General features: G+C 43.4%; 131 protein-coding genes and 3 pseudogenes (2 of these 134 running past the window's edge). 44 read left to right on the top strand and 90 right to left on the bottom strand.

All coding sequences use genetic code 11. The features are described from left to right. Together NX845_RS03290 and NX845_RS03285 are read left to right on the top strand one after the other, a co-directional pair. Positions 1 to 1334 carry the 3' portion of an ATP-binding protein gene (locus NX845_RS03290; protein ID WP_260256518.1) on the top strand. It extends 1012 nt beyond the left edge of the window, so the window shows 1334 of its 2346 coding nt (coding positions 1013-2346); its start codon lies beyond the left edge, outside the window; it ends in the stop codon at positions 1332 to 1334. A gap of 1 nt (position 1335) precedes the next feature. Beyond that, positions 1336 to 2223 carry a mechanosensitive ion channel family protein gene (locus NX845_RS03285; protein ID WP_065682422.1) on the top strand — a complete coding sequence of 296 codons (888 nt, stop codon included), beginning with the start codon at positions 1336 to 1338 and terminating at the stop codon, positions 2221 to 2223. 134 nt (positions 2224 to 2357) lie between these two features. Here NX845_RS03285 and NX845_RS03280 read toward each other — a convergent pair whose 3' ends face one another. The 3 genes from NX845_RS03280 to NX845_RS03270 form a co-directional block, all read right to left on the bottom strand. Then, the gene (locus NX845_RS03280) at positions 2358 to 3977 is read right to left on the bottom strand and encodes a methyl-accepting chemotaxis protein (RefSeq protein ID WP_065682421.1); all 1620 of its coding nucleotides are present in this window, start codon (positions 3975 to 3977) and stop codon (positions 2358 to 2360) included. A 286-nt stretch (positions 3978 to 4263) separates the two neighbouring features. Continuing rightward, positions 4264 to 6291, bottom strand: a complete 2028-nt coding sequence (locus NX845_RS03275) for a cache domain-containing protein (RefSeq protein WP_004733766.1) — start codon at positions 6289 to 6291, stop codon at positions 4264 to 4266. After that, on the bottom strand, positions 6281 to 7744 hold the full coding sequence (locus NX845_RS03270) for a sigma-54 dependent transcriptional regulator (RefSeq protein ID WP_065682420.1): 1464 nt from the start codon (positions 7742 to 7744) through the stop codon (positions 6281 to 6283). The genes NX845_RS03275 and NX845_RS03270 overlap by 11 nt, the downstream gene beginning before the upstream one ends. A gap of 303 nt (positions 7745 to 8047) precedes the next feature. Between NX845_RS03270 and NX845_RS03265 the strand changes: the two genes are divergently transcribed. From NX845_RS03265 to NX845_RS03240, 6 genes are all read left to right on the top strand, one after another. Further along, the gene (locus NX845_RS03265) at positions 8048 to 8854 is read left to right on the top strand and encodes a substrate-binding domain-containing protein (protein ID WP_017077255.1); all 807 of its coding nucleotides are present in this window, start codon (positions 8048 to 8050) and stop codon (positions 8852 to 8854) included. 230 nt (positions 8855 to 9084) lie between these two features. Then, positions 9085 to 9783, top strand: a complete 699-nt coding sequence (locus NX845_RS03260; RefSeq protein ID WP_017068184.1) for an ABC transporter permease — start codon at positions 9085 to 9087, stop codon at positions 9781 to 9783. A 10-nt stretch (positions 9784 to 9793) separates the two neighbouring features. Continuing rightward, entirely contained in the window at positions 9794 to 10513 is a 720-nt protein-coding gene (locus tag NX845_RS03255; protein ID WP_004733775.1) for an energy-coupling factor ABC transporter ATP-binding protein, read from the top strand. Beyond that, on the top strand, positions 10491 to 11075 hold the full coding sequence (gene mobA / locus NX845_RS03250; protein WP_004733776.1) for a molybdenum cofactor guanylyltransferase MobA: 585 nt from the start codon (positions 10491 to 10493) through the stop codon (positions 11073 to 11075). Before NX845_RS03255 ends, mobA begins: the two co-directional genes overlap by 23 nt. Continuing rightward, positions 11075 to 12892: a bifunctional molybdopterin-guanine dinucleotide biosynthesis adaptor protein MobB/molybdopterin molybdotransferase MoeA gene (locus tag NX845_RS03245; RefSeq protein WP_065682419.1), complete on the top strand. Its 1818-nt coding sequence runs from the start codon at positions 11075 to 11077 to the stop codon at positions 12890 to 12892. Before mobA ends, NX845_RS03245 begins: the two co-directional genes overlap by 1 nt. Before the next feature lie 282 nt (positions 12893 to 13174). Then, positions 13175 to 13441: a DUF2960 family protein gene (locus NX845_RS03240; protein ID WP_004733780.1), complete on the top strand. Its 267-nt coding sequence runs from the start codon at positions 13175 to 13177 to the stop codon at positions 13439 to 13441. Between the two features lie 194 nt (positions 13442 to 13635). Here the strand turns inward: NX845_RS03240 and nagK are convergent, their stop codons facing one another. Both nagK and NX845_RS03230 read right to left on the bottom strand, forming a co-directional pair. Next, positions 13636 to 14544: an N-acetylglucosamine kinase gene (gene nagK / locus NX845_RS03235; RefSeq protein ID WP_004733781.1), complete on the bottom strand. Its 909-nt coding sequence runs from the start codon at positions 14542 to 14544 to the stop codon at positions 13636 to 13638. Between the two features lie 163 nt (positions 14545 to 14707). After that, positions 14708 to 15454, bottom strand: coding sequence for a tRNA-uridine aminocarboxypropyltransferase (locus NX845_RS03230; RefSeq protein WP_017080483.1), 747 nt, complete (start codon positions 15452 to 15454; stop codon positions 14708 to 14710). 68 nt (positions 15455 to 15522) lie between these two features. Here NX845_RS03230 and NX845_RS03225 point away from each other — a divergent pair, with 68 nt between their 5' ends. Next, the gene (locus NX845_RS03225; RefSeq protein WP_065682418.1) at positions 15523 to 16326 is read left to right on the top strand and encodes a sterol desaturase family protein; all 804 of its coding nucleotides are present in this window, start codon (positions 15523 to 15525) and stop codon (positions 16324 to 16326) included. A gap of 358 nt (positions 16327 to 16684) precedes the next feature. On the opposite strand, the gene NX845_RS03220 is transcribed toward NX845_RS03225, so the two are convergent. Then, on the bottom strand, positions 16685 to 18730 hold the full coding sequence (locus NX845_RS03220; RefSeq protein ID WP_065682417.1) for a methyl-accepting chemotaxis protein: 2046 nt from the start codon (positions 18728 to 18730) through the stop codon (positions 16685 to 16687). Positions 18731 to 18834: 104 nt separating this feature from the next. Between NX845_RS03220 and NX845_RS03215 the strand changes: the two genes are divergently transcribed. Further along, complete coding sequence (locus tag NX845_RS03215) at positions 18835 to 19320, top strand: C40 family peptidase (protein WP_017083653.1); 486 nt, start codon at positions 18835 to 18837, stop codon at positions 19318 to 19320. 114 nt (positions 19321 to 19434) lie between these two features. On the opposite strand, the gene NX845_RS03210 is transcribed toward NX845_RS03215, so the two are convergent. After that, positions 19435 to 19779 (bottom strand): DUF3802 family protein, encoded by a 345-nt coding sequence (locus tag NX845_RS03210; protein ID WP_004733787.1) that lies wholly within the window; start codon positions 19777 to 19779, stop codon positions 19435 to 19437. A 635-nt stretch (positions 19780 to 20414) separates the two neighbouring features. On the opposite strand from NX845_RS03210, the gene NX845_RS03205 reads away from it, so the two are divergent. Beyond that, positions 20415 to 21281, top strand: coding sequence for a fructosamine kinase family protein (locus NX845_RS03205; RefSeq protein WP_004733788.1), 867 nt, complete (start codon positions 20415 to 20417; stop codon positions 21279 to 21281). Between the two features lie 114 nt (positions 21282 to 21395). Continuing rightward, on the top strand, positions 21396 to 21599 hold the full coding sequence (locus NX845_RS03200) for a CPXCG motif-containing cysteine-rich protein (protein ID WP_004733789.1): 204 nt from the start codon (positions 21396 to 21398) through the stop codon (positions 21597 to 21599). Positions 21600 to 21781: 182 nt separating this feature from the next. On the opposite strand, the gene NX845_RS03195 is transcribed toward NX845_RS03200, so the two are convergent. Then, a complete protein-coding gene (locus NX845_RS03195) occupies positions 21782 to 22393 on the bottom strand; it encodes a riboflavin synthase (RefSeq protein WP_065682416.1) in 612 nt (203 codons plus the stop codon). 161 nt (positions 22394 to 22554) lie between these two features. Between NX845_RS03195 and NX845_RS03190 the strand changes: the two genes are divergently transcribed. Next, positions 22555 to 23925 carry an MATE family efflux transporter gene (locus NX845_RS03190; protein ID WP_017077263.1) on the top strand — a complete coding sequence of 457 codons (1371 nt, stop codon included), beginning with the start codon at positions 22555 to 22557 and terminating at the stop codon, positions 23923 to 23925. A 118-nt stretch (positions 23926 to 24043) separates the two neighbouring features. Here the strand turns inward: NX845_RS03190 and NX845_RS03185 are convergent, their stop codons facing one another. Further along, entirely contained in the window at positions 24044 to 24886 is an 843-nt protein-coding gene (locus NX845_RS03185; protein WP_260256517.1) for a DNA ligase, read from the bottom strand. A gap of 311 nt (positions 24887 to 25197) precedes the next feature. Here NX845_RS03185 and NX845_RS03180 point away from each other — a divergent pair, with 311 nt between their 5' ends. The 21 genes from NX845_RS03180 (at position 25198) to NX845_RS03080 (ending at position 52129) form a co-directional block, all read left to right on the top strand. Next, on the top strand, positions 25198 to 25527 hold the full coding sequence (locus NX845_RS03180; protein ID WP_004733793.1) for an STAS domain-containing protein: 330 nt from the start codon (positions 25198 to 25200) through the stop codon (positions 25525 to 25527). Positions 25528 to 25589: 62 nt separating this feature from the next. Further along, positions 25590 to 26426, top strand: coding sequence for an OmpA family protein (locus NX845_RS03175; RefSeq protein WP_102456328.1), 837 nt, complete (start codon positions 25590 to 25592; stop codon positions 26424 to 26426). Continuing rightward, positions 26423 to 28522: an SLBB domain-containing protein gene (locus tag NX845_RS03170; RefSeq protein WP_017083651.1), complete on the top strand. Its 2100-nt coding sequence runs from the start codon at positions 26423 to 26425 to the stop codon at positions 28520 to 28522. Before NX845_RS03175 ends, NX845_RS03170 begins: the two co-directional genes overlap by 4 nt. Further along, complete coding sequence (locus tag NX845_RS03165; RefSeq protein ID WP_004733796.1) at positions 28522 to 29211, top strand: tyrosine-protein kinase family protein; 690 nt, start codon at positions 28522 to 28524, stop codon at positions 29209 to 29211. The genes NX845_RS03170 and NX845_RS03165 overlap by 1 nt, the downstream gene beginning before the upstream one ends. A gap of 594 nt (positions 29212 to 29805) precedes the next feature. After that, a complete protein-coding gene (locus NX845_RS03160) occupies positions 29806 to 30798 on the top strand; it encodes an ABC transporter substrate-binding protein (protein WP_004733797.1) in 993 nt (330 codons plus the stop codon). Positions 30799 to 31000: 202 nt separating this feature from the next. Further along, a complete protein-coding gene (locus NX845_RS03155) occupies positions 31001 to 31900 on the top strand; it encodes a proline/glycine betaine ABC transporter permease (protein ID WP_017077267.1) in 900 nt (299 codons plus the stop codon). Continuing rightward, a complete protein-coding gene (locus NX845_RS03150; protein WP_065682412.1) occupies positions 31893 to 33125 on the top strand; it encodes a glycine betaine/L-proline ABC transporter ATP-binding protein in 1233 nt (410 codons plus the stop codon). Before NX845_RS03155 ends, NX845_RS03150 begins: the two co-directional genes overlap by 8 nt. A 373-nt stretch (positions 33126 to 33498) precedes the next feature. After that, on the top strand, positions 33499 to 33903 hold the full coding sequence (locus tag NX845_RS03145) for an Hpt domain-containing protein (protein ID WP_065682411.1): 405 nt from the start codon (positions 33499 to 33501) through the stop codon (positions 33901 to 33903). 223 nt (positions 33904 to 34126) lie between these two features. Continuing rightward, positions 34127 to 35623, top strand: coding sequence for a sigma-54 dependent transcriptional regulator (locus NX845_RS03140; RefSeq protein WP_065682410.1), 1497 nt, complete (start codon positions 34127 to 34129; stop codon positions 35621 to 35623). Continuing rightward, a complete protein-coding gene (locus NX845_RS03135) occupies positions 35604 to 36728 on the top strand; it encodes a glycosyltransferase family 4 protein (RefSeq protein WP_065682409.1) in 1125 nt (374 codons plus the stop codon). The genes NX845_RS03140 and NX845_RS03135 overlap by 20 nt, the downstream gene beginning before the upstream one ends. Before the next feature lie 250 nt (positions 36729 to 36978). After that, on the top strand, positions 36979 to 38355 hold the full coding sequence (locus tag NX845_RS03130; protein WP_065682408.1) for an O-antigen ligase family protein: 1377 nt from the start codon (positions 36979 to 36981) through the stop codon (positions 38353 to 38355). Between the two features lie 92 nt (positions 38356 to 38447). Next, positions 38448 to 39233 carry a DapH/DapD/GlmU-related protein gene (locus tag NX845_RS03125; RefSeq protein ID WP_065682407.1) on the top strand — a complete coding sequence of 262 codons (786 nt, stop codon included), beginning with the start codon at positions 38448 to 38450 and terminating at the stop codon, positions 39231 to 39233. Then, positions 39226 to 40362: a glycosyltransferase gene (locus tag NX845_RS03120; RefSeq protein ID WP_065682406.1), complete on the top strand. Its 1137-nt coding sequence runs from the start codon at positions 39226 to 39228 to the stop codon at positions 40360 to 40362. Before NX845_RS03125 ends, NX845_RS03120 begins: the two co-directional genes overlap by 8 nt. Next, positions 40359 to 41783: a Wzz/FepE/Etk N-terminal domain-containing protein gene (locus tag NX845_RS03115; RefSeq protein ID WP_065682405.1), complete on the top strand. Its 1425-nt coding sequence runs from the start codon at positions 40359 to 40361 to the stop codon at positions 41781 to 41783. Before NX845_RS03120 ends, NX845_RS03115 begins: the two co-directional genes overlap by 4 nt. Before the next feature lie 423 nt (positions 41784 to 42206). Then, positions 42207 to 43307: a glycosyltransferase gene (locus tag NX845_RS03110; protein ID WP_065682404.1), complete on the top strand. Its 1101-nt coding sequence runs from the start codon at positions 42207 to 42209 to the stop codon at positions 43305 to 43307. Then, on the top strand, positions 43304 to 44491 hold the full coding sequence (locus NX845_RS03105) for a glycosyltransferase family 2 protein (RefSeq protein ID WP_065682403.1): 1188 nt from the start codon (positions 43304 to 43306) through the stop codon (positions 44489 to 44491). Before NX845_RS03110 ends, NX845_RS03105 begins: the two co-directional genes overlap by 4 nt. Positions 44492 to 44500: 9 nt before the next feature. Next, positions 44501 to 45160, top strand: a complete 660-nt coding sequence (locus tag NX845_RS03100) for a sugar transferase (protein WP_017091045.1) — start codon at positions 44501 to 44503, stop codon at positions 45158 to 45160. Between the two features lie 216 nt (positions 45161 to 45376). Beyond that, a complete protein-coding gene (locus NX845_RS03095) occupies positions 45377 to 46255 on the top strand; it encodes a LysR family transcriptional regulator (RefSeq protein WP_065682402.1) in 879 nt (292 codons plus the stop codon). A 99-nt stretch (positions 46256 to 46354) separates the two neighbouring features. Further along, the gene (locus NX845_RS03090; RefSeq protein WP_260256516.1) at positions 46355 to 47488 is read left to right on the top strand and encodes an efflux RND transporter periplasmic adaptor subunit; all 1134 of its coding nucleotides are present in this window, start codon (positions 46355 to 46357) and stop codon (positions 47486 to 47488) included. Positions 47489 to 47498: 10 nt separating this feature from the next. Continuing rightward, the gene (locus NX845_RS03085; protein ID WP_260256546.1) at positions 47499 to 50618 is read left to right on the top strand and encodes an efflux RND transporter permease subunit; all 3120 of its coding nucleotides are present in this window, start codon (positions 47499 to 47501) and stop codon (positions 50616 to 50618) included. A gap of 2 nt (positions 50619 to 50620) precedes the next feature. Continuing rightward, positions 50621 to 52129 carry an efflux transporter outer membrane subunit gene (locus NX845_RS03080; RefSeq protein ID WP_102463599.1) on the top strand — a complete coding sequence of 503 codons (1509 nt, stop codon included), beginning with the start codon at positions 50621 to 50623 and terminating at the stop codon, positions 52127 to 52129. A gap of 108 nt (positions 52130 to 52237) precedes the next feature. Here the strand turns inward: NX845_RS03080 and NX845_RS03075 are convergent, their stop codons facing one another. The 22 genes and pseudogenes from NX845_RS03075 to NX845_RS02970 all read right to left on the bottom strand — a co-directional run bounded on the left by NX845_RS03075 (position 52238) and on the right by NX845_RS02970 (position 64050). Further along, positions 52238 to 52690, bottom strand: a complete 453-nt coding sequence (locus NX845_RS03075) for a hypothetical protein (RefSeq protein ID WP_065675541.1) — start codon at positions 52688 to 52690, stop codon at positions 52238 to 52240. An 87-nt stretch (positions 52691 to 52777) separates the two neighbouring features. Further along, positions 52778 to 53074 (bottom strand): hypothetical protein, encoded by a 297-nt coding sequence (locus NX845_RS03070; RefSeq protein WP_311319383.1) that lies wholly within the window; start codon positions 53072 to 53074, stop codon positions 52778 to 52780. A 104-nt stretch (positions 53075 to 53178) separates the two neighbouring features. After that, positions 53179 to 53628 carry a DUF3291 domain-containing protein gene (locus NX845_RS03065; RefSeq protein ID WP_108180475.1) on the bottom strand — a complete coding sequence of 150 codons (450 nt, stop codon included), beginning with the start codon at positions 53626 to 53628 and terminating at the stop codon, positions 53179 to 53181. 92 nt (positions 53629 to 53720) lie between these two features. Beyond that, the gene (locus tag NX845_RS03060; RefSeq protein ID WP_108180476.1) at positions 53721 to 54179 is read right to left on the bottom strand and encodes a GNAT family N-acetyltransferase; all 459 of its coding nucleotides are present in this window, start codon (positions 54177 to 54179) and stop codon (positions 53721 to 53723) included. Positions 54180 to 54269: 90 nt separating this feature from the next. Then, positions 54270 to 54551, bottom strand: a complete 282-nt coding sequence (locus tag NX845_RS03055; RefSeq protein ID WP_108339090.1) for a hypothetical protein — start codon at positions 54549 to 54551, stop codon at positions 54270 to 54272. A gap of 59 nt (positions 54552 to 54610) precedes the next feature. Then, on the bottom strand, positions 54611 to 54943 hold the full coding sequence (locus tag NX845_RS03050; protein ID WP_102450164.1) for a hypothetical protein: 333 nt from the start codon (positions 54941 to 54943) through the stop codon (positions 54611 to 54613). A 174-nt stretch (positions 54944 to 55117) separates the two neighbouring features. Continuing rightward, positions 55118 to 55522: a DUF1801 domain-containing protein gene (locus tag NX845_RS03045; protein WP_260256514.1), complete on the bottom strand. Its 405-nt coding sequence runs from the start codon at positions 55520 to 55522 to the stop codon at positions 55118 to 55120. A 70-nt stretch (positions 55523 to 55592) separates the two neighbouring features. Beyond that, positions 55593 to 56072, bottom strand: coding sequence for an ATP-binding protein (locus NX845_RS03040; RefSeq protein WP_260256513.1), 480 nt, complete (start codon positions 56070 to 56072; stop codon positions 55593 to 55595). A gap of 113 nt (positions 56073 to 56185) precedes the next feature. Next, positions 56186 to 56731: a GNAT family N-acetyltransferase gene (locus NX845_RS03035; RefSeq protein ID WP_260256512.1), complete on the bottom strand. Its 546-nt coding sequence runs from the start codon at positions 56729 to 56731 to the stop codon at positions 56186 to 56188. Further along, on the bottom strand, positions 56728 to 56925 hold the full coding sequence (locus NX845_RS03030; protein ID WP_017077822.1) for a hypothetical protein: 198 nt from the start codon (positions 56923 to 56925) through the stop codon (positions 56728 to 56730). Before NX845_RS03030 ends, NX845_RS03035 begins: the two co-directional genes overlap by 4 nt. A 133-nt stretch (positions 56926 to 57058) precedes the next feature. Further along, positions 57059 to 57496: a GNAT family N-acetyltransferase gene (locus tag NX845_RS03025; RefSeq protein ID WP_405054866.1), complete on the bottom strand. Its 438-nt coding sequence runs from the start codon at positions 57494 to 57496 to the stop codon at positions 57059 to 57061. Between the two features lie 158 nt (positions 57497 to 57654). Continuing rightward, positions 57655 to 57756, bottom strand: a pseudogene (locus NX845_RS03020) (GFA family protein); the annotation flags it as partial. 132 nt (positions 57757 to 57888) lie between these two features. After that, the gene (locus NX845_RS03010) at positions 57889 to 58701 is read right to left on the bottom strand and encodes a class I SAM-dependent methyltransferase (protein WP_017083686.1); all 813 of its coding nucleotides are present in this window, start codon (positions 58699 to 58701) and stop codon (positions 57889 to 57891) included. A gap of 133 nt (positions 58702 to 58834) precedes the next feature. After that, positions 58835 to 59236, bottom strand: a complete 402-nt coding sequence (locus tag NX845_RS03005; protein ID WP_260256510.1) for a hypothetical protein — start codon at positions 59234 to 59236, stop codon at positions 58835 to 58837. Positions 59237 to 59385: 149 nt separating this feature from the next. Then, the gene (locus NX845_RS03000; RefSeq protein WP_102452682.1) at positions 59386 to 59724 is read right to left on the bottom strand and encodes a hypothetical protein; all 339 of its coding nucleotides are present in this window, start codon (positions 59722 to 59724) and stop codon (positions 59386 to 59388) included. Between the two features lie 152 nt (positions 59725 to 59876). Next, positions 59877 to 60224 (bottom strand): SH3 domain-containing protein, encoded by a 348-nt coding sequence (locus tag NX845_RS02995; protein WP_102441525.1) that lies wholly within the window; start codon positions 60222 to 60224, stop codon positions 59877 to 59879. Positions 60225 to 60340: 116 nt separating this feature from the next. After that, complete coding sequence (locus NX845_RS02990; RefSeq protein WP_171331232.1) at positions 60341 to 60985, bottom strand: HAD-IA family hydrolase; 645 nt, start codon at positions 60983 to 60985, stop codon at positions 60341 to 60343. Positions 60986 to 61063: 78 nt separating this feature from the next. Then, positions 61064 to 61435, bottom strand: coding sequence for an acyl carrier protein (locus NX845_RS02985; protein WP_260256509.1), 372 nt, complete (start codon positions 61433 to 61435; stop codon positions 61064 to 61066). A 192-nt stretch (positions 61436 to 61627) separates the two neighbouring features. Next, a complete protein-coding gene (locus NX845_RS02980; RefSeq protein WP_260256508.1) occupies positions 61628 to 61999 on the bottom strand; it encodes a hypothetical protein in 372 nt (123 codons plus the stop codon). A gap of 126 nt (positions 62000 to 62125) precedes the next feature. Further along, positions 62126 to 62550, bottom strand: a pseudogene (locus NX845_RS23400) (hypothetical protein). 389 nt (positions 62551 to 62939) lie between these two features. Beyond that, on the bottom strand, positions 62940 to 63548 hold the full coding sequence (locus NX845_RS02975; RefSeq protein ID WP_260256507.1) for a DUF922 domain-containing Zn-dependent protease: 609 nt from the start codon (positions 63546 to 63548) through the stop codon (positions 62940 to 62942). 118 nt (positions 63549 to 63666) lie between these two features. Further along, on the bottom strand, positions 63667 to 64050 hold the full coding sequence (locus NX845_RS02970; protein ID WP_102556700.1) for a nuclear transport factor 2 family protein: 384 nt from the start codon (positions 64048 to 64050) through the stop codon (positions 63667 to 63669). 252 nt (positions 64051 to 64302) lie between these two features. On the opposite strand from NX845_RS02970, the pseudogene NX845_RS02965 reads away from it, so the two are divergent. Next, a pseudogene (locus NX845_RS02965) lies at positions 64303 to 64458 on the top strand (IS110 family transposase); the annotation flags it as partial. Between the two features lie 22 nt (positions 64459 to 64480). Here NX845_RS02965 and NX845_RS02960 read toward each other — a convergent pair. The 6 genes from NX845_RS02960 to artP all read right to left on the bottom strand — a co-directional run bounded on the left by NX845_RS02960 (position 64481) and on the right by artP (position 69680). Next, on the bottom strand, positions 64481 to 64984 hold the full coding sequence (locus NX845_RS02960) for a DUF4236 domain-containing protein (RefSeq protein ID WP_076647053.1): 504 nt from the start codon (positions 64982 to 64984) through the stop codon (positions 64481 to 64483). Positions 64985 to 65152: 168 nt separating this feature from the next. Then, a complete protein-coding gene (locus NX845_RS02955; protein ID WP_260256506.1) occupies positions 65153 to 66409 on the bottom strand; it encodes a DUF4062 domain-containing protein in 1257 nt (418 codons plus the stop codon). Positions 66410 to 66742: 333 nt separating this feature from the next. Next, the gene (gene artM, locus NX845_RS02950; protein WP_061026092.1) at positions 66743 to 67411 is read right to left on the bottom strand and encodes an arginine ABC transporter permease ArtM; all 669 of its coding nucleotides are present in this window, start codon (positions 67409 to 67411) and stop codon (positions 66743 to 66745) included. Beyond that, complete coding sequence (gene artQ / locus NX845_RS02945) at positions 67408 to 68094, bottom strand: arginine ABC transporter permease ArtQ (protein WP_017083621.1); 687 nt, start codon at positions 68092 to 68094, stop codon at positions 67408 to 67410. The genes artM and artQ overlap by 4 nt, the downstream gene beginning before the upstream one ends. 3 nt (positions 68095 to 68097) lie before the next feature. Beyond that, complete coding sequence (locus NX845_RS02940; protein ID WP_004733839.1) at positions 68098 to 68829, bottom strand: lysine/arginine/ornithine ABC transporter substrate-binding protein; 732 nt, start codon at positions 68827 to 68829, stop codon at positions 68098 to 68100. A gap of 122 nt (positions 68830 to 68951) precedes the next feature. Continuing rightward, on the bottom strand, positions 68952 to 69680 hold the full coding sequence (gene artP, locus NX845_RS02935; RefSeq protein ID WP_004733840.1) for an arginine ABC transporter ATP-binding protein ArtP: 729 nt from the start codon (positions 69678 to 69680) through the stop codon (positions 68952 to 68954). Positions 69681 to 70249: 569 nt separating this feature from the next. On the opposite strand from artP, the gene NX845_RS02930 reads away from it, so the two are divergent. Next, on the top strand, positions 70250 to 72073 hold the full coding sequence (locus NX845_RS02930; RefSeq protein ID WP_065681834.1) for an ABC transporter ATP-binding protein/permease: 1824 nt from the start codon (positions 70250 to 70252) through the stop codon (positions 72071 to 72073). 260 nt (positions 72074 to 72333) lie between these two features. Beyond that, on the top strand, positions 72334 to 72798 hold the full coding sequence (locus tag NX845_RS02925) for a thioesterase family protein (protein ID WP_016786146.1): 465 nt from the start codon (positions 72334 to 72336) through the stop codon (positions 72796 to 72798). 153 nt (positions 72799 to 72951) lie between these two features. Here NX845_RS02925 and NX845_RS02920 read toward each other — a convergent pair whose 3' ends face one another. After that, positions 72952 to 75207, bottom strand: a complete 2256-nt coding sequence (locus tag NX845_RS02920; RefSeq protein WP_017083618.1) for a peptidase U32 family protein — start codon at positions 75205 to 75207, stop codon at positions 72952 to 72954. A 173-nt stretch (positions 75208 to 75380) separates the two neighbouring features. Here NX845_RS02920 and NX845_RS02915 point away from each other — a divergent pair, with 173 nt between their 5' ends. From NX845_RS02915 to gltS, 3 genes are all read left to right on the top strand, one after another. Next, positions 75381 to 75977 (top strand): glutathione S-transferase, encoded by a 597-nt coding sequence (locus NX845_RS02915; RefSeq protein WP_065681835.1) that lies wholly within the window; start codon positions 75381 to 75383, stop codon positions 75975 to 75977. Positions 75978 to 76226: 249 nt separating this feature from the next. Further along, positions 76227 to 77600 (top strand): patatin-like phospholipase family protein, encoded by a 1374-nt coding sequence (locus NX845_RS02910; protein ID WP_065681836.1) that lies wholly within the window; start codon positions 76227 to 76229, stop codon positions 77598 to 77600. A gap of 77 nt (positions 77601 to 77677) precedes the next feature. Then, a complete protein-coding gene (gltS, locus tag NX845_RS02905; RefSeq protein WP_017078222.1) occupies positions 77678 to 78901 on the top strand; it encodes a sodium/glutamate symporter in 1224 nt (407 codons plus the stop codon). A 173-nt stretch (positions 78902 to 79074) separates the two neighbouring features. Here gltS and NX845_RS02900 read toward each other — a convergent pair whose 3' ends face one another. The 3 genes from NX845_RS02900 to NX845_RS02890 all read right to left on the bottom strand — a co-directional run bounded on the left by NX845_RS02900 (position 79075) and on the right by NX845_RS02890 (position 80085). Then, positions 79075 to 79524 (bottom strand): GyrI-like domain-containing protein, encoded by a 450-nt coding sequence (locus NX845_RS02900; RefSeq protein ID WP_102450903.1) that lies wholly within the window; start codon positions 79522 to 79524, stop codon positions 79075 to 79077. A 67-nt stretch (positions 79525 to 79591) separates the two neighbouring features. Next, positions 79592 to 79825 (bottom strand): hypothetical protein, encoded by a 234-nt coding sequence (locus NX845_RS02895; protein WP_004733848.1) that lies wholly within the window; start codon positions 79823 to 79825, stop codon positions 79592 to 79594. Between the two features lie 8 nt (positions 79826 to 79833). Further along, positions 79834 to 80085, bottom strand: a complete 252-nt coding sequence (locus tag NX845_RS02890; protein ID WP_004733849.1) for a Rho-binding antiterminator — start codon at positions 80083 to 80085, stop codon at positions 79834 to 79836. Positions 80086 to 80365: 280 nt separating this feature from the next. On the opposite strand from NX845_RS02890, the gene NX845_RS02885 reads away from it, so the two are divergent. Then, positions 80366 to 80731, top strand: coding sequence for a cytochrome c (locus tag NX845_RS02885; protein ID WP_102450904.1), 366 nt, complete (start codon positions 80366 to 80368; stop codon positions 80729 to 80731). Positions 80732 to 80849: 118 nt separating this feature from the next. Further along, the gene (locus NX845_RS02880) at positions 80850 to 82028 is read left to right on the top strand and encodes a BamA/TamA family outer membrane protein (RefSeq protein WP_102488018.1); all 1179 of its coding nucleotides are present in this window, start codon (positions 80850 to 80852) and stop codon (positions 82026 to 82028) included. Positions 82029 to 82110: 82 nt separating this feature from the next. Here the strand turns inward: NX845_RS02880 and catB are convergent, their stop codons facing one another. The 4 genes from catB to NX845_RS02860 form a co-directional block, all read right to left on the bottom strand. Further along, entirely contained in the window at positions 82111 to 82737 is a 627-nt protein-coding gene (gene catB / locus NX845_RS02875; protein ID WP_017096128.1) for a type B chloramphenicol O-acetyltransferase, read from the bottom strand. A 93-nt stretch (positions 82738 to 82830) separates the two neighbouring features. After that, positions 82831 to 83562, bottom strand: coding sequence for a glucose 1-dehydrogenase (locus NX845_RS02870; RefSeq protein WP_017090681.1), 732 nt, complete (start codon positions 83560 to 83562; stop codon positions 82831 to 82833). 70 nt (positions 83563 to 83632) lie between these two features. After that, complete coding sequence (locus NX845_RS02865) at positions 83633 to 84016, bottom strand: nuclear transport factor 2 family protein (RefSeq protein ID WP_260256505.1); 384 nt, start codon at positions 84014 to 84016, stop codon at positions 83633 to 83635. Between the two features lie 97 nt (positions 84017 to 84113). After that, on the bottom strand, positions 84114 to 84830 hold the full coding sequence (locus NX845_RS02860) for an HAD family hydrolase (protein ID WP_017096130.1): 717 nt from the start codon (positions 84828 to 84830) through the stop codon (positions 84114 to 84116). A gap of 253 nt (positions 84831 to 85083) precedes the next feature. Between NX845_RS02860 and NX845_RS02855 the strand changes: the two genes are divergently transcribed. Next, positions 85084 to 85416: a PBPRA1643 family SWIM/SEC-C metal-binding motif protein gene (locus NX845_RS02855; protein WP_004733856.1), complete on the top strand. Its 333-nt coding sequence runs from the start codon at positions 85084 to 85086 to the stop codon at positions 85414 to 85416. Positions 85417 to 85521: 105 nt separating this feature from the next. Here NX845_RS02855 and NX845_RS02850 read toward each other — a convergent pair whose 3' ends face one another. The 35 genes from NX845_RS02850 to NX845_RS02680 all read right to left on the bottom strand — a co-directional run bounded on the left by NX845_RS02850 (position 85522) and on the right by NX845_RS02680 (position 106825). Then, positions 85522 to 85764, bottom strand: a complete 243-nt coding sequence (locus tag NX845_RS02850; protein ID WP_029222243.1) for a hypothetical protein — start codon at positions 85762 to 85764, stop codon at positions 85522 to 85524. A gap of 132 nt (positions 85765 to 85896) precedes the next feature. Then, positions 85897 to 86412, bottom strand: a complete 516-nt coding sequence (locus tag NX845_RS02845; protein ID WP_017096131.1) for an adenylate kinase — start codon at positions 86410 to 86412, stop codon at positions 85897 to 85899. 266 nt (positions 86413 to 86678) lie between these two features. After that, positions 86679 to 87137: a DUF302 domain-containing protein gene (locus NX845_RS02840; protein WP_260256504.1), complete on the bottom strand. Its 459-nt coding sequence runs from the start codon at positions 87135 to 87137 to the stop codon at positions 86679 to 86681. 151 nt (positions 87138 to 87288) lie between these two features. Beyond that, on the bottom strand, positions 87289 to 88293 hold the full coding sequence (locus NX845_RS02835) for a S66 peptidase family protein (protein ID WP_065681844.1): 1005 nt from the start codon (positions 88291 to 88293) through the stop codon (positions 87289 to 87291). Positions 88294 to 88432: 139 nt separating this feature from the next. Next, positions 88433 to 88690 (bottom strand): hypothetical protein, encoded by a 258-nt coding sequence (locus NX845_RS02830; RefSeq protein ID WP_065681845.1) that lies wholly within the window; start codon positions 88688 to 88690, stop codon positions 88433 to 88435. A 199-nt stretch (positions 88691 to 88889) separates the two neighbouring features. After that, the gene (locus tag NX845_RS02825) at positions 88890 to 89288 is read right to left on the bottom strand and encodes a hypothetical protein (protein WP_065681846.1); all 399 of its coding nucleotides are present in this window, start codon (positions 89286 to 89288) and stop codon (positions 88890 to 88892) included. 122 nt (positions 89289 to 89410) lie between these two features. Next, the gene (locus NX845_RS02820) at positions 89411 to 89992 is read right to left on the bottom strand and encodes an HD domain-containing protein (RefSeq protein WP_065681847.1); all 582 of its coding nucleotides are present in this window, start codon (positions 89990 to 89992) and stop codon (positions 89411 to 89413) included. Positions 89993 to 90059: 67 nt separating this feature from the next. Further along, on the bottom strand, positions 90060 to 90467 hold the full coding sequence (locus NX845_RS02815) for a GNAT family N-acetyltransferase (protein WP_065681848.1): 408 nt from the start codon (positions 90465 to 90467) through the stop codon (positions 90060 to 90062). 85 nt (positions 90468 to 90552) lie between these two features. Then, on the bottom strand, positions 90553 to 90975 hold the full coding sequence (locus NX845_RS02810; RefSeq protein ID WP_065681849.1) for a GNAT family N-acetyltransferase: 423 nt from the start codon (positions 90973 to 90975) through the stop codon (positions 90553 to 90555). 52 nt (positions 90976 to 91027) lie between these two features. Beyond that, entirely contained in the window at positions 91028 to 91444 is a 417-nt protein-coding gene (locus tag NX845_RS02805; protein ID WP_260256503.1) for a VOC family protein, read from the bottom strand. A gap of 119 nt (positions 91445 to 91563) precedes the next feature. Beyond that, positions 91564 to 91908, bottom strand: a complete 345-nt coding sequence (locus tag NX845_RS02800; protein WP_065681850.1) for a VOC family protein — start codon at positions 91906 to 91908, stop codon at positions 91564 to 91566. A gap of 88 nt (positions 91909 to 91996) precedes the next feature. After that, a complete protein-coding gene (locus tag NX845_RS02795; protein WP_065681851.1) occupies positions 91997 to 92467 on the bottom strand; it encodes a GNAT family N-acetyltransferase in 471 nt (156 codons plus the stop codon). Between the two features lie 36 nt (positions 92468 to 92503). Continuing rightward, a complete protein-coding gene (locus NX845_RS02790; protein WP_065675216.1) occupies positions 92504 to 92860 on the bottom strand; it encodes a hypothetical protein in 357 nt (118 codons plus the stop codon). Between the two features lie 89 nt (positions 92861 to 92949). Beyond that, positions 92950 to 93384, bottom strand: coding sequence for a GNAT family N-acetyltransferase (locus NX845_RS02785; RefSeq protein ID WP_065681852.1), 435 nt, complete (start codon positions 93382 to 93384; stop codon positions 92950 to 92952). A 34-nt stretch (positions 93385 to 93418) separates the two neighbouring features. Beyond that, complete coding sequence (locus tag NX845_RS02780; protein ID WP_065681853.1) at positions 93419 to 93838, bottom strand: GNAT family N-acetyltransferase; 420 nt, start codon at positions 93836 to 93838, stop codon at positions 93419 to 93421. A 126-nt stretch (positions 93839 to 93964) separates the two neighbouring features. Beyond that, positions 93965 to 94885 carry an alpha/beta hydrolase gene (locus NX845_RS02775; RefSeq protein ID WP_065681854.1) on the bottom strand — a complete coding sequence of 307 codons (921 nt, stop codon included), beginning with the start codon at positions 94883 to 94885 and terminating at the stop codon, positions 93965 to 93967. Between the two features lie 222 nt (positions 94886 to 95107). Then, positions 95108 to 95539, bottom strand: coding sequence for a DUF2000 domain-containing protein (locus tag NX845_RS02770; RefSeq protein ID WP_065681855.1), 432 nt, complete (start codon positions 95537 to 95539; stop codon positions 95108 to 95110). Between the two features lie 151 nt (positions 95540 to 95690). After that, complete coding sequence (locus tag NX845_RS02765) at positions 95691 to 96098, bottom strand: VOC family protein (protein WP_017083593.1); 408 nt, start codon at positions 96096 to 96098, stop codon at positions 95691 to 95693. A gap of 87 nt (positions 96099 to 96185) precedes the next feature. Next, positions 96186 to 96623, bottom strand: a complete 438-nt coding sequence (locus tag NX845_RS02760; protein ID WP_061024752.1) for an NUDIX pyrophosphatase — start codon at positions 96621 to 96623, stop codon at positions 96186 to 96188. Between the two features lie 25 nt (positions 96624 to 96648). Then, positions 96649 to 97065 carry an NUDIX hydrolase gene (locus NX845_RS02755; protein ID WP_065681856.1) on the bottom strand — a complete coding sequence of 139 codons (417 nt, stop codon included), beginning with the start codon at positions 97063 to 97065 and terminating at the stop codon, positions 96649 to 96651. A 98-nt stretch (positions 97066 to 97163) separates the two neighbouring features. Beyond that, the gene (locus NX845_RS02750) at positions 97164 to 97421 is read right to left on the bottom strand and encodes a hypothetical protein (protein ID WP_004733879.1); all 258 of its coding nucleotides are present in this window, start codon (positions 97419 to 97421) and stop codon (positions 97164 to 97166) included. 96 nt (positions 97422 to 97517) lie between these two features. Next, entirely contained in the window at positions 97518 to 97871 is a 354-nt protein-coding gene (locus tag NX845_RS02745; protein ID WP_004733881.1) for a tRNA-binding protein, read from the bottom strand. 139 nt (positions 97872 to 98010) lie between these two features. After that, positions 98011 to 98568: a nucleotidyltransferase family protein gene (locus NX845_RS02740; protein ID WP_065681857.1), complete on the bottom strand. Its 558-nt coding sequence runs from the start codon at positions 98566 to 98568 to the stop codon at positions 98011 to 98013. A 38-nt stretch (positions 98569 to 98606) separates the two neighbouring features. Continuing rightward, the gene (locus tag NX845_RS02735; RefSeq protein ID WP_065682006.1) at positions 98607 to 99452 is read right to left on the bottom strand and encodes an MBL fold metallo-hydrolase; all 846 of its coding nucleotides are present in this window, start codon (positions 99450 to 99452) and stop codon (positions 98607 to 98609) included. Between the two features lie 18 nt (positions 99453 to 99470). Beyond that, complete coding sequence (locus NX845_RS02730) at positions 99471 to 99959, bottom strand: GNAT family N-acetyltransferase (RefSeq protein WP_029406105.1); 489 nt, start codon at positions 99957 to 99959, stop codon at positions 99471 to 99473. Positions 99960 to 100039: 80 nt separating this feature from the next. After that, complete coding sequence (locus NX845_RS02725) at positions 100040 to 100657, bottom strand: RraA family protein (RefSeq protein WP_065681858.1); 618 nt, start codon at positions 100655 to 100657, stop codon at positions 100040 to 100042. A gap of 263 nt (positions 100658 to 100920) precedes the next feature. Beyond that, entirely contained in the window at positions 100921 to 101781 is an 861-nt protein-coding gene (locus NX845_RS02720; protein ID WP_065681859.1) for an NAD(P)-dependent oxidoreductase, read from the bottom strand. A gap of 118 nt (positions 101782 to 101899) precedes the next feature. After that, complete coding sequence (locus tag NX845_RS02715; RefSeq protein WP_065681860.1) at positions 101900 to 102646, bottom strand: hypothetical protein; 747 nt, start codon at positions 102644 to 102646, stop codon at positions 101900 to 101902. A gap of 323 nt (positions 102647 to 102969) precedes the next feature. After that, entirely contained in the window at positions 102970 to 103221 is a 252-nt protein-coding gene (locus NX845_RS02710) for a hypothetical protein (RefSeq protein ID WP_065681861.1), read from the bottom strand. A 236-nt stretch (positions 103222 to 103457) separates the two neighbouring features. After that, entirely contained in the window at positions 103458 to 103871 is a 414-nt protein-coding gene (locus NX845_RS02705) for a GFA family protein (protein WP_050645193.1), read from the bottom strand. A 436-nt stretch (positions 103872 to 104307) separates the two neighbouring features. Beyond that, positions 104308 to 104646: a hypothetical protein gene (locus NX845_RS02700; RefSeq protein WP_065681862.1), complete on the bottom strand. Its 339-nt coding sequence runs from the start codon at positions 104644 to 104646 to the stop codon at positions 104308 to 104310. Positions 104647 to 104807: 161 nt separating this feature from the next. Then, positions 104808 to 105416, bottom strand: coding sequence for a sugar O-acetyltransferase (locus NX845_RS02695; protein WP_048664954.1), 609 nt, complete (start codon positions 105414 to 105416; stop codon positions 104808 to 104810). 96 nt (positions 105417 to 105512) lie between these two features. Further along, positions 105513 to 105887, bottom strand: coding sequence for a VOC family protein (locus tag NX845_RS02690; RefSeq protein WP_017099885.1), 375 nt, complete (start codon positions 105885 to 105887; stop codon positions 105513 to 105515). A gap of 78 nt (positions 105888 to 105965) precedes the next feature. Then, positions 105966 to 106691 carry a pseudouridine synthase gene (locus tag NX845_RS02685; protein ID WP_260256502.1) on the bottom strand — a complete coding sequence of 242 codons (726 nt, stop codon included), beginning with the start codon at positions 106689 to 106691 and terminating at the stop codon, positions 105966 to 105968. Continuing rightward, positions 106664 to 106825, bottom strand: coding sequence for a hypothetical protein (locus NX845_RS02680; protein ID WP_260256501.1), 162 nt, complete (start codon positions 106823 to 106825; stop codon positions 106664 to 106666). Before NX845_RS02680 ends, NX845_RS02685 begins: the two co-directional genes overlap by 28 nt. Positions 106826 to 107023: 198 nt before the next feature. On the opposite strand from NX845_RS02680, the gene NX845_RS02675 reads away from it, so the two are divergent. Beyond that, positions 107024 to 107425, top strand: a complete 402-nt coding sequence (locus NX845_RS02675; protein WP_260256545.1) for a YkgJ family cysteine cluster protein — start codon at positions 107024 to 107026, stop codon at positions 107423 to 107425. Between the two features lie 53 nt (positions 107426 to 107478). Here the strand turns inward: NX845_RS02675 and NX845_RS02670 are convergent, their stop codons facing one another. The 10 genes from NX845_RS02670 to NX845_RS02625 form a co-directional block, all read right to left on the bottom strand. Continuing rightward, a complete protein-coding gene (locus NX845_RS02670; protein ID WP_102500521.1) occupies positions 107479 to 107880 on the bottom strand; it encodes an NUDIX domain-containing protein in 402 nt (133 codons plus the stop codon). A gap of 227 nt (positions 107881 to 108107) precedes the next feature. Then, on the bottom strand, positions 108108 to 108488 hold the full coding sequence (locus tag NX845_RS02665) for an STAS/SEC14 domain-containing protein (protein ID WP_017059209.1): 381 nt from the start codon (positions 108486 to 108488) through the stop codon (positions 108108 to 108110). 113 nt (positions 108489 to 108601) lie between these two features. Next, entirely contained in the window at positions 108602 to 109198 is a 597-nt protein-coding gene (locus NX845_RS02660; protein WP_260256500.1) for a class I SAM-dependent methyltransferase, read from the bottom strand. Then, positions 109191 to 109697 (bottom strand): HAD family hydrolase, encoded by a 507-nt coding sequence (locus tag NX845_RS02655; RefSeq protein ID WP_260256499.1) that lies wholly within the window; start codon positions 109695 to 109697, stop codon positions 109191 to 109193. The genes NX845_RS02660 and NX845_RS02655 overlap by 8 nt, the downstream gene beginning before the upstream one ends. Before the next feature lie 28 nt (positions 109698 to 109725). After that, positions 109726 to 110670 carry a D-2-hydroxyacid dehydrogenase family protein gene (locus NX845_RS02650; protein ID WP_260256498.1) on the bottom strand — a complete coding sequence of 315 codons (945 nt, stop codon included), beginning with the start codon at positions 110668 to 110670 and terminating at the stop codon, positions 109726 to 109728. Between the two features lie 93 nt (positions 110671 to 110763). Next, on the bottom strand, positions 110764 to 111231 hold the full coding sequence (locus tag NX845_RS02645) for an ASCH domain-containing protein (RefSeq protein WP_182796892.1): 468 nt from the start codon (positions 111229 to 111231) through the stop codon (positions 110764 to 110766). 262 nt (positions 111232 to 111493) lie between these two features. Then, positions 111494 to 112549 (bottom strand): glycerophosphodiester phosphodiesterase, encoded by a 1056-nt coding sequence (gene glpQ, locus NX845_RS02640; RefSeq protein ID WP_017096159.1) that lies wholly within the window; start codon positions 112547 to 112549, stop codon positions 111494 to 111496. 78 nt (positions 112550 to 112627) lie between these two features. Continuing rightward, the gene (gene glpT / locus NX845_RS02635) at positions 112628 to 114001 is read right to left on the bottom strand and encodes a glycerol-3-phosphate transporter (protein ID WP_017083570.1); all 1374 of its coding nucleotides are present in this window, start codon (positions 113999 to 114001) and stop codon (positions 112628 to 112630) included. A 505-nt stretch (positions 114002 to 114506) separates the two neighbouring features. Next, on the bottom strand, positions 114507 to 114761 hold the full coding sequence (locus tag NX845_RS02630) for a DUF3297 family protein (RefSeq protein ID WP_004733911.1): 255 nt from the start codon (positions 114759 to 114761) through the stop codon (positions 114507 to 114509). 274 nt (positions 114762 to 115035) lie between these two features. Continuing rightward, positions 115036 to 115343 carry the 3' end of a TonB-dependent siderophore receptor gene (locus NX845_RS02625; protein ID WP_102575902.1) on the bottom strand. The gene runs 1864 nt beyond the window's last position, so 308 of the gene's 2172 nt are visible here — the last part of the coding sequence; its start codon lies beyond the right edge, outside the window — the gene reads right to left on this strand; its stop codon occupies positions 115036 to 115038.

The following is a 115343-nucleotide window of genomic DNA, read 5'->3' as shown; positions in this document are numbered from 1 at the left end:
TATCGGTACTGAGATTATGGAGAGCGAAAGTCTTCGATACGCTGCAACACATATCTGATCGTCCGGTGTGGGTTAACTGGGCGGTAAACCGTAAGGAAACCTTCTTACTTAATATACTGGCGACGGCAATTGGAATCGTGTGGTTGAGTGTTTACAACTTCCAACATCGAATCATGGCATTGCTTTCTAGTTACACGTTGTTTAGTCAAGCATTAGCCTATCTCTTTCGAATCGAAGTGGCTAAGCAGTCTGATCTTGATAAAAACCAACAAAACTTGGTTCGAATCAAAGGAGACAAAACCTATGAGTACATTCTGCCGGGTAATATCGATAGCACCTTAATTGATTACGCAGGCGATGAGGTTAAGCAACTCTCTCGTTACTTGATGTCGGACAGCCCTGCTATTTGTATTGTTTCAGGTGAACGTGGTGTGGGCGCGACAACACTGCTCTATACCTTGCTGCATAAAGTCTCCAACGCAGAGCCTGTTTACGTAAGTTGCCCTTACGCGGGTTACCAAGAGCTCTTAGCGCATCTAGCCGTGAGCATCGGCTTGGAAGAAGAAGCGACTGAGATTCAGATCTTGGCGCACCTTCGTAAAAGCAAGACCACGTACTTGATTGCGATCGACAATGCACAGCGATTGGTTAAACCAATGGTTGGCGGCCTGTCTGATTTGATCCGTTTAACCAACCTACTGCGTCGCTCTAAAAAGAACCACCGTATCGTGATTTCGATTGCTAAGTCGAGCTGGCGATTTGTTGATAGAGCGCGTGGTGAGCGTCTGCTGTTTGACTTGGTGTGTTTCCTACCTCGTTGGACAGAGAAACAAGTCGGTGAGCTTCTAAATAGCCGTATCAATACGGAACTTGAAAAGCCGTTATCGTTTGATGGTTTAGTTGTCCCTAAACAGTGGGACCAAGATGACATGAGTGAAGAAGAACGCGCACGCCAAGGCTTCTATCGAATCTTGTGGCACTACTCTGATGGCAACCCTACCGTTGCGCTGCGATTCTTTAGGCTCTCTTTGAACCGAAATAAAGAGACAGATCAAGCCGTGGTGCGTTTGTTCCATGTTCCTGAAGCACAGGAACTCGAGAATATGCCAAAACCTATGCTGGCTGTACTTCGCTCTATCGTGCAATTGGAAATAGCTTCTCCGGAGGTGTTGTCTGAATGTACTCAACTGAGCATTGCAGAGATAACCGGGATTCTACGTTATTTTGAAAGCCGTGGTTATATTGGTTGGCATGAAGAAAAGGCTCGAATTTCTGAGCACTGGTTCCGCCACATTACAAACGTTCTCGACCGTCAACATCTACTGGTGAAGTAAAATGAAGAAGTTATTTATCCTACTATTTGTTGGCTTGGCAAGTGCTGTCAGTTTCCCGACCTTTGCGACGGAAGAGTTAGCTAACGTAGAAAACATCTCAAAGATTGCGAGTTTGGTGCGTTGGAGCGGTGTGTTCTTCTCCATGATCGTTATTGCCGCAATGTGGTTGTTACTTAAGTTCATCAATTCGTTGGTGTCCAGTTTTGGTAGTCAGTTCGTGCAATATCGAATGCTGCTACAGAAACTGCAGTCATTTACTCAGTTCTTTATTTACGTGAGCACCGGCCTTATTGTGTTCATGATGAGTTTTCGAATCAACGATCAAATACTGGCTTTGATTGGTGGTACCCTCGCCGTGTCGGTCGGCTTTGCGCTTAAAGACTTGGCTGCGTCATTCATTGCTGGTATCACGGTGATGATTGATAGACCTTTTCAAGTTGGTGACCGCGTCACGTTCGAAGGTAACTATGGCGACATCATTACCATTGGTTTGCGTTCTGTTCGAATGAGAACCCTGAACGACGACATTATCACGATCCCGAACAACAAGTTCTTAAACGAAGTAACGACCAGTGGTAACTATGGCGCGCTGGATATGCAGGTGGTGATTCCATTTTATGTCGGTATGAATGAAGACATCACCCTAGCCCGTGACTTGATTCAAGAAGCGGCGTCTTCAAGTCGTTACATCCACTTGCCGAAGCCTGTTACGGTTCTAGTCAAACAGACGATTACGGATAATTACTTGGCGATACAGTTAACTTGTAAGGCCTATGTGGTCGACACGGCGTATGAGAAGCTGTTTGAAACCGATATTACCTTGCGTGTGATGAAAGAGTTTAGAAAACACAATATCAACCCTCCGAAGATTTCAGTGACTGCACATTAACAAGATTGGCTTAACGCGCTTCTTTTTCTTAACGCTCTTCTTTTGTTGAGCAAGTTAACAATCCAGTCATCTACAAACAAAAACACCTCCGAACTTGTCTCAAGTGCGGAGGTGTTTTTTTATGAGGTTTTCGCTTAGACCTTAAAGTACTTTAACTGATCAGTAAGGTGTTCTGTAGTGTTGGCCATTTTCTGGCTATCCTCAGCTAACGACTGTGAAGCTTGCAATACTTCGTTAGCCGCCAGATGAATCCCAGTGACACTTTCACTCATTTCGGTTGCTACCGTGCTTTGTTGCTCCGAGGCGGCGGCGATCTGCGCGACCATGTCGTTAGCGTTGTGAAGCTCATTCACAATCACATCGAGTTGTTGGCGAGTTTCGTTAGACGCGACAACACTGTGATCGACTTTCTCATTGCTGCTTTGCATTGCTTTAAAGGTACGCTCGGCTTGCTGAGTCAGTTTTTCAATCGTCGATTGAACTTCATTGGTTGAGTTTTGAGTGCGGCTTGCGAGGTTACGTACTTCATCTGCGACTACCGCGAACCCTCTTCCTTGCTCACCTGCTCGGGCTGCTTCTATTGCCGCATTAAGCGCTAACAAGTTCGTTTGCTCAGATACATCACGTATCACGCTCACCACTTGGCTTATCTCTGTGACACCAGATTGTAAGTCTCTGACGAGATCATTCGCGGTCGAAATGTTTTCTGAAACCTGAGATATGGTTTTAGACGTTACTTGCATGTTCTGGTCGTTCTGGTTTGCGTGCTCGACAACCTTATTGGTGCTTGCGGCAGTATTTTCAGCATTAACAGCGACATCAGAAATGGTGGCACTCATTTCTGTCATTGCCGTCGATAGCAACTCAAGCTGTGCATGTTGTGAGTTAACACTGGTCGCAGCCTCTTCACTGGCTTGTGCAATGTGACTCGCCATGTTGCTGGATAAACCTGCTGATTCATTCGCTGTACGAAGCGTGCTTTGTAACTTGTTGAGCATGGTATCAATTTGATTACTCATATCGCCCAGTTCATCTTTACGTGTCATGTTCATGCGTACACGAAGATCCCCATCGGCAATCTTATGGGTGTTGTCGATAAGCTTGTTAAGTGGCACAAGGATATTGTTAGAAATCGCGTAGCCCATAGCAAACAACAGGCCTGATAATACAACCGCGACCAGTCCTTCTTTGAGCGCTAGTGCATAGAAAGCGTCTTGAATATCCGCAACTAAGATTCCCGAGCCAACAATCCAATTCCACTCAGGGAATAGCTGTACATATGAGATCTTGTCTTTGAGTTCACCTTGCGGGCTCATCCATTGATAATCAAGAAACCCTTTCTCCTCAGGGGTACGTGAAATGGTGACCATCTCACGCCAGTGGTGTTTACCTGCACCATCTTTAAAGTTACCTGCGTTCTTGCCATTGAGTTCAGGTTTTAATGGATGGATAACAACGTTGAGTTGTTGGTTTAAGATCCAGAAATAATTGGTGGTGTCGTAACGAAGCGTTTCAATTGCTTGCAGCGCTTGTTTCTTTGCTACTTCTTCACCGAGCACGTTACGTTGGCTGTAATAGTAACTCGCTAAGCTGACCGCGGTTTCGACTTGAGCACTGAGTTTATCTTGGCGCTCTTGCATTGAGCTTTCACGTTGTTGCATTAGGTTGAAAGATGACGCCATTACCAATAGAACAACCGATAAAATGACGATGGAGATAAGTTTTGATTTAATAGATAGATTACTTAATTTCATAGCTGACTGACTTTATTATATTTTTTGATTATGAATTTGGGGTCAATGTATCAAAAATCCGTACAGTTCAGATGATATGCATCAAGATCAAAAGATATACACTGTGTTACATATTCAAAAAGAGGTGCTCGTCAAACAGTCAGAGGTTGAGATTTAGTTGGCGATAGTTTAGTAGTGCAGGATTTTCGTGCTTGGGCTGAAACGTTCATGTAACAGCCCAAGCGCAGTAGAAATATTATCAGGTGATAATATGGTTGGATTCGATTCGAGCTTAAAGCTAAAAAAATTATAGGTTTGAGACCAATAACTGTGGTGTCGCTTTTTGCTGAAGGTAGATACTAAAGCGGCTTCCCTTGCCTACCTCAGATTCAACTCGGATCTCGCCACCCGTTTGGCTCAAGATACTTTGAGATACTGATAAGCCTAAGCCTGTACCGTCACGTTTGGTGGTGTAGAAAGGTGAAAAGATGCGTTTCAATTGTTCTTCTTTGATACCACACCCTTCATCTTGAACATGAACGATTGCACCATGAGACACGCCATTCTCCACCCAGTCTTCACTTGAGATAGTCAATGTGCCCTGTCCGTCCATGGCATGAATCGCGTTCATCTGTAGGTTAACCAAAATCTGCAAAAGTTGGTTTCGGTTAACTTCCACAGACGTTTTAGCATGCAGTTGTGATACGTAGACAATGCCTTTCTTTTTCGCGCCTGTTTTTACGAGCGTAATACTCTCATCCACTATTGGATTGATATGTTGCCACGTAATTTCGTCTTGTACGCCACCATGACGGCTATATTGAAGCAGGCTTCGCGTGATATTTCGGATTCGGTCAATCTGTTCCATGATCGCGTGGACTTCTTCGTCTACACGAGCGACTTCGTCACCGAGTTCAAACTTCATCAATTCGACATTGCCAAGAATCACCGCCGTCGGGTTATTAATCTCATGGGCAATACCCGCGGTTAATTCACCTAACGCGGCTAGTTTTTCATTGACCACCAGCTTGTCTCGAGCTTGGTTTAATAGTTTGATATGCAGTTCGAGTTCTTCGGTTTTCTCTTTCAAGCTAGCAGTACGAGAATGAACCTTACATTCGAGTTCTGAAGCGGCTTGTTGGATCTCTTGATTACGTTCGTGCAGCAAATCCAACATCTTATCGAATTGTTTAGCGAGCAAAGTCAGCTCGTGTTGATCGTTCAAACCAAGAGTGCCAATTCGCTTGTCTTGCCCCATCTGCACTAGCTTGACGACTTTATGGATGCGTTCAATAGGATTAAAAAGATCACGCGCACCACGGTGAACGATCAAACCAGAAGCCAGTAACAACAACACAATCGTAATGCTGATTTCACCAAGGTTAGTCAAGTATGTTTCCACTAATGGCCAAATCAGATAACCGGTATAAAGCATGCCGATGACGTTATCGAATTGGTCATGAATCGGTTGATACGCGGTGATGTACCAAGCGTCGTAAACATACGCTCTATCTAGCCACTCTTTGCCTTCATTCAATACTTTAGAATGAACCTCGTGAGAAACACGAGTACCAATTGCGCGCCCTGCACTTTCTTCGCTGCTCAACGGTACATTAGTGCTGACACGTAGGTCATCAAGGAACACAGTGACGGTACCAATGCGGCGATTAAAGCCCTCGCGTTGCGGATAAATGAGATTGCTGATCTGATCAACCAACTGTGTGCTGTTATTAAGGAGGATCCCGCCGTCAAGAAAACCAATCACGTGATCATTCTTGTCACGAATCGACACAACGGTGCGGCTAACTAACCCCCGAGTTTCAACATTTTGACTATTGAGCATTGGGACTTCGGCTTGCCTGGCAAGGTTTTGGTCTAAATCGTTGAGTTCGTTTTGGCTCAATACACTAAAGAACGATTCTTTGTGTGTCAGGTTGAGGTATTCAAGCTTTTTCTCCATGCTCTCGACGCTGCGCCAGCGTAGAAAATCGAGTTCATAGCGAGATTTGTTTTCAGAAACCCAACGTGTGAGCTCTTCTTTCGAAATATCGCTCGTGAGTTTGATTCGGAAGTTGTAAGACTCAGCAAATGCTTGAACGTTATAGGCCTGTTGGTTCTGAATTAGATGGATACTGTTGTCGGCAACATCCAAACGCTCATCGACATCAATCAGAGCCCCCTGCCACGTGTAATGTACTGACCAATACAGTGTTATAGCGACAAGCGCACATAAGGTAAGAATGATGGGAGCGGATGTTAGAAATAGCAGGCGATAACGCACCATGGTTTTGAACCGGAACGCCCACTTTGTCCACCAATGACGTCTAATCGGCATATTCAGAGCCTTCTGTGTTCCATTCTTTGTACTTACGCTCTAGTGTTTTACGCGCCACACCGAGATCTCTCGCTGCTGCAGATTTATTGCCATCATGAAAACTCACCAGTTGTTCTATGTGAGATTTCTCGACTTCTTTGAGTGTCCAAGTGTTCGGGTAACCCTCAGCTGCGTCTACATTATTCAAGTTTGGTATTTCCGCCCCATGTGACACCGTCACTGAAATGCTGGTTGGGGCTGGATCACCATTCACTTCTCGCCAATAGTGTGCTGGTGGCTTGTCTAAAAGAATGCATCTTTCGACTAAGTTCTTAAGTTCGCGGATATTGCCCGGCCATTCGTATTCATTCATTGCCAAGATATCTTCATGTGCCCAGTTTGGAACCGGCATACCCAGTTCACTAGATAAAAGACGAGTGAAGTATGGAACAAGCTCTATCAGATCAGACGGTCGTTCTCTCAATGGCACAACATCAATCTTAAGTACATTGAGTCGGTAGAACAGATCGCGACGGAAGTGGCCTTTATCGACCTCTTCTTGAAGGTTTCGGTTTGTTGCTGCGACGACACGTACATCGACAGCGATCTCTTTCTCACTGCCAACTGGACGAATAGTACGTTGCTCTAACACACGTAACAGCGCTGCTTGCATTGGCAGTGGCATTTCACCGATCTCATCAAGGAACAAGGTGCCACCACTTGCGACTCTGAATAGACCTTCACGGTTTTTCTTCGCGCCGGTAAATGCGCCAGAGGTATGCCCGAATAGCTCACTTTCCAGAAGTTCAGGTGCAATTGCACCACAGTTAATTGGCACAAATGGGCCACTACGCTTGCTGGCTTCATGTACACCACGAGCAACTAACTCTTTACCCGTACCTGACTCACCTTCTATAAGAACGGATGCTCTTGACGGTGCAAATTGACTGATCAGCAATTTAAGCTGTTTAGTTTTGTCTGAATTGCCGATCAATTCGGTCTTGATATGACGGCTAACATCACGCTTCAACGCATACTGCATTCTTTGGTCAAGGCGCTTGTCCATACAACGCAGAACCGCTTGTATCATTTGTTCGAGGTTGAATGGCTTAAGAATAAAATCTGAAGCACCAAGCTTAAGCGCAGATATCGTCATCTCTAAATCAGCATAACCTGTCATGAAAATCACATCGGCACGTTTGTCGTTGTCGTTAAACGCCTCTTCCCACTCAATACCAGACCGACCTGGCAGGTTGATATCAAGAACAATGAGATCAAAATGCTCGCTCGAACGCAGTATTTCAGCTTCTTCAACCGACCCTGCGCTCGACACCTTGCCAAAGAACTTACCCAGTGCTTTCTTTAAAATAGCCTGCATACCCATTTCATCATCCACAACCAAGACGGAAAACGCTTGATATTGAGTCAATGTGTTCGGGTTGAGGTTGGGTGCAGATGAACTAGGTAAAGACATAATGATTAGCCGGTGGGGAAAGTTGGGACAGAGTGTACCAATTAACCTTTTGTGCAACAGGGACAATGTGCGACATTTTGTCCTAGCTCATGTTTTGATTCATTTTAGAGGGCTAAATGACGCAGTTTTGTCCGAAATAACAGCAATTTAATGAGATCTGATGCATGATTTATTGGCATTAAGATTGCTTATAAGGTGTAGATTTCTAATTACAACAATTAGCGTCTTATGCACATGCCCTTTTTTGAGCCCTTTAAAACTGAAGGCATGTCATTCATTTATAACAGAATGGACATAATAATAATGAAAGCAATTCCCCTAACTATTGCAGCTCTATCTATCGTCAGTTACACGGCTAGCAGCGCGGAAGACACCACCCATATCAAATTGGCGACAACCACAAGTACCTACCACTCAGGTCTACTTGACTACTTATTACCTGAGTTCGAAAAAGATTCTGGTATCAAAGTTGATGTTTTAGCTGCGGGTACAGGTAAATCACTTCGCATGGGTGAGAATGGCGATGTAGACCTAGTGATGACTCACGCACCAAAGGCTGAAGCGAATTTCGTTGAACAAGGTTACGGGGTTCTACCTCGCAAGCTGATGTACAACGACTTTGTCATCGTTGGTCCTCAAAGCGATCCAGCGAAGATTGAATCTCAAAAAGCAGTGACTGATGTGTTCAAAGCAATCGCGAACAATAACGTGACCTTCGTTTCTCGTGGTGACGACTCTGGTACTCATAAGAAAGAGATGGGTATTTGGGCACAAACTAAAATGGAACCAAACTTCGGTGGTTATCGCAGTGTGGGTCAAGGCATGGGCCCTACTCTGAACATGGCGTCAGAGATGCAAGGCTACACCATGACAGACCGTGGTACTTGGTTGGCTTACCAAAACAAATTGGATCTTAAAATCCTTTTCCAAGGTGACAAGAACCTGTTTAACCCTTACCAAGTGATTCTTGTTAACCCAGAACGCTACCCGAGCATCAACTACCAAGCTGCGAAAGTATTCAGTGACTGGCTGGTTAACCCTAAAGGTCAGAAACTGATTAACGACTTTAAACTGCACGGCAAACAGCTGTTTGTTGCGAGCGCAGAATAGTTTGTTGCAAGCTTAGAATCGTTGATTGTAAGCAATGAGTCGTTGCTTGTAAGTAAAGCGTAGCGTTGAAGGTGTAGTCAAAACCAACAAGCACTACACTTAGCTAAACAGTTAACGAAACACTCTTAAAACAATAGCTGGCCAATTCAAGCTCAAATAGTTTGTGTCAGCTATGATTAACATCAGTCATTACCGATAAAGACCTATTATCGATTCACACGAGATACTTCATGACCCTATGGCAAACAACGATTGATGCAATGAACCTACTAGTGAGTTTTGACCACGAATTGTGGAAAATCGTCGCGGTATCCTTCAGCGTATCTTTGTCCGCCATCTCATTAGTGATTGTTCCTGCAATCCTTATGGCTTTTTTATTGGCTTATACCGAGTTCCCAGGGAAGTGGGCATTGTTATCGGTGATCAACACCCTGCAAGCTATCCCAACCGTGGTTATCGGTTTGTTGATGTACATGATGCTCTCTCGTTCTGGCCCACTCGGTGATTGGGAATTACTGTTCACCCAAAAGGCGATGATTCTAGGTCAGATGCTGATCTGTTTTCCAATCCTAGTCGCGATGATGCACGGCGCTCTCCAAGCCAGTGACCGCCGAGCGGTTGAAACGGCGCGCACGCTTGGCGTATCAACCACACGTGTGGCATGTACCTTAATTTGGGAAACGCGCTTCCCTCTTCTAGCTGCAACTATCGCTGCCTTCTCTCGTATCGTCACTGAGGTTGGCTGTTCAATGATGGTTGGTGGCAACATTATGGGGATGACAAGAAACATCCCAACAGCTATCGCTATGGAAAGCCACAAAGGCGCATTCGCTCAAGGCGTCGCCCTCGGTATGGTGTTATTAGCATTGGCATTAGCCCTTAACTTTTTCCTTTCCAGTGTGAGAGGAAAAGGCTATTTAAGAACTTAGGAACGCTGTCATGAGTATAAAAATAACAACGCAGCAAATCTCAATGCGCTACAAAGAGCGCGTTTTGTTCCATATCCCTGAATTGTCGATCGGCCCCAACGATGCCATTTATCTCAAAGGAGATAATGGTGTGGGTAAAACGACCCTACTTAAAATATTGTCTGGATTGATTCAGCCAAGCTCTGGCCGCATTCAGTCTCCGACACAAAGCTGGCAGCAGATCTTATTCCCTAGGCTCAAGTTCAAAGACATTATCTACCTGCATCAAACCCCCTATCTTTTTGATGGTTCGGTGTACCAAAATGTCGCTTATGGCATTCGCTTTAACAAAGAGAGCCAAAAAGATAAGCGAGCTCAAATAATTAATGCGCTGAGAATGGTAGGTTTAGAAACCTTGGCAGATGAACACATTTCTGTGTTGTCTGGTGGTGAGCGTCAACGCGTTGCAATGGCACGAGCCTGGATTCTTAAGCCGTCAATCTTGCTTATGGATGAACCAAGTGCCTCTTTAGACAAAGAATCTATTGAAAGATTGGTGATAATGGCCGAAGATCTTCTTCAAAGAGGCGCGAGTTTAGTCATCACTAGTCACCAAACTAACGCGTTAACCGACTTATGTAAGAAGCAATGGTGGATCAAAGACAATACTTTGACCGAATCGCCGCTTCTGCAAGTTATTCAGAAAGATAAAGCACAAGAGAATATTTATGCTGCTTCCAACGCAAACTAGTTGGGTTATTTTGGCTGGCGGACAGGCCAGCCGCATGGGCGGAAAAGATAAAGGACTTGTTGAGCTCAACGGTTCTCCGCTTATTCAATACGTTATAAACAAGCTGTCACAGCAAGATGTCAGCATCACCATCAATGCCAACCGTAACTTAGACAGTTACCAAGCATTTGCTCCGGTTGTTTCCGATTCCTTCCCTGACTATCCAGGTCCATTGGGCGGCATTCATGCTGGCCTTAAAAACGCGAGTACAGACTGGGTCGGCTTTGTCCCTTGCGACAGCCCACAAATCAGTGACGACCTTGTTGAGCGTTTTTGTTCTGCAGTTAAAGAAGACAGCGACATTCTTGTCGCGCATGATGGCGAATTTAAGCAACCTGTATTCACCCTATTCCACAAACGTGTTCTGCCAAAGCTAGAAGCGTTTTTGGAGCGTGGTGATCGTAAAATCATCTTGCTATACAAAGAATGTGTCACGGAATATGTCGATTTTAGCGATTCTCCTAACTGCTTTGTTAATCTGAACACGCCAGAAGAACTCACCCAATTCGGAACGCTTCAATAATGAAAGATTCAAAACAACGCCCTAACCTTCCTCTATTGGGCTTTGCTGCTTATAGCGGTACAGGCAAAACAACGGTACTTGAAGCGTTACTGCCTCTGCTGACTAATGCGGGTTTAAAAGTGGGTGTTCTTAAACATGCTCACCACGATTTTGATGTCGATAAGCCAGGTAAAGACAGTTACCGCTTACGTAAAGCGGGCGCGAATCAAATGTTGATCGCTTCTCGTAACCGTCACGTGATGATGACAGAAACGCCAGAAGCCGAAGCTGATTTTGATTACCTTCTGACACGTTTCGATACCAACACGCTGGACTTGATTCTGGTTGAAGGCTGCAAGAACATTGCTTTCCCTAAAATTGAATTGCACAGAGATGAAGTCGGTAAACCTTGGTTATACCCGAACGATGACAACATTATTGCCATTGCTGCAGACAGCCAAGTAGAATCTGAACTGCCACAAATGGCGATCAGTGACTTAGAAGCGATTCGTGATTTCATTATTGAATATGCTCAATCATTCGACCCTTCTTCGCAAACAAGCAAAGCAGCGTCGTGTTCGTCTTCAAAAGACAACACGCCCGCAGTGTGTTGTGATTCGTTCTCTCCTGCTGGTTTAACCGTTACTCAAGGCCAACAAAAGATTGTTGATAGCATTGACGCGCTTGATCTCACAGAGAGTGTTGAACTACTGCAGGGCTACGGTCGAGTGTTGGCTGAAGATGTGATCTCGCCAATCAATGTACCTCAAAACACCAACTCAGCAATGGACGGCTACGCAATTCGTAGTGAAGATTTAGAACTGGATAGTTACCAACTGGTTGCTGAAGTCATGGCTGGCCACAGCTACGACAAAACCGTTCAACAAGGTGAAGCCGTTAAGATCATGACGGGTGCACCAATGCCAGAAGGCGTTGATGTTGTTGTGATGCGCGAACAAGCCGCTCAAGAAGGCGACACAGTTAGCTTCCCAGGTGCGAAAATCTCGGTTGGACAAAATGTCCGTATGGCGGGTGAAGATTTAGAAATCGGCCAACCTGTCTTTACACGTGGCACACGCATCGAAGCGCCAGAAATGGGCATGATGGCGTCGTTAGGTTTTGGCAACTGCCCTGTTCTGCGTAAAGTGAAAGTGGGTGTGTTCTCTACGGGTGACGAAGTTCAAGCTCCGGGCAGCGAGCAAAAACCAAACTCTATCTACGACTCGAACCGTTTTACTATCATCGGCATGCTTCAAAAGCTCGGCTGTGACATCGTTGATTACGGCATCATTGAAGATGATGAACAGAAGATGATGGATATTCTGCATTCAGCGTCGCTTGAAACCGATATGGTTCTGACTTCTGGTGGCGTGTCTGTCGGTGATGCGGATTACATCAAGCTTGCGTTAGATAAGCTGGGTGAAATCAACTTCTGGCGTATCAATATGCGTCCGGGTCGCCCTCTTGCTTACGGCAAAATTGAAGACAAACCTTTCTTCGGCTTGCCTGGCAACCCAGTAGCCGTGATGGTGTCATTCATTAACTTTGTAGAACCCGCGATCCGCAAGCTACAAGGTCAAACGAACTGGACACCAGTTAAAGCGAACGCGGTAGCGACCGAACAGTTGCGTTCACGCCAAGGTCGTACCGAGTTCAGCCGTGGTGTGTTCTCAATGAACGAATCAGGCGTACTTGAAGTGAAAACAACCGGTAAGCAAGGTTCAGGTATTTTACGTTCAATGAGCGAAGCGAACTGCTTAATCGAAATCTCGCCAGCGGTTGATACGGTGAAAGTTGGCGAGACAGTGACGATCATTCCGCTACAAGGTCGCGTTTGATTCAAAGCTCAAACACCTAAATTGACTTGGCCGCTTTTTAATTGACTTAGAAGCTCTTTGCCAAAACATAGATGAAGCCCCTTCTATCGAGCTTTCGATGTTAAGGGGCTTTCTTTTCTGTTCGTTTTGTAAAAGACAACCTGTTCGTTCCTTAAAAGACGAAAAGCTTAAATAGCGATAAGCCTGAAGAACGATAATCTTAAGATTTTTTATCATAACCTTGAGCCACGTACTGTTTTTATGTAGAGTGCGCGCAAAGTAATAATTCTATTGGAGAGCATCATGGCTCGTACCATTCTGTACACTTACAAAGACGAAGACAAAGAGTTACTGTTTTCGAAACAAGAACACCGCACGATCCAAGAAGCTGTCGCTGCAGCTGAAGGTATCGACATCACTGAGTATCTAAAAACTGAGCAACAGCTTGAGTTTATTTCTGATACTAAAGCGGTTCGTAACTACCAAGACAACTATTTCCGTAAGCTAGGCTTTACTAAGCTTACGTTGAAGCAAAAAGACAACCTTGGTGTTGGTAAAAAGAAGAAGTAAGCCCTCTGGCTTCTTTTTCTCGATCTGTAGCTTCTAGCTTCTAGCTTTTCGTTTGCACTTGAGAGCTAAGAATTAAGAGCTAAAGAAACGAAAACACTGAACAATAAAAAATGCCGCAACCTCTTTAGAGATTGCGGCATTTTTATTTATGCTTTTAACTATCTAACCTTAATTAGCTTAACGGTAAGTGACGATTACTTAATGTTAAGGAATGCAGCACCACGAACGCCGCCTGAATCACCGTGCTTCGCTTTGATGATCTTTGGACATTTCGCTACAGACAATAGGTATTTAGGAACACGCTTTGGCATCTCTTCGTAGATAAGTTCGAAGTTTGAAAGTCCACCACCTAGTGCTACAACATGCGGGTCAAGTGCAGTAAATAGGTTTGCGAAACAGATAGCCAATAGTTCCATGAAACGGTCAACGTGCTCAGCTGCTTTTGCTTCGCCTTCGTTGTACGCTTGGATGATTTCAATCGCTTTCTTTTTCTCACCGAAGTAGTGCTCATAAATCAGTTCAAAGCCGCGACCAGATAGGTAGCTGTCTAAACAACCTTTCTTGCCACAACCACAGCCTAGTAACGGTGCGTTGTCGCCAAGGTGGAACCATGCATCAATAGGAAGACGCATATGGCCGAGCTCGCCAGCAACGTGGTTACGTCCTGAGAATACTTTGCCATCAAAAACCAAACCACCACCAAAACCAGTACCTAAAATTAGGCCCGCTACTGATGGTTCATCTTTCAATTCATCATCCCACGCTTCAGACAGCGCAAAACAGTTCGCATCGTTCTCGATTTTAACACTACGACCAATCAGCGCTTCTAAGTCTTTGCGTAATGGCTTACCTGTTGAAGCCGGTACGTTAACAACAAGCATAGTGCCGTCGTCCGCATCTTCCATACCAGGAAGACCAAGGCCAATTTTGCCTTCGCAAGAGAATTCGCTATCGTATTTTTTTACCAAACCGGCAATCGTATCAAGTAGCAGTTGATAATCTTCAGTAGGCGTTGGTACGCGTTCGGTTGCTACTCGCTCAAGTTTTTCATTGAACGCACCAAACTCAATTTTTGTGCCGCCAACATCAAAGCCGTAATACATGAAATCTCTCCAATTTTTCCCTAAATTCGGGCAAATAAAATTTTTAAATTAAACAACTAGGAAGCATTATCCATAACACTCCCCCTACAAACCGTGATAGATAACAAACTTATCTCGTGTTCGAATCTGTTTGAACAACAAGTCAGCACAAAGCGGTTAAAGGTTAGAGTGACGTCTCACTTTTAGTATGCTCTATGAAAGCATTCAGGCTTGGCTTGGTTGGATCCGATTTATAACGTGTCTTACTCAACATGTAGCTTTCGCGAAATGCTTCAAACCATAGCTGTAAAGTCTTAGCGCCCTGCTCTTCACCGGCTTGTTTCAAAACTAAGCTCGCTACTTCGGCCGTTGATAGATGTTGTTCGTTGTCTGACTTACGCATCATGTATTGAGAAACCGATTCCGGTTCAATCGACAACACCGGTAAATCTTGCAGATACTCTGAACGACGGAAGATACGTCGTGCTTCGCGCCAACTGCCATCAATGAAAATCAGCAACAGTGTTTTGTTTGGGTCGCGCATTTGTGGCAGATCTTGAACTACGCGCGTTTTGTCGTCGGTATAGTCTTCAGGGAATACGATCACAGGTTGGTATTTGTCATCTTTGAGGACATCCAACATCTCTTGATTTGGCTCAGTACGATGCCAAAGGTAGGCGTAACTGTCTTTAACCGTATCAACAATCAAACGGCCAGTGTTACTTGGCTTTAAGATTTCGTTGTCTGACAAGATCAACATAGTCGCGACGTTCGTATCAACGTTAGGTTGATGTTCACAGATACAGCTGTCTTGTTTGATTTTACAGAATTCACATCGCACGACTTTACACCCGCGCGCATTAAACGGTTTGGTAGCAATGGACAAACGATGTTGATATAAACGGTGAAAAGCGTGGATTCTCATGGACAATAACGATAACTCTAGAAAAGTGGCACGATTGTACTTACAGTGTCCTTAGAATGATAGAAGGAATTCCCATGCAAGACCCATCACTGCTTCGCCTTGTTTGTTTTATTGTCGTTTTTGGATTGTGTGCGCTTTGGGAATACCGTTTTCCGCGTAAAACACTGACTCAAAGCAAATGGTTTCGTTGGGGGAATAACTTTGCGTTGGTTGCTTTGAACAGCTTTCTATTAGCCACTCTAATTCCTATCGCAGCATTCCAAGCGGCGGTCATTGCACAAGAAAACCAATGGGGTCTGTTCAATACTCTGTCACTTCCTAAAGAACTCACCATTCTGATCTGCGTTTTACTGTTAGATTGCGCCATTTACCTGCAGCACTTGGTGTTTCACCGTGTTCCTTGGTTGTGGAAGCTACATCGAGTTCACCATGCGGACCTAGATATCGATGTCACAACCGGAACGCGCTTTCACCCTATTGAGATGATTCTTTCAATGCTCATCAAAGTGAGTTTGGTAATCGCACTTGGTGTTCCCGTAATTGCGGTCGTGATATTTGAAATTGTTCTTAATGCGAGTGCGATGTTTAACCACAGCAATGCGCGTCTACCGTTGTGGATTGATAAGCGGTTGAGAAAAGTGATTGTGACACCAGATATGCACCGCGTTCATCACTCGGTTATCGTGAAAGAAACCCACTCAAACTTCGGTTTCTTTTTATCTGTGTGGGACATCCGGTTTAAGACTTACCGCGCTCAACCAAAGCTTGGCCACGATAAGGTGCATATTGGTGTTCCCGAGATTCAAGATGGTAAAGAACAACGGTTATATCTGATGCTACGTCAGCCATTTGCTCGATTCCCGACGACGAAAAACTAGGTTCGAATTGGTTTGAGGCTCAAGCTTATTTTGAGACCAAAATCACCTTAAAGCCAAACTTATCTTAATAACAAAGTTATCTTAATCCGAAAACAAAATGCCCTTAGATTCTTGTGAGAACCTAAGGGCATTTCTGTATCGATAGTCGTAATAAGCGTAGTTAGTGGCTAAGTGCTTAACCTCTTGCGCACACTAACTTAACTCTCACGCACGTTTATTTCAGTACGTACGTTTATTTCAGTACGTACGTTTATTTCAGTACGTACGTTTATTTCAGTACGTACGTTTATTTCAGTACGTACGTTTATTTCAGTACGTACGTTTATTTCAGTACGTACGTTTATTTCAGTACGTACGTTTATTTGAGCACGTACTTGTGAAGCATAGCTTGTTGGTGTCCTGCTATCTGTCCGACTTGCTCTGAGCTTTCAATCATGGATTCAAGTTGCAGTTTAGTATTCTCCCCCTGCTCAGACACGCGAGTGATAGAATGCGTTACATCGACAGTCGCACGTGCTTGTTGTTCGGTTGCCACCATGATTTGCTCAACACGTCCTTTAATCTGGCTAACCGCGAATTCGATTTTCTCGAAGGCTTGTTTTACATCGCCACTGGTTTCCAGTGCATTCGCCATTTCGCTTCTCGATTCTGTTACAGAAGCACGTGAGCGATCAGCTGCCGCTACTAGCTCGTTCATCATATTACGAATATTAGTGGTTTGCTGGGAGGTACCACTCGCCAGTTTTCGTACTTCATCGGCAACCACTGCAAACCCGCGGCCTTGATCTCCTGCTCGCGCTGCTTCTATTGCGGCATTCAATGCGAGTAAATTGGTGTTTTCTGCAATACCACTGATCACGTCGACCATTTCACGAATCTGTTTAACGCGAATATCCAAGTCCGTCATCGATTCTTGATTCAGGCTAAGAGATTGCTCGAGTGCTTGTAATCGCTTCTGATTAAGGCCGACCACTTGGCTACCATTGACTGATTCGTCTTCTGCTATCTGCGCGTCGTCATTCGATGCGTTCGAGATACGAGCAATCTCACCAATGGATGCTTCAAGTTCTGTAATTGTGGTGATCATATTCTGTAGCGATTCGTTCTGCTCGTTCAAGCTTGAATTGGTTTGCTCGGCAGCGTCATGGCTTACTTCAGCGGTTTGATAGAGCGTTTCACAGTTGCGCGTTACCAAACGAACCGAATCCGCGGTGGAATCAACGACCGTATTGAGTTTCGAAGTAATAACCTGTAACTCTAGCGGCCCGAGTAGTTCACTTTGTTTAGAGAAGTCATGATCTGCAAGTGAACTCAACTGTTGAGTAATGTTTTTAAGCCCTTTATTCATCCAACGGCGTAACACGAACCATGAAATCACAATGATTACGGCAATCACTAGCCCGCTAATAAACAACACACGATCAATGTTGGTGATGGTTTGATTTACAACGAGTTCACTTTCATCAATCAGGTGGGAAGCGGTAGAAGACAACTGATTCAATGTGCTGATGACGGTATTCGCTAGGGTGATGACTTGCGTTAAGTTTTGCTCTTGCTGCTGAACCAGTTCGAGTTTCAAGAGGACTTGCTTAATTATCCCTTGCTCGGTGAAACCTTCTTTCACCATCTCATACGGAGCCGTCAAGCTTGCGAACTCTGCAATGTCTGGGTGCCAATCGGCAAAATCGCTGTAAGCTAAGTTAAGGCCTGCGATTCGGTTTCTCAATTGGCGATATTCGTCTTGTGCTTTATCAAGGTCAGATTGCATCATCAACATCAAGAAGGTATTGGCCATAGCGGATGCACTGGATGTAAATCGGTTTGCTGCATCGCTCGCTTCTGGGTTGTCTTCAACCAAGAATGAGCTGATTCGGTTCATTTCAGGTCCGATCGAGCCAACACCATAACGAAACTCGCCCATTTTACTGTCGATTAGGTTTTGCTTACTTTGAATCTCAATCTGTGCCAGCAATACCGTATTAGTCATGGTTTGCAGTTGCGCCATATCATCAATAAGGTTTTGTTGCTGCTCTAAAGAGATCGCATCAGGAAAAGATTGGGAGATAAAAAGGAGTTCCTCAAGCGTGGTATTACTCTCTGTTGCGAGTTGGTCAATTGAAACCCTTGTCGAATTCAGCGCATCTAAGTCGGTTGACTGGGTGCTATAGGTGAGAAGTTTCACTTGCTCTAATACGCTTTGCGTTAATTCGGCGTTGTGTAAAGCAAGGGGTAAAGCTTGTTCTGAAAGTGCGTCAAAATGTCCCCCGACCCGTTCAACTCCCCGAATACTAACCATTGATAAAAAACTAACGAGTAAAAGAATGGAAATAAATACAGCAGTGACGGTTTGAATGAGCGAGAATGTATAACGTGAGGGTTTTATTGATAAATTTGTGTCGGGCATGTGAAATCCAGTTTGACTACGAAAAGAGATATCCTTAAGTTAGTTCGTATACTAGAAGTCCTTGATGACGTTTTTATTTCAGTTTTTTGTCAGAAGAGTTACATATGAAATTCAGAAAAATGGCTGTAGTTACAATAACTTTAGCAACATTGGCTGCGTGTAGCTCGTCACCATCGCCTTCTCAGCTTAGTCAAACCGCACAGAAACCCTTATCAAAGTCAGAACAATTGACTACAAACGCTTATATGAGCGTGTATGAACAGTGGAAAGGTGTGCCATACCATTTCGGTGGGACATCATTTCGAGGCGTAGATTGCTCCGCTTTTGTTCAAATTGCCGTGCAAAATGCGACACAACAAGCCCTACCGAGAACCACAAAAGATCAGAGCAAAAAGGGAAAAGAAATAGCGTATGGACAAGCAACAAGCGGAGATTTGGTATTTTTCAAAACGTCGATGACGGTAAGACACGTAGGTGTGTATTTAGGGAATAATCAATTCCTACATGCTTCGACATCGAAAGGTGTCATTATATCGAGGTTGGATAACCCTTATTGGGCTTCTAAGTTTTGGCACTTTAGGCGTTTATAGCGGTTTAAAGTCTTAACCGCTAAACGAAGTCACTTTTAAAGCTACGACGTAAACGCCTATCATCGTGAACATAATCATCGTGAAAAAATGACTAACGAGGAAATGGACAAATAGTTAGTCGTATTTAGCAACAGCAGAATCAAATAGATTCTTCACTAGCGCGATGTATTCATCTAGAAATACAATTTGCTCGTTGGTCGCTTTCTTAGCCCATACACCTGCTAGTACTTCGCCTAAATCCGCTACCACAGCATCGGCTTCTTTCAAAAGTTGAAAACGAACACTCGAATGCAACTCTGGATTTTGCTCAAAAATAGCCATGATGTTCGTTGAAATCATGTCTGTGATGATGTCTTCAACACTCTCATTGCCTGTATCGCCATTACTATTTGTAAAGACGTCCAGATTAAACGATAAGTGCTCGATCAGAGCCAAATAGCCATCGGTTTCTACAACCACAATAAATCTCCGTTTTAAGCTCAAGAGCAGATTAATACGTACTTGCTTAATACTATGTAAATGAAGCGATTTGTCATCACTTTATTACCAAAAACCGTATTAAAATGATCCTAGTTAGTGTTTCAGCTTAAATATTAAACCAATAGCTGAATATATACGTGTCGCTAGATGTCTGTTGGTCAAGATACTTTGCAGACTCTACACGTCATCATTACTCAGCACGCCATCATTACTCGGCTATTAAAGAGTTAGTAAAGAGCTAGTAAGCTGAGATGGTCACGTGCCCTATCGTTAACCATAGTCGTTTCAACCTACTCTAATAGCACATTTAAGTTGATGCGTAGACAATAACAAGCTCCAACTACTTTTCCAGTTTGTTTCGACCAAAACCGTTTCGATTGTGAGGCCAGTTCCAAACAATTCTATAACTTTGCCTTGCCAATTTCTGTTTGTATTTCAAAGAGCTTGAATCAGTTCGAGTTCACAAATCAGCCAATTGATTCTACATAAGGTGAAGAACAGATAAGAACATTGACGAGTACGTCTATAAATTGCTCAAATTTATCCTAAACTATGGCTAACAAACAGTATTTCTAACCTTCAATTTTTTAACTTTCAGTCTTTGAGGATTTCCTATGTGGCAGGCCATTTCTCAACAACTTTCAGATACTCTTCTATTTAACTTTCAGATTACTGAACGTACCAAGGTTTCTGGTGGTGACATTAACGATTGCTATATGATCAGCGATGGTAATGAACGCTACTTCGTAAAAGTGAACCAGCGAGAATTTTTACCTAAGTTTGAAATCGAAGCTGAGAACTTACGCTTGTTAAGAGAAACCTCCACCGTTTATGTGCCTGAGTTGGTACTGATTGGTAAAACCAAAGAATGCTCATTCATTATTCTCAATTACTTGCCAACTAAGCCGCTTGATACGGGTAATAACAGCTTTGATTTCGGGGTGCAGCTTGCTCAGCTTCATAAATGGGGCGAGCAAAAAGAGTTTGGTTGTGACCAAGATAATTATATCGGTAGTACACTTCAGCCTAACCCTTGGCATAAGAAATGGGGGCGCTTTTTCTCTGAACAACGCATCGGCTTCCAACTGCAACTGCTAAAAGAGAAAGGCATTGAATTCGGCGATATTGATGACATCGTTGATGTGGTGAATATGCGTCTTGCTGGGCACAACCCTCGCCCTTCGTTGCTTCATGGTGATCTATGGAATGGCAACGTAGCGAATTCAGCCTTTGGGCCAATCTGTTACGACCCCGCTTGTTATTGGGGCGACCATGAATGTGACTTAGCGTTAACGGAATTGTTTGAAGGGTTTCCAAAAGAGTTTTATGAAGGTTATCAGAGCGTCAATCCACTCGACGTTGGCTATACTGATCGGAAAGACATTTACAACTTGTACCATCTTCTTAACCACTGCAATCAATTTGGCGGCGAGTATTTAGCACAAACTGAAGCATGTATTCAGAAGATACAAGCCGTTTAATACCAATCACAGCTAGCTAAGTCGTTCTATAAAGCTACTGGATAGATCTATACAAGCTACTGCGATCTTTAAAGCTAATACGATTGGAACAATATACAGTGAGGAGAATTAGCCATGCATAAATACACAGAGAAACATGTCTCGTGCCCCCACTGTGGGCATGCAATCAGCATAACGCTCGATGCTTCTAATGGGAGCCAAGATTTTTATGACGATTGTCCAGCGTGTTGCAATGCCATTCACCTCGATATGCAGGTAGATGAAGTCAGAGACAGAATTAATCTCTCGATTGATGCAGACGACGAACAAGTCTTCTAACTCCTACTCTTTTGTCGAGTTAGCACTACACCTCGATTTAGCGCTACATCTCGATTTTGAGGCTAGCCTAGAAAAACACAAATACACAAAAATAGAAAAAGAGCACCTAATGTGCTCTTTTTTAATATCTTCGACTTTTACTTAGTGTCGCTTTTGGGGCAAATGCTATTGATAAACCGTCACTACGATTTCTGGTTTGCTAATACGCGCTCAACAGTATCAACAATCGCCTGTGTTTGAGGGTCGAATTCAATATTTACTTGCTCGCCTACTTCACGGCCGCCAAACAGAGTACGATTCAGCGTTTCTGGGATCAGGTGAACAGAGAAACGGTTCTCTTCCACTTCACCGATTGTCAATGAACAACCATCAACGCCGATGTAGCCCTTGCTCAACACATACTTCATTGATTCTTGCGGCAGCTCAAACCAAAGCGTACGGTTATTTTCTGTCTTAATCACATCAACAAGGTTACCCATAAGAGTAATGTGGCCAGACATGCTATGCCCACCAATTTCGTCACCAAACTTTGCTGCACGCTCAACATTCACTTTGTCACCAACATTCAGTTGGCCCAAGTTCGTCAATCGCAATGTGGCTTGCATTAAATCAAAAGCAATCTGATTGCCCGAAATTTCCGTTACCGTTAAGCAACAACCGTTATGAGCTACTGAGGCACCAATCGCTAATCCCTCAACCATTTCATCTGTTAACTCAATGGTATGAGTCTGAAACAGCTCTTTTTTGTTTATTGCAACCAGTGTTGCCATGCCTTGAACGATACCTGTAAACATAAGATTCCTATTTAGCATTCTAATAACAGTTTTTCATAGCAGTTATTGTGACATTTCTTTATGATTCGTCCAGTGGAAGCTTAAGATCATTGCCTCTGATTCCTTCAGAATGTCCTTTCCTACACTATTATTCTAATTTTCCCTCTTATTTGGAGTTGTTTGTGCATCGTTACAAAGAAGAATCCTCGAATCTAATCAAACTTGCGACCCCAGTCTTGATTGCATCTGTTGCACAAACTGGAATGGGTTTTGTTGATACCGTAATGGCCGGTGGCGTAAGTGCTATCGATATGGCGGCGGTTTCGATTGCAGCAAGTATCTGGCTACCATCAATATTATTTGGTGTAGGTCTTTTGATGGCGTTGGTTCCTGTTGTTGCACAACTGAACGGTTCAGGCCGCCAAGTCAAAATTCCATTTGAGATTCAGCAAGGTGCATTTTTAGCGCTCGTCATCTCGTTACCTATTATTGGCGTGCTGTTCCAAACGCAGCTGATATTGGAATGGATGGACATTGAGCAACTCATGGCGGAAAAAACCATCGGCTATATGAATGCGGTGATGTTTGCTGTGCCTGCGTTTTTGCTGTTCCAAACATTGAGAAGTTTTACTGATGGCATGTCTTTAACTAAGCCTGCCATGGTGATTGGTTTTATCGGTTTGCTATTAAACATCCCGCTTAACTGGATGTTCGTATACGGAAAGCTTGGTGCCCCTGCTCTTGGTGGTGTTGGCTGTGGCGTTGCAACGGCTATCGTCTATTGGGTGATGTTTGCACTGCTGTTCGCTTACGTTTTAACATCAAAGCGTTTGGCTAAAATCAACATCTTCGGGACGTTCCACAAGCCGCAACTTAAAGCTCAAATTCGTTTGTTTAGACTTGGTTTTCCAGTTGCTGCCGCTATCTTCTTCGAGGTCACGCTGTTCGCTGTGGTTTCCTTATTGGTTGCCCCATTAGGTTCATTGGTTGTTGCCGCGCACCAAGTCGCGATTAATTTCTCTTCTCTCGTGTTTATGATTCCAATGAGTATCGGTGCCGCCGTGAGTATTCGTGTTGGCCATAAGCTTGGTGAAAACAACACTGAAGGTGCGAAGATCGCAACACACGTGGGTATCATCGTCGGTTTGGTAACCGCCTTTATGACAGCGGCATTAACAGTATTGTTTAGAGAGCAGGTTTCGTTACTTTACACAGAGAACACGGCGGTAGTTACCGTTGCGATGCAATTATTGTTGTTCGCTGCGGTTTATCAATGTACCGATGCAATCCAAGTTATTGCCGCAGGCGCTTTGCGTGGATACAAAGACATGCGTTCGATCTTCAACATTACCTTCGTAGCGTATTGGTTACTTGGTCTTCCTATCGGCTACATCTTAGGAATGAAAGATTGGATTGTTGAACCTATGGGCGCACATGGCTTCTGGATTGGTTTCATTGTCGGCCTAACATCAGCTGCCATTATGCTTGGTATGCGTTTGCATTGGATGCACAAACAAGACGATGATGTTCAGTTAGAATTTAGCTCTCGTTAGATTCGTACTCGCTAAACCGGTATCGCCGTTATTACATACAAAAAGAGCTCTGATTTTCAGGGCTCTTTTCGCTTACGGCTGTAAATGATTTAGGGGCGATTAGTTTATACTCAGGAGATTAGTACTTACTCTTTTCTCGAACAAAGCGCGCAAACTTGGGCTTTCCGTTTTGCGTAAAGCCGTTATACCGGAAGGTGATTTGACTGCCTATTTCAGGCGGTGCGAGTCTCATCTGGTCACTGAACCCGCTTCCAATATAAAATTCCACACCCTCTTCTGTGTGAACCAAAATCGAACCCATCATCCCTTTATACTTCCCTGTTCCGCCTTTGTAACCAATAACCGTGGCTTCCGCATCGTGATGCCTTTTAAGCTTTAAAAGGTCATTACTTCGACCGGCTTGATAGCGACTGGTGATCTTACGAAGCATCAAACCTTCACCATTACTCTCATCGACATTATCGAGTTGATGGAACAGAGCTTCTTCATTGTGAACCGGTACATGTTCGATGTAGCTGACATGAGGTTCTCCAATCATGCTTACCCAATGCAAGATGTTGTAATAGCGCTTTTGATAATCACCAGCAGCCCCTGGCATATCAAACAACATGAAATCTATTTGGCGCCACGCTACGTCACTAGGCGTATGATCGAGGACGGTAGATTGGACTAAGTGGAATTGACCTCTTCCTGCCCACAACTCCCCTTCGAGATGCACCTTAGGCAAGTTTTTTGTAAACCACTTCGGTGAGTAAATGCGATTTCCGTTTCGAGTATAAAGGTGTTGCCCGTCCCAAAGAGCCCGAATCCCATCAAGCTTTTCACTCTTCCAGTATTCAGAAACATCAATGCCTTGTTGGTATGTATTGGCCAGTACCAAATGGTCGGGAGGTAAATAGGATGAATGAGAAGAAAGCGAACACGCCCATAGAGTTGCTATCGCCAATTTAGTTAATCTCATCATCTGCTCCGTATTGATATCTGTAGTGGTCAACAAACGCCTTTAATCCTAAGCGTTCTGACACGTAGGTAGACAACCTTTGCTAGAAGATGCGATCCACACATCAACCTTATTTAACTTTCAATTTCATTCATATAATTAATGACTTGTGGATCTCAAATGTTCACCCATTTTTAGTTCTCATATTGAGAAACCGACTTTCTCAATATGAGATAGAGATTAGCGTTCGAGTTAAGTTATTGAAAAATATAAGCATAAAAGTTGGCACATTCAGTGCAATTGTCCATACATACTCAAAAGGAGATATCGCTATGGAACTACGTAAGATTGATTTAAATACAACGACACTGACTCTTTCTATCTTCGGTGATTTAGATGCAGCAGGTAGCCGTGATGCTCAGACCGATATTGACGATGTAATCTCAAATGATGGCCACCCTGAAATCGAAGTTGATTTTAGCCAAGTTGAGTTTTTAGACTCATCTGGTGTTGGCGCAATTGTTTACATGTTCAAACGCCTAACTGAGCGCGAGCGCAACATGCGACTTGAAAATGTGACTGGCCAGCCTCTTGAAATTATGAACTTGCTACGTATTGGCCACGCTATCCCAGTAAATTCAAAAAATCCTACAAATTCATGAAGATCCACTAAGCTAGAAGTAACAAAACATAATAATAAAAAGTAAAAACATAGGACGTTGGCATGAAAATACTGAAAAACCACATAGCCCTTTCTCTGTCTGCTTTGGTTCTAGGTGGCTGTACTAGCTACCCTGAACAAGGCACCGGCGGTTTGGCTGAAAGTTATGACTCTATTAATTACCAAAATGCCGACTTTTCTCCTGTCATGCCAGACGAACCTCTTGGTCCTGAACACGGATTACGTTTTGATTGGCAACTGGCTAAATTACATCTTGATGCCTTGATTCAAGAAGGCGCCCGTTGGTGCTTCCCCGCTGCTGTTGTGCAAGCGATAGAGAAGCAAAATCGTATCGCTCGTGAACTGCAAGGTGGCCTGCTTCTAGATGCGGCCAACGACCTAGTCATTCAAAGAAAACGCTTAAACGAACTTGAAGTCCAACTGGACTATGTGACCTCACAAGCCCGCTGTGAACCACCAAAAAATGAAAACCAATTTAGAATGCAATTGTCGGTTATCGAACAGTTGTACGACCTGCTTAACGTTGACAACCAATTCGCGGAAAACTCTACCGAAGTCAATCCCAAGTACATGGGACGACTTGCCGAGGCGACCACACTACTAAAAGAACATAAATCTTTAGACCTTGTTGTTACGGGTCATGCCGATGCTACGGGTACCGAAAAATTTAACGATGACTTAGCACTTGGACGTGCTAAACAAGTCGAACGCTACCTAACTATTTTTGGCTTAGGTGCTCAGCGAATTAAAGCCGTGTCTGTGGGTGAAACTGTCCCTCTTTTTGAAGGCGAATCAGACGGTACGCGTTTAACTAACCGCCGAGTGAGTATCGAAATTATCTCCCCTAAAAATGCCGAGAAAATGGGAGGTGGATTATGAAATTATTGATCGCTTTTATCATCACCCTATCGTTAAGCTTTACGAGTGTCGTGAATGCGAGCGAAGAGTTTTCAGACGCGGTTCAAGTCGGTGACCTTATCCAAGTTAACGTACCCGGTGAAAGTACGTTGAACACAGGGTTCCAAGTGGATAAACGTGGCCGCATTACCCTTCCTGAAGTTGGCGCCGTATTTGTTGCCGGTTATGACAGTGAGCAACTTAACAAAGTCGTTCTAGAATCACTGGCTACCGCTTATAAAGATCTTTCGAACGCTTCGGTGTACGTCAAAGAACAACAAATCATTATTTACGTTCAGGGTTATGTCGAACAGCCTGGCGAATACACACTGGCATTGGGTTCTAGCATCCAAATGGCGCTTTACGCAGCCGGTGGATTACGTCCGGGAGCACAACTGGACAAATTGATTCTTAAGCGAGGCGCGGACAAGAAAGAGTTTAACTACAAACGTTTCCTTGATTCAGGTGACGAATCAACGCTACCTACTCTGCAATCACTGGATTCGCTTTTTGTTCCAGCATCGCCATTAGTAGGCAATATTGAACAAGAGTTCGATGCAGCAAAGCTTGCTAACTCTGGTGACAGTGCCGACTCTCGCAATTCAATTAAAGTGTTTGGCGAGGTAAATGCACCGGGTTCGTTTACTTATAAAGAGAGCACTGATCTTGTCGACGTACTAATGCGCTCGGGCGGTGTGACTCGTTATGCCAGTGTTGAGCAAATCCGAGTAATTTCAAACAACACGCCTACGCTGTTCAACCTTAAACGTTATTTAGATTCTGGTGACGAAAGCCTACTTCCTATTTTACGCCCGGGTGCAACCATTTTTGTGCCGAAGCAAGAAGAAGAGATCAAATCCGGCGCCAACATGGTTTACGTCATGGGTGAAGTTGCCGCTCCCGGCGCTTTTGAAGGAAAAAGAGACGCCACCTTCATGGATATCCTTGCGAATGCTGGTGGGCCGACTCGATTTGCAGAATCGCGCCAAATACGTGTGATCAAGGCGGATGGCAGAGTACTTAAATTCGATTTAGCGGCTTACACAGAAGGTCTACCTAACTCTAACCCACCGAGTATTAAAGCCGGTGACGCTATTTTCGTTCCAGAGAAAACCGACATGAACGAGAAGTCTTGGTTGAAGATTGCGCCAGATAGAGCAGTTAACGTTATCGGTGAAGTGAACCGACCTGGTCGTATTGAATGGTCAGATGAAATGAACTTCATGGGATTATTGGCTCACGTCGGCGGTCCTACGTTGAGAGCGGACACCTCAAAAATTGAAGTTGTGACAGGTAGAAAGATGGTTGTGTTTAATCTTGATGATTTCATCAGAAATGGCGCGCCACGAGATCTGATGCCGCAAATTCGCGCAGGTTCTATCGTCCGTGTCCACGACTTACCACAAGATCCTTCAGACAATAAATCTCAATGGGTACGTCAAAGCTCTGATGCTTCGATCTACATCTTTGGACAAGTGAATGCACCCGGTCGTTACCGCTTCACCAAAGACATGCACTTCCTTGATATATTGTCTGCGGCAGACGGCCCTACTAAGGATGCCGATATACACAACGTTCGTGTCACGCATCGTGATAAAACCTACTCTAAAGTAAGCAAACTCAATCTATCGCTCTACTTTGAAACCGGTGACGAATCCTTGCTGCCAAACGTAACCACTGGTGACACCATTTACATTCCAGAGAAAGGTAAAAACTGGTTAGACACACCGAAAGAAGAAACCGTTCGTGTGCTTGGTGCGATTAACAACCCAGGTCGTTATGTGTTTAACGACAACATGACGATTCTAGATATATTGGCAGAAGCTGCAGGCCCTACCGACAATGCTTACGTCGAGAAAATTACCATTGTGAATATGTCTTGTTGCCAAGGTCAAGCTCGTACCTTCGACCTTGTTGAATTCAGCAAAACAGCCAACATTTACAACCTACCAGTACTGCGCGCTGGTGACACTATCTACATCCCAGATCGCCGTGAGAGCTTTATGGAAAAAGCTCGTGTAGGTCTAGAAGACATATTACGTCTAACAACAATGATCGTCTTAATAGGAGCTTTATAATGACAATTTCAGCGACCCATGCCGAAGTCGAGCAACTGTATTTAGCTTCTGAACTTAACGGACAGAAATCGATTTGTGTGACAGCTTGCCATTCAGGTGACGGGGTAACTTCTGTTGCAACTGCATTAGCAGAACGTTTTCTCCTTGCTGGTCATTCTACGCTTTATGTTGACCTCAACTTATACAACCCCGCTTTCAAAGATTTGAACATGTTAGAAGACAGTCAACAGGGGCAGTTAATAGAACATGTTGAGTCTCACCGGATGTTCATTGGTGTCCCGGCACCTCAAGTGGCATCAACACAGCTTGCTTATAAAGACCCGACAACGTTACAAAAAGTGGTCAACAAATGGCTAGAGAAATACGACAGAGTCATCATCGACACTTCACCGCTTCTCAACATTAACAAAGGGAATATCCCTGCACAGTCTGTTGCGAGTGCCTGTGACAGCACATTGATGGTTGTCGCCTATGGTGAAACGTCAACTCATCACCTAGAACAAGCGAAAAAGCTGCTTGATGCTCAGAGTATCAATCTAATGGGCAGTGTGATGAACATGAAACAAACACCTAGCTTTGCACAAGAGTTGGTAAGACAAATCAATCGAATGAAATTCCTTCCAACTAAACTTCGCGATAGCTTGGCAAACAAGCTGTATCAAAATGAGTTTTTAAACCTGCCGATGTAACTTTTTCGCGCCACTGTAACTCTCTTGTACAACTATAGCTTTCTTGTACAACTGTATGGCTGTCATTGATACCATGACAGCCACCTATCCTATTAAATTTCAAGCCCCGACATCTCTACATAGCCCAAAACCAAATTGGGTGTTTTTGGCGAAATTTTTGTTAAAAATAAGATTTTAAAAACCATTCAACGCATTTCACACACGTCAACCATGGTCTTACCACCTTTAAATCCCTTCAAAAATCAACAGCCCTAAGCCTAACTTTAGCGGTAATGTGACATAGACGGTTAAAGTGCCATGTAAATCGCATCAAAGATGGAATTCGTACGATTATTCCCTAAGATTATAAATAGAGGTGGTTTTTGACGAATTTGTAATAGTTTGACAAAGTTATCCGATGGCTGTTGAAACACAGTGGATGAATTGGCAAATCACACTTCACTGACTTTGCACGTTTATCTATTCAAACTTCACCCATCCCTCCTTCTGCTCAAAATGGTTCAAATACACGGAAAGGATCACCATCGAGCAATTTAGATAATCAATTTACCTTGGTTACCTTAGTTGTATTATTAAAGAGAAAGGAAACTCAATATGAAATACAAGTTAAGCTCCGTATTTTTGTTAGTAGCAGCAGCCAGCGGTAATGCTAACGCTGGAGAATGTGGCAGCGTAACAATCGCAGATATGAACTGGAACTCTGCAACACTGATCGCCAATATCGACCAATTCATCCTAGAACATGGTTATGGGTGTGATGCCGAACTTATCCCTGGCGACACGATGCCAACAGGGACATCCATGATTGAAAAAGGCCAGCCTGATGTTGCACCTGAACTTTGGAGCAACAGCTTAAAAGACGCATTGGACAAGGGTGTCCAAGAAAAACGTCTTCGCTACGCAGGTAAAGCACTTGTGAATGGTGGTGAAGAAGGCTTTTGGGTTCCAGCTTACTTAGTTAAACAATACCCAGAGATGGCAACCATCGAAGGTGTACGTAAAAACGCTAGCTTATTTAAGCACCCTGAAGACCCAGATACATCAGCATTTTACAGTTGCCCAGCAGGCTGGAACTGTCAGATCAGCGCCGGAAACTTGTTTAACGCTCTTGAGCTGGAAGACAGTGGTTTCACGATTGTTGATCCAGGCTCGAGTGCCGGCTTATCTGGCTCTATCGCAAAAGCTTATGAGCGCGAAGAAGCTTGGTTTGGTTACTACTGGGCGCCAACTGCCGTTCTAGGCAAATACGACATGGTTAAAGTTGACTTTGGTAGTGGTGTTAATGAACAAGAGTTCTTAACTTGTACCACCAAAGAAGACTGTGATTCACCTAAAGCGACCATGTACCCGCCTTCACCCGTTCACACTATCACCACTGAGAGTTTTGCTTCACGTGCACCTGAAGCTTACGACTACTTCACTAAACGTGGCTTCACAAACGATAAGATGAACTCCCTGCTTGCTTGGATGGAAGACAATCAAGCGGATGGTGAAGAAGCAAGCTTGCATTTCTTGAGTGAGTTCCCAGAAGTTTGGCACCCATGGGTTTCTCAAGAAGTCGCTAAGAAAGTTGAAGCTGAGCTTTAATCGCAGCATTTCGATAGCCGTTATATTTCAATGATAGCTATATTTCGAAACGCACTGTGCACTAAGGCTAAGCACTAAGCACTAAGCTTCAATAATACGGAAATAACGTCGCTATACTTGATGTTATTCATGATTCGGAGCCCTTTTCATAGGCGATTACCTCATCGCATGAACAAGTGGCTCCGAACTATAAGGATATAAAATGGCTGACACCAATTGGTTATCAACCTTTCCAGAGATGGAACGCGCTGATTTACGAACCATAAAAAAGACGCTGGATGGCGCATACCGTGAATTCTCTCGTGAATACGGTGAATTGATTGAATCTCTATTTGACCCTCTTCTTTCATTCCTTGTTTGGTTTGAAAAACTTCTTATCTCAACCCCTTGGATTATAGTCCTCGCCGTTTGTACAAGCCTTGTCTACGCCGCGAGTCGTTCTTGGAAACTGGCTTTAGGTTGTGTCGTTTCTCTGCTCCTTATTGGTTATTTTGGAATGTGGGAAGACACCATGCGGACGCTCAGTATCATCACTGTTTGTACCTTGGTTTCGATATTCTTAGGCATTCCGATTGGTATTGCGATGGCTCGTTCAAATCGAGCTCAATCTATCGTTACACCGATGCTTGATATCATGCAAACCATGCCGGCATTCGTTTACTTGATCCCAGTGGTGATGTTACTCGGCATCGGTAAGATTCCAGGGCTGATCGCCGTGGTTATCTACGCGATTCCACCTGTGATTCGTTTAACCAACCTAGGCATACGCTTAGTCGATAAAGAAGTCCTTGAAGCAGCAACCGCTTTTGGTGCGAGCAAGAAACAACGCTTATGGGGTGTTCAACTCCCTCTAGCAATGCCAACGATCATGGCGGGTATCAACCAAACCATCATGATGGCACTGTCTATGGTTGTTATCGCATCCATGATTGGTGTGAAAGGCCTAGGCCAACCAGTTCTTAAATCCATCACCAACCAATATTTCACATTAGGCTTGATGAACGGTTTTGCCATTGTTGCCCTCGCAATTCTTTTTGACCGCGCTTCACAGGCATACGCAAGAAGAACCAATGCACATTTAGGAGGACTCAAGCATGACTAAACCATTGATTGAAATTAGTGGTCTATACAAAGTGTTTGGACCGAAACCGATGTCTGTTATGAACCGAGTCCATAACGGCGAACACAAAGATCAGATTCTTGCAGACACAGGTCATACCGTCGGTTTAAAAGAGATTAATCTCGAGATTAACCGCGGTGAAATCTTCGTTATCATGGGGCTTTCTGGCTCGGGTAAATCGACTCTAATTCGCCACTTCAACCGTTTAATTGACCCAACTCAGGGTAAAATCATGGTCGAAGGTATTGATGTAATGAGCCTCAACACCAAGCAATTAGAAGAGTTCCGCCGTCATAAAATGTCGATGGTATTCCAACGCTTTGGCTTAATGCCTCATCGCACCGTAGTAGAAAACGTTGCGTACGGGTTGGAAGTACAAGGCATCAAAAAAGAAGACCGTTTAGCAAAAGCCAATGAGTGGTTAGAAACGGTGGGGTTGAAAGGTTACGGCAAGCAGTACCCTGCCCAGCTTTCGGGTGGTCAACAACAACGTGTTGGGCTTTCGCGAGCACTGTGTACTAACGCTGAAATCTTATTAATGGATGAAGCCTTTTCGGCACTCGACCCTTTGATTCGAAGTGAAATGCAAGATCAGCTCATTGAACTGCAACAGAAGCTTCATAAGACGATTGTTTTCATCACCCACGATTTGGATGAAGCACTCCGTCTCGGCGATCGAATCGCAATTTTGAAAGATGGCGAGTTGGTACAACAAGGTACGCCACATGAGATTCTACTGAATCCTGCCGATGACTATGTAGAGGCATTCGTTAAAGACGTAAACCGTGCTCGTGCATTGACGGTTGAAACGGTTATGCAGCCTCCTCTCTATCGAATCACTTCAGAAACGATTGAAGGTGCTCTGGCACAAATGAAGATGCTGAAAAACGATTACGCTTATCACGTAACGGATGAAGGCTATCAAGGCCTAGTCACACAAGAGAGCCTACAAGACGCCGTTGAAGATGCCTCTGTTCATGACTTCAGTGATGAGATTTACGAAGAGGTACCTGCTGTTTTACCTGATGCGGTAATTGAAGAAGTACTTCCAGACACTATGTCTTGTGACTACTCCCTTCCAGTTGTCGACGAAGAAGGTAATCTGAAGGGTGAATTAGAGAGAAGCGCTGTTGCTGATATCTTCTCTGAAAGTAGCGAGGAAGAAGTAGAAGCCGACCCAAAGCCAAAGATTGATAAAGCTTCGTAGTTCTACTTTTCGTTATTTAAAGCACGGCTGTTTAAATCATCGTTATTTGAGTTACAGCTATTTAGATTAGCCTAAACTACTTAACCCGCTCTAAGACCACTGTTGTTAATTCACTGCAGTGGTCTTTTTTATTTGTATTGGCCTCGTTTTCTCCTGAGCTAGACCCCTACCTTAGGCTTTATAAGCACCTAAGTTTATATTTCATAAGAGAAAACAAAATTAAATCAGTTCGTTAGGCTTGTCACAAACCCTGTAGCAATATGAGTGAGATGGTAATTAATTGCTCTGTTTATACGGCAAGCAGTTGAAATTGTTCTAGAAAATGACTAGAACTTAATAGGGGCTATTACGCTCAACAAAAGGACTTAGTTTGATGAATTCTACTTTAGCGTCAGACGCAGCTACCGATCAAAACTCACAACAAGTGAGCGAGCTTGTCGATGAAAGCGTTCTGGAGCAAATGATTCGCGATACAAGTGCGGACATTATCCCCATCTTGATCGACCATTATGTCGAAGAATCACAAACGCGCTTGGTCGCCATAAAAGAGGCTGTCACGCAGAAAGACGCTCAAACACTTGAGTTCGAGGTCCACACTCTCGGCAGCACAGCGCTTTCGTTAGGTAATCGCCCTTTGGGTGAATTAGCTCGCGCTTTAGAAAAGCAATGCTTAGAACAGAGTCATGATGCTGCATTTCGACAAGTTGATGAATTACTAGAGCTCGCAGAGCGTTCAATAAAAGCCTTGCTTGAAAGGAAAGAGGCAGGCTTCAGCTAGCTTTGCATACTCATTATCGGTAGCAGATTAAAAACTCAAAACAGTCGTTATTAATATAGTCGCCATAAGATGTGCTCCATCATGAACAGCAATGCGAGAAGTTATACCGGCCGCATCTTAAAAGATTGCATGCGGTAGATAACAAATACACAAGACTCGTATTGATGGTTGCATATCACTATGTTATTGATTGGTTAGGATAAAGTTTCAAAAGGAATATACAATGCGCCCTAAGGTATTGTTAGTTGAAGACTCCACCTCACTCGCCGTACTCTACAAGCAGTACGTAAAAGACGAGCCCTATGATATTTTCCACGTCGAAACCGGCGCGGAAGCTAAGATCTTCATTGAAAGGCACTCACCACAGCTTGTTATTCTCGATCTTAAGCTGCCCGACATGCCAGGCGAAGAAGTCTTAGATTGGATTAGTGCGAACGAAATACCGGCCGCCGTCATCATCGCGACAGCACATGGCTCAGTAAACATTGCTGTAGACCTTATCCAACGCGGTGCGGAAGACTTCTTAGAAAAGCCAATTCAAGCCGATCGACTCAAGACCTCTGTCCGCTTACATCTAAAAAGAGCGAAACTCGAAAACCTCGTCGATAACATGCAAAGCAAGTTCGATCGTGACCGTTTTCATAATTTCATCGGCTCTTGTCTACCCATGCAAGCGGTTTACAAGATCATTGATTCGGTCGCACCAACCACTGCCAGCGTGTTTATTAACGGCGAAAGTGGTACGGGTAAAGAAGTGTGTGCGGAAGCGATTCATCAAGAGAGCCAGCGTAATGGTAAGCCCTTCGTTGCGATTAACTGTGGTGCTATCCCTCGAGACCTAATGGAGAGTGAAATCTTTGGTCACGTTAAAGGTGCATTTACCGGAGCAACAGCCGACCGTAAAGGTGCAGCAATGCAAGCGCATGGCGGTACCCTATTTCTTGATGAGCTTTGTGAAATGGAACTGGAGATGCAAAAGAAGCTCCTACGATTTTTGCAAACCGGTACGTTTACTCCACTCGGTGGCAACCGCGAGATTAAAGTGGATGTCAGAATTATCTGTGCGACCAACCGCGACCCACTGGTTGAGGTAGAAGAAGGACGTTTTAGAGAAGACCTTTACTATCGTGTTCACGTCGTGCCTATCGAGATGCCACCGCTTCGTGAACGAGGAGGTGACATTGTCACCCTTTGTAATCACTTCTTAAAGCTGTACGCGAAGCAAGACAAAAAGAAGTTCAAATCAATAGACAAAGAAACGCAGAATCTACTTAAGCGTTATGCGTGGCCAGGCAACGTGCGTCAGTTGCAAAACATCATCCGTAACATCGTGGTGTTGAACAATGAAACAAGCGTGACCAAAGACATGTTACCGCCTCCGATTAATAAAATAGACGCAGCTCCAACCTCGAAATCAGTGACACCAATTCGAGTAGCGGCGCCCCAAACTGTTGTTGTGGAAGCACCACCGATTACTCCTGAAGAGTTGGAGCAATCGTCAGTTGTTCCCGCTAACAACGACCCGATGACGCCCGCATTTACAACAAGCGAAGGTGCTATTCGTCCAATGTGGCAAATAGAGCGCGAAGCCATTCAACATGCCATCAATCATTGCGATGGGAATGTGTTAAACGCTGCTGTGTTGTTAGAACTTAGCCCTTCTACCGTTTACCGTAAGAAGCAGGCTTGGGAATCGGAAGATGAGTACAATCAAGCCTAGCCAAGGTGTACTCAACGTAAACCTTCATGAAATTTGGCTGTTGATCGACAGCCAAACTTTTGGAGGTATAGAAACGCATGTTTTAGAATTAGCACAAGGCCTGATTTCTGAAAGCGCTCAGTATTCAGATGCTGTTCGAATCGTTCTTTTGACTCAGTTTAATCCTGAAGCGATCATCGTTGAAAAGTTGAATACGCTGAACATCCCTTTTAGTTACCTCTCCGATTTAGCCTTATGCTGTTCAGGTTCAAGCGGCAATAGCGCGACACAGCTTAAACGTGCAGTTCAACATTATCAGCCAAGGCTTATCCATGCTCATGGTTACAAAGCCAGTTTGGTCAGTAAACTCATCAAGCTCCCACCTCGTTTTAACAACACCAAACAAATCACCACTTATCACGCAGGTGAAACCCCAACAGGCAAAGTATGGCTTTATGACTGGCTCGACCGTTACAGCAGCTTTCTTTCTGATCAGTCGCTCGTGGTCAGTGAGAAGATTAAAGCGAAAGTGCCGAGTAAAACCCATCAATTGAATAACTTTGTTAAAGTCCCAACCGGGTTAACAAACTCCCCTTCATCAAGCCCATTCCATGTAGGCTTTGTGGGGCGGTTAAGCCATGAAAAAGCGCCTGATCGATTTGTAGCATTAGCCAAACAGTTTCCCGATGTTCAGTTTGAACTTTTCGGGGACGGACCCGAAATGGAGGCCTTAGTTAAATCGCAGCCTCATAATGTTACCTTTCATGGGCATCAGATCAATATGGACGACGTCTGGAGCCAAATCGATTTGTTAATCATCCCTTCCCGCTTTGAAGGCTTACCTATGGCGGCATTAGAAGCCATGATTCGCGGCATTCCCGTTCTCGCTACCTCAGTTGGTAACTTGCCTAAGCTCATCGTGCACCAAGTTAATGGCTACCTCGCCAATTCAGAATCTGATTCAGAAACAGCGTTAGTACTAGAACAGCATTTATCCTCGTGGATGTCATTGACGAGCGAGCAACGTGACTCTCTCAAGAGTAACGCGATAGAAACCGTGAAAGACCAATACTCGCCACAAGCTGTTGTCCCGCAGTTGTTGGAAATCTATCAACTCGACCGCTAATACTCGTCTTAGTCGGTAAGTGGTTATTTTAGCTGGATAACTTAGCCGTTCTAATCAGTCTTATACTGATTCTCAAAATGACAAAGCTCACCTCAAGGCTAAGCCCTCACCTAATAATCCAACACTAAATCAGTTAGTTAAACAAAATGCATAACTGGCACTCGCTTTGCAATATTTAACATCAGGTGTAACTACGTCTCAAAAGATTGCGAGCGAGTCATGAAGAGTTTATTTGCGAATAGAGGTCACAATGGTCAACCCTGAAGCCAATAGATTGCCAGTCATCATCACGATCAGCGCCTTGTGTGTCGGGCTCGGTATTGTCTGGTACTTCGTGCCGCATCCCGCTGTTATTGTGGCGCTAGCACTTCTTCCTTTGGCTGGAATGTTTGTTATTAACAAGACCTTTTGGATGGTGATATTGTTCGTTGTCTTTTCATTTTTTCGAATCCACGAAGCGATACCTCAACTCTATTCGCTTAAAATACCGCTGATGCTTTCATTAGGCGCTCTGTCGGCTCTTCTTTGGCATGTATTAATCAGTAAAGAGCTTAAAATCTTCTGGCACCCTTGTTTAAATTGGCTCGCCATTTTTTGGGTATTGGTTTTTATTGGTATTATCTTCGCGTCTAACAGGCCCGTAGCACTTGCAGAATTCAAAGGCGTTTATTGGAAAATCATCGTGATGACGCTTGCGATTACTTGGCTAGTGAACACCACGGAAAACCTCGCAAAAACCGCGATGACGATTATCTACGCAGGTGCTTTAGTCAGCTCTATTGCCGTGTACAACTCAGTAAATGGGATTGGGCTTGTCGAGGGCTCACGCGTGACTATTGGACGCGATTTTGGCTCTATGTTAGGTGACCCGAACGATCTAGCACTGGTACTGATGTTTCCACTCGCCTTTACGATAAGCCAAGCCACCACGACTGGCATCTCACGATCCAAACGTTTAATTAGCGGGTTAGTCTGTTTGTTGCTGCTCGCCGCCATTATTGCGACTCAAAGCCGTGGCGGATTACTGGGGTGTATTGCGGTGATTGGTATTTTTGCGTGGAAACTAGTGCGCTCTAAAGTTCTCTTAATCTCCGTAGGAACTGTCGTGGCCGTAGTGCTCTACTTGGTTGCTGGGATCTCAGACAGATCTTCTGGTGGTGCCGCTGAACAAGGTATCGATGAATCTGCAATGGGGCGAATCTATGCATGGGAAGCAGCAATAAAAATGGCAGTTGAGAATCCACTGACTGGTGTAGGGTTGAACAACTTCTTCTCGAACTACTTCTTTTATAGTTCGCACTGGGACGGACTGAATCACGCCGTTCACAGTACTTGGTTTGGTGTGCTCGCTGAAACTGGCTTTCTAGGGTTGATTATCTTTCTAATATTGATTGGCTCACTGATCAAAACAATACGCTCGACACTCAAACAGCTTTCAGAGACGACCAACGCAATCGACCCAAATCTCAATGCCGCGGCTTACGCCGTATATGCTGGGTTAATTGGCACCATCGTCTCGGGTACCTTCCTAACACAAGGCTTCAACTGGCCTATCTATATCCTTTCCGCATTGATTGTTGCTGTTGCGAACGTATCTCATACTGCCTGTCAAAATGAGAAAACCTAAAAGTCAACTTGTAACTCATTGAAAATAATGTACTTATTAAATGGCACAATATATGAAAGTACTTCTATATAACAAAAAAGAGGATTTTCATTATGACGTCAGTATCTATACATCAATTCAAACATTGGCTTAAGTTTCATCCTAATTCTCGAATTAGAAATGTGTTTATCATTTTGAAAAGCATCAGAAGCACAGAGCTACCTACCCCTCAAGTACTTAATCGCTGCCTATATCAAGCGCACAAGCTAGTGGTGAATTTGGTTTCTGGCTTTATGCGATTCTTCTACTGGACTCCGGCTTTCAAAGGTCGTGTCGCTCAATGTGGCAAACGCCTGTATTTATACGGTGGCCTCCCTTTCGTGAGCGGTCCGGTACAAATTACGATTGGCGATAACTGCCGTATCTCTGGCCACACGACATTCTCTGGTTGTACCCAACCACTTGAAGGCTTGGAACACCCACTACTGTCGATTGGCAACAATGTAGACATCGGTTGGCAATCGACCATCGCTGTTGGAGGCAAAGTCGTTATCTCCGACAACGTACGCATCGCTGGCGGCGCTTTCCTGTTTGGATACTCTGGACACCCGCTTGATGCAAAACGTCGAGCACTAGGTGAAGGCGATGACCCTCAGCAAATCGGCGACATCATTCTTGAACAAGATGTATGGCTAGGTACCAATGTTACCGTTAAAGGTGGCGTAACCATCGGCGAAGGTGCCGTAATAGCCGCAGGCAGCGTGGTAACAAAGAACATCCCGGCCTTCGCAATCGCAGGCGGTAACCCTGCTCGAGTTGTCGGTCAGATTAAATCTGTTGAAGTGACAGAATCCGATGTGTTCGATTCGTTAGAGACTCATGGAGGCGACCATGCGTGATTTAATCGTATTTGGTGAAGACTTTGGTGGCCTACCTTCATCGACTCAACACTTGGTTCGCCACTTGGCTAAACAACATAAAGTCTTATGGGTTAACTCTATTGGTCTTAGACAGCCAAGACTGTCAGTTAAAGACATCACTCGCGCATTCAATAAACTGACAGGGCGAAGCAACGCAGTTACTCAAAACATGCTGGATCCTCAAAACGTCGCTGATTCAAACGACCAAGGCAACATAACGGTCGTGAACTTGAAAACCATTCCTGCGCCTTCTTCAAAGTTGTCTAGAAAACTGGCTCAGCAAATGATGTTACGCCAGTTGAAGCCAGTTATTGCTGAGCTGAAACTTCATAATCCTATCTTATGGACTTCCCTTCCTACCGCTGTTGATTTGTGCGGACACTTAGGCGAGTCAGCGGTTGTTTATTACTGCGGGGATGACTTTAGTGCGCTCGCGGGCGTTGACCACAAAACTGTCGCTCAGCATGAATTGGAATTGATTGAAAAATCAGATCTGATCTTCGCTGCTAGTGAAAAGCTGATGGGCAAATTCCCTAATGAGAAAGCTCAACTCTTACCACATGGTGTCGATGTCGGGCTATTTTCTACACCAGCTCCAAGAGCACACGATTTGCCAAGTAACCACCGCCCGATTGCAGGCTTTTACGGAAGCTTATCTCAATGGCTGGATTACGACATGGTTAAACATGTGGCGACAGCAATGCCGGAATGGGACTTTGTATTCATCGGCCCTAATGAGCTTGATACATTGTCGTTGCCTAACCTCGAAAACGTTCATTACTTGGGGCCTCGCCCACATCACACGTTGCCAAGCTATTCTCAACACTGGGATGTGAGCCTATTACCTTTCGTGGATAACGAACAGATCCGAGCATGCAGTCCATTAAAGTTGATGGAATACCTAGCCGCGGGAACTCCTATCGTGACCACCCCTTTTCCTGCAATGGTTCCTTATAAGAATCACGTTACGTCCGTTGAAAATGCACAACAGATGGTCGAAGCTCTCGAGCAAAGCCGTCACCTTGAAAACTCGCCAGTCTCTGTTGTCTCTAAAGACAGCTGGCAGAACCGTGGTAACTTCGTACATTGGATGTTGGAGCTATTATGAATGATCTGAAATTGCGGTTATTAGTCATCATCAATGCCATGTGGCGCCAACGCTACGTTATTGTTCTACCAATCCTTATTTTGCCCTTTGTAGGCTTTGGTGTGAGCAAGTTGGCTCCGACTAAATATGACGCGCATACCAGTATGTTGATTCAAGAAACGGCCAAAATGAATCCATTCTTGGAAGACATCGCCGTTTCTACCATGCTCAAAGACCGCCTTAACGCGTTGAGAACACTACTTCATAGTCGACATGTGCTTTACTCGGTCGCTGATGAACTGCAATTAACCACGCCCGATATGCCTGAAATTGAGAAACAAGAGATCATTACTGACCTATCTCAACGTCTAACGGTGACTCAGCTTGGAAAAGATTTTCTAAAAATCAGCTTAAGCTCAAACACGCCAGATGGAATGGAAGCGACGCTTCGTTCGGTAAGTGAACATTTCATTGAACAATTGCTCGCTCCGGAACGTTCGTCGATTGAAGACTCGAGTAACTTCTTGAAAATTCATATAGATAAACGCAGTGCTGAACTTGAAGTAGCAGAAGAAGCTCTTGCCTTATACATGAATGAGAATGTTCATTCGACGCCTGAGGTACAGAGCCAAAGTTTGAATCGCTTAGCGTCACTCAAACAAACACTCGCAGAAAAAGAGGCCGAGTTATCCGGTGTTGAAAAAAGCTTAGGGTCAATCGATCAACAGCTTTCAAAAACCAACCCAGTGATAGGTCGAATAGAAGATCAGATCATCGATATTCGTAGTGAACTGGCTCTGCTTCAAGCCAAATACACAAACAAACACAGTGCCGTACAAGCTAAAGTTCGTGAACTAGACAGACTTGAAAATGAGAGAAAGAGTTTGCTCGATGTAACCCAACCTACGATGAACAGCGACCAGCTTTGGGACATTGCAAGTAGTACGACACTGAACAAACTTTCGGATACCCAACCTCTTTTAGTCACCCAACTACACAGTTTACAACTGGTTCGCGCTCGCTTTGAGTCTTTAACTGAAGAAACGAAAAGCCTTCGTACTATGATTTTCGAATTAGAACACAAGGCGAATAACTTCGGTGAAAATGCAAAAGAGATGTATCGCCTTAAACGCCAAGTTGAAATCAAGCGTCAGCTATACGATGAACTGACAGAGCGTTATGAAATGGCTCAATTAACGGGTTCGCTTGGCGTATTCGAGCAAAACAAACGTGTGAAGATTATCGATTTACCCTTCACGCCTAGTATGAAATCTAACATACCTTCTTTTGTGTTTGTTTTGGCTGGTTTCGTTGCAGGTATCGGCCTTGGCATTGGGTTGGCGATATTGTTTGAGCTGTTTGACTCTTCAATCAAGCGTAAAGACGAAATCGAAGACATCTTAGGTGTTCCCGTAATTACCGTTATCCCTAAAATGAGTTGATTAGCCTTAAAGCTATTTTTAACTTGCTAGCTTCTTAGCTTCTTAGCTTCTTAGCTTCTTAGCTTCTTAGCTTCTTAGCTTTCTAGTTTCCTAGCTTCGTGCTTCCTAGCTCTTTAGTTTCCAAGTACTAAACGCCAACACTCGGTTGGCGTTTTGCTTTTATAAAGCCCCAATTATTAATCCCACTTTCTATTTCCCCAAGCACCACGATTCAAATAGCCCTTCACTCGTATCCTGTTTTGATTCCCATTTTGAGAAACGAAAATTGCCCTCGAACCATTCAACGTAAATCACTGAAATATATTGATTATTTAATTGGCACAACTCCTGCAATCTCCTTGTGTAGTCAAACGTTTTAAAGAAGTTACTTCAATAGAAACGTCAGAAAAGCGAAACAAGAATTATAAAGGCAGGGTCCAAATTATGAATAACCAGATAACAAAGCATGGCAAGAAGATCATACACGTTGTTCAACACCTTGCCCCAGGCGGATTAGAAACCCTAACGTTAGATTTGCTGCGCCTTGCTAAACCAACAGACCAAGTGTTGATCGTCAGTTTAGAAGGCACAAAAGCAGAATCCATCGCAAACTGGCCGAAGCTGAAGCCTTACCACAACCAAATCGTGTTTTTAGATAAAGAGCCCGGTGTTCAATTCAACATCATCATAAAACTCATCAAAGCATTTAGAGGAATTCGCCCTGATGTTGTTCATACCCATCACATAGGCCCATTACTGTACGCAGGCTATGCCGCCCGTGTATCAGGGGTTCCTACTCGAATTCATACCGAGCACGATGCTTGGCATTTGAAAAATAACAAACGTCGTCGCTTACAAGCATTAGCACTTAAAGCCGCTCAGCCAACTTTGGTGGCCGATGCAACCCGTGTTTACAACCAACTGCGCTCTGCCTTTTCATACAACAACATCATCACGATTAAAAACGGTGTGGATTGCGAGAAGTTCAAACCGATGTCAAAAGTAGACGCGAGGGCAACACTCGATCTACCAACCGATAAACACATCGTAGGTTGTGCGGGACGTTTAGAACACGTGAAAGGTCAAGACCAACTGATTAAAGCGCTTAGCTTACTTCCTACTAACACCGTTGTCGCATTGGCTGGTGATGGTTCAAAACGCAAGCAACTGGAACAACTCACTGACCGCTTGAATTTGAGCGACCGTGTGATCTTTCTTGGCCTAATTGAAGACATGACTACCTTTTACGGCGCGTTAGACACCTTCTGTCTACCTTCTCGTCATGAGGGGCTGCCACTTTCTACACTAGAAGCTCAGGCGTGCAACATCCCTACCGTCGCGATGAATGTAGGAGCTGTCGATGAAACCTTATGTCCAGTCAGCGGCGCCCTCGTCAAAAGCGGCAGCATTGTGGGGTTAGCTAGTGCGCTATTAGAAAAGCAAAATGAACGCTTTTTGTCACCTCGTCGTTACGTACTCGACAACTTCGACATTGTAAAAATGGTTGCCTCTTACAACGATATCTCAAAAGGAGTTTGCGCATGATCGACTGGTTGCTTGCAGGACTTTGCTTATTCTCTGGTGCGCTGATTGTCTACCATCACGCCGCCTATCCACTTTTACTGCGTTGGTATGCGAAAAGTCACCCGGCGCGTCAGATTGAAGAGAGCCATCGTTGTTATAAAGACGAACAACAAGATTGCACACTACCCACCATTACCATTCTTGTGCCAGCATTTAACGAAGAGCAGTGGATCGCAGATAAAGTTCGTAACCTTGCTTCATTAGATTACCCAAAAAAGAAGCTACAAGTGATTATTGCTTGTGACGGCTGCACTGATAACACGGTAGAAATCGCCGAAATGACGATTCAAGAAGCGATGTGCAGCGATATCTATTTCGAGATACATGACCACAAGACCAACCGAGGAAAAGTTGCGGTTATCAATGAAGAAGTGACCAATATAAAAAGCGATATCACGGCGCTAAGTGATGTATCAGCCCTTATTTCATTGGATGCATTGCTTATTGCAGCCGCTCATTTTGAAAGTGACAAGGTTGGTGTCGTGAACGCGACGTATCAGCTTTGCCCAACAGGCAACGAAGGCGAAAACACTTACTGGCAGTACCAAACCGCCGTTAAAGAGTCTGAGGCTTCATTAGGTTCGAGCTTGGGTTCTCATGGCGCGTTCTACTTGTTTAGAACCCATTTGTTTGAACTACTGCCTCTAAACACTATTAATGATGATTTCATCTTACCAATGCAAATCGTTAAACAAGGTTACATTGCAGAATACGAAACACAAATGGTGGCACTGGAGCTAGAAGAATCGAACCTAGAAACAGACTTCAAAAGAAGACTTCGTATTTCAGCGGGCAACATGCAACAAGCGATTCGATTGTTTGGCTTGTTCAGCCCCAAGTTCAAAGGCATCGCGTTTGCGTTCTTCTCCGGAAAAGGGCTTCGCCTACTCACTCCATATTTAATGATTGTGTGCTTAGTGTGCTCAATCTTACTTAACAACTACTTGGTATTTGAAGCACTGTTATGGGCTCAAGTTGCCGTTTATACCATTGGCGTACTTGGCTGCATCTTGCCAAAGCGTCTAGTAAACAAACCTATTTCATTAATCTCTTATTTGATAGTTGGACACTATGCCAACTTCATTGGTGGTATTCGTTACCTAATCGGACTAGAAAACTCACCTTGGACACGAGCGAATCATTAAGGACTTATTATGATGAACATTGAACAGCTATCTACTCAAAACTTATACCAATACAAAATCTCACGAGCTAAACGTACGTTCGATTTCGTAAGCTCACTAATTGCTTTGATTTTGTTAGCGCCAGTATTTCCATTGATAGCGATGGCAATTGCACTGACTTCTCGCGGCCCTATTTTCTACCGCCAATTGCGTGTCGGTAAATCTACGCCGGAGAAAATGGCAATCTTTGAAATCATGAAGTTCCGTAGCATGTACGAAGATGCAGAAACGCGTTCTGGCGCAGTTTGGGCTACAGCGAATGATCCACGAATCACACCCGTTGGCCGCTTTTTGAGAAAGACACGTCTTGATGAGCTCCCACAGCTGTTCAATGTATTGAAAGGTGAAATGTCTCTAATTGGTCCACGCCCTGAACGCCCTACTTTTTACACCAAACTAGAGAACGAAATCCCTTACTTTGCTGACCGTACATACGGCGTAATGCCTGGTATTACGGGGCTTGCACAAGTAAATCAAGGTTATGATACCTGTATTGATGATGTACGTCGTAAAGTGGGCTTTGACCACAGTTACGCATTAAGCCTATGTTCTGTTAAGTCTTGGATTGTCGCTGATCTCAGCATCATTTCTAAAACTATCATTGTGATGGTCGACGGTCGAGGTCGTTAAACTGATATGGTGTGAGGCGAAAGAACAAGCTGCCTAGTCCAAGGTGAAAAATAGAGCAGTCTGTCCCATGCGAACACAAAGCCAGCTTTGATAATGATTTATCAGCTGGCTTTTTACTGTCTTAAAACAAGCCAAACCCAAGAACGCTTCGATTTTAAAATCCAATTGGTATACGATGCCAACATACTGTTCTAAAAACGATTAAATGCCGTTGTTATGAAAATCGCAGATCTTAAGCTGTTTACCACCGTTGTCGAACTGGGTAGTTTTACTGCCGCAGCCAATGCACTTGACCTTCCCCGAGCTAACGTTAGCCGTAGAATTAACGACCTTGAGAAGTCTCTCGGCATTCAACTGTTCTTTAGAACCACACGAAGCCTCTCCTTAACCAAATCTGGCGAGCTCTATTACAAAGAACTACTCAATGCATTGAGTGCGCTCGACAAAGCGAACCATGTCGCTTCCAACCTTTCAGAGGTTGCACACGGGCAAATTAAGATTGGTCTATTGCCTGAAACCAGCGACATCATGCAGTCGACTCTGTTTAAATTCCAAGATATGTACCCTAAGGTTGAGCTTGATATTCGCAACATTAGTAACGGCTTTGTCGACATGTACCGTCAAGGGTTAGACCTCGCTATGCATGGTGGTACGTTGAGCGATGCAAACGTGGTTGCTCGTAAAGTGATGGTTCTCCAACGTATTTTTGTCGCAAGCCCTGAGTTTCTAGAGAAACAAGGCAAGCCCTCAAACCTAAGAGAGCTCACCAATTACCCATTTGTTTGCTTCAGGTGGCCAAGTGGCGACATCGATAAACAATGGGACATCAAAGATCACACCATCAAAGTTGAGCCTTCGGTCGTCAGCGACAGCATTGGCTTCGTGAAAGGCGGTGTAATTCGACATAGAGGCATCGCGTTGTTACCAGAACTCTTGGTACGACAGCAACTCAAAGACGGCACCTTGATTAACCTGTTCCCCGACGAGAATCTTCAAGAAGAAGAAGCATGGCTGCTCTATCCTCAGCGTAAAGCGTTAAGCCATTCAGCACAGCTTTTGATTGATTTTTTATTACAAGAGCTTCCGAAACTCTAGTTATTGTAACGAATATTGTGACAGTGTTTCACGTGAAGACTAGATTATCTAAACAAGACTGAAAGATAGAATTACTCCATAAATTGACAGGAGTAATCCATGAAGCCTATATCTCAACATTCATCTGTTTTGCAGCGTTCGTCTATCTTTCAGCAGACACCTATCTTCAAACACACAGTCATTGCACTAAGCCTAACCGCTCTGTTTGGCTGTAATGACTCTGAGGCGACGATAGCTCAAAAACAAACGCGCCCGATTCAAGTTATCCAACTTGAGCCTCTCTCTCATCAAGTTGAAAAATCGTTCACAGGCAAATTGCAGTCATCAGAAACCGCTGGCGTCGCGTTTCGTGTGCCTGGCACTATTCAAAAAATGATGGTCTCGGTTGGTGATTCAGTAAAGAAAGGCCAACCACTTGCGCAGTTAGACCCTCATGATTATCAAGTCGCGTTAGAAGAGTTACAAGCACGAGCACTCGAAGCGAAATCTGCACACAAATTAGCGAAATCTGAACTTGTACGAGTAAAACAAGCCATCGCTGATAATGCGATTGCCGATGTTAATCTAGACCGTGCAATCAGCGGTTATGAACGAAGTGAAGCGGCGGTTAAAGTCGTAGAACAGAACATACGCCGTGCGAAAGATTCGATTCGTTATACCAAGTTGCTCGCACCCTTCGACGGCGTTGTAGCGGCATCGAACTTCGATCAGTTTGAACAAGTTCTGCCGGGCATTTCGGTTTTCACCATCCACAACCCAGATCAGCTTGAAGTTAAAATCCAAGTCCCAGAAAACTTGATTCATGAGTTCCAACCGAATCAAACCGCTGTTATCAATTGGTATGGCTCAGAGGAAAAGCTGATTGGGTACGCCGCTGAAATTGCCACGTCACCTCACCTTATCAAACAGACCTACGCGGTTACCTACCATGTAGAGACAACCAACAAGTTAGTGTTGCCAGGAAAATCCGTCACACTGACAACTCAACTTGGCGAAGCTAGCAGCAATTTTTGTTTACCGTATTCAGCGTTGGTGAATCAATCTGGCATCGAGCAAGTGTTCACGGTTAAGAACGAGCTAGCTCATGGCGTGACTGTGGACGTGGTTTCGATGTCCCAAAATACCGTATGTGTTGAATCAACGCTCAACGATGGTGATTTCGTCGTGGTGAGTGGTGCTCAGTACGTCATGGAAGGCCAACACTTCTCCGATATTCAAGTTAAGAGTCTGTAGGTAAATCATGATGAATCTAGCTGATTTTGCGATCAAACAACGCACCTTCATCCTGTTTTTCACTGCATTGAGTGTTATCGCAGGCCTGTTTTCTTACTTTGATCTTGGCAAGCTCGAAGATCCAAGCTTCACCATCAAAACGGCCGTCGTGGTAACGCTCTATCCCGGTGCTTCTGCGGAAGAAGTGGAACAGCAAGTTACTGATACTGTGGAAACTAAACTGCAAGAGATGGGATCATTAAACCGACTTCGTTCATTGTCTCGCCCTGGCATGTCGATGGTGTTTGTCGATCTCAAAGAGTCTCTTAATTCAAAAGCACTTCCTCAAGAGTGGGACTTATTGCGTCGCAAAGTATCTGACATGAAGCTGTTACTGCCTTCGACGGCGCAGATCAGTGTCGTACAAGACGAGTTTTCTGAAGTCTACGGCATGCTTTTCTCTATCCACAGTAAGGATGCTTCGCCTGCTGAGCTAAGACGTTACGCAGAAGAACTCCAACGCAGAATTAAAACCGTCGATGGCATTAAGAAGATTGAGTTACACGGTGTTCAGCCACGTGTTGTTCACATCGACATCCCAGATGAAAGGTTGGCGCAATACGGCCTATCTATCACACAAGTTTGGTCGCAGCTGAATACGCAAAACATGGCCTTCGATGCCGGTAAGTTTTCAGCAGGAACGGAACGAATCCGAGTTCAACAGTCTAGTGAGTTTGGTTCATTAGACGACATCAAAAACCTGATGATCAAAGGCGGCGTGAGTGAATTAGGAACCAGCTTAATCCGCTTAGGCGATATTGCAGACGTCACAATGGGCTACCAAGAGCCAATGATGACAGAGAACCGCTACAACGGCGTACCTGCAGTCACATTAGCGATGAGCCCAGTCACCGGCGTAAACGTGGTATCACTTGGTGATGAAATCAATCAAATCGTCAGCGATTTTCAAGCAACCCTGCCGTTAGGTGTTGATATCGCGACAGTTGCTAACCAGCCCGAAGAAGTTCAGAAATCGATCGACAATTTCGTAAGCAACTTGCTAGAGAGTGTCGCGATTGTATTCATCGTCCTGTCTATCTTCATGGGGCTAAAAAGCGCAACCATTGTCGGCTCAAGCTTACTGCTGACTATCTTGCTGACACTTATCTACATGAACATCGCTTCAATCGATTTACACCGAGTTTCGCTAGGTACGTTCATTCTTGCGCTCGGCATGTTGGTGGATAATGCCATTGTCATCACCGATATGATGATTGTGAAAATCAACAAAGGCATCGACCGAACCAAAGCCGCAATTGATTCTGTTAAAGAGACCGCTACACCACTCTTTGGCGCGACAGTCATTGCTATCATGGGTGCGAGCCCTGTTATCTTTTCAAAAACTGATGCCGCTGAGTTCGCAAGCTCAGTATTCCTAATCATTGCCTCTTCATTGTTGTTGTCATGGTTTGTCGCAATGACCTTCACAGCTTTGATGTGTTGGTTCTTCATCAAGCCAACTAAGCAAGCTGACAACACCAAAGTGAGCTTATACCGTAAGAGCGTAAACTGGACGGTAGATAACCCACTCAAAGCACTGACGGGACTTATTCCGCTGATCTTGGTTACTGCATTGGCTATCCCGAATATTGCCGTTAACTTTATTCCACAAGCCGACAGACCCATTCTGTTCTTAGATTACTGGCTGCCAAATGGCGCCAAGGTTGAACAGACCTCAGAAGACATGAAGCGTATCGAACAATGGTTGTTAGAGCAGCCGGAAGTCGAGAGTATTTCAACGTACATTGGTGCTGGCGCTCCTCGTTTCTCAGTGACCATTGAGCCAGAACCGTTTGACTCTGCTTACGGTCAGATCTTGATTAACGCGACCGATTTCCCTTCACTCAGCCCGTTGATTGCGCGTGGCGACAAATGGTTAATGGAAGAGTTTCCAAACGCCGATCCTCGCTTTAGAAGCTTAAAGCTTGCGACTTCGGATAAATTCAGTGTTGAAGCGCGTTTTTCAGGCCCAGATATCGAGGTACTGCACGGCTTATCTGAACAAGCGAAAGCTATCTTTGCTCGACACCCAGACACCAAGTACGTGCGTGACGACTGGCGTCAAAAGAGCAAAGTGCTAGAACCTGTCATCAACCAAGACAAGATGCGTCTTGCAGGCATTAACCGTGCAGATATTGCATTCGCGATGAAACGCGCGTCAGAAGGCATGCCGCTGGGTCGTATGAACTTAAACGACGAACTGGTGACGATTCAACTGCGTGGTACAGAAAGCTCTATTCAATCGCTAGAAACTTTGCCGGTACGTTCTTTATTGGGCATCCACAGCGTTCCACTAGGTCAAGTCATTGACGGGTTTGAGCTTACAAGCGAAGAGACCATGATTTGGCGTCGTGACCGAGTAAAAACCATCACAGCACAAGCTGGCGTTGGTCGCTACACCACACCTGCAGCAGTGAGAGACTCAGTTAAAGAACAAATAGAATCCATTCACCTTCCACACGGTTACCACTTGGAATGGGGTGGCGAATATTACGACGAGCATAAAGCGGTCAGCGATATTCTTAAACAGCTACCTAAAGCGATGTTGTTGATGGTGATCATCCTAGTTGCGATGTTTAACGGCTTCAAACAGCCAGTGATCATCTTCACCACCCTACCGCTTGCGGCGACGGGTGCAACGTTCAGCTTGTTGCTGTTGGATAAACCGTTCGGCTTCATGGCGTTGATTGGCGCGGTAACCTTGACCGGTATGATCATCAAGAACGGCATAGTGTTGATGGACCAGATCGAGCTTGAACGTAAAGACGGTCGCTCACTGTCAGACGCAATTAAAGAAGCAACCGTGAACCGTACAATGGCGATCTCAATGGGCGCACTTACCACAGCACTTGGCATGATCCCGCTGCTTAGTGACCTGCTATTTGACCAAATGGCAGCAACCATTATCGGTGGTTTGGCGGCGGCAACCGTGTTGTCTCTGTTTGTAATGCCTGCGCTGTACAAGCTCTTCTATCGAACTGAAGAAAAAAAGACAGTGGCTGAAGCCATTAAAGATGCTGTAGTTGTACTCGATGCAACGCCTCAGTGTACAAACAGCGGCACTCCAACCTCATTCAACAAGGAGCAATAAACATGTACCCATTAACTAAGTTTAAAGTGGCTCCTATTGCTCTCGCATTGTTGCTGACAGGTTGTGCGGTTGGCCCTGATTACGATGAACCACAAACGACCATGGCTGAGAGCTTCTTATATAGCCAAGGTGATGTGAACCAAGACGGAGTGAGCCAAAACGAACAGCACAATCATTGGTGGACGCAGTTCAATGATCCAACGCTCAATCAGTTAGTGGCTGATGTTCAAAGTCAGAACATCCCACTTAAACTGGCCGCCGAGCGAATCAACATGGCGAACTCATACAAAAGCGTTGTTGAATCATTCAAAGTCCCGACCATCAATGTCGGCGGTGGTTATTACAACTACCAACTGAGTGAAAACGACTCCCTACTCGGCCCGGTATTTGGCGCTTCTGATGCGGTTGAATCAGCAACGGGGATGTCGTTGCTGGAAGCGCAACACGATGGCGGGTTCTTAGGTGCAAGCATCGCATGGGAAATGGACTTGTTTGGACGTATCGATAAGCAATCCAACGCGGCGACGATTCGAGTTGAACAAGCCGAGATATTCCAATCGGGTTTGAATACCTTGATCACTGCCGATGTCATTCACAACTACCTGCAATATCGTGGCGCTCAAGAGCGAAAAGCGATCGCACTAGAGAACATAGCCGACCAAAAGCAGACTTTAGAACTGGTCACTAAAGTTGTTCGCAGCGGCTATGGCTCGGAGTTAGATCTTGCTCAAGCCAAAGCCATGCTTGCCGCGACTGAATCCATTGTTCCTCAACTTGAAATCGCAGAGCAAGTTCACAAACAACGCATGGCAGTGTTGTTAGGCGAATCACTTACGAGCGTGAACCAACGTTTAGTGGGTGAATTTACCTTGCCGAGAATGAAGGATGTGATTCCTACAGGCTTACCTTCTGACTTGTTAGAACAACGCCCAGACATCCGAATTGCAGAACGCGAAATGGCAGCCATTAACGAAGAACTCGGCGCAAGCATTGCTAATCGCTATCCAAAATTCTTCCTAACGGGTACGCCAGGAGTAACTGCAGGAAGTTTTGATGACCTATTCAGTAGCGATTCATTCGGTTGGGCGGCATCTGCTGGCATCAGTTGGAATGTGTTCGATGGTGGCCGAGGCGAAGCCTTGGTAGAGATGAACGAAGCAAGGTTCCGTTCTGCAGCGCTTAACTACCAACACTCGGTAGACAGCGCCTTTGCAGAAGTCGATTCAAGCTTGTTTGCCTATGGCCGTAGCCAAGAGAACCAAAAGCGCATCGATGAAGCCACCCTCGCCGTCGATAATGCAGTGAGCAAAGCAAAGTCACTCTATAAAGCCGGCCTAGTCGATTACTTATCGGTGTTAGACGCACAAAGACAACAAAAAGCGATGCAAGATCGCCAAGTAGCCGCCAAGCTTCAAACCGCCAACACCACAATTGCGGTATACAAAGCCTTAGGTGGCGATTGGAAAGTCGCTAATGAAACAAAGAGTGTCGAATTAGCTCACGCTAAGTAGGCTCGCTGTTCTCAGCTGAACGATGCAATAAGCATAAAAAAAATACCGCCGTTGATTACGGCGGTATTTTTGTTACTAAAAGTCGCTGTAGCAATTGTGCACTTATGTTTAACGGATACGTACCTTTCCAATTGGGTTTAAACGACTAAATCGGTATTTGGGGTAATAGATCCAAAACAGTTCTTCGTTCTTAGAGTCTTGAGCTATCAATAACTCAACCTCGCCAGAGTTAATAACAATACGTACTTTACTTTTTGACAAAGGTTTCGTTCTATTCATCGTTACGTAGTTACTACTTCTCAAAGAATCTAACAATTTAGATTCTTCAAACTCCTCATGAGCCTCCACAACAAAACTCGACACGCTCAGCTCTTCAGCTAGGATATTTCGGATTTGATACTTCTGAGAGAGAAACAGAACGATACTGATTGCTGCGACTCCACTTAAGAGAATCAACGCTTTTATATTTTTACGCCAGACCCCAACAAAAAGTGCTGAAAGTAAGCTTACAATAAAAACTAAGGAGGTAACCGTAAACCAAATATCTAAATAATCGCCCATAATTACCCTATTCACCTCAACCTAGTTTAAGTACCCCTGATCATGTCTTCCATGACGAAAGTGAACTATTTTCGCGACAATCTGTGACTAGGAATTAGACGCATCGTTGCTGTCTGTATCTACGGTTTTGATCAGAGGACCTGCGCATTCGACAAAATCACCGATATCAAAAGTATCTGGCGCACCGGCTCCGCCCGTCACACCAAAACTGCCTTTCACCGTTGGATCCTTCTCAGTCTTATCTACGTCTAAAATGATCTCTACTTTATACATGTGACCATCAGGAAGGAGTTTGGCACACTCTTCCAGTGTTGAAGCGCTAGCACTCATGCTGAAACCGAATAAACACACCGCAAGTACACTACTTTTCATTTTCAACATCATAAAACCTCTCGAAGACTATAGAAACATCATACCAATAATCGACTCATCTTCACGGGAATTGCCATAAAACGTCTAAAAAACATAACCTTGGTTATCTATGAACGCTATTTTGGCGCTTCTGACTCCGTAAAGTTGGTTTTAAAAGTGAAGGCATACGGCGTATCACCGATTTCTCTGAGGTGTTCAAGTCGCTTTATCGCTTCTTCGAGTGTGGGAATATGGTCTTCTTCAATCCACCAAAGCACATAAGTATCTTCAGGTAAACGATGAAACCAGTCCCCCTTTCGACGCATAAAATCACGGTGATGTGTGCGGAACATGAAGTTCTTTAACGAATCCACAGAGTCCCACACCGACATGTTCACAATCATATTAGGATCCTCGAAAGCTTGGATGTTGGTGGCGTCCCCAGATTCATCTTTCAGACGCCAAACAAACCCTTCACTGCTTTCTGCGATTCCATTAACCAACTCTAAGTTATCGACAAACTCTTTGATTTCTGGCGCATCTAACGGGTATTTTGCCAGAGCGATATTTAACTGAGCTAATTTCATAATGTTTCTTCCTTGATAAATTATGAGTAAAACACTTCGGATACACTTAACCTTCTAAGCCCCACTTTTATAACGAATCAAAATACTCACGCCTAGAAGTAATCTGGTATTCGTCCATCAAACTCAGAAGAGTCGTTCGAAATATACATACAATCAGAACCTACTATGTTCACAAAGCCAAGCCTAATATAAAATTGATGCTCAATGTCGCTGTGTAGGTATAAAGCCTTACAATTATGACGAGTGAATAACTCCGTTTTTAGCAAGTTGATCAACTCAGACGCATAACCTTGGTGTCGTAATTCTTGAGGTGTAGCCACAGAGCCAATACCGAAACATCCTTTTGCAAGACCAAACATGTCACTATAAACGATAAGAGACGACACGACCCTATCCTTCTTGACTAGCACATACCAAGTGCCAGATAAGTACTTTTCACTGTTACGACAACCTGTTAAGTAATCGTCTAACGTCAAGCCATCACCCCAAACATCGAAGCCCATTGTATAAATGGTATCTAACTCGTGAAGATCTGCTTTTCTTACGTGCATTACTCTAAATATCCTTACTCAACGAACCCATGTAATACCGCATTACCTAGACAACGACGACAACTCATAAACTCTCGGATACGAACCAAACTAAAGAACAGCTACGCCTTCAACTTCAATCACTGAGTTAACATTAGCGCGTTCGATTATCTTGAGTAACGTCGTTTGGATTAGCTCATTATCTCTGATTTCGGTTTCACAAGAAAAACGCTCTTCTTGAACACCATCGCCCTCGCCCAACATAAATTGAACTGCGACTTCCGTTGCGAGATCTTTGGTCGTCCCGTAATACGCTAACGTGATTTTTGGGTATCCGTTGTCGCCTTTTTTAACCTGCTTCGCGATACGTTTTTTAGCTTTATCTAAATTCATACAACTTCCTTTTAAGGCTGAAACTAAAATGAACAAACGTCTGATATTTCTTAGCTTTACTATAAAGCATTACCACAGTCACTACATGATTTAATGGATGACAATCCGCTTTTTCTTACGTTAGTTTTTCCACAAGAACCACAAAATTTCAAAGAGTGGACATTGTAAATAGACATTAAAGTAACAAGCGGAATCCAGACCAACAATTCTGGCCCATTACCACCTGAACAATAGATAAAACCAATCGCGAAGATACCAAACATAACAGACTCCAAAGTCCACAATGTTTGTTTGTACTTTGCATCTTTGATAATAAAAAACGTAAAAAATCCGATTAAACTACTGATAACCCCATAGACCGCAAATCCTATAAAGGCTTCTTGTTGATTCATAACTTTCCCTGTCCACATACCACTTTACGGTCTGAGCAACGCCACTAACCTAAACCATAAGACGTTAAACACTAACCTACATTAAACGAGAAGTGCCAAGCCTTGTAAATCAGTGGCAGGCGTACTTTTTAAATTCTAACCACATTCAGTTAAGCAGCAGACAACACGTAAGAACTACGCGCCAAGAAGCGGTAGATTTTTTCGTTTTTGATAAGTTAAGGCTAGCTCTAAGCACTGCTTAATACGTGCCCTAGGAAGTGGTTCAGTTAGGTTCAAGACGATTGCCCGATTACCTTGAAATACCAATGCGCCATCGTGCAATTCTCTGAATGTGTCGACTAGCTTCGTTTGACAGTTAAAGAACAAGTAATAGTTGTTTGGTGACTTCAATTTCCAGTCGATTCGAATTGGGCTGCCCGTCTTAACGCTGTAACTCGGCTCGCCCCATTTCAGAGACTCTTCGACTTCACCTAGTTCCAAATCAGAGCAAAGCTCAAAGATTAATGAACGCAACTCTTCAAGCCGAGCTTGAACATCATCGGGATACTCGTTGAAATGTGTTTTGATTGCTTGGTCCATTCAACCTCCGATTCATTTGTTGTGATATTAAGGAGCTGCTAACTCAAACTATGTTTGGCTATATAGCTTGTTAAGTGTCCTGTTGAACCCAAACAACACTTTCATTTGAAGTTGGAACCTCAAACCAAGACCAAAAAAGATCTAACATTTCAGGTGTCATTTCATAAGACTTGCCATTGAGTTCCGAGTTACGGTTAAATGCCCTCTCCTTACAAGTCTCAAAGGGAACATCAAGGTAGTGAACTTCGCTGTCCACGCCTAGGTTTGACGCCCAGCTTGTAAAAGAATCTCGGTCTGATTTACGCCAAAAAACAAAGTCAAAAATTACCGGAACACCCAAAGAAAAGAGCTGCATTGCAGAGTCCTTGAATAAACCTTGAAGCGTAGCCAGCCGGCTATCAAAAACTTCACGCTCCATATGTTCGCCATACAAAGGAATCATCCACTCATCAATCGAGAAACGAAAGGTACCATGCTTTTCTGCAAGCGCTTTATAGTAAGTCGTCTTACCCGAACCGATAAAGCCACATACGAAATAGATTTTAGTCATGATTCCTCTTTAGCTCATAGGTAGAGTTGCCGTGTAAAAGCGCTGACACCAAGCTTAAGCACTAACATAAGCTTTAGGATGCCAAGTGTCATAATTCATTCTTAAAAGCGTTCTTACCCGGAACTTCTCGTGCATAGTGTCATCATTGTTTCAGACACAGACTGTCCTTCTATAAGATAACAATCTGGGACTTCTCCAATCACTTCGAAACCACATTTCAAATACAAATTCTTTGCAGGAAGATTATTCGAGAGAACATTGAGGTCTAACCAATCGATACTTGGGCTTTCGTTACAAAACTCAGTCATGCGCTTAATCAGTTCTACACCCAACCCTTGCTTCCTTAGACTTGAATCAACACCCATGCCGAGAAGCACACGATGAAACTTATACTCTTCACCGTAATGACGTAGGTCTATATGACCAAACACTCGTTCCTTAAAGTCTTTGATTACCCAGAGCTTTCTCCAGCCATGTTCACCAAGGCTTGCCTCAAAACCATTTCGAAACTTGTCTTTAAATTGTTCTGAAACTACACAATTCTCTTTAGAGATCGGTTGGAAAAGTGGAGAGTTATCATCCGCATTCTCAAGAAGCTGTGCTCCTATGTATTCGAAAAAGGATTCTAAATCCGACAGAACGGCTTCCGATATTCTCATGTAATCTCCTTCTTGCGCATGATTCTTTCTTTTAGAAGTGTACCAATACTGCTAACGACAAACGTAAAAGCAAACGCCACAAGTGGCTGATAGAAATCAAACGCACCATCCGTCATAAAAAAGTACTGATGAATGGAAACACCAAAACCAACACCTAATGCTAGCTTCAGATTCTTGAAAATGCCTTGTTTCATGTTCATTCCCTCGTAGAAAGCAACACTATGTATAGGTGTGAGTGACGTTATGGCCGAACCCTCTGTGACATAAACGCTTTAAAGCCAAGTAAGTCGAAACTGCAAAGCGTTGTGAATTCATCTTGAGCGCTTGTTAGGCAAATTTCGTTTCGCGCGCCATTTCCTGAAAAGTTTGCCCATTGAGAACGAAGTCTTTTGTATATTTAAAGCCTGCTTTATTGGTATGAGCAGCAAAAGAACGAGCATTGTCTTTATGCACGTACGTGTAAACGTAAGAAAATTTAGAACTTCTTACTTCACAACTAAACCGAAACAACTTCTCAAACACACCTTGACCACGACAAGCCTTACCCACACAGACAGGTCCCCAAAAGTATGAATTAGAAGAGCTTAGTTGGGTACTCCCAACTACCACTGAACCAAGCTTGTTCGCCACAGAAATGAGTCCTTCTGAACATTCCCAAAACTGCCATGAAGCACAAGCAGCTATCGCTACTATCGTATTGTTGAGTTCAGCAACATATATAGCCTGCTCTTGCTCGATAACTTGAGTTAGAAGCACTTCGTCCATCACTGTATTTAAGAAACCATCGCATTTATCAGATTCATCCAAGTTAGATACATGACAAGATTTCTGTAGTTCTACGATTTGACTGATGTCCTCAAGTTTTGCAGCTCTTATTTCCATGACTTCCTCTGTTGAATATTTCTTCTTTTTACCTAACGCTAAGTTCGACATGACTGACAATGGCAAACTGTAAACTTAGGATCGATGATTTTAGCTGTGACTTTGACAGAACCACAAAGGCAATTAGCCTCAGAATAATACATTGAAAGAGCTCCTAGATTGATGAAACATATACGCTGCCCTATTGGTGAGCAACGCAATAACTAAGCCGCTAAAAGGAACCTTAATAACTAAGACAAATGCACAGTGAAAATGCCAATCATTGAGAATCGGTTCTAGGCGCTTTTTCCTCTGCATTTTTTTGCAATAACTAAACCATGATTACTGCTACCAAGCAATGAAACCTCGGAGCATGTCGATAAATGATACTTAAACCATGATTGATACTGTTGCTCATTTAGTTGATTAACTTCCTGACCAATAAACCGAACGTACCCATCGGTTGCAATATGATTTTCGATACTAAATCCAGATTCAATTACCAAGCTTTCAATCTCTAAAGGCTTAGCAAAGTATCCCGTTCTAAAAAATGGATCTACATCGGGAGAAGAGACCAAGCCACTTTCATTCAATTCACTTAGAATATCAGGGGAAACTAAGCTACTGGACATTTTGGCAAGCAAACCCGCCACAAAGAAACGACTGATATACGCTATCGCAACTACACCATTTGGTTTCAATATTCGATTTGCCTCTTTTAAAACTGCTTCTCGGCCTGACTTCGATTGTATGTGATAAAGCGGCCCCAATACTAAAACAACGTCTTGAGTACCGTTTTCAATAAAACTCACGTTAGTTGCATTTGCTTCGTGAACAACCAAGTCTAAATTCTGGGTCTCAGCATTATATTTAAGTTGCTCGACTAATTCTGGAACTAACTCCACTGCTGTCACATCCATACCTTGTCGAACATAATGAAGTGAATAGCGACCAGTAGCCGCACCAAGCTCCGTCAAACGACCTGCTGATTCGAGATAAGACCCCAAAACATTAATTGTTGTATCAAATTCAATACGCGTTATGTTTTGAGAAAGTAGACGCTTCTCTTCGTCAAATTTCGCGTAGTAATCCATATACTCTTCTTGCACGACTCACTCCTATCCAGTTCACACCAAATGAAGTAAATGACAACGTTACAAATACACTCAAACTTGCCACCTAAATCACTCAAGCTAAACCGTGTTAAAAATACCAAGTGTTGGTAGTCTACTTAAGCACTTATTATTCGAATGTTGCCTTTAGTGCCGCAGCTTGTTGCTCAAATAACCCATTGTCAGATTCAGAGGTAGACTTAGCTACATTTACCCATTGAACTCCTGTATCGTCAATATGACGAAACTCAATTTGTAATGCATATTTTGAACAATGAAGTAGACCAAATCCAAAGCCTACAAAAGTTAAGATAACAACTATGGCTTTAAGCCAAAGCGGGGTACTTTCAAGGCTTGGAACTGCTAGCCAAACTGCTCCAGAGAAGACAAATAGCCAAAATATTATTTGCCCCACATTGTCGAGCAAACCGAGTTTTTTAACTCTCACATCATTAATTTTTGATAAAGGGTATGAATTTTTTTTGAAGCTAAACCCTTTTTGGCTCAGTCGAAAATCTGTTTCCTTGTACATTATTTACTCCATTCGTATGACGCCAAATTAAGGTATGAACAACGCTAGCACCTTACTTAGACCATAGTGCAATCGTCATTAAACTTACTGAAATGATGATGCCAAACGTTGTGAATCATTTTTAAAGTTATTATAGGTGGTTAGTTGACCTATGTGATCACGCAATAAGCTAAAGGGAATAAACTAGCGAGTAAAAAACGACCACCTAACCCGGTACTTTCAAGCTTAGTTACAACAGTATGTTTAGAAGAGTTATTTTCAATCAAACTACTTGCCGCTACACCCGCCACATTACTTGGATCGCTGTAACCTACTTTGTGCCCCGAAAAAGAGAAGATGCTGCCGAGCCCAATAAGTAGGAGCATTGAGTAAAAGGCGTAGTCACTCAAGAACTGGATTGCTAAAGAACCTGTCAACCGTTCGAACAAATAAACAAAACCAAGAGATAGAAAGTTTGACGTAACTACAAATGACATTAACTTGTTCATTATATTTATCTTTTCCTCATTGTTACAAAACGCAAAGCTAAGGTGTGATCAAGGTAATACTGAATCTTGAGTGGACAACCTTAAACACAAACGTAACGCAAAGCTAAAATGCTAAGTGTTAGCTGCTTGCTTTAGCAACTTTCGATATGAATTTATACAGCGCACAGATGATTTAAAGGAGCCCAAGCTAATTCTTCCGAATTACCTAATTTATAACTCCAGATCCAGCCGTTTAATTCATGTTCTTTTACTAGAATGTCACCAACTATCAAACGGTGTTCCTTAGCAAAATAGTCCTCAAGTACGGTTACTTCACTGTTATTTACAGCTAATATGTGTTTTGGAACCCAGCCTTCTTTATTTTCTCCTCGGCAAAAAATCCAATTTGCCCAATCACCTTCTGGGTTGGATTCTTCTACAAACTGCAATTTTTCACCTTTTACGATTCGAATAGGTAATTCTGGATCATCCTTATAATTTTTAACGACGTTGTATTCCATAGCTTATTTCTGCTCCATTTACATAACGTTAAGCTGTGAGTGAACGTGTGCCCAAATTGGACCGAAGCGAGAATAGTATGCTTTCACGAATCATACTTAAGCGCCTTGTTAAGTTTTCACCAACATAGTTCATATGAACCGTTTCTGTTTTCAATTGCCAGATCTGAAAAGCTATTAACAATTAGATCAGCTAAAGCTAATTCAGATTCTTTATGACTAGTTAATATAGCAACAGTAAAACACCCTGCTTCTTTAGCTGATTTGACACCCGCTGGCGAATCTTCAAAGGCAACACAGCTCATCGCATTCAAACCTAGATTTTCAGCGGCAAGCACAAATGGTTCTGGGTGTGGCTTACCGATGCTAACATCTTCACCACATATCATAATCTCAGGTAACTCAAACCCGGATGCACGTAAACTTGTCTCAGCCACATTTCTTGGACCACTCGTTGCGATTGCCCATGAACACTTCGGTATGGTTTTTACAAAACTCAGTGCTCCATCAATTTCAGTAGCTGATTCCATTGCTTTTATTGCGATTTTTTTAACTACGTTTTCTTCACTCGCATTTGCATATTGAAAACCTACTAATTCTAAAGTTTCGCTAATTTTTCTGCCGTGAACGTGTGGATGTACTATTGAAAACTCAACTCCTTTTTGCAATGCCCACTCTTTCCAAATATTATTTATAACCAGTGTGGTGTTTACAAGAGTTGCATCTACATCAAATATAAAACCATTGCATGAATATCTATTTATCAAACCTATTCCTTAAATGTGCAAATACGAACGTGGAAATGAAACATAACGCCTTTAGGTACTTCCAACAACCAACGCCTAGCCGAGAGAGTTAGCACACGCTGTTTGGACAATCTCTTGAAACTCTCGAACCGTTACCTTGCCTTTAATTTTTGGCTCAAACTCTTCTTCATCGAAATAAACTATCGGGTCGACTACATCTTCGTCTTTAAGATCAACTCCAATAGCCTCTTCCATATCAACAACTACAGTTATGAGATCTAAAACATCAATATCAAAGTTTTGATCATAAAATGTACCATCAATAGCAATTTCATCCACACGAACATCGAAAGCCTTAGCCATTGCATTTAATACTTTATCGTCTACTGCATCACAGCCATTAGCCCAAACGAAATTTGAATACGTGATTGCTAACACTGAACACAACACAAGTTTGGGATGTTTCATATTTTCCTCTTTGATGCCTAACACCCAATTGAGTAGCTAACAACCCCGCCAATACGCAGAATTGACAAGTAGAGCTAACACCTTGTTAAGGGATGAACAACGGAATACCAAAGATGCCGGACACCACCTTAATCACTAAAATGAAGGCTTAGTAAAAATGCCATGCATTGTGAATCACTCTTTAGTAGTCTGTCATTTGCTTGATTGAACCTTATTGATTTTTAGCCAAAACGACTCTTGGCATTGATTAGTAAAGTTCTTTTTCTTGGGCGCTATATTTAAAGCGCTCGGTTGTTCTGTTACTTCATATGAAATCCAACACTCCTCGCAAACTGCGCCCATTACGTGTCCGGATAATTCACGCTCAGTTAGCTTTTTTATAACAACGCCATTGTTAAACTTTACGAACAAATCACTGTTTTCCATGAGAATGCCATCTTCTTCGGAAGTCTGTTTGTTTATTACTTTCTCTACTATCGACAGGCCATCAGGCTCATTTTTCATCGCCGATATATATGTGAATAAATTATTCATGACACCTGCCTGTTCGAGACTATCTGGCACATAACGCCTTGCTAAGGTTTGAGCAACGAAACACAAAATTACCACGTGCCATGCGTTGAAAGTTATCATGAAGCAGCTTGCATTTATAATAAGCACTCCAATCGGGTAAGGTGAGACCAAGACTTGCTATACGTTACTTCCAAGCTCTGAATTTGGCCTCAACTTATTGCTAAAAACGAACAGACAACTAACCAAAATGCCTATCTCGAAAAGCTGACATAGCAAAGATGCTGTCTTAAACACCAGACCAGATTCCATCCAGGGCATCGCTATTTCGATTAGCGCAGCGGCAAAAACCAAAGTATACCCAACCCATTGATGCCATTTACCTAACATTGGCGAGAAATGATAGAAAGCTAACAAATAGAGCACCGAAAAAAAGGCATTATAAACCAAGTAAAATACTCAAGAATTTCAACTAACGAGCGACCACCTTCGCCCAAAGTCGCCATTAGAATCGGGATAATAAAATTGAGTATCATGTAAAGAAACGGATAGATAAGAATACCCAAGGCAAGATACCGAACTGACTTTTTAACTCTAGTTTCCACTTGTACTACCTTCTCAAGTTGGAGTAGCGCATGACGCTTAACTCCCTATTAACTTGTGCAGCAACGCAATGCAAAGATTCTGCATTGCGTCTTAAACACTAAACCTGACTAGAAGTAATACTGCTACGCGTTGCGAGTCAGGTTAAATTGTATGTTATAATTTCGTAACAAGTTCTATATTTGATTTATCTATTTTTAACTGGAGATGCACAACCAAACATTAGTAGTCCTGAGATAATTACTGAAGAGATCTTTAACGCACTCACCTTTAAATCACTGATTTAATTATAAAAGAGAGCTCAATATACATATAGTGGATTGTAAACCCAATAACATAAATCTAATTTTTCAATATTACGCCGATAAATCATTGATAAAGACTATGAAAGTTATAACACCAAGCGTGGTGACATCGGCGCGAAAGGTATTTCGCATATTTTTAAGTAAGGCTTCTCACCAAAAGGAGACTCTGGTAATTCAATCTCTCCATGCGATGTATAAACGTCAAACAGAGCATTACTTTTCACCAAATCACCTTCAAGCTCAGTAACCTTATCATTTGCACCACTACACCCTCGACTCTGTCCACCTGTGAAAGTTAAATAAATTTCATGCATCGACTTAACTGCAAGCGCGCAGTGAATCTGCTCATGTCGATAGAGCTTTTCAATATATGGGCGAAACTCCTCCGCTGATTCAGGTGAAGTTTTAGACGTTTCGAATTTCGGAAGTGTATAGGTAACTTCCAGCTTAAATTCATTAATTTCGCAAGAATCATCATTCGTATGGAAGTCATATTTCCACGCGGTGTACCCGTCAAAGCCTTCATTTACTAGAAACCCAGGCCTAGCGTTAAAAGAGCGTTCAATTTCTTCAACACTATTTCCGCTAACCTCATACACTTCAAACTTTTTCTGGAAGGGAAAATCTACCTTAACGTCAGCATTAGCCTGACTGGACGCCATTAAGCAACATATTGAAAGTACTATTTTTTTCATCATCTTCCTTGAAGCATATAACGCTAAGTTAAGCCGCCACAACGCTGATGGCACTACAATTCGCGAAGCGAGAGTGCCATGCGTTAGAGGTCGGCTTGAACGCCTTATTATGTGACTATTAAAACATCGAGTTATTATTGGCTGACTCTTTCGGGACCACTTGAATTGAATCCCAATGCTCGACTATTTTTCCATTTGAATCGAAACGGAAAAAGTCCATCGTTACGTACTCTTCATCAGCAGGCCATGTTTGCCTTGTATGCAAAGCTACCAGATCACCTTCAGCAATAATTCTCAAAAACTCTATATCCTTTTTGGGATAGTCCCGAGACATTTCTTCAAAGTAATCTATAAAGCCCTGTTTACCATCAGCAACAACTGGGTTGTGCTGGATATAATCATCACCAACATACAACTCTACTGCTTTAGCTGGATCACCCATGTAAGCAGTTCTATAAAAAGCAATAGCATTGTCTTTGTTTTGTCTAAGTTGATTCGTCATAGCAGCCTCGTGAAGGGAAGTTTCACACTAACAATATGAGATATCGAGTGCTTTCGCCAGCGATGGATTAACGCTTGTCACATAATGAATGACACGGATTCCCCCTACCGAGGTTCTGCCACACTTATGTGGTACTTAAATGCATCGGAGGCACCATGTCTGATTATTCTTATTTCTGCGGTATCGACCTAGCTAAAAACCACTTCAGTCTTCATGCCGTAGACCAAGATGGTAAGGTCATACTTATAGGACAGTAACCCCGTATTCAAAGCAACTTATACTCGGCTTTTAGTTGCTGGAAAGCCTAAGAAGGTCGCAATAATCGCGTGTGTTCGAAAGATGGTTGTAACCGTTAACTCTATGCTGAGAGATGGCGCCATGTGGGATGAAAACACAGCAAAAAACTAATCATTGACGCCATAGTCGTTTGTTATGACTTAGGACTTGATAGGTACTCTGAAGCAACCCAGCCTTTTATACCATTGCCTTCCACTAATGCCCAACTACTATTAGTTTTCAAGACCACAACCTCATCACCAGCTACTAATTGGTTGATAACCTTTGAGTTTAGGGTTGCCTCTGCACGCACACGTAAACTTTTGGCCTCTACCGTACTCACAGATACAGCAGGTTCCGAGGGAGAACTAAAAAAGTTCACCGCTAAGAAAAATGTAACGATAACGGCTAACACCTTACCGAAGAGGGAACCTCCATTTTCGGTTTGTGAGCTGCTCTCATTAAAACTGTTACTCTCGGATAAATTCTGACTATATGAAAGCCCAGAACCTGGAATTCCGACTGTTGCTTTCACACCCTTTTTACCAATATTTACGGTAGCACCTGACTTGCCGATAGAGGTACTAACACCGCTTTTGCTAAGATTGACATGAAGTCCTGGTGCAATTTTTATACGTTTACGAAATTTAAATCCCATGATTTTCCTAGACTACCTAACCAGAAATATTGTGTGAGTCATAACGCCGCGTTAAGTAGTAAGCAACGCTACCACGAAACCTAACCATACCACCGTAAACACTAAACCCAACGATGGAATGAAAAATGCCATGCGTTGGGAATCTGTCTTAAACGCTTTGTTAGCAATCTAGGCCGACTTTAGCGAATCTAATTGTCCCGAATCTTGCAGCATTTGTACCGCATCAATTTCTACTGATTCAACAGATAAATCTACTGTTAGACTGTGGCATATAGGTTCAGGAAGTGAATCTGCATAAATTGTAACGTGGAACGACACAGTACAAGACTCTTCTGCTCCAATATATATAACGGTATCTGGGCAAATCTCACGTTTCGGCTGCAAAGCATTTAACTCAAAACTCAATTCCCACTCATTGAGTCGTCCCTCAACTTTTTCGACTGAAATATCTTCATAATATGTACCCTTGAAACTAGGGAACAATTCACCTTTTGTCTTACTAGGCTTTTTGAGCTCAAACTCTGCTGCTGTCAATACAACTAGGCTAGAAGTGTCAGATTCCAACTTTATGTCTACATAAAGATCTTTTGCTCCCAATGAGCCTTTGTTCTTTAGCCAAAAGTCAATTGGAGTGAACATTTTTTCAGCGACTGCATAATCGACAACTTCTCTATAGAAGTCTTTATTGTCTCGAGTCCCACCGATTGAAATTTCTCTAACTCGACCATCCGCCGTACGTGTAGTAACTTTTCTTTCAATAGCATCTTCGTAATCAGGAACGTTATCGTAGTTATTAATATTCAAGAATGTGCATTCTCGTTTGAGTGAAGTTCCATGGTTTTCGCCAGTTTCAGCGTTAGAAAATTCAAAATCGATCTCAGAGGTAATTTTACCAGTAAAATTACCGTCACTATCTGTTAGCAATGTTCTTAATTGGAGCTCTATTTGTTTCGAAAGTTTGTCTCTAAACTCAATTTGAGATGAAAAATTTTCAACTAGAGCTTTAGGGTAAGTCTTGTTCTTAAAGTCACGAAGGCGAACCAATTGCTCTAGTTCGATTTCATCTGGATCTTTTTTAATTTTTGAAAAGTAGAGCATTACCGGTTTTCCAGAAGAAGCCGCTTCGTCGATCTCCTCTAACGTTCCACTATCACTCACTCCAGTTGGACTTCCAATTCTTGTCCAAAATATACCTATAAGAAGGTCACAATGATCAACCATTTGACGATTAATCACTTCTTGAGGTCTCTTTCCATACTCTGGAGCGGTATGAGTTTCCCAACGCAATGGTAATAAAACAATCTGTCTTTCTGAAGAGTTGAGATCATTCCACTCTTGAATTGTCTTTACTGCAATTTCACGCTCTTCTATCACATCTGATGGTGATGCGATAAGAACTCTGAATACTTTTGCTTCATAAGCCATACGTTTTCCTACTAACTTAACTATTATGTGGTGATTGCTAACAGCTATTAGACAGAAAAATTCTGCATTTAAATACAGAATTATTCTATCTAGTTTCATATGGGCGGAACTCTACCACAATTAATCACCGTATTTCAGTGACTTAAAACATGGATAGACTCATTGAATGACAAAATGCAGACTATTTCCATATAGTATGATTTTCGTAAAAACTCCGACCAACTGGATATAAACACAGCGCTCCACAGATACCCCAAAACACAAAAAAACCTGCCATCTATGCGAACATAAATGGCAGGCTTTATACGTTAATTAAACTTGTTAGTGGCTAGCTTACGCCGCTTCGAATGCGAGGGCTTTCTTCTCTACCTGACGGAAGATCAGCGTTAGTATGCCGTTTACTGCTAGGTAGAATGCGCCAGCAATGCCGAACACGGTGAGCGTGTCGTAGGTTTGGCCGTTAATACGCTGAGCGTAGCCCATCAAATCCATGATGGTGATGGTGCTTGCCAGTGACGTGCCTTTGAAGACTAGAATCACTTCGTTCGAGTAAGCTGGAACGGCGCGACGCAGAGCGTATGGCAGTAACACTTTAAGCGTTGCGATTTTGTCCATGCCGAGTGCGCGACATGCCTCCCACTGCCCTGCTGGAATGGCGTTGAATGCGCCTCTGAACAGGAGCGTGCTGTATGCCGCGGTGTTCAGTGCTAATGCTAACATTGCACAGAACCAAGGTTGGCTTAACCAAGTCCATAGGAAGCTTTCACGAATCCAATCGAATTGGCCTGGGCCGTAATACACCAAGAAGATTTGCACCAATAATGGTGTGCCGGTGAACAACGTGATGATGCCACGTGTTAACCAGTGAATCGCCGGTATTCTTAGGATTAGCGTTACCGTCATCAGCAGTGACAAGATACAACCAACAAGTAATGAAGCGCCTGTGAGTTGCAGGCTGGTCGCTAAGCCCTCAAGCATTTGAGAGAGGTATTGTTGATTCATGCCATTGCCCCTTTGTTACCCAAACCTTGAATAGAGAACTTACCATCAATCACTTTTACCAATCTTTGTGTGATTAAAGTGATGACCAAGTAGATTGCTGCTGCTGTCGCGTACCAAGTAAATGCTTCGTGCGTTGCCGCTGATGTTAGTTGTGCTTGTTTCAACAAATCCGTTACGCCAATCAGCGAGACTAATGCAGTGTCTTTTAGTAACACTAACCATTGGTTGGTTAACCCTGGTAGCGCGTGTCTTACCGCTTGAGGTAAAACTATACGAAAGAATGAACGTGATTGAGAGATACCAAGCGCGCTTGCTGCTTCTCTCTGCCCTTTGCTTACTGCTTTCAAAGCACCACGGATGGTTTGTGAAGCGTAAGAAGCAAAGATAAGTGACAGTGCAACAACACCAGATAAGAACGGGCTCACTTCTATGAAGTCGCCAGTGATCATGAATAGAACTTGTGTCGAACCAAAGTAGATAAACAGTACGACCAGAATTTCTGGTAAACCACGAACAATCGTCACAAATGCAGTCGTTGGCCATTTGATTGCAATACGACGAGACATCTCACCACTTGCAAACAAAACTGCTAGAACCAATCCAACCAATAGACTTACGAACGCAAGCTGAACAGTCATCCAGCTTGCTTCGACGAGCCCTAAAGAGTAACCCGTTAATTCCATAAATTACTTACCGAAGTACTTGTTGAAGATCTTGTCGTATTCGCCGTTCGCTTTTACTGCTGCAAGTGCAACGTTAAGCTGGTCTACAAGTTCTTGGTTGCTCTTGTTTACTGCGATGCCAAAGCCGTTACCGAAGTACTCTTGGTTTGTTACTTGGTCGCCAACGTACGTTAGGTTGTCTTCTTTCTTGAACCATTCTGCTACAACGGCTGTGTCACCGAATACAGAATCGATACGACCGTTTTTCATGTCGATGAATGCATCTTGGTAGCTTGAGTAAGGTACCGCTGTTACGCCAGTCATTTGCTCAAGTAGGAAGCTTTGGTGAGTAGAACCGTTTTGAACACCAACACGCTTACCTTCTAGTGCTGCTTGGTCTGCTACTTTGCCTTCGAAAGAGATGAATGCTGCAGAGTTGTCGTAATATGCGTTAGAGAAGTTCACCTGTTTAAGACGTGCTTCTGTGATGTCCATTGCCGAGATAGCCGCATCGTAACGTTTGAATTTAAGTGCAGGGATCAAGCTATCGAATGCTTGGTTGTGGAAAGTACACGTTGCTTTCAGCTCTTCACAAAGTGCGTTTGCTAAGTCTACGTCAAAACCTTGAATTTGGTTGTTCTCATCCATGTATTCGAATGGTGCGTACGTCGCTTCCATTGCGAATTTGATTTCTTCTTGCGCCGCTGCGTTGAAAGAAGCAAGGCCGATAAGTGAAGCTAGTAGAATCTTTTTCATTTTGTTACTCCGAATACTGTTTGATAGCGGCCTGTGGCCATTCTTATAATTTGATTGTTTTGATCGATGTTGTGTTTAGCTAAATCTAGTGAGTTACGTGAGTCTTATGCGTTAACTCAGATTTAATGAGTCAAATACTCGGCAAACTCAGGTGTCTGTGGATTAACGAATGAATCACTGGTGCCGTGTTCGACGATGTACCCTTTCTCCAGGTACAGAACGTGGCTAGCAATCTTCTTCGCGAAATCGACTTCGTGCGTTACGACCACTTGGGTAATGCCCGTTCCGCTCAATTCTTTAATAATGCTTACGACTTGGTTGGTGATCTCAGGATCAAGCGCCGCTGTTGGCTCATCAAACAACAATACATCCGGTTTCATCATCAGCGCACGTGCAATCGCAACACGCTGTTGTTGACCGCCAGACAGTTGAAGTGGCCAAGCGTCGGCTTTGTCTGCAAGTTGAAGTGTCTTTAGTACTTCTTGAGCTTGCTTGATCGCTTCTTGCTTATCCAAACCCGCAACTTTCGTTGGTGCTTCAATCAAGTTTTCCATCACCGTCATGTGTGGCCATAAGTTGTATTGCTGGAACACCATGCCGACTTTACGACGCAGTTTAAGCCCTTGCTTCTCTTGGATCTGACCAGCAAAGTCGAATTGCTCGTTAGCAATATCTAATTCGCCGTTGTCCGCGATTTCTAGCAGGTTCAAAACACGCAGTAGTGAACTCTTGCCAGCGCCGCTTGGGCCAAGCAATACCAAGGTTTCGCCACTCTCACAGTCGAAACTGATGTCGTGAAGAACTTGGGTATCACCGTATGATTTGTTGATGCTCTTTACTTGAATACTCATGCCACAATACTGCATTAATTGTCATTTGTTGGTTATTCTATTCAATCCGAGGTTTTATGCAAGAAAAATGTATAAAAAACTACTTTGTTGAATTTTCGTAACAAATATTGCACAAAAAACAGTCGCTATAACTGGTCTTACAACCAAAAATTGCAAGCCATTGATAAGGTTAGTATCGAGATAAAAAGCAAACGTTTTTCTATCAATTTATAAATCACAACTCGATTACTAGTTTATGAACGCACTCCCCTATTAACGCTAATTTACTTGCATAAAAATTAGGGTTAAGCCCCCTACTTTCCTATCGAACTGACTGGATCAGAATGCTTAGTTTTCCTTTAAGGTCGTTTCGAACTATGCGCTTGGTGATGATCAAATATTGGAAATTGAGTTTCCTAGGGAGCGTCACAGCGCAATAAATGCTTTAATGGGTTCTATTCTCAACAACAAGTACTTCCCAGCGGACAACGCGCAGTACAGGCAATAAGTCATAAACCATAAGCAATTAGTCATAAGCGACAAGCAACAAGCCATCTATTTTTAAAGCGACAACACATTAAGGCAGTCATATGCAAAACGATGTCTCTTCTACGCTCGACTCAACTCAGCGCTCTACTCAAAAAGCGCCAGAACCCAAACCTGAGAAAAAGAGCCTCAGTATTTTGTTTGAGCTGAGTAAATTCATTCAGCCTTATAAAGGTCGTGTTATTGCTGCGTTGATCGCGTTGATCTTCACGGCGAGCTTAACCCTTTCAGTCGGTCATGGTATTCGCCTTCTCATCGACCAAGGTTTTAGCCAACAATCACTCTCAGATTTAGGCAGCGCGATTCAATTCATCATGGTCGTGGTCGTATTGATCTCGATTGGTACTTTCTTCCGCTTCTATTTGGTTTCTTCTGTTGGGGAGCGCGTGAGTGCGGATATTCGTTTGTCGGTTTTCAATCATGTCGTGACGCTGCATCCGAGTTACTTCGAGACCAATGGCAGTGGCGACATCATGTCGCGCATTACAACGGACACCACTCTGCTTCAAAGCATCATAGGTTCGTCGTTCTCCATGGCGATGCGCAGCGCGTTGATGTGTATTGGTGCAATCATCATGCTGTTTGCGACCAATATTAAGCTGACGTTGATTGTATTGGCCTCGGTGCCATTTATCTTGATTCCAATTCTTGTGTACGGGCGTCGTGTGAGAGCCTTGTCTCGTCAAAGCCAAGATTCGATGTCTGATGTCGGTTCTTATGCAGGTGAAGCGATTGAACATATTAAAACCGTGCAAAGCTACAGCCGAGAAGAGCAAGAGAAAGCGTCATTCGCGGTAGAAGTGGAAAAGGCTTATGAGATTGGTCGCCAGCGTGTAAAACAGCGCGCGATACTTATCTCTGGTGTGATTGTTATCGTGTTCAGCGCAATATCAGGCATGCTGTGGGTTGGTGGTAGTGATGTCATCAACGGCACCATGTCAGCGGGTGACTTAGCGGCATTTGTCTTCTATGCCATTATGGTCGCTTCGTCATTAGGTACCATTTCTGAAGTGATGGGTGAACTGCAACGTGCGGCAGGTGCGACCGAGCGATTAATCGAAATCCTACAAGTTGAAAGCCATATTGTTGCGCCAGTAGCGAACCCAACATCACTAGATAACGTGACACCAGAAGTCGCTTTTGACGATGTGACCTTCTGTTACCCTTCAAGACCCGACCAGCCCGCAACAAGTAACCTCACACTGACTGCCCATGAAGGCAAAGTGTTGGCACTGGTTGGCCCATCTGGCGCGGGTAAAACTACCCTGTTCGAACTGCTGCAACGTTTCTACGACCCGCAAGTGGGTAAAGTCACGTTAGGCGGTGTTGAGCTGAATCAGTTTGATCCAAATCAGCTAAGAAAGCAGATGGCATTGGTTCCACAGCAACCAGCTCTGTTCAGTAACGATGTGTTCCACAACATTCGCTACGGAAACCCGAAAGCAACGGACGAACAAGTGATCGAAGCAGCTAAAAAAGCACACGCACATGAGTTCATCCAAAACCTACCTGAGGGCTATCACAGCTTTCTTGGTGAACGCGGTGTTAGGCTTTCTGGTGGCCAGAGACAACGTATTGCGATTGCTCGTGCCATCCTAAAAGATCCAAACATTCTATTGTTGGACGAAGCAACCAGTGCGCTAGACAGCGAAAGTGAGCATCACGTACAACAAGCGTTAGAAGAGTTAATGCGTGGTAGAACGACAATCATCATCGCCCATCGATTATCAACAATTAAACACGCCGACCAGATTGCAGTGCTCGATAAAGGACAGCTAGTAGACATCGGCGACCACCAGTCTCTCATCAATAGCTGCGAATTGTACCAACGCTTAGTTGAACTGCAATTCAAACACCTTAATGCGTAATCATTGAGTGAATGTGCGTAAGTCGTTTGTTTAGTGAGACACTAATCAATAAGTAACGGAAAGTTAAGTCACTGACATTGTGTGGTTTCAAGCTTCAAAAACTTAAATCACACGTGTTGCAGTTTTGTTAATTTAGCGGTAGGGTTTTTATTCCAATAACAACTTATCCCGATGAAGGATAAGTCGATAACATTAATTACCCAGATAACATTAACTACACAGATAACATTAACTACACAGATAACAATAAGAGAGTTCGCATGGAAGCACTATTATCTGACTACCCGGTAGTAACAGAAATCCCTGTCGCTTGGGGAGAAATGGACGCACTCAATCACGTTAACAACGCCGTATATTTTCGCTATTTTGAAACCGCTCGCTTAGATTTTTTCAAGCACGTTGAGCTGATGGAAGAGATGGCGATTACCAAAGTTGGCCCTGTTCTTGGTGACACTTACTGTAAGTATTTCCGCCCAGTCACGTATCCAGATACCTTAATGATTGGCTCTCGTGTCACTGATATTCAAGATGACCGATTCACCATGGAATACGCGATTGTCAGTAAAACTCAGCAGAAACTGACGACCATAGGCACCGCGACTATCGTGATGTTTGATTTTGCTTCAAACCAAAAAGCCCTGCTCTCGCTGCGCTTAACCAACGAAATTGAAAAGATGAACACGTTGAAAAGCCCATGCTTCAAACAAGAAGCCGTGACGGAATAACGTATTTGCTGATTCAAATGCTCAGATACAAAAAGGCCACTCGATTGAGTGGCCTTTTGTTTATTGGTTCAAAGTGTTTATAAGCGGTTATAAACGGTTATAAGCGGTTAAGACTTATAGACCTTGAATGCTGAACGCTCTTTGCTTTAGAAGCTATAAGCCTTGCACGTATTGAGCATTAGTTCGAACTTCGACCATCTGCTCTAGGTTCTGTTGTGAACCATCAACACCATTAATCAAACCTTGGAAATGTTTAATCAGCTCTACTTTGTCTTGTACTTCTTTCGAACCCGCGCCGATGTTGGTCAGGTCAATGAAGAACTCGTCGAACAGACCTGAGAAATCCGTTACAGCGTCATGGTTTAAGAACTGCTCGTGGTTGTAAATGCTTGGGTAGCCACCCTTCTGTTTATCAACCGCGAAAGAGATGCCTTTCACGTTAGTAATCGTGGTCGCTTTCTCACACTTCAACATGCAACCTGCTTCAATGCTTGGCTTGTTACAACCCACGGTTCTTTGGAAGAAACACTGGCGGCTGGTCATCATCAAGATTGGGTGGTAGATGCTGTAGAACAGTTTGAAGTTCTCTGGGCGACGAATATGACGAATCTGACCTTTGTTGATCTCGTTCGAAATGAAAGCACCAGCACAGTTCAGCTCTTCTTTCAGCGTAACCAGTGCGTGAGAGTTCGTCGTGTTCATGAATGGGCCAGCAACCCACTCGATACCCATCTCGTAAGCTTTGTAAGCAATACCCGTGTTGTTGGTCACGATGCGAGCTGGCTTGATCTCTTCAAGAATACGAACCGCTTCGTCGTAATCTTTGCCGATTAATACTGCAGGGAACCAAGGAATCAAACGTGGGTTTGCTGCCAAGATGTCAATGTACTTGTTACAACGCTTCTTGAAGCTTTCAGGCAGTTTGAAGTAAACATCCGCGTCAGTTACGTCACACAGGTGCAAGTCTTCCACATCAGCGATAAGCATCGACATGGTTGGCTTCTCGTTAACTTTTGGTTGCTGAGGCAGTGCTGGCACTTCAACGTGCTTAATCACTTTCACAGAACCGTTTAAGATGAAATCGATTTCGTCTTTTAAGACCGAGACTTCTTTCAAAGGAAGAATCAGACCTTCATCTAAGTTGTCGTAGTTACAGTTTTCAAGCGTATGAACAGCACTCTTCACTGATTTGAAACGCTTCTCAAGTAACGCCTGAGTAATCGCAGTCTCTTTAGCTGTTGCCAATAATGATTGAGATTGAACCGTAAAGTTTTCTTTTGGTGTGTTCACTGTCACCGTAAATGGTTGACCCACCTTAGCGCTAAACGACAATGACACGGGTGTTTTACGAATATCAAGGAACTCGATCTTGTCGCGCATTTCACTGCCTAGGGCATTTTTCGCTTCATAAAGATCGCTGGTCACTTCTTGGATTTGTACCACTGAGATTTCATTGTTCTCTTTCGTCGCTTTATCAACGGCGTAGTTCATGCTGTTGTCACGAGGATTATCAATGAACATGTCTTTCGTTAGGTTGCCCTTAAGGAAAGAGTTGGTGAAATCACGGTTGAATACTTTGTGCAGGTTTGAATCGTCTTCGATCAACAAACCACTTTCTACAAAGCTATCAATTTGTTTGCGCCACGTATCAACCACTGTGTATACGTAGTGTGCGCCTTTGATACGGCCTTCAACTTTCAATGAGTCGACTTTCGCGTCAACCAATTCAGGTAGGTCGTAGTACGCTGAATTATCTTTCAGGTTCAGTGGGAACTTGTTTCCTGCATCAGTGATTTCGTATTCATCACGACATGCTTGGCTACAACGGCCACGGTTACCTGAGTTACCCACACTTACTGAGCTTGAGTAACATTGGCCAGAGAATGCGATACACAAAGCGCCATGTACAAACACTTCGGTTAGAACATCGTGATCGTGTGCCACTTCCGTCAGCATTTTGATTTCTGGCAGATTCAATTCACGAGACAAGTTAACGCGTGTTGCGCCAATTTTAGACAAGAACTTAATCTGGCCTTCGTTGTGTGTCGTTAACTGAGTCGATGCGTGAACATCTAACGATGGGAAATGCTTTTTCACCAAATCGAACAAACCAAGATCTTGGACGATGATGCCATCAAGCTTAGTGTTCACAAGCTGGTTCAACAGTTTAGTGATGCTCTTAATTTCATGCTCCAGCAGCACAACGTTAAGAGTCAGAAACACTTCACAACCGTATTCATGAGCAAGGCGAATCACACCATTCAACTCATCTAACGATAGGTTAGAGGCTCTGTTACGAGCGTTGAAGGTGTCTAAACCGCAATAAACCGCATTAGCACCCGCTACGATAGCTGCTTTAATCGCCTCTACATCGCCACCTGGGGCTAATAACTCAATCTTTCTGCTCATTTTTGAAGTCGCTCACTTACTTATAATTTTTAAGCCGCGTATTCTACCTACATCACGATCTCTTTACCACCTAACAACACTTTTCAAACTAAATGACCTCAATAATGCCAAACGAATCCGATTTACCTATCCTTTATTCTTTACGTCGCTGCCCTTACGCCATGCGCGGACGAATGGGCATCGCACTATCACAGCAAAAAGTGTTACTTCGAGAAATCGTTACCAAAGACAAGCCTAGCGAACTATTGGCCAGTTCGCCAAAAGGTACCGTTCCGGTATTGGTGTTGCCAGATGGACAAATCATTGAGCAGAGCTTGGATGTTATGAACTGGGCACTTCAGCAAAACGATCCTCAAGATCTTCTTCGTTCAAGTAATCCAACACTGAGCCAACAAGTCCACCAGCTCATCAAAACCAACGATGAAGATTTTATTGGCCACTTAGAAAAGTACAGAGCGTCTGTTCGTTACCGAAACATCGATGTTGAACAACGCCGACAAGCCTGCGAAGCGTTCATTAGTCAGTTAGAAGCGCTACTCACCGATCAGCCCTACTTTTTTGGAGAAACCCCAAGCTTGGCTGACTTCGCGGTGATGCCTTTTGTCAGCCAGTTTGTAAGAGTCGAGAAGAAGTGGTTTGTACAATCTGAATATCAAAACGTAGGGCGTTGGTTAAGAGCGCACTTGGAAAGTAAGCTCTACACCCAAGTCATGAAGCAATACCCTTTGTGGAATGAAACCAAGCAAGATTGTATTTTTGGATGCCAGTAAGTCGCTATGAATTGCTGGAGATGACTCCAAATTGTTGAAGATAACTCCAAATTTCTGAAGATAACCCTAGATTGCCGAAGATCACTTTAGATTCCTGGAGATGACTGTAAACAGTTCTAAATAAGCTTGATTACCTCGAGATTGTTATGAAAATCGTGACACTGAATTGCAGGTGGCGCCATTGATGGCATATTAGATATCAACGAAAATAGCCTTTCACTCAACCTCAACGTTAGTTTGAAATGCGCTATGCCAAAAAACAAAGTGAATACGTTCAACACACCTAGTCCCGATTTTAAAGGGTTCGCGAAAGTTTCACTGTTAGTGGCCTTCTCGCTTGCCCTTTCAGGCTGTAGCGCGAAAAACAAAGCAACCAACACAGGCCAATCTGTTGCGCAGCAGAATCAAACCTACACGGCGAAGAGCTTCAATAAACCCAATAGCAAAGTCACGTTAATCCTCTCTTTTTCTGGTGGCGGCACACGTGCGGCAGCGCTCTCATATGGCGTGTTGCAAGCATTGCGCGACACCAACATCGAAATCGATGGTGAAACGGTCAATCTGTTAGATGAAGTCGATATGATCAGCTCGGTATCCGGTGGCAGCTTTACCGCCGCCTATTATGGTATCTATGGCGACCAGATATTCGAAGATTACGAAGAAGCATTCCTTTATCACGAAGTCTCGAAAGATCTGTTTTCCATCCTTTTATCTCCTACTTATTGGTTCTCGTACGCCACCAGAACAGACAAAGCCACCGACTATTACAAAGCCAACATCTTCGGCGAAAGCACGTTTGCCGACATGCACCGAGAAAATGCGCCCTACATTGTGATTAACGCAACCGACATTTCAACGGGTTCGCGTTTTTCATTCACACAAGAGTACTTTGACCTGATTTGTTCAGACTTAAACAGCTATTCCGTGTCTAGCTCGGTGGCCGCCTCTTCTGCTGTCCCTTTTGTATTTACTCCTGTCGTGCTTGAGAACAAAAATGACTGCGACAAAACAGAACACACAAAACCCTCATTCGACGCCACCAGTTACCGCAACCGAAATCTGATCAAGTCGTTAGAGTCATATAGCAATAAGGATGATGTGAGTTATCTCCACCTTGTGGATGGTGGGATTACTGACAACCTCGGTTTACTGTCGGTGTATGAGATGTCTGAATACTTACGTTACAACGACAACGAAGAGCTGAAAAACTTGTACGACACCCAGCACGCGCGTCCTATTGTCATCATTTCGGTTGATGCATCGACGAACCCAGAATCTGGCATTGGAGAGTCAATTGAAGCGCCTTCCATGAAACAAACGGTGGACGTCATCACCGATATCCAGCTGCATCGCTATAACGACACAACAAAAGATTTGATCGTCGACGAGTTGCAGTCTTGGTCGGAGCTGGCCTCTCATCAAGGTCGTAAGGTTTCTCCGCACTTCATTGAGATCAGCTTGAATAAATCAGACAACAGTGCCAAGCGATACTTACTCAATCAAATTCCGACGGACTTTATGATAGACAAAGAAAACGTCGACCTATTGATTGAAGAAGGTAACAAACAACTTGTTGCCGATCCGGAATTTCAAAACTTCTTATCATTTGAATATAATAAATGATGCTAATCTAGTTGCTTATTAAAGCGCAATCTGGCAATCAAAAATCACGTCATAATTTCACCTTTACAAGGATCACTATGGAATTTGAAAACAACATCTTACATCTCGGGTCATTCTTTGCAGTGACCATGGGGATCGTGGTTCTATTTATCGGTCGGAGGCTCAATCAGGTCATCGGTTTTTTGAAAGAGTTCAGTATTCCAGAACCTGTCTCGGGCGGGATTTTGGCATCGCTCCTGTTCGCGGCTCTTTACGCGACGACCTCAATTGAAGTGCAGTTTGATCTGTTTGCTCGCGATGTATTATTGGTCTACTTCTTTACCACGATTGGTATTAACTCAAGTTTGAAAGACCTGTTCAAAGGCGGAAAGCCCTTAGTCATTTTGCTAGCAATCACTATCTTCTTCATGATCATGCAGAACATCGTCGGTATTTCTGTCGCATCAATGTTTGGCCTAGAGCCTGTCTTTGGTCTACTCAGCGGAAGTATTTCACTGATTGGAGGACATGGCACCGCGATTGCTTGGGCACCCAAGGTTGCAGAAGAATTCGGCCTAGAAAGCGCAATGGAAATTGGTATCGCCAGTGCAACGTTCGGGCTGATTTTAGCCAGCCTTATGGGCGGTCCTATTGCAAAGTTTCTCATCAAGCGTCATAACCTTAAACCTACCGATGAGCAATCAGGCTCAATCGATTCAAATGCCAAAAAGCAACAACAAGCTCTCACATCATTTCAATTTTTGGACGCCGTATTAGCAATTCATATTTGTGTCATTGTCGGCGCGTTGCTTAATGAATTGATCAGTCAGACAGGATTACAGCTTCCACTGTTCGTATCGTGTTTGTTTGCGGGTATCGTGATCACCAACGTAATGCCAGACTCCTACCCAAGAATCTCGGGTGCAAAATGGCCGACACGCTCGCCCGCTATCGACTTAATTGCTGAAATCTCCCTGGGTACATTTTTGGCGATGTCACTAATGAGCATGCAGCTTTGGACGCTCATTGACTTGGCAGGTCCTATCTTCGCGATATTGGCAATGCAGCTGCTACTGGCCGTGATAATCAATATCTTCATCGTGTTCCCATCAATGGGTAAGACCTATGATGCGGCTGTTGTATGTGCTGGGTTCGGAGGGATTTCGTTAGGTTCAACGCCGACAGCCATGGCGAATATGTCGGCAGTAAGTCAGAAGTATGGGCATTCAGCACAAGCCTTCATCATCGTGCCATTGGTATGCGCGTTCTTCATTGATTTAGCGAACGCCCTGATTATTCCTTACTTCATGAGAATGATGTAGCTGACCTTTGTTAAGACGATATTCCACAATTTGTTAAAGCGGTGTACCCCAATTTATTTAGACGGTGTACCCCAATTCATTAAAGCGGTGTACCCCAATAAAAAGAGCCGCTCGTATAGAGCGGCTCTTTTGCTAATGACTCAATTTGACTATCACTAACGACAACCCAAAGCTTATTGAATCGCTATCGAAATCTCGACTTCAGCTTCGCCTTTGTAGAATTCAAAATCTGTCGTGTAAGTTCGAACATGTGGGCAATCCGCTGCGTTGAAATACGCCCATACTTCACCCCATAGGTCGATCACTGCTTGAGGGAGTTCACCTTCAGCAGAAAACGTTAAGTATTTGCCTGCTTGTATTTCGGTTTCGACAAGCGCATCTAAATTGTTATCGGTGAGTGCGTTAGTACAAGCGATAACATCAAATTCACCCGTAAAGTCAGACTCGTAATTGGTGTAGACACCATACACTTTTGAATCCGGCGTTAATTTTGGAAACGCTTGGTCAAAAAAGCCCTGCCACAATTGCCCTATCTTGGCTTTGGCCGGGTCAATCTCATCGGTATTAGTGGTTCTTACTGAAAAACCATACGCCTTTACGGCTTCAATCGTTTCTACTTTCATTCGTTTTATTCCTAAGCCAATTGACGATCTAACTGTATTGAATCCAATGTTTTGTAAAATAACGCGACTAATCTTGTATCTCTTTATGGCCACACTTTTCACAGACAAGGTGACGAGAAAACTCATCCATTGACGCGATAAACGGGCCAAGGAACCAACCTTTTATCATGCCTGCCCAAAACTCGCTTCGCTTTTGGTTAGGTTTGTCTGCAAACGCACTCGTCTTTCTGACCAACACAACAACGTGTTGTGTGTCTTCTCTGCACGCGGTGCAATAGCATTGTTCTATGGTGTTATTCATTTGAAAGCCTATGACGTTTTGAATGAAATCTGCTGAAAATGAGGATTGTCGACACAGACTTCTAGTGTGGAAAGATCAGTGAGTACGACAAGTTGTTCTACACCTTGAATACTGACCTTAATGCACTCTTCACGGCTATCATTGCGTTGAGTATCTAATCCGACACATTCAATCTGCTCGCCAGACTTCAGCGTTAATTTGATTGGGTATCGGTGCATACACACAATCTCAATATAATCGTAATCGTTGCAACTAATCATAATACCCCTCCAATTCATCCACTACGCTAATGCGACACGCCATACTATGCAATATGCATATAATCAATCATTTACCTAAATCACATTGATGTTCGTCCGCAACTAAACTTGTTTCTAAACCTATTTCTAAACTTGCTTCTAAACTTGCTTCTAAACTTGCTTCTAAACGTGCTTCTAAACCTACTTCTAAACTTAGCTTAATCCCGCTTTACCCATTCACGTTTCTTCTACTCACGCCTGCTTATTCTTTCATTGTTAAATAATAATTGAGAACAAAACAATGAAAACCATGAACCATTTACACGTGTTAGCTTTCTTAGGTTTAGTCGCTTCAATAATGACGTTTAATGCGAGTGCCGCCTCAGAAATCGATGCGAGGCACTTTGCCAATGGTAAAGCCAAATACACGCAGCTTTGTCAGGTGTGTCATGGCGACAAAGGACACGGTAATGGCCCCACTGCCGCTTCATTGCCACACAAGCCCGCCAATATCGCTAATAAACTAGGCGGCTTTTTTACCAGTCCAAGTTCTTTGGCAGATGACATTTTAGAAGGTAACGTAGAACAAGGTATGCCAACGTGGAAAGGGACAATTACCAAGCAAGATGCTCTGGATATTCTGACGTACGTAGAAACTATCCAATAGTAAACGCTGTTCCATTCGCCTTTTGAACAGATATATCGGTTAATACTCCTCGTTCTATTGCGCTATCTATTTGATTGATTACACTCAATTTAATGGATAGTGAATAATACGGAATGTTATGACCTTTAAACCTTTAGCACTAAGTAGCCTGATACTTGTTTCTACGGCGACACACGCCGTCAGCTTTATCGATGAAATTGATGGCCAACTCGATATGGGAGAATACCTCGCAGAAAATGCCTACGGGTTTCTTCCTGTTCCAATTCTAATTACAGAGCCTGCGGTAGGATACGGTGGCGGCTTCACTGGTATCTTCATGCACGAATCTGAAGAGCAAAAAAACACACGTAAAGAACTCGCGGAAAAATCCATCGATGGTGGCGCCCAGCTTCTCACCCCTGCAATCACTGCGATTGGCGGCTTTGCGACAGAGAATGGCACTTGGATGGCGTTTGTTGGTCACAAGCGCAGTTGGAATGAGGACTCTATACGCTACCTTGGTGGATTAGGTTATGGCGATATCAACATGACCTTTTATAGACAAAGCTCTCCGAACGCCTTGTCTCCACTCGATCCAAACGAAGGTGTTGAGCTAGGACTCAAAGGCATGGGCGGGATACAGAAACTCCAATTTAGAGTACCCGACTCCCAATGGTTACTGGGGTTTTCTCAACAGTTCTTCGCACCAACACTCTCACTTAATAATCATCCTAAAGCGCAAGAAATCTTAAACAACATTGGCAACACGTCACCGACCTCTTCCGGTTTGGGTCTAATCGCTGAATACGACAGCAAGAACAGCTTCTTGAATCCGACGCAAGGATACAACTATGTCGCGGAATACCTTTGGTTTGGTGATGCCATTGGCAGTGATTACACCTATCAAACGTTTAATTTGGAAGGGCTGAATTATTGGGAGTTAAACAAGGAGTGGAACTTAGCGTTGCGAGGACAGTACAAATCATTGTCGACCAACGAACGAGTGCTTTCACCTCAATATTACCCAGACATTGAACTCAGGGGTATCGCCCGTAATCGTTATCAAGGTGAACACACGGTCGCGGCAGAAGTTCAAGTAAGCAAACAGTGGACACCACGTTGGTCAACCGCGGTGTTTACGGGAATTGGCTATGCGGGTGACAGCGATAAAGACATGTTTGATCAAAGCTCTCACGCGGCTTACGGTGTCGGTTTCCGTTACCTTATCGCAAGACGCTATGGTTTGATTTCAGGGATTGATATTGCGTTCAGTGAAGAAGATACCGCCCTCTACTTCCAAGTCGGTGCTGGTATCTAATTCATTACGCTGTGCTTACCCGGTAAACTAGAGCGATAAACTAAAGCAGTAGCGTTAAGACAAAGCGCTCCGGTAACAATAATTACTTGAGTGCTTTCCAGTATTGATAAAGCCCATCGATATCTGAAGAGCACATCAACGACATTGCACCTTTGATTTGTTCTTCGCTCCACTCCCACCATTTCATTTCTAACAACTGAGAAATTTCAGTTTCATTGAAACGATAGCGGATGTGACGCGCAGGGTTTGAACCAACAATCGAGTATGGCGCAACGTCTTTAGTCACAACTGCTCGACTTGCGATGATGGCTCCATCACCGACCTTAACACCACTCATGATCATGGCTTCTGTGCCAATCCACACATCGCTACCAATCACGGTATCACCAGAGCGTTCGAAGCCGTCTATCGCGCCTTCAAACTTCTCGTCGTCTTGGTAGAAGAACGGGAAGGTACTCACCCACTGATTTTGGTGGCCTTGGTTGCCCGCCATCATAAACACAGCGCCAGAACCAATCGAGCAATAGCTACCGATGATCAGCTTATCGATGTCGGTTCTATCCGGTAATAGGTAACGCGCACAGTCATCAAAGCTGTGGTTATGGTAGTAACCCGAGTAATAGCTGTGCTCGCCGACGATGATGTTTGGGTTGGTCACTTGTTCTTTGAGTGACTTTCCGACAAACGGACTTTCAAAATAATTTTTCATGTTTGTACTCTTAGTTTCGTTCTTTTAGTTAGGTACTTGTGTTGCGTGTTTATGGTTTTAACTGGTTTATCTTAGTGTAAAGGCCAGCGTGCCCTATCGACCGCCCGCAATATCAATGAATGATCCAGTTACATAAGAAGCTTCGTCTGACAGTAACCACGCGATAGAGTTAGCGACTTCTTCTGGCGTGCCACCTCGTTGTAATGGTAACTGCGAAGCTAGTCTGTCTACGCGATCAGGCTCTCCGCCGTCTGCGTGCATTTCAGTGTAGATACAACCTGGCCTTACACCATTAACTCGGATATTACGCGCAGCCAATTCAAGCGATAAGCCTTTGGTCAGTGAATCCATCGCACCTTTCGATGCTGCGTAATCCACATATTCAAACGGCGCACCTGTTCTAGAAGCCGCAGACGATACATTCACAATAGAACCTGCACCATCAGCTTGTTTGATAAAGGCTTTACTACACAGAAAGCAGCTTGATACGTTCGATTTCATCACCTTTTCAAAGCGATCCAATTCGATGTCAACTAATGGTGACTGGGTAAACAAGATCCCGGCATTATTGACCAAATGAGTCACTGGGCCTAGCTTGTTACGAGCAATCTCAAACAAAGATTTCACATCCGATTCAACAGACACATCCGCACGCACGCTTATCGCGGTTCCGCCTTGTTCGCGAATCTCGTTCACTAAATCTTCAGCTCGCGACTCATTGTGTATAAAGTTAACGCATACAGCATAGCCTTTACTGGCCAATAATTTAGACGTCGCTGCGCCAATACCTCGGCTTCCGCCTGTTACAATCACTACCTTGCTCAATGAAACCTCCTAATGCCACTTGTTTGTTATAACCTGATTTTTTGTTACAAACTGATCGTATCGATACAAACTAATTACTCGATACAACCTGAACCCACTGCGATCGCCACGCCGGCGCTTCGAATGGGTCTGGCCAAAACTCAGTTTGTTTTTGAATTAAACCATCAACAACCGTGTGAAAGGTAATCACTCGGTCTTTCAATACACTGTCAGTAACCGAAACGTCCGTTACTACCGTATCACCTTCACAGACAATCGAATTGAGGGCGAATTCCCAAACACCATTAGCTGGGTATTCAGAGTTGATTGCCGTAAAGTTATCGCGCCCTAATGTGAGTTCAGATAACTGAGGCCAATAGCCTTCAAAATCTGCGGCTAGCCATTCGCTTGCCTTGGCAAAATCATTACTGCGCATTGCATCCCAAAAACCTAATACCACTTGTTTTGGTGTCATTATTCTTCCTTAACATCGTTCAGTTATAACGAATTTTCATACATAGCTATTTATGGACGTGAAGACATCGCTTTAAGCATGCTTAAACTATATACCTCTACGTATACTTACCGATGATCGTTAAAAGATCATCGACATGGTTGGCAATATAATCGGGCTTGGTTTGCCAATTTTCAGGTTCAGATCGGCTATAACCGGCGGCCACGGCAATCACTTTTGCGTTCTTACCCAATGCTGCTTCAATATTGCGAGCAAACTGTGTGTCCGCTTCATGGTCACCGATGTACATCAAACAAAGCTCGTTAGACGGATCGGCGCCAAATATGTTCTCAACACATTTTACGCCACCAAACGGGTGTGGCTTTTGGTGGCCGTTCGAGACATCGTCATAGCCCACTACCGATTTAAACAAATCGCCAATGCCATAACTGTCGAGTACACCACGAATATTCAATTGTGAGTTTTGAGAACAGATCCCATGAGGAAGATGAGCAAACTGACTTACCACAGTGTTCATCCCGTCAAACAAGGCGACAGCAGTTTGGTTTTTCTCTTGATGCTCTGCCCACATTCCACCGGCGATCAACATTTCGTCATGCGATAGGCCATAATAGTCGACATATAAAGCTTGCCAGTTTTTAGCACCGTGGTTGGCTTCGTGATAAAGCGTTTCGCTCAGCAGATATTTAGGTAAGTTCTCACCTGTTAAGTGTGGCGCGACCACAGAGATAATATCTTTAGTAATTGCGATATTCTTTGGAACTGAATTCACTAAGGTTCCATCGTAATCCCACAGGATGGCATCTAACTTCATGGGGTATCTCGTTGTTTAAATTGACGATTTCAATTTATCACTAAAGGCCCTGTTAAGGGAAATCTTATTGTCTTGAGTTTCAAAATTAGTCTAATTAGAACAAAGCTATAAAACAAATAATTGCTGGCAAACAAAAACCAACAATCTTTACTCACATCACTGCTTTATCAATTGGAATATATGCGTATAATCCCCCGCTCTATAACGCTACCCAGCATAGGAATAGCGTCATCCCAAATTTTGTGAGTACCCAATGTCGAAACTATTTTTCAAAGGCCGTATCGAAACAAGACAGAACCACGTTCTTGCTGGCTACAATGTAAACCGCGATGTTAAAGTGGGTACTGAAGAGTCACCAGTTGCGGTAATGGTTCAAACTGAAGCTCGTAAAGCAGAAGTTGAAGCAATCGCGGCCGAGCATTCAATTTTTGTTACTGTATCTGTTGATGCAACTAAAGAAGAAAACACGCTTGAGTTCGACACGTTGTTAAACAAGCCAAAAACAATGACGTTCGAAAAGACACCTAACCGTAACGACCCATGTTCTTGCGGTAGCGGTAAGAAATACAAGAAGTGTTGTGCATAAGGCTTCTCACTCAAACTGCCAATAGCACGATGAGTTAAGTAATACCTAACGGGAAGATCATTGCTGATCTTCCCGTTTTTATTTGCCTAAGCCAAACTTACAAACTCAGTCGAGGTTGTCTGGTGTATTCAGATATGTTCCACATTGGGTACATTTGTAATCACCTGTCGCGCCCGAACCTGTTACACCAAAAGATAGAAGCTCCGATAAAATTCGTTGGAGTAAGCTCGGTTCTTTATCTTCAGCTTGTGGTGCCTTTTGCACTTGGCTACTGAACATCGTGTACCTATGCAGTGTAAGTTCCTTACAGTTACAGCAGAACGCTCTCGTCTTCTCACTTCCATACATAATATCTATAGCCTTAACTCAAAGCACAAATTAAACACATGGCAAATATGCCACATGTTGAATTAAATCTAAATATTTTCATGAAGTTATGAGCAAATTAAAGCGTTTCAAAGAAAGGTAAGCTCTCACCTGTTAAGTGACGTGTTGGCGGACAAAGTTATTCAATTCACTCACACTTCTGATGATGTGAACCTCTTTCTCTTTTGCGCGTAATTCTAACCGTAGTCTAAAGTCGTCATTCCAAAACTTAGGGCACAGTTTTAGTGTCTTGTAACTTTGTATCGTGCCTTTTATCACTGAGCTTCCATCAGGCCAGCCTTCAGGTTTAACGAACAACCCTTTGAGCATTCGCTTGGTAACAAACCAGTAGCTAATTGGATAAGGAAGGTCGATATAAACCAAAGTATCTGCGGCTTCTAAACGTGTGTTGAATGAGCTTAGAGGGCCAAAACCATCGATGATCCAGCTTTCAGAATTGATTATGTTGTCGTGTGCTTGGTCGAACACTTCACGCTCAACAAACTCTCCGTTGGCCTTATAAACAATAGAGTCCAACTGGTGAAGCTCTATGCCTGTAGCTAGTGCTAACGCTTTGCTGATTGTGGACTTTCCACTCCCAGGCTTGCCAAAAACCGCGATCTTTTTCATATGACTTCCTCTATTCAGATAAAACCCATAAGACAGCGACAAAAAACCCACCTTACGGGTGGGTTCGATAAACAAAGCGCATCAACAATCCCACCATTCCTATGGAATGATGATAATTCGTTGGTTAGATGGCGCTAAATTCAGTTTCATAACACTACTTTTATATATTGTTGCTTAGTTGTCAATGCAGCCAAACGTTGATTGGGAAGCTATATCAACGTCAAGTCGCACCCATTAATGGTCTAAATGAGTGCCTATTGGCTCGGTTATTCAGCTTTCGCCACTGTCGCTTCTGAAAGCTTGCTTAGTACACCCGATATCTTCTTAACCACTTCGTCACAGCCATTGATTGCGTGACGCTCTACCAAGTAATTAGGATCGTTGTAAGATAGCCATACTTCTTTATTAGAATCCTCAGTGACTAATACCTTCTGCGGCAAATCTATCGCGACATCTTGAGCGCATTGCATTAATGGTGTCCCTACTTTTGGGTTACCAAAGATGATGACTTCCGTTGGTCTCAATTCAAGATCGACCTTACTCGCATTTTTCTGATGGTCTATTCTCGCAAACAAGGTCAAACCCTTGCTTTTGGCGATTTCTTCAAAGCGGTCAGCGGTCTCTTTCACTGAGTAATTACTTTGGTATTTAATCAAACCATCAGAAGCCGCAGTTGAAAATGATGCCGAGAGTAAAATGGCGCATAGTGGTAGTAATTTTTTCATCGTCACCTCTGAGATTTAGCCTAATCAAACTTACATTCATAGCGCCACTACTTAAATCAGTGACGTAACCCATGTCAGTATAGACGCGTTTCCATTCTCAGTTTGCAGAGAGGATCACTTTTCTAATGCGTCTTATTATCATCAGTTTAGGCTAATTCGACGCTAACCATTGGCTTTGAAGCTTGAACGTGTGATCATCAAAATCAATAGTACCTTGCACACCTAGTGGAGTGACTAGCATAGGGTGAGTGTGGCAACTGTCGAAACCATACAGGATCTGGACATTTTTACCGTTCAGCACTTCAAGAAGTACATCGAGGGGTGTTCGCCCTGTCCCTTTATCATCAAACAGCTCATGTTTGCCGAGTACAATAGCGCCTACTCTATCGAACACTCCGCAAGCCAATAAGTGCGCGAATGAGCGCTCGACGGCTTCGATGCCTTTTAGTGAATCTTCAATAAACAGAATATCGCCTGACTTAATTTCTGGTATGTATTCGCTGCCCCAAATCCCCGCCATGGTACTCAGATTACCGCCAATCACGCGACCGCTTACTTGACCACTTCCCATGAAGTGCCATTCGTTATCGTAAACTGGCTTTGCAGAGTCTTGAGTTTCCCAGTCGTGTTTAATGTCTGTCCAACTCTCAGGCATCGTGTACTGATATTGGCTTGAATCCGAACATAAGATGTCAGTAAACGATTGGAAGGTTTCGTCGACTAACGGCGAGAACTCACCAAATGACGCGACGAGTGCTGGGCCATAGAAAGTCACCAATCCAGTTTTGGCGTAGATGCCTAACAGTAATGCGGTGGCATCTGAATAGCCGACGATGATCTTGGGGTCATTTCTTAAGGCGTCATAATCGATGTATGGCAACAGTGAGTTGCTGTTGTTACCACCAATGGTCGACATAATGCAGCGTACGTCAGGATCTCGAATGAGCTGATTGAGTTCTTCGGCTCGCGCTTGAATGGAACCAGAACGATACCCTTCTGACTCTCCAGTTAACGAACCTTCAACTAGAATGAAGCCCTGCTTTTCCAAATAACGTTTAGCACGAGCAAATCGATTAGGTGCAAAGACAGTTGCGGGCGATGACGGTGAGAAAAATCCGATTTTGTCACCGATATTTAAAGCTTTTGGGTATATCACTCGTTTGTCCTCCATAACAAAATAGGAATAATACGCCTGATTGAAACTCACTAATTATTAAAGTGAACGAGTTCTTTAAGCGAGTTGATTTCGGGATTAGAGCTCAAAAATTAAGGTTGAATCAAATTTTCATACCCAATTAATGCCACGATTTAGTCCCACATTTCTCACATTGGTACTCGTAATCACTGTCGACATAAAAACCGGGAACGTTATTGTCACCTTTAAACAATAACGTCATCAGGTACTCCATCAACACGCCTAGTTTCCATTGTTTCTTTTCAGATTCAGCGTCCGCTTTAGATTGAGCATCGGAAGCGTTAACAGCAAGGTGCGGGGTAAGTGCGTTGCACTGTTCACAGTGATAAGGGTGTTTAATATACTTATTATCAAGCATTTATATAAGCCAACTAACATTTATAAAGTTGATACATACTAACAACTTATCACTCGATTCTCGAACTTATTGTTTTCCATTAGAGTTTTATTAGAAAGAAATGAGACACAAGATAATACCATGCGTCATGCATCTACTTTAATTGGCATTGCGGTGTTCAATAGCAGAACAAAAAGAGTAACCGTGTATCGTTTGAAGTTTAGTTAAGCGCTTTAATTAGAACCGTGTATTTCCACAGGTTTGCTTCATCTTCTCCAAGCTCGATACTTGCTTCTCCACCCTCTTGATCAAGAATAAAAACCGGCATCTCACTACTAGACTCACCATTTTCATAATCGCATGACATTTTGGCCTCTAATAGAATAGCGTTAGCTTCATGCTTAGAAAGAACACCCGAATAAATGCACTTTTCAGTTTGAGATGTGACTTCCTGTCCGAAAGAGTCGAACTTAAAGGTTGGGAAGTTGAGTTTTGATTCAGAATCCTCGACAGTGACCGACACTTGGTAATCGATCGCTTCAATATTGGTATTGGTATTGGTTGCAAATGCACTACCAGAAACACTAAGCAGCAATAAAGCTAAAGCAGTGGTTTTCATGTGGTTCTTATTCCTTTAACAATGGGCTTGCTACGCTGAAGTAACACTATGAATTCCCGAGTTTAATTTAAACGTTGTTAGGTTGAAACTTCTTTGTCATTCCTTGGCAAGATAGTTAACTTTTACTTTAATAACCCTTTGTCCGCAGCACCTTCAAGTTGCACTTCTAGCTCTTTCCATAGAGCACGACTGCCTTTAGAAATACGCTCGCCATTGAAGCTCAGTACTTTGTCTTTGGATATGTTGTGCTTCTTCCAGCTATGACCACCACCATGGATGTTATGAAGCAAAGGCGGCACTCTATCGATCGCCTTACCAAATCGAGCTTCCGGTGACTCACCCGCTTCGAACTCAAGCCATAACTCCAAATACTCGGTTCTTAAATGACTCGGCAATGATTTCAGCAACCGCTCAACGCAGTTTCTCTCTTTAAGCTTGTTTTCTTCGGTTTCACTGGCATAAATGATGGTATCTCCGGCATCGATTTCCCCAAGGTCATGAATCAGCAACATCTTCATCACTCGGGTAATATCGATTTCTTCATTGGCATAGTCTTTCAACATAAGTGCGCTCAAACAGACATGCCAACTGTGCTCGGCCGAGTTTTCATATCGATCCAATCCAACCGGTTTTGTCTGTCGATGAACATCCTTTAATTGTTCAATTTCGACCATGAATTGCAGAATGCCTTTGATTTCTTCCACGATGAGCTTCCTTAACTTAAGTTGATGATTTATCGGTGCGGAGGGTTAACCTAGCGACAGAGAAGCGTTACTCCCAATGAACCGACATTTTGTAATACGCAACGCCCGATTTTTCAAATTCAGAGCCTTCTACAGCCATCCCAAACTTTTGATAAAAACCTAAAGCCGTTGTACGCGCATCGCACCAAAAACATTGGATGTTTAAATCTTTGATGCTAGAGATTACATGCTCAATCACGTTTGAACCTATTCCCTGCCCTTGGAATTCAGGCAGCGTGGCAAACTTTCTCAGCCTCGCTTCATGGCCTTGGATATAGATAGACGCGACACAAACCAACTGCTCACCAATAAACGCGCCGTAATGCGTTGCGTGTTCGTCATCTGGCACCATACAAAACGACATCGGTTTATCAGGCCAAAGCACTTGATGCCTAACCGGAAGTACCTCCGTCGCTGAAAGCTGTTTTATTTCCATATTCTCGGTTTAACTCCCGACTTGATGACCCTTGTTGTAATTGCAGGGCTTGTGATTGTTAAGATTGTTATTACTAAGCTTATTATTACCAAGCTTGGTAAGTCATTAAGTGATAACGCTCTAATCCCTTTCCCTCTGTGGATGAGATAACAAAGCCTTGCGACTGATAAAAGCCAACCGCATTTTCATTGGTAGTCAAACACTTCAATGTCAGATCAGGGTAATGTTGTTTGCAAGTATTGAGTAAAGCAGAACCAGCCCCAGAACGTAGCATTCGCGGGCAAACATAGAGGTGATGGATGAAGCTTTCAGGTTCCCAAACAGAGGCAAAACCTAAAACCTTATTGCCAGAAACAGCCACCCATATCTGCTCACCTTCTGTATCTAATTCGAAATCGGATAACTCAAAAGCGTCGGCATCAGCCCAATGAAAGGTGTCCTGTCTTGATTCTAGATAGAGCGCCTGTAAAGCGGTTAAATACTTGGGTTGATACCTTGTGACTTCCATGTCGCTCCTGCCTATCCGTATGACTAGAATTAAGGTTGTTGACTAAGCTTTTCTACCTGTTAGCCATAGGGTGTTCAGGGTTTAACTGAAGCAGATCCCACAAGTTACCGTAAAGATCTTCAAACACAGCAACGGTGCCGTAGCCTTGCTCTTTAGGCTCTCGGACAAAGTTAATGCCCAAAGACGTCATACGTTCGTAATCACGCCAGAAATCATCGGTGTTTAAGAATAGGAATACGCGTCCACCAGCTTGGTTGCCGATGAAATCGTGTTGATCAGGCTTGGAAGCTCTAGCAAGTAACAGGCTCACACCGGTTGAATTTGGTGGAGCAACAACAACCCAACGCTTATCTTCTTCTGGTAGATACGTGTCTTCGATAAGATCAAACTTAAGCTTGTTTACATAGAAATCAAGCGCTTCATCGTAGTCTTTTACCACGAGTGCAATGTGGACAATATTCTGTTTCATAACATACCTTGTTGGGGTTTTAGCTGCGTGGAATGATGCCATGAAGCAGGCAAAGACACTAGGTGTCTCATCATAAATCGTAGTATCTCGTCCGCCACAATCTAAAAGCTATGCACCACCTATAACTGCCAGAATCCGAGCTCAACGCCACCTTGAATAACAATGGCACACATGCCGTGACGTGGTAACTCCATTGGCGGCACCACGACTTCGGCACCTAGTTTCTCGGCTGCATTTACTGCAGACTGAATATCCTCAACCAGCGTGTAATGACGAACAGTTGGGTTTTCAGTTTCACGAAGCGGTGCTCGAATGCCAATTACCCCGCCATTAGATAGCTTTGCAGTGCGCGCCCCACCAAGGTTCACATCAGCACCACTGAACTTCACATTGTAAAGCTGAGCGTATGTTGCACAAACAATATCGACATCTGGGGTAACCACTTCAAGATATTGAACCTTCATCAAATTTCCTTTTCGTGTTCTTTAAGACTCTCAACCAGCAAAAAGCTGTGCAGGTGTTTCTCATCAATAATTAATCGGTTTCATATTACTAAGCAATTTGACCGCGCATGATAAATTGCGGGCCTGCTGCGCCACCTAGATATTGTTGATTGGTATCTTCGAAGCCGCCTTTCCTATAACAGTTGAATGCTGCGGGGTTTTTGCAATTCACGGTTAAGTAAATCGACTCATACGCTGAGTAATTCGCTTTTAAATATGGAAACAAAGCTTTGACCGTGCCAGTTCCTAAACCTTTACCTTGCTGGTTTTTATCAAGCACAAAAGCTCTTAAGCCAATGCTTCCTTCTGGGCAGAATTCGTAGTGCTCTGCGTAAGCTATATCCAGCTTAAAGAAACCCACAACTTCGTTATCAGACTTAATCACGTGCAAGTGCGTCGTTTCACTGCCGTCTAATAAAAACTCTGCAGCTGTGCCAGCGAACTTGACCTGTTCATCGGCGAGTTGGATGGCCTGAACTGACGCCACATGCGATTCTTCAAGCCTTTCGATAGTTATCATTGTTGTTCCTTCTGTATAACACGCACGAAAAACCGACTAAAGCTCATCGCTAGTATCTCGAGAACCGTAGTTTGGGAAGTTGATATTAAGAACATTATCGTCCTCAAGCGTGAATAGAACACTTCCATTCTCTACACCGGTTTCGTTCCTATCTGAACAACCTAGAAACAACTCCCAATCAAACGAATATTGAAGTCGGTATTGATTCGCATTGATGTGTAGAACGTCTTTGATTTTGATACCGTTCACCACATGTGCCATATCATCGATGTATGACAGGTCTGGGATTAACTTTTCTTCGAAATCACTCTTATGCTCGGTGAAGAAATTGAGCAGCTCAGAACATAACTCGGAGCCATGAACCGATGGTTTAGACAGACTAGAAAACAACATTTCTAAATACTCCAAGGATTGTTTTGATATTGGAAAGATGGGCGCGAATCTGTTACAAATTCAAGCTCAGCCAGCGCGAACCTTTAAGGCTAAACGTTACTATTATCCGAGCTATTAAACGAGTACATTCGAACTTCATCTCGAGGAAACCAGCCCAATTTTTCGTAAAACTGTTGAGCGTTGATGTTGTCGTTATAGACAAACAAGTGAGTCTTCGGGATGCCTAACCCTGCAAGGGCGTTGACCGCCTCTGCAACAAGCTTACAACCTAACTTTTGCCCTCTGAAGTTGGCCGAGACAGCTAAGTGTTGTAAATACCCACGACGTCCATCCGTTCCGACCAACACAGCACCAATGATCTCGTTGTTATTTTCAGCCACAAAACTCAGACCGGGGTTACGATCTAAATAGTTCCCAATACTTTCTTTCGAATCGGCATCGCGAATACTCATGCCTTCTGTCTGGCACCACAACGCGATCACTGAGTCGTAGTCTGAAATTGCCATTTCCCGAATGTTGACCACTCTACTCTCCTTGTATATACGGGGTCTTTATTTGCTACTTTTTGACGAGCGACTTGGTGAGAAACGATAGCGAGGAATCTACAGGGTAATTTTCTAACACCATCTGGCATTCATACCCTCGTTTCTCATAGAAAGGCTTAGCTTGGAAACTTAATGTATCGATCAGTGACGACGTACAGCCTTGAGACTTCGCATACTCTTCAATAAGTTCAAGCAACGCACTACCGACTTGCTTTCCTCTCATCGAATCATCGACCCAGAGAAACTTAATCAGTAACCAGTTTCCCCAAAGATCAGCAATAATGCCACCGACTTTGTTGCCTTCCACCATCGCGTAGTACGCAACTTGAGACTTGGGTATCCCTTCCAGAAACGGTGTGTTGTGTTTGATTAACCCGCCTCGGACTTCATTAATGTCTTCATCGGAGGGCTCGATATCTAATTGGTATTCCATTGACTTCCTATCTATAGATTAACCGATTGTCTTATAATAATTGAGTCTTAAATAAGGTCTATCTGGCGCTAATTGAGATATACACAGCGTCCAGATTAACCATAACTAATTGTACTATCTATAATTTTAATTTCGAGTCATCAATTTTTTTGAAATTAACTCAACACAATGCTTTGCTGATTGACTAACACCCGATAACTGAAAGAAACCATGGATTACACCCGAATAGCGCTGGCAACTAGCATCAACACCTTGCGACACCATTAACTTATAGAGCTGTTCGCCTTCGTCACGTAATGGATCGAACTCGGCAGTGATGATGGTTGTCGTTGGCAGTCCGTTAAAATCACAGTTCAAAAGGGTGAGTTCAGGTTCATTGAATGCATTAGATTTATTATTTGTGTATAACTCGAAGCCGGAAAGCAACATGTTTGCCGTTATAATATAGTTTGTGCCATTTTCCACGTAACTGCGTGAACTTCCTTTAGGATCTAGCATCGGATAGATAAGAATTTGCTGGCTCGGTAACCAAGACTCATACTTTTTTAGTCTCAATGTTGTCGCCAACGCTAATTGCCCACCGGCACTATCACCAACAAACGCCATTTGTTCGATATTGCCACCATATTTGCGACCAAACTCCTTGATACCAAGTACAGCTTGATACACATCGTCGTGCGCCGCTGGATATGTATGCTCAGGTGCCAGTCTATATTTGATGCAAATAACAATTGAGTTAGATTGAAGGGCAATCTGTCTTAATTGAACATCATGTGTTTCAAAGCCACCGCTGATAAAGCAACCACCGTGGAAGTACACTGTGATAGGTAGATTCGATTCGGTCGTAGGCTTATAAACTTTTATCTGCACACCGTTTAATGCATCTAAGAATTCGTGTTCTATTTTAGGACTCTTCCCCGCTAAAACGGTACTGCCAATATAGCCAGTACGTCGCTCTTCGATGGTTTGGAGTGATGGACAAGGTTTACCATTGGATTGGAAGTCTTCGACTAGATCTTTAATACCTGGTTCTAAATGATTCGTCATTTTATGACTCAATGATTGAAAAATCGAGGGATGATACATCAAAAGAAAGGCATGTACATACATACAGTTTTAATTTGTGAGCTCAATTAAAACTCTTGTTCAGATTCTTAATAATCCGAGAGCAATAACTACATAAATGCTTCAAACCAAAGCACCAAATCTAAGTTTGATCTCGAAGACTAAGCATTAATAGTGTTATTAATTTATAGGTAATACGGACATTTACTTATACAAGCTAAACTTCTTTGTAAACTCACGTAGAATATCCGTGTCACCAAACAGGCATACACCAAGATACTCAAGATCTTCTTCTTTGATTTCTTTGGTTCGTTGCTGCTGTTCAGCAGAACTACCTTCGATCATTGAGCTCGTAAAATCAGTAAATTTAATACCGCGACTGAACGCTTCTTCGCGCACTTTTCTAAGCTTATTTGAGTTGTCTGCTTTCAGCACGATGAAAGGATAGTGAGATAGGTTTGGGTGAACATTGCCATCCAAGTCTTCATAGTCAACGTAGCAAGTCTCGTCACTTTCTAATTGATTAGATAGGCCAACGCTCAAGTGCCCTAGCACGTTCAATGTTCTTCCTAAATCCATCTTTTTGCTTAAAACCGCTATGAATCGTTTTTGGCTTTCGTCTGGTAAATGGCTCACTACATATCCTCATTCATTCTTAATCACAGTATTTGTATAACGCATTACTGGGGCGTGAGCAATGCAACCTTAGTACTCAGTTAATACGTTTAGTCCATCCAATAATTTCGAGCAAAGACCAGTATTTGGTATCCAACAACAAGGTCATGATTTAATGAATATCTTGGCAGAACCTAAAGAGATAACCGTCTGGAGTTTGAACGATGAACTGCTTCTGAGTCGCGATCGAATCACCACATTGATAAGACTTCGACTCTAACGCTAAGTAAATAGAATCAGCGGCGCTTTCGTTAACTCTCTGATAAAGTGGTTCGATATCGATAACATCCCATTGGAAGTTAACACCACGCCCTAACGGAAACTCCAGATCACCTGAAAGCCATTTTCGACTTTTGCCCGCAATCCCTTCAAGCATCACATCAACACCATCGAGCGTTAGATAAGCAAACTCTTCATCTGGGCGATCGTATTTCACTTCAAACCCCAACACATCGACAAAGAAGGATTTGCTCACATTAATATCGAAACAATAAAGCTCTGGAACTACTCGTAATGTCATGATTTACCTATTCACTAAATAGCGAGAGATTAGTAAGAATCTAATCAGGATTTCCACTCTAATATAGAGTTAATTAATCTGTGTACTTTAGCTAGCTTTGTAAAGCCTTTCGTTGATCTCCCAAAGCGCGTTTCTGTTCGAGTCATATGTTAGAAGTTCAATAGCTTCTTGGTAGTCACACCAACGGTAATCTGTGTGTTCATTTGATAATTGAGGATCTTCCGTCACTTTAACTGAGAAGGAATGCTCAGGAATTACGAATGGATGCTCAGTCCAATTGTGATTTCCTGCATAAAAGACTTTTGGAAGCATGCACATTGAATCGAGCAACTGCCAATTACAACCGACTAGCTGAGTCTCTTCAGAGAGCTCTCGTTTTGCTGCTTCAAGTAATGACTCATTGTCTTCGCCACCACCGGATATTGCCTGCCAAACACCATTGTCCCTTCTGCGTGCGATTAAAAATCGATATTTGTTATCGACTGTTTTGTAGGGAAAGACTAAAACCTGAAAAGGTGCTCTCATTGATGTGCCCTCCAATCATTCGCGTTTACTGCGCTAGCTTCCCAAGGATGACCGGATCGCTCAACAGATTCATCAGAGGAAGAAACAATGGCTCAGGTAACTCATCTAGCTTAAACCATTTCCATTGCTTACATTTATCAGGTTCTGTCACCTGCGGTTCGCCGCTAGCGTCAGAAGCAACAACAAACAGCGTAATATAGTGCTTGTACTCTTTCTCAAAAATATCATTGGTAAAAGTCAGCTTCTCAAATGCACTAACAACTAAGCCAGTCTCTTCGAGTGTTTCGCGTTTGGCACACTCTTCGATACTTTCACCCCACTCAAGGTGTCCGCCCGGCGTTGCCCACGTATGAGCCCCATGAGAACCAATTCGTTCTCCAAGTAGTACTCGTCCTTCACGTAGAATAACCGCAGCTACACCTACTCTTACTTCCTGACTCACTTAAAACCCCTTAAGAAAGAAATCCAACCTTCAACGATAAATACCATGTATAACGAATCAATCTCGATTAATTCACTGCTCTACTTCGACCAATATCTTTATGACTCTAGTATTTTGTTACCACGTACGATCTGATAAATAGCGATATTTTTCTCAGTCAAAAGCCTCACGAGATCTGGTACACATTGGATAGGCATCGCAAGTTCATACCCAAACTCCAAATGTGAAATAGACGTTGACGGTGACTGACCCACAAACGACTCAAGTATGCTGAGAGCCGTTCCTTCCCACTCTCCAACTTCAAAATAAACGTTATACATGTCTTCGCTATAATCTCTTGGCGTACCAGCTTTCATCTCTTGTACCCTGTTTTGTGTTCCATCTATGATGTTCGCTTTAAGTTAAGATACGCGTTATGCCGTCTTACATTATTGTTCACGTTTATGTGTACGTTACCCAGCTCGAGCACCATTAGGCATTTCGTTTTCAGGACAAGCTAAACACGGATTTAATTTGTCTTCATAACCAATATCAAACAACATCCCTTGAGACACTTCACCCGCCATCTTTCTTTCAGGCAAGTTCACAACAAACAAAGCTTGCTTGCCTTCGATTTCTTTCGGGTTTTCTCGCTCTTGTTTAATGCCAGCCAAGATTGATCGCTGATGATCGCCAAAGTCGACGGTGAGTTTCATCAGCTTATCTGATTTAGCGACTTCAGAAACCTTTACGATTAAGCCGACACGAATATCTAATTTTGCGAAATCATCAAACGTAATTTCATCTTTAATTGGAGCGTATTTCATAAACCAGACCTCGTTGTTTCCAAATCACATAACGTACAACTAAGTCACTAACAATGCTGAGACTAGATTCAAATTTAGCAATGACGCCAAACTGAATTAAATACCCAATGTTAAGAACGATCCCACAAAGCTTTATAGATCAATTCCAAGGAAGCACTTTTACTTGCTGCCATCGAACCTTATAGCCAGTGGTCATTTTGTTGTAATTTACTTCTGTCATTGCTCGCTTATTCGGCTTAATCAGCATATCAAAAGCGTCCTCTACACCGTATGGGGCAAACAACTTGATGCCGCCTGAATCATCCAAAGTAAACCCGATAGCAAATGCAGAGAGCCAAGACTCGATACCTTGTTCAACACGATCGTATGGTTGAATGAAGCAACCGAACTTCTTAGCGTAATGCTCATGAATGGTCGCTTGGTTCTTTACGTCCACGTCGACACAATGACTTAACCGCGAACGAATGCGGTTTTTGAACTCATCTTCAGTGATAGCTGAGGTACTATTGAAATAGACAACATCGAAGTCTTTGACTTGGTCTAGAAGCGGTTTGTTTTCGATATCATTCCAGATGATTTGAGTGATAGCACCGCCTGCAATATAGAAGTTTGGCAAGCCCACCTCACGACATACGTTGGCTGTTTCGATTAGCTCAGGAACTTGTTGAATGAGGTTCTTTAGTTTTTGTTTATTCATCGTGACCTAACTAACATCCATCTAAGGTTTGACTAACGCTACACATGAATACGCCGACCTGTCGGCATTGCTTCCAGACGCTTGCCTAATACTTCTTTCAACAGGTCATAAGCTTTCTTGCCTGTGCAGTGCCCTGTATACAGTTTATCAATGGGGTATTGAGACAACGTCAATCCAAGATCTCTAATGTCTTGCTTTGTGCCACCAATACTATTGAACAATGGTAAGCCCACTAGATGGAAGCCCCCGACAACCGCTTTTATTCTATCTCCTGGGAACAGAGTAACCGCTGTATCAACCATATTAAGAACGCCACTATGCGCACATCCCGTGAATATAACTAAACCATCTGGCTCTTTAATCACTAACAGTAATTCATGATCAAATGAGTCGCGCTCCCGTCGATTTTCCGACTGTGTATAAAGGTATTTATTACCCTTAGGTTGTTCGTGTTTCACGCTAATATCTGTGATAGCAAAGACATTTGGGGCGATCTCAGTAGTACGATTAACGAAGACTAACCGCTCGTTGCTGTTTTCTAGTAAGTCCGGATTGATCCCGACATCACTTTTGAAACCGAAAGCCCGGAAATGATAGCTTTTCTGTTCGCAATTTTTCAGAAACACTTTGGCTTTAGAGTTATGAGCAACAAAATCAGCGGTGCCATTACAATGATCATGATGCCTGTGTGATATGACAGCGAGGTCTACATCTTTAATATCAATACCCAGTAATGGTGCGTTTTGACAAAACGTATCGCCACTTCCCATATCGAACAAGATCTTTAGCGATTCAGTTTCAATATGCAGTGATAGTCCGCGCTCAACGGCTAAATCTTTCCTGTTATGCAGTCGAGAGTTATCAACCAGCGTCGTTATTTTCATAGTTCCCTTTTGATTCATTTACGAATCGCACATTGCCCAACGGAAATAAGGTCTTTGACCATCCATTCGCTCAACCTCTGCACCCAACCTTTTGTAGAAATCATGCGCTTTCTTATTATGTGGACTTGCCGTCCATGAGATGTGAGAGGCATATGATGACTCCGCTTGTGACTTTAAAGCCAACATAAGTTCACGGCCATACCCTTGTGATCTTTGATTTCCTGTAACCAATAGGTCGTCAAGCCAGATTGATGGCTCTCCACTGAAGGATGAATATCGATAGTGATACAGTGCGAAGCCAAAAGGCTCACAATTCCGTTCTAATATTAATGCATGGGCAAATGCGTAATCACCAAATAATGTGCGTTCGATTTTCTCTATAGTTGTCGAGATTTCACCACTAAACCCTTTCATACTCCGGTCAAAGTCAGCTTTTTGTTCAATAAACTCTAACAAGACACTTGAGTCTTCTTTCGTCGCAGTCCGTACGATCACTCTCTTCTCCATGGATGAATTTATTCGTTGTCGCCTAACGCCTGTTAATTGATGACAAATGCCACGCATTACAAATCAACTTGCTGCACCAATTAAGTTTTTTGTTTCGCAGACGTTATTGCTTGGGCTATTTTAGCCCTATGACTCGTTTCCCACTCAGCGAGTGTTAATGAAGCTTCGTCACTTGCTTTCTTTGAAGCCATTAGAAACACTTCATCTTTTCTTGATTTAGGAATAACGACAATACCCTCTACATCAGCAACAATGATATCTCCCGTAGACACCTTTGCTCCCCCGCAAGTGATCGGAGCGCCCAATTCAGAATAGATCTCTTTCTTTCCCGGTACTGGATGAACACCTTTCGCAAAAACTGGAAACTTCATATCTGAAATTTCAGTCAAATCTCGAATGACACCATCAATAATAAAACCTTTGATACCTCGACTCTTAGCGACTGCGCATACATTACCGCCGGCTACTGCATATTCGCTATCAACTCCATCCACTACAATGATGGAACCTTCTGGTGCTTCGTATATGGCTGAATGAAGCATTAAATTATCACCAGACGTTAACTGGACAGTAAACGCTTCTCCACAAATTCGTGGCATTCCCTGCCAAAGAGGACCAATACTAAAATTAATAAAGTGGTCGTTACTTAGTATGTTTCCGTAATCGGTTGTCGCAAGTTTTGAAAAGTCTGACTTCATATTTTCACTCCATGTTTGAACTAATCCTCACGCCAAACAAAGGTGTGACGCACGCTTGTCATTCAATGATATAGAGCTAACTCAAAGATAACGTTGACCTCGGACTCAGCTCTACAAAAAGATCTATTCCTGCGACTCGGTAGCTTCATATCTGTTACGAAAGGAAATTATTGTGACGCTACCGATTAACTTAAGTACAGACGCCGGAGAGACTAAACTCAACTAAAAGTACCTAGGGTTGGTAATTAGAAATAAGCACTCAACTATATGTAATTTTCAATATATTCACTAATTGACTCAGTAGCCTCAAACGAATAACTAATTGGAAGTGTAAGATTCATCTTCTCGACTTCTACAGCTAACGAACCGTTTTCTACCTCAAACTCTTCCCAACGGATCTTTCGTACTTTTGTTACCGCTTTTGCAGCTAGTAAGAGTCGAGCGAACTCTGCAGGGCTATAGCCTTGCGTCTCAGCAATAAAATGCTGCTTTTCTAACGTCCGGCCTTGCGCCAAAAGTAGATAGAACCGCGCAATGTCGTAAACATGAACATATTGGTTAAAGCCGATAGACGGCATACGTACTTCAATCGTTTGGCTAGAGAAAGATTCTACAATTCGTTTTAGCTGACAACCCTCACCGCCATAAACCAAACTAGGACAGTAAACGATGTGCCACCGGTTTCTAATAGCACTATGTATCGTTTCTACGTCTAATCTAACGGCGTCTAAGGGTTTCAGTCTAAACTGTCTCAAATCAGCGCTAGAGGCGTTGCCAAATAGCCAAACACCTGATGTATGTATCTTTGTTGCTCCTTTAGCGGCAAGTAAGTCTAACTCAGAGAGCAATTCCTGCTCCACATCGGCAATTTCATGTGCGGAGAATTGTGACCAATGTGGACGCGCACAATTCACAACCACGTCAAAGAAGCCTTCAAAGTCAGCTCTATCTTCTATTAACCCAACTATAGGAGGTGTGACGACTTTGTCTCTACCGTATGTAAAAACTTCAAAGCCACTTTTTGTGAATAGCGATGTAACGTGACGACCAATGTATCCACTAGCCCCCGCAATTAATACTTTCGTTATTCCCTTATTCTCTCCATTACACATAACCAATGACATGCATCTCCCTTTGAAGAAACATTCTTCAATATACGATCAGCCAATACACTCTTAGCATTTATGTGTTGATCAAGCTAACAAGCCCCTTTGATTCCAAAAAGTATTGTGAGGTGAATAGTTAGATATCAACCTTTTCTGTGAGCCTTGCTTTCAATTTTATGCCCAACTTAATGTGGGCTTTGGGTTGAACCATTGGCTCTAAGCCAAACTGCCTTCTTGTATTATTCAATAACAAAGGCGGTAACTTTTCTTCACAGTACATAGCGTATTTTTCAAAGTACAGTCTCGAGTATGCACCATCAGCGATATCAAAAGGTTCATCAAGTTGAAGTCGCTTATGTTTAACCCAACCTTCAAGTGAATACCAACATGATAGATATAAAGGCCCCCAAAGATTCAGAAAATGCTTTTTTGATACCAAATCATGAGTAGCAAAGTACCCCATTCTCTGCAACGCGACACTTACAGCTTGAGCTGCTTGTAATTCTTCTTTGCTCCATGTCGATACATAATCCACACTAACGTCACTAGTCACCTGACTATAAGGCTCTCTTTTGTGAGCGTCTGTCACCAACCTAATCGCAGGTTTTAATGCTGACATCTCTTCCATCGCCCAATTCAACAATTCGGCGTTACGACTTCGGGTCGATTCCTCAATAGATTTCGAACCTTGTTTCAGTCCAACCAGTAAGACGAAAGTTAAAATAACCATGACCATGTCCATTACACCGGAGACACCACTCCAATCAAACTCATGGAGCTTTACTGTCACTTCTTTTGAAATGTCTATTGCTGATGAAATTGTTAGAAATAAAGACGCAACAAACACCGATAGTAAGACAATGTTTAATATTATTTTTCTCATAACCTTCGTCCAAAAATTTGGTATATCAAATCAATACTGAGCTAAATAGTAACCTAAGTAATTATCAACATTAAGTAACTCTTTTAACCAGTCAAAAACCGTACGTAGTTGATGCCAAAAATGGTGAGCTATACTTGGTAAGAGAACATGGTTCACTCCGATAAGCACTATTGGTTAGAAGAGTTATAGTCACTTTAAGTGGCTGACATCGCAACCACCTCAACCATCGTGTCGATACACTAAAGTAACTCGAACGAGAAGTGCCAGTGTTTAGCATCACTCTTATATGCAGATATGGATATTAAGCACTTGATATTTACTTTCTACTGAGGCCTATCTTCTGGGTTATCACGATACCAGGCTTCCAGCAGTTCCCGACCATAGATGACTTCTGTCTGCATATGCATGTAAAGAAGGAATGCAGCTAATAGAAAACTAACGCCGTTCAACCACCTTAATGCTTGTTTACGCTCTGCATCATAGAAAAACATACTGACACCAACAAGGCAGAAAGGATAACAACCTATAAGAAGTAACAACCAGCCAAGGTAGCTTGATATTGCCATATCTGTCATTTCTGCCCCCCTAAGAGCCGTTAGAAAACTCAGTGTACTTTAGAGTAACCATTCAACTATTAGCAGTTCACACAATCGAGTTTCGAGTCACTTCAAATTGGGGGTTGATGCTGGGAGGTTAAGCGTGGGCAACGCTACCACCTCACCAAAACCATTGCACCGCAAACACAAAACTCGACCGAAACTAAAAAATGCCGAGTGTTGGGAATTAGTCTTAAGCCAACAAAAACTAAGTGCTACTCTCCACTTTCAAAGTGGGCAAATACTTCTGCACCAGTCATATTTTGTGTTTCATTTTTAAATTCGTAGTATTCGGGCTTTTCATCGATGAATATCTGATGAGTTAACTTGTAGTCATCCCCAGACATCAATAAACCGACAGGAAGGTGATACTGATTATTTGGCACCAGAAAGTAAAACAAGTGAGTACCACATTTACCGCAGAACCCTCTCTCAGCCCAATCGGATGACTTATATCTCACTACATTTGATTCACCTGATATTTTGACAGAATCAGAGCAATCAATGACTAACATTGGACCGCCAGACCAATTTCTACACATACTACAATGACAAGCCCCCAATTCATTACTGGCGTACTCTACTTCCAACTCAACCGAGCCACATAGGCACTTTCCTTTACCTTTCATGAATCCTCCAATCTTTGCAATGTGTGTAAAATGAATAGCAGATAACGTTTTTTATACCGATGACTTAATAAGAAAAGGCTATTTTTTGTTTCCCTTATCCGACAGATACGCGGCATACTTTTTAGAGATCCATTTATGAATATGGAGCCCTGTTTTACGAAAGAGATACCAATCTATAGCAGCTAGAATCACCAAACCGATTACAGTTCCCATTACAAAACCTCCATGCTCATTGAAATGTCACTCTACCAAATAGTTAAGAAAGGCACCGTGAACCTAAACAAACTATTAAGACTCGATATGAGTAGTTGCTTTAACTCTGGAAGAATTACGAGGCATAACGCTTAGCTACGCTGTGAGTGGGTTTGTGTCATGTCTGAGCGAAGCGAGTTCGGCACGCGTTTACAATTCAGATTTAGGCGCCTTGTTATATGTTTTACTTACTAATATGCCAAGCCATTACACCACTAGTAATAAGTAAAAATATACCTATCAATCCGACATTAACTGCAAAACTTACTTTATTACTTTCGTCTTGAAAGTCATTGGTTCGGGACACAAGTTCACGATGAATCATTAACGATAAAAAGTCTTGATTAGCTGGATTGTTACCATCAAATGTAATGCCTGCCAATACAACAAGTAAAACCCCGGCATATGCAATGTAGTCAACCAAGTCTATTGTGGATAGGTAATCAAAAAAATTGCGAGAAATTAGCAGAGCTACCGAGATCACAACAAGATAAGCTAAAATCCCTTTGAGAAAACCCTTCATTGAAACTCCCTGTACATATAACAGCTATCAAACAGAAAAATTCTGCACTTATAATACTGACTAATTCTGTCTAGTTTCTAAGATGCACAAGTAATATGCAACTAAACCACTGCATAACAATAACTTATGTCACGGCTAATTTCAGGCGTGTGAAAAGTCGCTTACTTTAATTCATCGGGAATGCGGCGATCTTTGTGGTAATACTCTCGGTCGCGTTCGTTGATTTCGCGTACCACACGGCATGGGTTACCGACTGCGACGACATTGGCTGGGATGTCTTTGGTGACGATGCTGCCAGCACCTATTACTGAGTTTTCACCAATGGTGACACCAGGAAGTACGACGGTGTGCGCGCCAAGCCATACATTGTTACCAATACGAACGGGAACATTGAACTGCGCTGCTTTTAGCCTGAGTTCTGGGCTGATGGGGTGTGTACCAGTGGCAATGGTCACGTTAGGCGCAATCATCACGTTGTCGCCGATGAATACGTCTGTGTCGTCGACCAGAGTTAGATTGAAGTTCACGTATACGTTGTTGCCTAGGTGGGTGTGACGCCCCCAGTTCGCGTGTAACGGCGGCTCGATGTAGCAGCCCTCACCGACTTCGGCGAACAGTTGCTTCATGATTTGTTGTCGTTTATCCCCTTCACTAGGACGAGTGTGGTTGAAATCGTATAGCACTTCTAAGCATTGAGTTTGCTCAGCAACCAAGTCAACGTCGTCACAGTAGTAAACGTCTTGGCTGTGCATTTTAGCCTTTATATCCATGTTTGAACCTATTTGATCATTGCCTTATGTCGGCATAAATAAAGAAACAGATGGATAATTTGAAGTTTTCACTGGCCTCAATGCAAGTTGGATGAATCAGCGCGACCTGATGTTTTCAGCCACACGCCACAGCACACCACTTGGGTCAGTGATACAAAACTCAAGCATTCCCCAAGGCTGTTCAACAACCTCGGAAACGGTAACTTCAAATTCCGACACTACATTAGAGTTTTGGATGTGTTGATACCAACTTTTTACGTCTTCAACCAGCAAGTGCATCATGTAATTGTGACAGTGCGCAGGTTCATAAAAGTTTTGCAGAAGGAAGGCACAACTGCCGTGACGCAGATAGGCGATATCGTGAAATTCAGACATCACTTCGAAGCCGATTGACTGGTAAAAACGCTTGGATAAATCGAAGTCTTTCGCGGGTACAAAAGACTTAATTTCTGAGACTTTGAGGTTTTCCATCCTACATCCTTATAGTGTTGATATTCTGGTGCTGACACGCTTAACGCTTTAAGTAGTTGCGGCGTTTATTCCGAGCTCTTATTGAGAGTCTTGCTGAAATGAGTCGACTTCGGCTTTAGTTAGATAACGCCACTGACCTGCTTCAACATCTAAACGAACATCACCAATCTGCTCACGGTGTAGTCCAACAACTCGATTCCCTACCGCAGCAAACATTCGTTTTACTTGATGAAACTTACCTTCTGTAATGGTCAACAGCACTTCTTTACTGGTAATCACTTCGAGTTCTGCCGGACGCGTCAGTTTTTGTTCGCCCTGCAATTGAATGCCCGCTTTGAACTTGTCAGCGACATCATCTTTGATATCTCGTGACAATGTCACGCGATATACCTTCTTACATGACTTGGTTGGCAGAGTGATGTTGAATGACCATCGCCCATCATCGGTAATCAAGACTAAGCCTGTTGTGTCGGCATCTAAGCGCCCTGCGATGTGCAGTTCTGATGCTTTCTCTAACTCTAGGTAATTGAAAAGCGATGGGTACACTTCGTCGATATTGGAACAGATGGTGCCCGCAGGCTTGTGCATTAAGATGTATCTAAACTCTCGTAGCGTTAATGCATCACCATTAAGCAGGATAGCGTTACTTTCATGAACCTGAGTAGACTCGTCTAGCACAACCACACTGTTCACACTCACCTCACCGTTTTGGATTCGCTGAACGGCTTCGAGTTTTGTTAGTTCTGTGCTTTTACAAAGGTATTTATCAAGGCGCATTAATCGTCTGCACCACATTTCGCACAAGGCTTATAGGTGCGTTCACCTTGAGCAATCACCACATAGTCTCGAACGCAGTTATCACATAGCGCCAACTTTGGGTAAGCGTCTTTCTGTTTCATTGCGTTAATGTCGCCTTCAGTGGTGTATACGGTTCTCATTTTTATGCCTTTGTTTTAATGACTTGCTAGGCGCAAATTGTATCACTGTTTACATCCCTGTTTGCAGTGTTGTGACTTAGATAAATGAATATCAAATCAGGTTGCTCCTTTGAGTTTCCGAGTGATGGACAACAAAATCAACGTGCCACGGCTATCAGTGGTAAAATGACAAAAGCTCACCAACCAATGAAGTCACTAATGAAAAATTGTAATCAATGCGGAAAATGCTGTATCAAATATGGAGATGGTGACCTTGCCGCGACTCAAGAAGAGATTGATTTGTGGGAGCTGTTCAATCCAGACATGTTTGAATATGTTCGCGGTAGTGAGATCTGGTTTGATCCTAAATCTGGCGAACGTTTAAGTCGTTGCCCTTTTCTAGAGCTAGTTCCGACGAAAGACACCAAGGCTCAAGCCAAGTACACATGCAGCATTTACTTAGACCGACCAGAAGATTGCAGACACTATCCAAGCCTGATTAATGAGATGGTACGAGATGAGTGTGAAATGATTGAGGTGGTGGATTTACAAGACACGAAGAAAGCTCAAAGGAAACTCGACCTGTTGATGAAAGACAGCCGCCCTTCAAGCTATTCGTAAGCGATGATCTTTTGAAGATCAATCTTCAGTATTAGCTAGTAGCCGCTAAAACCTTAAGACAAATACTGGTTCGCTTCTAACCAATCAAGCGCAACCAGTGCCGCCAATGAGCATACCGCTCTGTCGTTGCCATCAACAAACTTAAGCTCTTCGATTTCGGCATCTGGAGACAGTTCACCAGTATAATCAGCAAGGTAACAAGTCAATTGCACTGATACGCCTTCCGCTTTGCCATCAGCTTGGCCTGTAAACGTTTCAACGTATTTGATTGAATCAGGCACTAAATCTACTGAGATCTCTTCTTTGATTTCGCGAACCAGTGCTTGCTCGTCACTTTCGCCAGCTTCGCGCTTACCACCCGGTAGGTAGAACAGTTCTTTGCCTTTTGATCTCACCATCAACAACTTGCCGTCTTTGATGAATATCCAAGCCAGCTTATCAATTACCTTATGCATGTCGTTAGACCTTATTTCTGTTTTAGTTCTCGTTATTACTGAATCTAGCCACACCATTAGCCGCGACCAAACAAAGCCTGCGTATGTTACACGCTGCAATGAATATACTCTATTGAATCGAATAGGAAATGTCATCGCCAAAACGAAAAATGACAGCGTTCGAGACTATGCTCATCAACTGTCATTGCGATGTTTACGAACTGCTCTCGAGCTGCCCGCGAATAGTATCAATCGACTAGCCACTTAAGCGCAGAGTCATGATCTTCGAATGACTTAATCTCACCCGACACAAACCAACTGCCGACTTTTGATGCCATTTCTTGCCAGCTTTTATCACCATAAATCGCGATTTTGTCTATCTTCGAATTGAGCTCTAATCCCAGTTTGAAATCATCCCAAGCAGCACGTAGCTCCCAGCCCGTTAAGGTGGAAATGTCGACCAGCATCTTGAGTTTCGATGAATCGAGTTCTTCTAGCGTGGTATTTAGAATTGGCATCATTGCTTGATAGTCATCGTGTGTGAGTTTGCCTTTCGCTTTGAACACAACGATAGTTTCACCGCTAACACGTTCAATTCCAACCGATATTCCATGACGTTCGATACTCATAACCTAGCCCTCATAGTGGAAACTAAAGTTAGCTTAGAAGATTAAACAGCAAAGAGATGAGAGGCTTGCGTCAAAACAGACAAGCATCCGAACAAGTTTTAGTTACTGACATTTTAACGGCGTTTAATCGCAACGACCGAGTAAGTGTGCCAATGCTTCACCCTACCCAGCGACGTGAGTGCTTGTTCGTCTCGCTCATGGAATCGTACTATCTCAAAGTCTTTGAATAAGCTGAGTACTTTGGCTTTCGTTAACGGCGTTGTTGGGGTTCGATAGCCATGTGCCCAACTGTCATCGACGCCCATGAAATCACCCGCAAATACGCCCCCCACTTCAAGGCAGTTTTCAATATTGTGCCAAACCCCGTCAAAACGCGTTGGGTCAGCAAAAAAAAGACTCGAATTGGCAATCACTACGCCAGATTTCGGGTAATCATAGTATTCAAATCCACTTTCAGATATCTCGACCAAAGATTTGCAACCAAAACGATCCCGACATATTGCAATCGAATCAGGATTAACGTCGAAGCCATACACTTGATACGCTTGTTGTTCTAAAAAAGCGATGTCACTACCTGTTCCACAACCACAATCAATCGAAACATTTAAGCCTGACTCATTCAGTTTGATTGCGAATTCAGTTCTCTTTAAATGAGGTTTGCTTAGTGCTTTTTGGTAATACTGACGCCAGATCTCTGAATGGTCATCCATGGCGCTTCTCCAACAGTTCGCTTAGGGACTGAACTTGCACGATACGTGGATGCTGTGACTTAAGCTCAACTCCTTCCGTGTTCAACCACACCGCTTTCAAACCCGCTTCAAGTGCTGGGTAAATGTCTTTCTCTAGAGTGTCGCCTACCATGGTGATGTCTTGTGGTGCAACACCGAGCTTAGAAATAATGGCAGGATAGAACCCCGAATCGAACTTAGAAAAGCCAATGCTCGCCTTACAAAAGTAACCCAAGATATATTGAGACAGGCCAACACGCTCGAAGGCGCTAATGATGTCGTCTTTACTGGAATCACCAGCGTTGGTGGCAACATAAACTTGGTGATTTTTGGAGAGTTGAGCCAGTAATGCACGAGCACCACTCACTTCTTGTACGGTTTCCCAGTCACACATCTTCCCTTGAGCGTCTGGGAAATCGACCATCAGCGTATTGCCCCAGTCGAATAAGACTATTTCTGTTAATTCGATTAGCTTTGTCATCTTGCCTCCTGCATTAGTCATCGCGCCTTTATAGGCCATCCCTTTGATAGGACAGAATGTTGTCGAAGGCGATATCGAAGTAGAGTTCGTAGCTATTTTGTTCAACATAGCCCAAATGTGGAGTTGCAGTGACGTTTGCTAAGAACAGTAGCGGTTCAGTGCCTGTAGTTACTGGCTCACAATCGAACACATCAATAGCGGCAGTTTTGGTCGGTACCTCGCGTAATTCATGATACAGAGCCATCGGTTCGACTAACTCGGCACGACTGATGTTCACAAACAATGAGTTCGGCTTCATCAAGCTGAGGTCGTGTGCCGTAACACATCCTCTGGTGACATCATTCAAACGCAAATGCAAAGAAAGCACGTCAACTTCTCGAAAGAAGTCTTGTTTGGTTGTTGCTGCTTCTAATCCATCCGCTTGTGCTTGATCACGTGAAGCTTGGCTGCCCCACACTACCACAGACATCCCAAATACTTGGGCATATTGTGCAATGCATTTTCCGATTTTTCCGTAGCCCCAAATACCTAGCTTCAAGCCCTTCAAAGTTCGACCTAACCCTAGCGAGCCAGAATCTTGCCACTGGTTTTGCTTAAGGTTTGAAGCATAAGTGGGAATGTGGCGCGATGCAGCCATAATCAACGCCCAGCATAATTCAGAGGGGGCGACTGGCGAGCCTCGGCCTTCTAACACAGTAACACCAAATCGTTCGCACATTTGTGGGTCGATATGATTACTCACTTTGCCCGTCTGGCTAATGAGCTTGAGGTTTGGGAGCTGCGATAACAAAGATTCGGTGATCTCGGTTCTTTCACGAATGAGTACAATGGCTTCAAACGAGATCAACTTAGCGACAAGATCTTGCTCTGAATAAGTTTCGGTAAATACAGTGACATCGTGTTGTTCGAGTTTGTTGAAGCAATCGAGGTCTTTAACGACGTTCTGGTAGTCATCCAATATCGCTATTTTCACATCACTCTCCTTGTGATTGTTAGTTATCTTGTATTGGTCAAATGAAGATCAAAGTGCCATGTATCGAGATTCAACACGGCACTCGCTGGGGCTTCACTGTTGATAAACTACTTTGAAGCGCTCTAACATAAGTAACATGTCTTCACTTGGTGATATCTTGAGTTCTTCACATTCACGTGAGAAGAAATTCCAGTGTGCTTTTCTCCACCATTCTAGTGTTTTGTCACCCTCGCCTTCTGCAGCAGCAAACTCCGCACTCACTTCGTTGTATTTGCACGACGACACCGACGTGATCTCAACGATACAGACGGGCTTGCCATCCCAATCGGTGACGACTTGCAAGTGACCAACTACTGGTCTCGTCTCGCCTTCATGGCTGTACCAATGTTCAAGGCTGCAGGACGCTTGTTTTTCACCTTTGAGAATCAACTGAGCGCAGAGGTTGGCGTTGTATTCATCAGCACAGTAATAATCAGCACTAAAGGAGGTATATTGCGAAGCAACGTCTACTGGCAATGTGTTGAGGTAGCTATCGAGATAAGCTTTGCTTCTTTCTTCCATGATCTTTCCAAATTCAATATTAGGTTGAGCCGATAAACACTTATAGATTAAGCATCTGGCTGCATTGGGAGTAACCTATCAAGTCAGGTTATTGCTGTAAACCGAGTGAATATCAAAGTGTGGGCTGAGAAAGAGGAATATCGGAAGGATTTCGAGGCCAGTACAAGAAGAGCCAAAAAGTAAAAAAAAGCTAAAAGCGCCTTTAGGCTGTGCTTTTAGCTCTTCGTATCTCGTTACTAGTACCTCGTAACTGAGCAGGAAATTAACGTTTTAAGAAGTCGACCGCTTTGTCTGGGAAGTCGGTAAACACACCATCGACTTTTACTTGATTGTAAAAGACATCCAACATGCCATCAAAATTATCGGCATAAGCTGGGATTCTTCCTGGATCAGCACGGAACGTGTACGGGTGAACGTCTAAGCCAACGTCTTTTGCTGACTTCATCAATGGTTTAATAATGATGTTATCTTTGGTCGATGCATCGTCCACCAGCATAGGTTTCCATGGGCCAATACCATCAGCATAGCTAGCGACTTTTGCCATTCCGCCCTTCTCAAACATCCAGTCATAGCTGTACGGCGTCGCTTTATCGCCCTTGTAAGTCATGGTTTCATTCCAGTCTGTGTAAGCCATCAACTGAACGAGCTTAAGATCCATTTCCATAGCTGGCATTAACTCATCATTAATGCGTTGCAATTCATTGGCGTCGAAACACTGCAAATACACTTTGTCGTCTTTCGATAAATACCCATATTGTTGCAAAGTCGCGAGCACAGCTTTAGAGATGTCTTTGCCTTCGTGACGATGGAACCAAGGTGCCTTAATTTCAGGATAGATGCCCACGTCATAACCTAAGGTCTTATTTAAGCCTTGGATCAGCTCGATCTCTTCAGCAAAGGTAGCGACACGAAAATCAGACTGCCACATAGGGAAGCGTGCTGGGAACCCAGCCACTCGATTACCTTGGTCATCTAGGTTAAAGCCTTCAGTCACTTTTAATGATTTGATCTCGGCAAGCGTAAAATCAATCGCGTAATAGCGGCCATCTGCTCGTGCACGGTCTGGAAAGCGGTCAGCAACATCAGTGACGCGATCTAAATAGTGATCATGCAAAACCACCAATTGGTCATCTTTGGTCATCACTACATCTTGTTCGATATAGTCAGGTTTCATTGCGTAAGCGAGTGCTTTAGCCGGTAATGTATGCTCGGGTAAATAACCAGAAGCACCGCGATGTGCAATCACTAAAGGATCGGCGAACGCATTTGCAGATAAGCTAAGTGCTAATAAAGTCAGAGACAGTGACGTTGTTTTCATTATTGTTTCCCTTGATAAAACAGAAGCAGGATATACCTGCCTCTGTTGTTATTAGTATGGTGTGGTTCAGCTAACAAACTACTGAGTTAGCGCTTCTTTCTCTCGTTCGAGATCTTTTTGTTTATGGTGCGCACGCTCACCGAGGAAGGCGTAAAGCAGACAAATTATTGAAGCAACACAAGCTCCGACCAAAATCATGAAGCCGCCATCCCAGCCGTAATGGTCAACCATGAAACCAAGCACCGCATTGGCAGCAACTGCCCCGCCTAGGTAACCAAATAGACCCGTTAAGCCAGCCGCTGTACCTGCCGCTTTCTTTGGTGCAAGTTCAAGTGCATACAAGCCTATTAGCATTACTGGACCATAAATAAGGAAGCCAATCGCAATCAGTGCCAACATATCAACCGTTGGGTTACCCGCTGGGTTCAACCAGTACACCAACACTGCGACAGTTACGAGAACCATAAACAGGATCCCTGCTGGAGCGCGTCGACCTTTGAACAATTTATCTGAAATCCAACCACACAATAACGTGCCAGGAATACCTGCCCACTCATACAGGAAGTAAGCCCAAGAGGATTTATCTACAGAGAAGTCTTTCGCTTCTTTTAAGTAAACTGGAGCCCAATCAAGTACGCCATAGCGGATAAGATAAACAAACGCATTAGCAATCGCGATTGACCACAGTAACTTGTTAGAGAAAACGTACTTAAAGAAGATCTCTTTCGCCGTCATTTCTTTCTCGTGAGACGTATCGTAGTCGTCTGGGTAATCGTCTTTGTGTTCTTCAATCGGTGGTAGACCACAAGATTGAGGCGTGTCTCTTACCGTAAACCAAACGAAGATAGCAACGAGAGTGGCAAAAAATGCAGGAACATAAAAAGCGGTTCGCCAATCATCGTTAAAAGCCCACAGTCCCAATAAGAACATCGGGCCAATCAAGCCGCCGCCCACGTTGTGAGCAACGTTCCATACCGACACTATCTCGCCACGTTCTTTACGCGACCACCAGTGAACCATGGTTCGCCCACAAGCTGGCCAGCCCATGCCCTGAAACCAACCATTCAAGAACAGCAGGATAAACATCGCAGTGATGCTGCCTGTCGCCCATGGCATGAATCCGAAGCAGAACATGACCAATGCCGACATTAACAAGCCGCCACTGAGAAAATAACGAGGATTAGAGCGATCAGAAACACTGCCCATTAAAAACTTAGATAAACCGTAAGCGATGGATACTGCGGCTAAAGCAATCCCTAGCTCTCCTCGACTGTACCCTTGCTCAATCAGGTATGGCATCGCCAAACTGAAGTTTTTGCGGACTAAATAGTACCCCGCATAACCAACAAAGATACCGAGAAAAAGCTGCCATCGTAATCGTGTGTAGGTGCTATCGATCTTATCGGTAGATAAGCGATCGATATGCGCCATAGGTTTGAATATTCCAAACATAGGAACCTCATGTGTATTGGGCGATAGAAATAGAATGCTCGAACGAAAAAAGTGTAGCGCTCATTCGAAAGCCTGGGAATTGTATGTGCTTCAGGATTATTTTCTGTGATAGAGATAGCCATTAACAATAAATAACCTTAAATACAGCACTTTAGTTTCATTTAATTAGACTACGCTTCATATTTTTGTTTTTGATGGGTTAATTTATCAGCAGTAATTTCGAATGTGAATCAACCCAAAACGAGCGAGCGAACATAAATCAACCAGCAGTAAGCGCATTATTCCTACGTATGCATAGTAGACGTCGACAAGTTTAATAAGCTTTGTGAAGTTATGGAGGTGGTTATTGGTTATTGGTTAAACAAGTTCGCCAGCATTAATGCAAACAAAAAGGGCCTAGATTTCTCTAGACCCTTTCAAGTAATAACTCTTAGTGACTTTATGTTGGCTAATTAGGCAAAACATTTGCTAACTACACGAAGCATTAGCTCGTCACACAAAGCGATTATTCTTCGATGTAAAAAGCTTCTACAGAGCCTTTTAGAGTAATAAGCATTGGCTGACCACGGCGGTCTAGCGCTTTTGGAGAAGGGATCTTAACCCAACCTTCGCTGATGCAGTATTCTTCAACATCAGTACGCTCTTTACCATTTAGACGAATGCCGATTGGGTATTCGAAACACTCAGCCACGTGGTGTGGGCTGCGTGGGTTACCTGCTAGATGATCTGGTAAAGCTGGTTTTGAATTAGTATCGCTCATGTTCATTACCTGTATGTACGTAAATAAAAAAAGTGCGCCATTCTAGTCAATATAGGCTTTGTGCTCAACAACTGCTGCAATAAATCGTAGTGATCGTTTTAATCAACAGCGAGTTGTTTGATTTAAAGGCGGTAGTTGCAGCATTTCAAAACAAAACTTTCACAGATTTCAACATTTCTAGCGAAGCTAAGAATGATTACCCTAGTATAAAAAAAGCACCCAGCCCGTTGGACTGAGTGCTCATAAACTAGTAATCACTGATTATAAAGTTACGTTACCAGTCGTAGGTTACGCTTGCAATCACGTTACGGCGATCGCCGTAAAAACAAGACCCAGAGCAAGTAGCAACGTATTCTTTGTCCGCTAAGTTCTTCGCTGCGATCTGGAACTTGTAATCTTCAACACGATAGCTGACGGTTGCATCAAACAAGGTGTAAGAAGGTACCTTGTTCGTCTCCGTGTTGTCGGCGTAAGAATCACCAACATAACGAGCACCTGCACCGACTGTTAGCCCATCGAAGGGACCACTCAAGAAGCGATAGTTTGCCCAAGCCGAAGCCAGCTGATCAGCAATTTGTGAAG

It is taken from the genome of Vibrio sp. NC2 (assembly GCF_025195005.1).
Classification (GTDB): Bacteria; Pseudomonadota; Gammaproteobacteria; order Enterobacterales; family Vibrionaceae; genus Vibrio; species Vibrio splendidus.
The sequence above is the reverse complement of the archived record's forward strand: the minus strand, read 5'-3'. Positions and strand labels throughout refer to the sequence as shown.

Coding starts and splice junctions, on each gene's coding strand:
- NX845_RS03145 (WP_065682411.1), top strand. CDS start 33,499: ATGAATTCTACTTTAGCGTCAGACGCAGCTACCGATCAAAACTCACAA.
- NX845_RS03180 (WP_004733793.1), top strand. CDS start 25,198: ATGGAACTACGTAAGATTGATTTAAATACAACGACACTGACTCTTTCT.
- NX845_RS02985 (WP_260256509.1), bottom strand. CDS start 61,435: ATGAAACATCCCAAACTTGTGTTGTGTTCAGTGTTAGCAATCACGTAT.
- NX845_RS03220 (WP_065682417.1), bottom strand. CDS start 18,730: ATGCCCGACACAAATTTATCAATAAAACCCTCACGTTATACATTCTCG.
- NX845_RS03070 (WP_311319383.1), bottom strand. CDS start 53,074: ATGATGTTGAAAATGAAAAGTAGTGTACTTGCGGTGTGTTTATTCGGT.
- NX845_RS02655 (WP_260256499.1), bottom strand. CDS start 109,697: ATGACAAAGCTAATCGAATTAACAGAAATAGTCTTATTCGACTGGGGC.
- NX845_RS02840 (WP_260256504.1), bottom strand. CDS start 87,137: ATGAAAAAATTACTACCACTATGCGCCATTTTACTCTCGGCATCATTT.
- NX845_RS03165 (WP_004733796.1), top strand. CDS start 28,522: ATGACAATTTCAGCGACCCATGCCGAAGTCGAGCAACTGTATTTAGCT.
- NX845_RS02805 (WP_260256503.1), bottom strand. CDS start 91,444: ATGAAACAGAATATTGTCCACATTGCACTCGTGGTAAAAGACTACGAT.
- NX845_RS03195 (WP_065682416.1), bottom strand. CDS start 22,393: ATGTTTACAGGTATCGTTCAAGGCATGGCAACACTGGTTGCAATAAAC.
- NX845_RS03240 (WP_004733780.1), top strand. CDS start 13,175: ATGGCTCGTACCATTCTGTACACTTACAAAGACGAAGACAAAGAGTTA.
- NX845_RS03030 (WP_017077822.1), bottom strand. CDS start 56,925: ATGAAACAAGGCATTTTCAAGAATCTGAAGCTAGCATTAGGTGTTGGT.
- NX845_RS03285 (WP_065682422.1), top strand. CDS start 1,336: ATGAAGAAGTTATTTATCCTACTATTTGTTGGCTTGGCAAGTGCTGTC.
- NX845_RS02800 (WP_065681850.1), bottom strand. CDS start 91,908: ATGAAGGTTCAATATCTTGAAGTGGTTACCCCAGATGTCGATATTGTT.
- NX845_RS02960 (WP_076647053.1), bottom strand. CDS start 64,984: ATGGGATTTAAATTTCGTAAACGTATAAAAATTGCACCAGGACTTCAT.
- NX845_RS02940 (WP_004733839.1), bottom strand. CDS start 68,829: ATGAAAAAGATTCTACTAGCTTCACTTATCGGCCTTGCTTCTTTCAAC.
- NX845_RS03175 (WP_102456328.1), top strand. CDS start 25,590: ATGAAAATACTGAAAAACCACATAGCCCTTTCTCTGTCTGCTTTGGTT.
- NX845_RS02725 (WP_065681858.1), bottom strand. CDS start 100,657: ATGAAGTCAGACTTTTCAAAACTTGCGACAACCGATTACGGAAACATA.
- NX845_RS02675 (WP_260256545.1), top strand. CDS start 107,024: ATGAAAAATTGTAATCAATGCGGAAAATGCTGTATCAAATATGGAGAT.
- NX845_RS03150 (WP_065682412.1), top strand. CDS start 31,893: ATGACTAAACCATTGATTGAAATTAGTGGTCTATACAAAGTGTTTGGA.
- NX845_RS03045 (WP_260256514.1), bottom strand. CDS start 55,522: ATGGACCAAGCAATCAAAACACATTTCAACGAGTATCCCGATGATGTT.
- NX845_RS03075 (WP_065675541.1), bottom strand. CDS start 52,690: ATGGGCGATTATTTAGATATTTGGTTTACGGTTACCTCCTTAGTTTTT.
- NX845_RS02780 (WP_065681853.1), bottom strand. CDS start 93,838: ATGGAATACCAATTAGATATCGAGCCCTCCGATGAAGACATTAATGAA.
- NX845_RS02645 (WP_182796892.1), bottom strand. CDS start 111,231: ATGGAAGAAAGAAGCAAAGCTTATCTCGATAGCTACCTCAACACATTG.
- NX845_RS03170 (WP_017083651.1), top strand. CDS start 26,423: ATGAAATTATTGATCGCTTTTATCATCACCCTATCGTTAAGCTTTACG.
- NX845_RS03125 (WP_065682407.1), top strand. CDS start 38,448: ATGACGTCAGTATCTATACATCAATTCAAACATTGGCTTAAGTTTCAT.
- NX845_RS02930 (WP_065681834.1), top strand. CDS start 70,250: ATGCAAAACGATGTCTCTTCTACGCTCGACTCAACTCAGCGCTCTACT.
- NX845_RS03200 (WP_004733789.1), top strand. CDS start 21,396: ATGCATAAATACACAGAGAAACATGTCTCGTGCCCCCACTGTGGGCAT.
- NX845_RS03120 (WP_065682406.1), top strand. CDS start 39,226: ATGCGTGATTTAATCGTATTTGGTGAAGACTTTGGTGGCCTACCTTCA.
- NX845_RS03105 (WP_065682403.1), top strand. CDS start 43,304: ATGATCGACTGGTTGCTTGCAGGACTTTGCTTATTCTCTGGTGCGCTG.
- NX845_RS02975 (WP_260256507.1), bottom strand. CDS start 63,548: ATGAAAAAAATAGTACTTTCAATATGTTGCTTAATGGCGTCCAGTCAG.
- NX845_RS03000 (WP_102452682.1), bottom strand. CDS start 59,724: ATGAACAAGTTAATGTCATTTGTAGTTACGTCAAACTTTCTATCTCTT.
- NX845_RS03050 (WP_102450164.1), bottom strand. CDS start 54,943: ATGAATCAACAAGAAGCCTTTATAGGATTTGCGGTCTATGGGGTTATC.
- NX845_RS03135 (WP_065682409.1), top strand. CDS start 35,604: ATGAGTACAATCAAGCCTAGCCAAGGTGTACTCAACGTAAACCTTCAT.
- NX845_RS02735 (WP_065682006.1), bottom strand. CDS start 99,452: ATGAAAATAACGACGCTGGTTGATAACTCTCGACTGCATAACAGGAAA.
- NX845_RS02955 (WP_260256506.1), bottom strand. CDS start 66,409: ATGGCTTATGAAGCAAAAGTATTCAGAGTTCTTATCGCATCACCATCA.
- NX845_RS03185 (WP_260256517.1), bottom strand. CDS start 24,886: ATGAGATTAACTAAATTGGCGATAGCAACTCTATGGGCGTGTTCGCTT.
- NX845_RS03205 (WP_004733788.1), top strand. CDS start 20,415: ATGTGGCAGGCCATTTCTCAACAACTTTCAGATACTCTTCTATTTAAC.
- NX845_RS03155 (WP_017077267.1), top strand. CDS start 31,001: ATGGCTGACACCAATTGGTTATCAACCTTTCCAGAGATGGAACGCGCT.
- NX845_RS02865 (WP_260256505.1), bottom strand. CDS start 84,016: ATGACACCAAAACAAGTGGTATTAGGTTTTTGGGATGCAATGCGCAGT.
- NX845_RS02665 (WP_017059209.1), bottom strand. CDS start 108,488: ATGAGTATCGAACGTCATGGAATATCGGTTGGAATTGAACGTGTTAGC.
- NX845_RS03035 (WP_260256512.1), bottom strand. CDS start 56,731: ATGAGAATATCGGAAGCCGTTCTGTCGGATTTAGAATCCTTTTTCGAA.
- NX845_RS02730 (WP_029406105.1), bottom strand. CDS start 99,959: ATGGAGAAGAGAGTGATCGTACGGACTGCGACGAAAGAAGACTCAAGT.
- NX845_RS03245 (WP_065682419.1), top strand. CDS start 11,075: ATGAAAGATTCAAAACAACGCCCTAACCTTCCTCTATTGGGCTTTGCT.
- NX845_RS02710 (WP_065681861.1), bottom strand. CDS start 103,221: ATGACAGATATGGCAATATCAAGCTACCTTGGCTGGTTGTTACTTCTT.
- NX845_RS02830 (WP_065681845.1), bottom strand. CDS start 88,690: ATGCTTGATAATAAGTATATTAAACACCCTTATCACTGTGAACAGTGC.
- NX845_RS03095 (WP_065682402.1), top strand. CDS start 45,377: ATGAAAATCGCAGATCTTAAGCTGTTTACCACCGTTGTCGAACTGGGT.
- NX845_RS03160 (WP_004733797.1), top strand. CDS start 29,806: ATGAAATACAAGTTAAGCTCCGTATTTTTGTTAGTAGCAGCAGCCAGC.
- NX845_RS02745 (WP_004733881.1), bottom strand. CDS start 97,871: ATGAAATACGCTCCAATTAAAGATGAAATTACGTTTGATGATTTCGCA.
- NX845_RS02920 (WP_017083618.1), bottom strand. CDS start 75,207: ATGAGCAGAAAGATTGAGTTATTAGCCCCAGGTGGCGATGTAGAGGCG.
- glpT (WP_017083570.1), bottom strand. CDS start 114,001: ATGTTTGGAATATTCAAACCTATGGCGCATATCGATCGCTTATCTACC.
- NX845_RS02775 (WP_065681854.1), bottom strand. CDS start 94,885: ATGACGAATCATTTAGAACCAGGTATTAAAGATCTAGTCGAAGACTTC.
- NX845_RS02970 (WP_102556700.1), bottom strand. CDS start 64,050: ATGACGAATCAACTTAGACAAAACAAAGACAATGCTATTGCTTTTTAT.
- NX845_RS02855 (WP_004733856.1), top strand. CDS start 85,084: ATGTCGAAACTATTTTTCAAAGGCCGTATCGAAACAAGACAGAACCAC.
- NX845_RS03080 (WP_102463599.1), top strand. CDS start 50,621: ATGTACCCATTAACTAAGTTTAAAGTGGCTCCTATTGCTCTCGCATTG.
- NX845_RS02700 (WP_065681862.1), bottom strand. CDS start 104,646: ATGAAGGGTTTTCTCAAAGGGATTTTAGCTTATCTTGTTGTGATCTCG.
- NX845_RS02825 (WP_065681846.1), bottom strand. CDS start 89,288: ATGAAAACCACTGCTTTAGCTTTATTGCTGCTTAGTGTTTCTGGTAGT.
- NX845_RS02815 (WP_065681848.1), bottom strand. CDS start 90,467: ATGGAAATAAAACAGCTTTCAGCGACGGAGGTACTTCCGGTTAGGCAT.
- NX845_RS03025 (WP_405054866.1), bottom strand. CDS start 57,496: ATGGACGAAGTGCTTCTAACTCAAGTTATCGAGCAAGAGCAGGCTATA.
- NX845_RS03040 (WP_260256513.1), bottom strand. CDS start 56,072: ATGACTAAAATCTATTTCGTATGTGGCTTTATCGGTTCGGGTAAGACG.
- NX845_RS03100 (WP_017091045.1), top strand. CDS start 44,501: ATGATGAACATTGAACAGCTATCTACTCAAAACTTATACCAATACAAA.
- NX845_RS02705 (WP_050645193.1), bottom strand. CDS start 103,871: ATGAAAGGTAAAGGAAAGTGCCTATGTGGCTCGGTTGAGTTGGAAGTA.
- NX845_RS03060 (WP_108180476.1), bottom strand. CDS start 54,179: ATGCACGTAAGAAAAGCAGATCTTCACGAGTTAGATACCATTTATACA.
- NX845_RS02845 (WP_017096131.1), bottom strand. CDS start 86,412: ATGAAAAAGATCGCGGTTTTTGGCAAGCCTGGGAGTGGAAAGTCCACA.
- NX845_RS03280 (WP_065682421.1), bottom strand. CDS start 3,977: ATGAAATTAAGTAATCTATCTATTAAATCAAAACTTATCTCCATCGTC.
- NX845_RS03090 (WP_260256516.1), top strand. CDS start 46,355: ATGAAGCCTATATCTCAACATTCATCTGTTTTGCAGCGTTCGTCTATC.
- NX845_RS02915 (WP_065681835.1), top strand. CDS start 75,381: ATGGGCATCGCACTATCACAGCAAAAAGTGTTACTTCGAGAAATCGTT.
- NX845_RS02810 (WP_065681849.1), bottom strand. CDS start 90,975: ATGGAAGTCACAAGGTATCAACCCAAGTATTTAACCGCTTTACAGGCG.
- NX845_RS03255 (WP_004733775.1), top strand. CDS start 9,794: ATGAGTATAAAAATAACAACGCAGCAAATCTCAATGCGCTACAAAGAG.
- NX845_RS03085 (WP_260256546.1), top strand. CDS start 47,499: ATGAATCTAGCTGATTTTGCGATCAAACAACGCACCTTCATCCTGTTT.
- NX845_RS03110 (WP_065682404.1), top strand. CDS start 42,207: ATGAATAACCAGATAACAAAGCATGGCAAGAAGATCATACACGTTGTT.
- catB (WP_017096128.1), bottom strand. CDS start 82,737: ATGAAAAATTATTTTGAAAGTCCGTTTGTCGGAAAGTCACTCAAAGAA.
- NX845_RS02900 (WP_102450903.1), bottom strand. CDS start 79,524: ATGAAAGTAGAAACGATTGAAGCCGTAAAGGCGTATGGTTTTTCAGTA.
- NX845_RS03270 (WP_065682420.1), bottom strand. CDS start 7,744: ATGTCTTTACCTAGTTCATCTGCACCCAACCTCAACCCGAACACATTG.
- NX845_RS03115 (WP_065682405.1), top strand. CDS start 40,359: ATGAATGATCTGAAATTGCGGTTATTAGTCATCATCAATGCCATGTGG.
- NX845_RS02895 (WP_004733848.1), bottom strand. CDS start 79,825: ATGAATAACACCATAGAACAATGCTATTGCACCGCGTGCAGAGAAGAC.
- NX845_RS02630 (WP_004733911.1), bottom strand. CDS start 114,761: ATGAGCGATACTAATTCAAAACCAGCTTTACCAGATCATCTAGCAGGT.
- NX845_RS03215 (WP_017083653.1), top strand. CDS start 18,835: ATGAAATTCAGAAAAATGGCTGTAGTTACAATAACTTTAGCAACATTG.
- NX845_RS02740 (WP_065681857.1), bottom strand. CDS start 98,568: ATGAATAAACAAAAACTAAAGAACCTCATTCAACAAGTTCCTGAGCTA.
- gltS (WP_017078222.1), top strand. CDS start 77,678: ATGGAATTTGAAAACAACATCTTACATCTCGGGTCATTCTTTGCAGTG.
- artQ (WP_017083621.1), bottom strand. CDS start 68,094: ATGGAATTAACGGGTTACTCTTTAGGGCTCGTCGAAGCAAGCTGGATG.
- NX845_RS02860 (WP_017096130.1), bottom strand. CDS start 84,830: ATGAAGTTAGATGCCATCCTGTGGGATTACGATGGAACCTTAGTGAAT.
- NX845_RS02790 (WP_065675216.1), bottom strand. CDS start 92,860: ATGTTGTTTTCTAGTCTGTCTAAACCATCGGTTCATGGCTCCGAGTTA.
- NX845_RS02795 (WP_065681851.1), bottom strand. CDS start 92,467: ATGATAACTATCGAAAGGCTTGAAGAATCGCATGTGGCGTCAGTTCAG.
- NX845_RS03005 (WP_260256510.1), bottom strand. CDS start 59,236: ATGTACAAGGAAACAGATTTTCGACTGAGCCAAAAAGGGTTTAGCTTC.
- NX845_RS03275 (WP_004733766.1), bottom strand. CDS start 6,291: ATGCCGATTAGACGTCATTGGTGGACAAAGTGGGCGTTCCGGTTCAAA.
- NX845_RS02925 (WP_016786146.1), top strand. CDS start 72,334: ATGGAAGCACTATTATCTGACTACCCGGTAGTAACAGAAATCCCTGTC.
- NX845_RS02750 (WP_004733879.1), bottom strand. CDS start 97,421: ATGAAAGCTGGTACGCCAAGAGATTATAGCGAAGACATGTATAACGTT.
- NX845_RS03260 (WP_017068184.1), top strand. CDS start 9,085: ATGACCCTATGGCAAACAACGATTGATGCAATGAACCTACTAGTGAGT.
- NX845_RS02660 (WP_260256500.1), bottom strand. CDS start 109,198: ATGGATGACCATTCAGAGATCTGGCGTCAGTATTACCAAAAAGCACTA.
- NX845_RS03225 (WP_065682418.1), top strand. CDS start 15,523: ATGCAAGACCCATCACTGCTTCGCCTTGTTTGTTTTATTGTCGTTTTT.
- artP (WP_004733840.1), bottom strand. CDS start 69,680: ATGAGTATTCAAGTAAAGAGCATCAACAAATCATACGGTGATACCCAA.
- NX845_RS03265 (WP_017077255.1), top strand. CDS start 8,048: ATGAAAGCAATTCCCCTAACTATTGCAGCTCTATCTATCGTCAGTTAC.
- NX845_RS03140 (WP_065682410.1), top strand. CDS start 34,127: ATGCGCCCTAAGGTATTGTTAGTTGAAGACTCCACCTCACTCGCCGTA.
- NX845_RS02760 (WP_061024752.1), bottom strand. CDS start 96,623: ATGAGAGCACCTTTTCAGGTTTTAGTCTTTCCCTACAAAACAGTCGAT.
- NX845_RS02850 (WP_029222243.1), bottom strand. CDS start 85,764: ATGTATGGAAGTGAGAAGACGAGAGCGTTCTGCTGTAACTGTAAGGAA.
- NX845_RS02880 (WP_102488018.1), top strand. CDS start 80,850: ATGACCTTTAAACCTTTAGCACTAAGTAGCCTGATACTTGTTTCTACG.
- artM (WP_061026092.1), bottom strand. CDS start 67,411: ATGAATCAACAATACCTCTCTCAAATGCTTGAGGGCTTAGCGACCAGC.
- NX845_RS02695 (WP_048664954.1), bottom strand. CDS start 105,416: ATGGATATAAAGGCTAAAATGCACAGCCAAGACGTTTACTACTGTGAC.
- NX845_RS02715 (WP_065681860.1), bottom strand. CDS start 102,646: ATGAGAAAAATAATATTAAACATTGTCTTACTATCGGTGTTTGTTGCG.
- NX845_RS03055 (WP_108339090.1), bottom strand. CDS start 54,551: ATGAATTTAGATAAAGCTAAAAAACGTATCGCGAAGCAGGTTAAAAAA.
- NX845_RS03130 (WP_065682408.1), top strand. CDS start 36,979: ATGGTCAACCCTGAAGCCAATAGATTGCCAGTCATCATCACGATCAGC.
- NX845_RS02890 (WP_004733849.1), bottom strand. CDS start 80,085: ATGATTAGTTGCAACGATTACGATTATATTGAGATTGTGTGTATGCAC.
- NX845_RS02995 (WP_102441525.1), bottom strand. CDS start 60,224: ATGGAATACAACGTCGTTAAAAATTATAAGGATGATCCAGAATTACCT.
- NX845_RS02910 (WP_065681836.1), top strand. CDS start 76,227: ATGCCAAAAAACAAAGTGAATACGTTCAACACACCTAGTCCCGATTTT.
- glpQ (WP_017096159.1), bottom strand. CDS start 112,549: ATGAAAACAACGTCACTGTCTCTGACTTTATTAGCACTTAGCTTATCT.
- NX845_RS02670 (WP_102500521.1), bottom strand. CDS start 107,880: ATGCATAAGGTAATTGATAAGCTGGCTTGGATATTCATCAAAGACGGC.
- mobA (WP_004733776.1), top strand. CDS start 10,491: ATGCTGCTTCCAACGCAAACTAGTTGGGTTATTTTGGCTGGCGGACAG.
- NX845_RS02690 (WP_017099885.1), bottom strand. CDS start 105,887: ATGGAAAACCTCAAAGTCTCAGAAATTAAGTCTTTTGTACCCGCGAAA.
- NX845_RS03065 (WP_108180475.1), bottom strand. CDS start 53,628: ATGAAATTAGCTCAGTTAAATATCGCTCTGGCAAAATACCCGTTAGAT.
- NX845_RS02720 (WP_065681859.1), bottom strand. CDS start 101,781: ATGTCATTGGTTATGTGTAATGGAGAGAATAAGGGAATAACGAAAGTA.
- nagK (WP_004733781.1), bottom strand. CDS start 14,544: ATGTATTACGGCTTTGATGTTGGCGGCACAAAAATTGAGTTTGGTGCG.
- NX845_RS02765 (WP_017083593.1), bottom strand. CDS start 96,098: ATGACATTACGAGTAGTTCCAGAGCTTTATTGTTTCGATATTAATGTG.
- NX845_RS02885 (WP_102450904.1), top strand. CDS start 80,366: ATGAAAACCATGAACCATTTACACGTGTTAGCTTTCTTAGGTTTAGTC.
- NX845_RS02680 (WP_260256501.1), bottom strand. CDS start 106,825: ATGAGAACCGTATACACCACTGAAGGCGACATTAACGCAATGAAACAG.